The 106,645-nt window shown below is 41.5% G+C and carries 101 protein-coding genes and 1 tRNA gene (2 of these 102 running past the window's edge); 38 read left to right on the top strand and 64 right to left on the bottom strand.

Annotated elements, in window-relative coordinates; translation table 11 throughout:
• Window positions 1-545, bottom strand: partial view of a ribonuclease PH gene (gene rph / locus L3Q70_RS02520; RefSeq protein WP_062567429.1) — the 5' portion only. Its footprint begins 169 nt before the window's first position; only the first 545 of its 714 coding nucleotides appear in the window; the start codon lies at window positions 543-545; the stop codon falls past the left edge of the window.
• A gap of 180 nt (window positions 546-725) precedes the next feature.
• Here rph and L3Q70_RS02515 point away from each other — a divergent pair, with 180 nt between their 5' ends.
• The 6 genes from L3Q70_RS02515 to L3Q70_RS02490 all read left to right on the top strand — a co-directional run bounded on the left by L3Q70_RS02515 (window position 726) and on the right by L3Q70_RS02490 (window position 7,179).
• A complete protein-coding gene (locus L3Q70_RS02515; protein WP_062567428.1) occupies window positions 726-1,586 on the top strand; it encodes a YicC/YloC family endoribonuclease in 861 nt (286 codons plus the stop codon).
• Between the two features lie 166 nt (window positions 1,587-1,752).
• A complete protein-coding gene (gene gmk, locus L3Q70_RS02510; protein ID WP_237114804.1) occupies window positions 1,753-2,373 on the top strand; it encodes a guanylate kinase in 621 nt (206 codons plus the stop codon).
• Window positions 2,374-2,478: 105 nt separating this feature from the next.
• Window positions 2,479-2,754 carry a DNA-directed RNA polymerase subunit omega gene (gene rpoZ, locus L3Q70_RS02505; RefSeq protein WP_054554225.1) on the top strand — a complete coding sequence of 92 codons (276 nt, stop codon included), beginning with the start codon at window positions 2,479-2,481 and terminating at the stop codon, window positions 2,752-2,754.
• A 130-nt stretch (window positions 2,755-2,884) separates the two neighbouring features.
• Window positions 2,885-4,990 carry a bifunctional GTP diphosphokinase/guanosine-3',5'-bis pyrophosphate 3'-pyrophosphohydrolase gene (spoT, locus tag L3Q70_RS02500; protein WP_062567389.1) on the top strand — a complete coding sequence of 702 codons (2,106 nt, stop codon included), beginning with the start codon at window positions 2,885-2,887 and terminating at the stop codon, window positions 4,988-4,990.
• A gap of 11 nt (window positions 4,991-5,001) precedes the next feature.
• Window positions 5,002-5,394 (top strand): RidA family protein, encoded by a 393-nt coding sequence (locus tag L3Q70_RS02495; protein ID WP_062567388.1) that lies wholly within the window; start codon window positions 5,002-5,004, stop codon window positions 5,392-5,394.
• Between the two features lie 180 nt (window positions 5,395-5,574).
• The gene (locus tag L3Q70_RS02490; RefSeq protein ID WP_062567387.1) at window positions 5,575-7,179 is read left to right on the top strand and encodes a FapA family protein; all 1,605 of its coding nucleotides are present in this window, start codon (window positions 5,575-5,577) and stop codon (window positions 7,177-7,179) included.
• Between the two features lie 38 nt (window positions 7,180-7,217).
• Here L3Q70_RS02490 and asnA read toward each other — a convergent pair whose 3' ends face one another.
• Window positions 7,218-8,213, bottom strand: a complete 996-nt coding sequence (gene asnA, locus L3Q70_RS02485; RefSeq protein WP_062567386.1) for an aspartate--ammonia ligase — start codon at window positions 8,211-8,213, stop codon at window positions 7,218-7,220.
• Window positions 8,214-8,401: 188 nt separating this feature from the next.
• Between asnA and asnC the strand changes: the two genes are divergently transcribed.
• The 3 genes from asnC to recG are packed head-to-tail and all read left to right on the top strand — an operon-like array spanning window position 8,402 to window position 11,751.
• Window positions 8,402-8,860: a transcriptional regulator AsnC gene (gene asnC, locus L3Q70_RS02480; RefSeq protein WP_062567385.1), complete on the top strand. Its 459-nt coding sequence runs from the start codon at window positions 8,402-8,404 to the stop codon at window positions 8,858-8,860.
• A 54-nt stretch (window positions 8,861-8,914) separates the two neighbouring features.
• Window positions 8,915-9,631: a tRNA (guanosine(18)-2'-O)-methyltransferase TrmH gene (trmH, locus tag L3Q70_RS02475; RefSeq protein ID WP_062567384.1), complete on the top strand. Its 717-nt coding sequence runs from the start codon at window positions 8,915-8,917 to the stop codon at window positions 9,629-9,631.
• 38 nt (window positions 9,632-9,669) lie between these two features.
• Window positions 9,670-11,751 (top strand): ATP-dependent DNA helicase RecG, encoded by a 2,082-nt coding sequence (gene recG, locus L3Q70_RS02470; RefSeq protein WP_062567383.1) that lies wholly within the window; start codon window positions 9,670-9,672, stop codon window positions 11,749-11,751.
• Between the two features lie 68 nt (window positions 11,752-11,819).
• Here the strand turns inward: recG and L3Q70_RS02465 are convergent, their stop codons facing one another.
• A complete protein-coding gene (locus tag L3Q70_RS02465; RefSeq protein ID WP_237114803.1) occupies window positions 11,820-12,752 on the bottom strand; it encodes a porin in 933 nt (310 codons plus the stop codon).
• A 592-nt stretch (window positions 12,753-13,344) separates the two neighbouring features.
• Between L3Q70_RS02465 and L3Q70_RS02460 the strand changes: the two genes are divergently transcribed.
• Genes L3Q70_RS02460 through L3Q70_RS02445 form a run of 4 tightly spaced genes read left to right on the top strand, consistent with a single transcriptional unit; the run spans window position 13,345 to window position 19,045 of the window.
• Complete coding sequence (locus L3Q70_RS02460; protein ID WP_237114802.1) at window positions 13,345-15,450, top strand: TonB-dependent siderophore receptor; 2,106 nt, start codon at window positions 13,345-13,347, stop codon at window positions 15,448-15,450.
• A gap of 9 nt (window positions 15,451-15,459) precedes the next feature.
• Window positions 15,460-16,179 carry an ABC transporter ATP-binding protein gene (locus L3Q70_RS02455; protein ID WP_062567380.1) on the top strand — a complete coding sequence of 240 codons (720 nt, stop codon included), beginning with the start codon at window positions 15,460-15,462 and terminating at the stop codon, window positions 16,177-16,179.
• Window positions 16,179-17,579: a DUF3526 domain-containing protein gene (locus tag L3Q70_RS02450; protein WP_237114801.1), complete on the top strand. Its 1,401-nt coding sequence runs from the start codon at window positions 16,179-16,181 to the stop codon at window positions 17,577-17,579. Before L3Q70_RS02455 ends, L3Q70_RS02450 begins: the two co-directional genes overlap by 1 nt.
• Window positions 17,576-19,045: a DUF3526 domain-containing protein gene (locus L3Q70_RS02445; RefSeq protein WP_193988308.1), complete on the top strand. Its 1,470-nt coding sequence runs from the start codon at window positions 17,576-17,578 to the stop codon at window positions 19,043-19,045. Before L3Q70_RS02450 ends, L3Q70_RS02445 begins: the two co-directional genes overlap by 4 nt.
• 89 nt (window positions 19,046-19,134) lie before the next feature.
• Here L3Q70_RS02445 and L3Q70_RS02440 read toward each other — a convergent pair whose 3' ends face one another.
• Complete coding sequence (locus L3Q70_RS02440; RefSeq protein ID WP_062567377.1) at window positions 19,135-19,992, bottom strand: LysR family transcriptional regulator; 858 nt, start codon at window positions 19,990-19,992, stop codon at window positions 19,135-19,137.
• 90 nt (window positions 19,993-20,082) lie between these two features.
• Between L3Q70_RS02440 and L3Q70_RS02435 the strand changes: the two genes are divergently transcribed.
• Both L3Q70_RS02435 and L3Q70_RS02430 read left to right on the top strand, forming a co-directional pair.
• The gene (locus L3Q70_RS02435) at window positions 20,083-20,457 is read left to right on the top strand and encodes a DUF413 domain-containing protein (protein ID WP_130151724.1); all 375 of its coding nucleotides are present in this window, start codon (window positions 20,083-20,085) and stop codon (window positions 20,455-20,457) included.
• A 78-nt stretch (window positions 20,458-20,535) separates the two neighbouring features.
• Window positions 20,536-21,771: a diguanylate cyclase gene (locus tag L3Q70_RS02430; protein ID WP_237114800.1), complete on the top strand. Its 1,236-nt coding sequence runs from the start codon at window positions 20,536-20,538 to the stop codon at window positions 21,769-21,771.
• A gap of 3 nt (window positions 21,772-21,774) precedes the next feature.
• Here L3Q70_RS02430 and rarD read toward each other — a convergent pair whose 3' ends face one another.
• On the bottom strand, window positions 21,775-22,698 hold the full coding sequence (gene rarD / locus L3Q70_RS02425; protein WP_062567374.1) for an EamA family transporter RarD: 924 nt from the start codon (window positions 22,696-22,698) through the stop codon (window positions 21,775-21,777).
• 254 nt (window positions 22,699-22,952) lie between these two features.
• Between rarD and recQ the strand changes: the two genes are divergently transcribed.
• From recQ to L3Q70_RS02405, 4 genes are all read left to right on the top strand, one after another.
• Window positions 22,953-24,776 carry a DNA helicase RecQ gene (gene recQ / locus L3Q70_RS02420; RefSeq protein ID WP_237114799.1) on the top strand — a complete coding sequence of 608 codons (1,824 nt, stop codon included), beginning with the start codon at window positions 22,953-22,955 and terminating at the stop codon, window positions 24,774-24,776.
• Between the two features lie 7 nt (window positions 24,777-24,783).
• Window positions 24,784-25,080, top strand: coding sequence for a DUF3630 family protein (locus L3Q70_RS02415; RefSeq protein WP_130151720.1), 297 nt, complete (start codon window positions 24,784-24,786; stop codon window positions 25,078-25,080).
• A 124-nt stretch (window positions 25,081-25,204) separates the two neighbouring features.
• Window positions 25,205-26,863, top strand: coding sequence for a BamA/TamA family outer membrane protein (locus L3Q70_RS02410; RefSeq protein ID WP_130151752.1), 1,659 nt, complete (start codon window positions 25,205-25,207; stop codon window positions 26,861-26,863).
• 64 nt (window positions 26,864-26,927) lie between these two features.
• On the top strand, window positions 26,928-27,488 hold the full coding sequence (locus L3Q70_RS02405; RefSeq protein ID WP_237114798.1) for a mechanosensitive ion channel domain-containing protein: 561 nt from the start codon (window positions 26,928-26,930) through the stop codon (window positions 27,486-27,488).
• A 62-nt stretch (window positions 27,489-27,550) separates the two neighbouring features.
• Here the strand turns inward: L3Q70_RS02405 and L3Q70_RS02400 are convergent, their stop codons facing one another.
• The 7 genes from L3Q70_RS02400 to L3Q70_RS02370 all read right to left on the bottom strand — a co-directional run bounded on the left by L3Q70_RS02400 (window position 27,551) and on the right by L3Q70_RS02370 (window position 32,964).
• Window positions 27,551-28,141 (bottom strand): DUF1240 domain-containing protein, encoded by a 591-nt coding sequence (locus L3Q70_RS02400; RefSeq protein WP_237114797.1) that lies wholly within the window; start codon window positions 28,139-28,141, stop codon window positions 27,551-27,553.
• Between the two features lie 38 nt (window positions 28,142-28,179).
• The gene (locus L3Q70_RS02395; RefSeq protein WP_237114796.1) at window positions 28,180-28,770 is read right to left on the bottom strand and encodes a DUF1240 domain-containing protein; all 591 of its coding nucleotides are present in this window, start codon (window positions 28,768-28,770) and stop codon (window positions 28,180-28,182) included.
• Window positions 28,771-28,806: 36 nt separating this feature from the next.
• Window positions 28,807-29,397 (bottom strand): DUF1240 domain-containing protein, encoded by a 591-nt coding sequence (locus tag L3Q70_RS02390; RefSeq protein WP_237114795.1) that lies wholly within the window; start codon window positions 29,395-29,397, stop codon window positions 28,807-28,809.
• 2 nt (window positions 29,398-29,399) lie between these two features.
• Window positions 29,400-30,236 (bottom strand): hypothetical protein, encoded by an 837-nt coding sequence (locus L3Q70_RS02385; protein WP_237114794.1) that lies wholly within the window; start codon window positions 30,234-30,236, stop codon window positions 29,400-29,402.
• A gap of 250 nt (window positions 30,237-30,486) precedes the next feature.
• A complete protein-coding gene (locus tag L3Q70_RS02380; RefSeq protein WP_062567364.1) occupies window positions 30,487-31,545 on the bottom strand; it encodes a succinylglutamate desuccinylase/aspartoacylase family protein in 1,059 nt (352 codons plus the stop codon).
• Between the two features lie 33 nt (window positions 31,546-31,578).
• Window positions 31,579-32,484, bottom strand: a complete 906-nt coding sequence (gene rimK / locus L3Q70_RS02375; protein ID WP_062567363.1) for a 30S ribosomal protein S6--L-glutamate ligase — start codon at window positions 32,482-32,484, stop codon at window positions 31,579-31,581.
• A gap of 57 nt (window positions 32,485-32,541) precedes the next feature.
• Window positions 32,542-32,964 carry an ATP-dependent zinc protease gene (locus L3Q70_RS02370; RefSeq protein WP_062567362.1) on the bottom strand — a complete coding sequence of 141 codons (423 nt, stop codon included), beginning with the start codon at window positions 32,962-32,964 and terminating at the stop codon, window positions 32,542-32,544.
• A 148-nt stretch (window positions 32,965-33,112) separates the two neighbouring features.
• Here L3Q70_RS02370 and zntB point away from each other — a divergent pair, with 148 nt between their 5' ends.
• Window positions 33,113-34,084: a zinc transporter ZntB gene (zntB, locus tag L3Q70_RS02365; protein ID WP_237114793.1), complete on the top strand. Its 972-nt coding sequence runs from the start codon at window positions 33,113-33,115 to the stop codon at window positions 34,082-34,084.
• A 6-nt stretch (window positions 34,085-34,090) separates the two neighbouring features.
• Here zntB and L3Q70_RS02360 read toward each other — a convergent pair whose 3' ends face one another.
• The 3 genes from L3Q70_RS02360 to L3Q70_RS02350 all read right to left on the bottom strand — a co-directional run bounded on the left by L3Q70_RS02360 (window position 34,091) and on the right by L3Q70_RS02350 (window position 35,549).
• A complete protein-coding gene (locus tag L3Q70_RS02360; protein WP_193988300.1) occupies window positions 34,091-34,312 on the bottom strand; it encodes a Rho-binding antiterminator in 222 nt (73 codons plus the stop codon).
• 169 nt (window positions 34,313-34,481) lie between these two features.
• The gene (locus tag L3Q70_RS02355) at window positions 34,482-35,141 is read right to left on the bottom strand and encodes a nickel uptake transporter family protein (RefSeq protein ID WP_193988299.1); all 660 of its coding nucleotides are present in this window, start codon (window positions 35,139-35,141) and stop codon (window positions 34,482-34,484) included.
• A 333-nt stretch (window positions 35,142-35,474) separates the two neighbouring features.
• Window positions 35,475-35,549 (bottom strand) — tRNA-Arg (locus L3Q70_RS02350).
• Between the two features lie 219 nt (window positions 35,550-35,768).
• On the opposite strand from L3Q70_RS02350, the gene L3Q70_RS02345 reads away from it, so the two are divergent.
• Window positions 35,769-35,951 carry a hypothetical protein gene (locus L3Q70_RS02345; RefSeq protein WP_062567358.1) on the top strand — a complete coding sequence of 61 codons (183 nt, stop codon included), beginning with the start codon at window positions 35,769-35,771 and terminating at the stop codon, window positions 35,949-35,951.
• Here L3Q70_RS02345 and L3Q70_RS02340 read toward each other — a convergent pair.
• The 3 genes from L3Q70_RS02340 to L3Q70_RS02330 are packed head-to-tail and all read right to left on the bottom strand — an operon-like array spanning window position 35,948 to window position 37,657.
• A complete protein-coding gene (locus L3Q70_RS02340) occupies window positions 35,948-36,754 on the bottom strand; it encodes a phosphotransferase (protein WP_237114792.1) in 807 nt (268 codons plus the stop codon). The genes L3Q70_RS02345 and L3Q70_RS02340 overlap by 4 nt on opposite strands.
• Window positions 36,754-37,377: a nicotinamide riboside transporter PnuC gene (gene pnuC, locus L3Q70_RS02335; RefSeq protein ID WP_062567356.1), complete on the bottom strand. Its 624-nt coding sequence runs from the start codon at window positions 37,375-37,377 to the stop codon at window positions 36,754-36,756. The genes L3Q70_RS02340 and pnuC overlap by 1 nt, the downstream gene beginning before the upstream one ends.
• A 22-nt stretch (window positions 37,378-37,399) precedes the next feature.
• The gene (locus L3Q70_RS02330; protein ID WP_130151711.1) at window positions 37,400-37,657 is read right to left on the bottom strand and encodes a YkoF family thiamine/hydroxymethylpyrimidine-binding protein; all 258 of its coding nucleotides are present in this window, start codon (window positions 37,655-37,657) and stop codon (window positions 37,400-37,402) included.
• 115 nt (window positions 37,658-37,772) lie between these two features.
• On the opposite strand from L3Q70_RS02330, the gene L3Q70_RS02325 reads away from it, so the two are divergent.
• Window positions 37,773-38,012 (top strand): DUF2960 domain-containing protein, encoded by a 240-nt coding sequence (locus L3Q70_RS02325; RefSeq protein ID WP_062567354.1) that lies wholly within the window; start codon window positions 37,773-37,775, stop codon window positions 38,010-38,012.
• A gap of 7 nt (window positions 38,013-38,019) precedes the next feature.
• On the opposite strand, the gene alr is transcribed toward L3Q70_RS02325, so the two are convergent.
• From alr to radC, 17 genes are all read right to left on the bottom strand, one after another.
• Window positions 38,020-39,099, bottom strand: coding sequence for an alanine racemase (gene alr, locus L3Q70_RS02320; RefSeq protein ID WP_062567353.1), 1,080 nt, complete (start codon window positions 39,097-39,099; stop codon window positions 38,020-38,022).
• Window positions 39,099-40,478, bottom strand: coding sequence for a replicative DNA helicase (gene dnaB, locus L3Q70_RS02315; RefSeq protein WP_062567352.1), 1,380 nt, complete (start codon window positions 40,476-40,478; stop codon window positions 39,099-39,101). The genes alr and dnaB overlap by 1 nt, the downstream gene beginning before the upstream one ends.
• 94 nt (window positions 40,479-40,572) lie before the next feature.
• Window positions 40,573-41,514 (bottom strand): DUF4097 family beta strand repeat-containing protein, encoded by a 942-nt coding sequence (locus L3Q70_RS02310; protein ID WP_237114791.1) that lies wholly within the window; start codon window positions 41,512-41,514, stop codon window positions 40,573-40,575.
• Between the two features lie 11 nt (window positions 41,515-41,525).
• Window positions 41,526-42,011 carry a hypothetical protein gene (locus L3Q70_RS02305; RefSeq protein ID WP_193988286.1) on the bottom strand — a complete coding sequence of 162 codons (486 nt, stop codon included), beginning with the start codon at window positions 42,009-42,011 and terminating at the stop codon, window positions 41,526-41,528.
• Window positions 41,998-42,549 (bottom strand): RNA polymerase sigma factor, encoded by a 552-nt coding sequence (locus tag L3Q70_RS02300; protein ID WP_062567350.1) that lies wholly within the window; start codon window positions 42,547-42,549, stop codon window positions 41,998-42,000. The genes L3Q70_RS02305 and L3Q70_RS02300 overlap by 14 nt, the downstream gene beginning before the upstream one ends.
• Window positions 42,550-42,681: 132 nt before the next feature.
• Window positions 42,682-44,430 carry a polymer-forming cytoskeletal protein gene (locus L3Q70_RS02295; protein WP_237114790.1) on the bottom strand — a complete coding sequence of 583 codons (1,749 nt, stop codon included), beginning with the start codon at window positions 44,428-44,430 and terminating at the stop codon, window positions 42,682-42,684.
• Entirely contained in the window at window positions 44,423-44,947 is a 525-nt protein-coding gene (locus L3Q70_RS02290) for a prepilin-type N-terminal cleavage/methylation domain-containing protein (RefSeq protein WP_237114789.1), read from the bottom strand. The genes L3Q70_RS02295 and L3Q70_RS02290 overlap by 8 nt, the downstream gene beginning before the upstream one ends.
• Complete coding sequence (locus L3Q70_RS02285) at window positions 44,944-45,345, bottom strand: prepilin-type N-terminal cleavage/methylation domain-containing protein (RefSeq protein WP_193988284.1); 402 nt, start codon at window positions 45,343-45,345, stop codon at window positions 44,944-44,946. Before L3Q70_RS02285 ends, L3Q70_RS02290 begins: the two co-directional genes overlap by 4 nt.
• The gene (locus L3Q70_RS02280) at window positions 45,342-45,791 is read right to left on the bottom strand and encodes a GspH/FimT family pseudopilin (protein ID WP_193988283.1); all 450 of its coding nucleotides are present in this window, start codon (window positions 45,789-45,791) and stop codon (window positions 45,342-45,344) included. The genes L3Q70_RS02285 and L3Q70_RS02280 overlap by 4 nt, the downstream gene beginning before the upstream one ends.
• 5 nt (window positions 45,792-45,796) lie before the next feature.
• Window positions 45,797-46,228 (bottom strand): type IV pilin protein, encoded by a 432-nt coding sequence (locus L3Q70_RS02275; RefSeq protein WP_237114788.1) that lies wholly within the window; start codon window positions 46,226-46,228, stop codon window positions 45,797-45,799.
• A 238-nt stretch (window positions 46,229-46,466) separates the two neighbouring features.
• The gene (gene rplI / locus L3Q70_RS02270; protein ID WP_062567345.1) at window positions 46,467-46,919 is read right to left on the bottom strand and encodes a 50S ribosomal protein L9; all 453 of its coding nucleotides are present in this window, start codon (window positions 46,917-46,919) and stop codon (window positions 46,467-46,469) included.
• A 35-nt stretch (window positions 46,920-46,954) separates the two neighbouring features.
• Window positions 46,955-47,182 carry a 30S ribosomal protein S18 gene (gene rpsR / locus L3Q70_RS02265; protein WP_002962753.1) on the bottom strand — a complete coding sequence of 76 codons (228 nt, stop codon included), beginning with the start codon at window positions 47,180-47,182 and terminating at the stop codon, window positions 46,955-46,957.
• Window positions 47,183-47,194: 12 nt separating this feature from the next.
• Window positions 47,195-47,497, bottom strand: a complete 303-nt coding sequence (gene priB, locus L3Q70_RS02260; protein WP_062567440.1) for a primosomal replication protein N — start codon at window positions 47,495-47,497, stop codon at window positions 47,195-47,197.
• Window positions 47,498-47,564: 67 nt separating this feature from the next.
• Entirely contained in the window at window positions 47,565-47,906 is a 342-nt protein-coding gene (gene rpsF, locus L3Q70_RS02255) for a 30S ribosomal protein S6 (RefSeq protein ID WP_036973113.1), read from the bottom strand.
• Between the two features lie 229 nt (window positions 47,907-48,135).
• Window positions 48,136-48,291, bottom strand: a complete 156-nt coding sequence (gene rpmG / locus L3Q70_RS02250; RefSeq protein WP_022946036.1) for a 50S ribosomal protein L33 — start codon at window positions 48,289-48,291, stop codon at window positions 48,136-48,138.
• Between the two features lie 11 nt (window positions 48,292-48,302).
• Window positions 48,303-48,539, bottom strand: a complete 237-nt coding sequence (gene rpmB, locus L3Q70_RS02245; RefSeq protein WP_036973115.1) for a 50S ribosomal protein L28 — start codon at window positions 48,537-48,539, stop codon at window positions 48,303-48,305.
• A gap of 273 nt (window positions 48,540-48,812) precedes the next feature.
• On the bottom strand, window positions 48,813-49,487 hold the full coding sequence (gene radC, locus L3Q70_RS02240) for a DNA repair protein RadC (RefSeq protein ID WP_237114787.1): 675 nt from the start codon (window positions 49,485-49,487) through the stop codon (window positions 48,813-48,815).
• 141 nt (window positions 49,488-49,628) lie between these two features.
• On the opposite strand from radC, the gene coaBC reads away from it, so the two are divergent.
• The 4 genes from coaBC to katG all read left to right on the top strand — a co-directional run bounded on the left by coaBC (window position 49,629) and on the right by katG (window position 56,886).
• Window positions 49,629-50,822, top strand: a complete 1,194-nt coding sequence (gene coaBC / locus L3Q70_RS02235; RefSeq protein ID WP_237114786.1) for a bifunctional phosphopantothenoylcysteine decarboxylase/phosphopantothenate--cysteine ligase CoaBC — start codon at window positions 49,629-49,631, stop codon at window positions 50,820-50,822.
• Between the two features lie 112 nt (window positions 50,823-50,934).
• On the top strand, window positions 50,935-51,522 hold the full coding sequence (gene slmA, locus L3Q70_RS02230; protein WP_062567343.1) for a nucleoid occlusion factor SlmA: 588 nt from the start codon (window positions 50,935-50,937) through the stop codon (window positions 51,520-51,522).
• Window positions 51,523-51,729: 207 nt separating this feature from the next.
• Window positions 51,730-54,483, top strand: coding sequence for a prolyl oligopeptidase family serine peptidase (locus L3Q70_RS02225; protein ID WP_237114785.1), 2,754 nt, complete (start codon window positions 51,730-51,732; stop codon window positions 54,481-54,483).
• 189 nt (window positions 54,484-54,672) lie between these two features.
• A complete protein-coding gene (katG, locus tag L3Q70_RS02220) occupies window positions 54,673-56,886 on the top strand; it encodes a catalase/peroxidase HPI (protein WP_237114784.1) in 2,214 nt (737 codons plus the stop codon).
• A 98-nt stretch (window positions 56,887-56,984) separates the two neighbouring features.
• Here katG and L3Q70_RS02215 read toward each other — a convergent pair whose 3' ends face one another.
• A complete protein-coding gene (locus tag L3Q70_RS02215; RefSeq protein ID WP_062567339.1) occupies window positions 56,985-58,169 on the bottom strand; it encodes an NAD(P)/FAD-dependent oxidoreductase in 1,185 nt (394 codons plus the stop codon).
• A gap of 322 nt (window positions 58,170-58,491) precedes the next feature.
• Here L3Q70_RS02215 and L3Q70_RS02210 point away from each other — a divergent pair, with 322 nt between their 5' ends.
• Window positions 58,492-60,636: a S8 family peptidase gene (locus L3Q70_RS02210; protein WP_062567338.1), complete on the top strand. Its 2,145-nt coding sequence runs from the start codon at window positions 58,492-58,494 to the stop codon at window positions 60,634-60,636.
• A gap of 62 nt (window positions 60,637-60,698) precedes the next feature.
• On the opposite strand, the gene L3Q70_RS02205 is transcribed toward L3Q70_RS02210, so the two are convergent.
• Window positions 60,699-61,172 carry a peroxiredoxin gene (locus tag L3Q70_RS02205; RefSeq protein WP_062567337.1) on the bottom strand — a complete coding sequence of 158 codons (474 nt, stop codon included), beginning with the start codon at window positions 61,170-61,172 and terminating at the stop codon, window positions 60,699-60,701.
• Between the two features lie 100 nt (window positions 61,173-61,272).
• On the opposite strand from L3Q70_RS02205, the gene L3Q70_RS02200 reads away from it, so the two are divergent.
• Window positions 61,273-61,914, top strand: coding sequence for a hypothetical protein (locus tag L3Q70_RS02200; RefSeq protein WP_237114783.1), 642 nt, complete (start codon window positions 61,273-61,275; stop codon window positions 61,912-61,914).
• A complete protein-coding gene (locus tag L3Q70_RS02195; RefSeq protein WP_193988276.1) occupies window positions 61,907-62,290 on the top strand; it encodes a VOC family protein in 384 nt (127 codons plus the stop codon). The genes L3Q70_RS02200 and L3Q70_RS02195 overlap by 8 nt, the downstream gene beginning before the upstream one ends.
• 132 nt (window positions 62,291-62,422) lie before the next feature.
• On the opposite strand, the gene L3Q70_RS02190 is transcribed toward L3Q70_RS02195, so the two are convergent.
• The 4 genes from L3Q70_RS02190 to prlC all read right to left on the bottom strand — a co-directional run bounded on the left by L3Q70_RS02190 (window position 62,423) and on the right by prlC (window position 68,603).
• On the bottom strand, window positions 62,423-64,348 hold the full coding sequence (locus tag L3Q70_RS02190) for a methyl-accepting chemotaxis protein (protein WP_237114782.1): 1,926 nt from the start codon (window positions 64,346-64,348) through the stop codon (window positions 62,423-62,425).
• A gap of 115 nt (window positions 64,349-64,463) precedes the next feature.
• Window positions 64,464-65,219: a class I SAM-dependent methyltransferase gene (locus L3Q70_RS02185; protein WP_062567333.1), complete on the bottom strand. Its 756-nt coding sequence runs from the start codon at window positions 65,217-65,219 to the stop codon at window positions 64,464-64,466.
• 43 nt (window positions 65,220-65,262) lie between these two features.
• The gene (locus L3Q70_RS02180) at window positions 65,263-66,441 is read right to left on the bottom strand and encodes a response regulator (protein ID WP_237114781.1); all 1,179 of its coding nucleotides are present in this window, start codon (window positions 66,439-66,441) and stop codon (window positions 65,263-65,265) included.
• Window positions 66,442-66,551: 110 nt separating this feature from the next.
• Window positions 66,552-68,603 carry an oligopeptidase A gene (prlC, locus tag L3Q70_RS02175; RefSeq protein ID WP_062567331.1) on the bottom strand — a complete coding sequence of 684 codons (2,052 nt, stop codon included), beginning with the start codon at window positions 68,601-68,603 and terminating at the stop codon, window positions 66,552-66,554.
• A gap of 136 nt (window positions 68,604-68,739) precedes the next feature.
• On the opposite strand from prlC, the gene gorA reads away from it, so the two are divergent.
• On the top strand, window positions 68,740-70,101 hold the full coding sequence (gorA, locus tag L3Q70_RS02170) for a glutathione-disulfide reductase (protein ID WP_062567330.1): 1,362 nt from the start codon (window positions 68,740-68,742) through the stop codon (window positions 70,099-70,101).
• 107 nt (window positions 70,102-70,208) lie between these two features.
• Here the strand turns inward: gorA and L3Q70_RS02165 are convergent, their stop codons facing one another.
• Window positions 70,209-70,799 (bottom strand): hypothetical protein, encoded by a 591-nt coding sequence (locus L3Q70_RS02165; protein WP_157066149.1) that lies wholly within the window; start codon window positions 70,797-70,799, stop codon window positions 70,209-70,211.
• A 244-nt stretch (window positions 70,800-71,043) separates the two neighbouring features.
• Between L3Q70_RS02165 and L3Q70_RS02160 the strand changes: the two genes are divergently transcribed.
• The 3 genes from L3Q70_RS02160 to L3Q70_RS02150 all read left to right on the top strand — a co-directional run bounded on the left by L3Q70_RS02160 (window position 71,044) and on the right by L3Q70_RS02150 (window position 74,823).
• Window positions 71,044-72,090, top strand: coding sequence for a helix-turn-helix domain-containing protein (locus L3Q70_RS02160; protein ID WP_237114780.1), 1,047 nt, complete (start codon window positions 71,044-71,046; stop codon window positions 72,088-72,090).
• A 91-nt stretch (window positions 72,091-72,181) separates the two neighbouring features.
• Window positions 72,182-73,963 (top strand): hypothetical protein, encoded by a 1,782-nt coding sequence (locus L3Q70_RS02155; RefSeq protein ID WP_237114779.1) that lies wholly within the window; start codon window positions 72,182-72,184, stop codon window positions 73,961-73,963.
• 125 nt (window positions 73,964-74,088) lie between these two features.
• Window positions 74,089-74,823 (top strand): glutaredoxin family protein, encoded by a 735-nt coding sequence (locus L3Q70_RS02150; protein ID WP_237114778.1) that lies wholly within the window; start codon window positions 74,089-74,091, stop codon window positions 74,821-74,823.
• A gap of 53 nt (window positions 74,824-74,876) precedes the next feature.
• On the opposite strand, the gene L3Q70_RS02145 is transcribed toward L3Q70_RS02150, so the two are convergent.
• From L3Q70_RS02145 to L3Q70_RS02095, 11 genes are all read right to left on the bottom strand, one after another.
• On the bottom strand, window positions 74,877-75,131 hold the full coding sequence (locus L3Q70_RS02145) for a hypothetical protein (protein WP_228074395.1): 255 nt from the start codon (window positions 75,129-75,131) through the stop codon (window positions 74,877-74,879).
• An 18-nt stretch (window positions 75,132-75,149) separates the two neighbouring features.
• On the bottom strand, window positions 75,150-75,644 hold the full coding sequence (locus L3Q70_RS02140; protein WP_228074393.1) for a DUF2799 domain-containing protein: 495 nt from the start codon (window positions 75,642-75,644) through the stop codon (window positions 75,150-75,152).
• Between the two features lie 219 nt (window positions 75,645-75,863).
• Window positions 75,864-77,303 (bottom strand): metalloprotease TldD, encoded by a 1,440-nt coding sequence (tldD, locus tag L3Q70_RS02135; RefSeq protein ID WP_062567324.1) that lies wholly within the window; start codon window positions 77,301-77,303, stop codon window positions 75,864-75,866.
• A complete protein-coding gene (locus L3Q70_RS02130) occupies window positions 77,300-78,118 on the bottom strand; it encodes a carbon-nitrogen hydrolase family protein (RefSeq protein ID WP_237114777.1) in 819 nt (272 codons plus the stop codon). Before L3Q70_RS02130 ends, tldD begins: the two co-directional genes overlap by 4 nt.
• A gap of 1 nt (window position 78,119) precedes the next feature.
• The gene (locus tag L3Q70_RS02125) at window positions 78,120-81,980 is read right to left on the bottom strand and encodes a YhdP family protein (protein WP_237114776.1); all 3,861 of its coding nucleotides are present in this window, start codon (window positions 81,978-81,980) and stop codon (window positions 78,120-78,122) included.
• The gene (gene rng / locus L3Q70_RS02120) at window positions 81,980-83,452 is read right to left on the bottom strand and encodes a ribonuclease G (RefSeq protein WP_062567321.1); all 1,473 of its coding nucleotides are present in this window, start codon (window positions 83,450-83,452) and stop codon (window positions 81,980-81,982) included. Before rng ends, L3Q70_RS02125 begins: the two co-directional genes overlap by 1 nt.
• 1 nt (window position 83,453) lies before the next feature.
• Window positions 83,454-84,023, bottom strand: a complete 570-nt coding sequence (locus tag L3Q70_RS02115) for a Maf family protein (protein ID WP_062567320.1) — start codon at window positions 84,021-84,023, stop codon at window positions 83,454-83,456.
• Window positions 84,023-84,502: a rod shape-determining protein MreD gene (gene mreD / locus L3Q70_RS02110; protein WP_062567319.1), complete on the bottom strand. Its 480-nt coding sequence runs from the start codon at window positions 84,500-84,502 to the stop codon at window positions 84,023-84,025. Before mreD ends, L3Q70_RS02115 begins: the two co-directional genes overlap by 1 nt.
• Window positions 84,495-85,337, bottom strand: coding sequence for a rod shape-determining protein MreC (gene mreC / locus L3Q70_RS02105; protein ID WP_193988248.1), 843 nt, complete (start codon window positions 85,335-85,337; stop codon window positions 84,495-84,497). Before mreC ends, mreD begins: the two co-directional genes overlap by 8 nt.
• Window positions 85,337-86,380 carry a rod shape-determining protein gene (locus L3Q70_RS02100; RefSeq protein WP_036973172.1) on the bottom strand — a complete coding sequence of 348 codons (1,044 nt, stop codon included), beginning with the start codon at window positions 86,378-86,380 and terminating at the stop codon, window positions 85,337-85,339. Before L3Q70_RS02100 ends, mreC begins: the two co-directional genes overlap by 1 nt.
• Window positions 86,381-86,509: 129 nt before the next feature.
• A complete protein-coding gene (locus L3Q70_RS02095; protein WP_062567318.1) occupies window positions 86,510-88,534 on the bottom strand; it encodes a formylglycine-generating enzyme family protein in 2,025 nt (674 codons plus the stop codon).
• Between the two features lie 236 nt (window positions 88,535-88,770).
• Between L3Q70_RS02095 and L3Q70_RS02090 the strand changes: the two genes are divergently transcribed.
• The gene (locus L3Q70_RS02090; RefSeq protein WP_237114775.1) at window positions 88,771-89,667 is read left to right on the top strand and encodes a pyridoxal-phosphate dependent enzyme; all 897 of its coding nucleotides are present in this window, start codon (window positions 88,771-88,773) and stop codon (window positions 89,665-89,667) included.
• Window positions 89,668-89,673: 6 nt separating this feature from the next.
• Here L3Q70_RS02090 and L3Q70_RS02085 read toward each other — a convergent pair whose 3' ends face one another.
• The 3 genes from L3Q70_RS02085 to L3Q70_RS02075 all read right to left on the bottom strand — a co-directional run bounded on the left by L3Q70_RS02085 (window position 89,674) and on the right by L3Q70_RS02075 (window position 93,737).
• The gene (locus tag L3Q70_RS02085; protein ID WP_193988247.1) at window positions 89,674-91,377 is read right to left on the bottom strand and encodes an EAL domain-containing protein; all 1,704 of its coding nucleotides are present in this window, start codon (window positions 91,375-91,377) and stop codon (window positions 89,674-89,676) included.
• 273 nt (window positions 91,378-91,650) lie between these two features.
• Complete coding sequence (ssb, locus tag L3Q70_RS02080; RefSeq protein ID WP_062567315.1) at window positions 91,651-92,349, bottom strand: single-stranded DNA-binding protein; 699 nt, start codon at window positions 92,347-92,349, stop codon at window positions 91,651-91,653.
• 20 nt (window positions 92,350-92,369) lie between these two features.
• Window positions 92,370-93,737 carry an MFS transporter gene (locus L3Q70_RS02075; RefSeq protein WP_237114774.1) on the bottom strand — a complete coding sequence of 456 codons (1,368 nt, stop codon included), beginning with the start codon at window positions 93,735-93,737 and terminating at the stop codon, window positions 92,370-92,372.
• A gap of 162 nt (window positions 93,738-93,899) precedes the next feature.
• Between L3Q70_RS02075 and uvrA the strand changes: the two genes are divergently transcribed.
• Window positions 93,900-96,719, top strand: coding sequence for an excinuclease ABC subunit UvrA (uvrA, locus tag L3Q70_RS02070; RefSeq protein ID WP_237114773.1), 2,820 nt, complete (start codon window positions 93,900-93,902; stop codon window positions 96,717-96,719).
• A gap of 12 nt (window positions 96,720-96,731) precedes the next feature.
• Window positions 96,732-97,790: a hypothetical protein gene (locus L3Q70_RS02065; protein WP_062567312.1), complete on the top strand. Its 1,059-nt coding sequence runs from the start codon at window positions 96,732-96,734 to the stop codon at window positions 97,788-97,790.
• A 58-nt stretch (window positions 97,791-97,848) separates the two neighbouring features.
• Here the strand turns inward: L3Q70_RS02065 and trpS are convergent, their stop codons facing one another.
• From trpS to rpe, 3 genes are read right to left on the bottom strand one after another with little or no spacing between them, the layout of a single operon-like run.
• The gene (gene trpS, locus L3Q70_RS02060; protein ID WP_062567311.1) at window positions 97,849-98,853 is read right to left on the bottom strand and encodes a tryptophan--tRNA ligase; all 1,005 of its coding nucleotides are present in this window, start codon (window positions 98,851-98,853) and stop codon (window positions 97,849-97,851) included.
• 46 nt (window positions 98,854-98,899) lie between these two features.
• Window positions 98,900-99,565, bottom strand: a complete 666-nt coding sequence (locus tag L3Q70_RS02055; RefSeq protein WP_193988245.1) for a phosphoglycolate phosphatase — start codon at window positions 99,563-99,565, stop codon at window positions 98,900-98,902.
• On the bottom strand, window positions 99,562-100,248 hold the full coding sequence (gene rpe / locus L3Q70_RS02050; RefSeq protein WP_062567309.1) for a ribulose-phosphate 3-epimerase: 687 nt from the start codon (window positions 100,246-100,248) through the stop codon (window positions 99,562-99,564). Before rpe ends, L3Q70_RS02055 begins: the two co-directional genes overlap by 4 nt.
• 317 nt (window positions 100,249-100,565) lie before the next feature.
• Between rpe and L3Q70_RS02045 the strand changes: the two genes are divergently transcribed.
• The gene (locus L3Q70_RS02045; protein WP_062567308.1) at window positions 100,566-100,862 is read left to right on the top strand and encodes a hypothetical protein; all 297 of its coding nucleotides are present in this window, start codon (window positions 100,566-100,568) and stop codon (window positions 100,860-100,862) included.
• Window positions 100,863-100,867: 5 nt separating this feature from the next.
• Window positions 100,868-101,053 (top strand): DUF2970 domain-containing protein, encoded by a 186-nt coding sequence (locus L3Q70_RS02040; protein ID WP_062567307.1) that lies wholly within the window; start codon window positions 100,868-100,870, stop codon window positions 101,051-101,053.
• Here L3Q70_RS02040 and L3Q70_RS02035 read toward each other — a convergent pair.
• From L3Q70_RS02035 to L3Q70_RS02015, 5 genes are all read right to left on the bottom strand, one after another.
• Entirely contained in the window at window positions 101,025-101,867 is an 843-nt protein-coding gene (locus tag L3Q70_RS02035) for a Dam family site-specific DNA-(adenine-N6)-methyltransferase (RefSeq protein ID WP_062567306.1), read from the bottom strand. The genes L3Q70_RS02040 and L3Q70_RS02035 overlap by 29 nt on opposite strands.
• 53 nt (window positions 101,868-101,920) lie before the next feature.
• Window positions 101,921-103,258, bottom strand: coding sequence for an AAA family ATPase (locus L3Q70_RS02030; protein WP_237114772.1), 1,338 nt, complete (start codon window positions 103,256-103,258; stop codon window positions 101,921-101,923).
• Window positions 103,258-104,328: a 3-dehydroquinate synthase gene (gene aroB / locus L3Q70_RS02025; protein ID WP_237114771.1), complete on the bottom strand. Its 1,071-nt coding sequence runs from the start codon at window positions 104,326-104,328 to the stop codon at window positions 103,258-103,260. Before aroB ends, L3Q70_RS02030 begins: the two co-directional genes overlap by 1 nt.
• Before the next feature lie 26 nt (window positions 104,329-104,354).
• A complete protein-coding gene (aroK, locus tag L3Q70_RS02020; RefSeq protein WP_036973192.1) occupies window positions 104,355-104,873 on the bottom strand; it encodes a shikimate kinase AroK in 519 nt (172 codons plus the stop codon).
• Between the two features lie 179 nt (window positions 104,874-105,052).
• Window positions 105,053-106,645, bottom strand: partial view of a type IV pilus secretin PilQ family protein gene (locus L3Q70_RS02015; protein ID WP_062567303.1) — the 3' portion only. It continues 486 nt past the right edge of the window; 1,593 of the gene's 2,079 nt are visible here — the last part of the coding sequence; its start codon lies off the right edge, out of view; it ends in the stop codon at window positions 105,053-105,055.

Below are 106,645 nucleotides of genomic sequence, written 5' to 3'. Positions count from 1 at the left end.
TCAGAGTCTTCTAGGTACTCAAGGTCACTAATTGGCTGGCCTTTATATACACCTACTGAGATTGCCGCAATCATATGCTTGAGCGGGTTTGAATTGATCATACCTTTACTACGCATGTAAGTAAGCGCATCAACTAAAGCAACACATGCACCACTGATTGATGCAGTACGCGTGCCGCCATCAGCTTGAATAACATCACAATCGATAGTAATAGTGTTTTCGCCTAACGCTTTTAAGTCAACCGCGGCACGAAGTGCACGTGCGATTAAACGTTGAATTTCCATAGTACGACCGCCCTGCTTACCGCGCGACGCTTCACGACCATTACGAGTATGTGTTGAACGAGGTAACATACCGTACTCAGCCGTAACCCAACCTTTACCTTGGCCTTTCATAAAGCGCGGTACACCAGCTTCAACAGTCGCTGTACACAAAACTTTAGTATTTCCAAACTCTACTAACACTGAGCCTTCAGCATGCATAGTGTAATTGCGTGTAAATGTAACTGGTCTAATTTGGTTAGGTGTTCTTTCGCTTGGACGCATTAACGATCCCCTTAATTCAGAATTTGCCACATTATAAGTATATATACGGACAGATGCCATGTTGATTTACACTATTAACTGCAACAGAAAAGTACATTTCAGAAAATTTACGCTAGAGGTTAAAAACTGATGCGGTATAATCAGTCAACTTTGTAAACAAATAACACTAGGAAATCATCCATGATCCACAGCATGACAGCTTATGCGCGCCGCGAAATTAAAGGCGAATGGGGCACTGGCACTTGGGAAATTCGTTCAGTAAACCAACGTTACCTTGAAACTTTTATCCGCGCACCTGAGCAATTCCGTGGCATGGAGCCTGTTATTCGTGAGCGTTTACGCAAACACTTACAACGCGGTAAAGTTGAAGTTTTCTTAAAATTTGCAGCAAACCCTGCCCATGTTGGTGAGCTTAGTATTAATGAATCACTCGCTGAGCAGCTAATAAAAAGCGCACAATGGGTGCAGCAACAAAGCAATGGTGACATCAACCCTGTTGATATTTTACGTTGGCCAGGTGTTATGGAAGCCGAAGAGCTCGACATGGATAGCGTAAATAAAGATTTAATTGCCGGGTTCGATGATGTAATTGAAGATTTCAAACAAGCTCGCGGCGATGAAGGCGCAAACTTGCAAGAAATGATAGCTACTCGCCTTGATGCAATTTTAGAACAAGTAGCCATTGTGGAAAGCCACTTACCAGAAATCGCTAAATGGCAGCGCGAAAAATTAAACCAAAAGCTAGAAGAGCTAAAAACCGACATCGACGAATCACGCCTTGAACAAGAGCTAATTTACCTAGCACAAAAACAAGATGTAGCCGAAGAACTCGACCGCTTGAAATCTCACGTTAAAGAAACCAAAAAAATCTTAACTAAGGGTGGCGCGTGTGGCCGACGCTTAGATTTTATGATGCAAGAGTTTAACCGTGAAGCAAACACGTTAGCATCAAAATCTATCAACAGTGACATCACTAACGCTGCGGTAGAGCTAAAAGTGTTAATCGAGCAAATGCGCGAGCAGATCCAAAACATCGAATAAGCGCTTTACAGCATTTTATAAGACCCTTCATCTGCTGGGTCTTTTGTTTTTGAAAGTCTAAAAGCAGGCAAACTTGAGCACTTTTAGCGAAATAAAGTACAATAGATAAATTAAAGGCTTGGATTAGCAATAGTCCGAGCCTATTTATTTTCAATAGAGACAGATCATGGCGCAAACTCGCGGAAATTTATTTATCTTATCGGCCCCTTCAGGTGCAGGTAAATCAAGCTTAATTAGTGCATTACTAAACAAACACAGCGATATGAAGGTATCGGTTTCACACACAACGCGTTCACCTCGCCCTGGTGAAGAAAACGGTGTGCATTATCATTTTGTGTCGGTTGAGGAATTTAAAGCACTGATTGACAAGAATGATTTCTTTGAATGGGCGCAAGTTTTCGATAATTATTACGGCACCTCTAAAAAAGCCATTGAAACTCAGCTCGACGCTGGCATCGATGTATTTTTAGATATCGATTGGCAAGGTGCTCAGCAAATCCGCAACTTAGTGGATGATGTTGAAACCATCTTCATTCTTCCGCCGTCTAAAGAAGAGCTTGAATCACGTTTAAATAATCGTGGTCAAGACTCTGCCGAGGTAATTGCTGGCAGAATGGCAAAGGCACAATCAGAAACATCCCACTATAATGAATATGATTATGTGGTTGTGAATGATGACTTTGATACTGCGCTTGCTGAAATCGAAACAATTGTCATGGCAAAACGTTTGTCACTCAAAAGCCAAACTATTCGCCATCAAGAATTATTGAACGCCTTACTTAAATAATACAATTTTAGGTAATAAAGATAAAAATTAACCACAAGCTATTGGCGAATGTAACTTGGTACAGTAAACTACGCCTTTGCTTAAAAATTTATTTGGAGTGCTAAGATGGCTCGCGTAACTGTTGAAGATGCAGTAGATGCAATTGGTAATCGTTTTGACTTAATTTTAGTTGCGGCTCGTCGTGCCCGCCAAATCGCAGTAGGTGGTAAAGATCCACTTGTTGATGCTGAAAATGACAAACCGACAGTCATTGCTTTACGTGAAATTGAAAAAGGGTTAGTTGACAGCTCTTCAATGGACTTAATTGACCGTGAAGAACAACAACACCAAGAAGCCGCTGAAATGGCTGCTGTTGCTGCTATCGTTGGTGGTAACCAATAATCAAGCTCCCCGCTTTGATTTCGCTATACGGCTAGTATTTCTGCACTAGCCGTTGGCAAGCCCTTCTTTTCATCGTATATTCTATTCATACCGTTACCGATTTACTTCATTAGCGCATTGGAGTGTGACTTTGTATCTTTTTGAAGGTCTAAAAAAGAAAATTTCCGAATATTTGTCGCCTGCTGATATAGAGCTGGTACAAAAAGCCTACGTGGTAGCTCGTGAAGCCCACGAGGGGCAAACTCGCTCAAGCGGCGAGCCCTACATTACCCACCCCGTCGAAGTGACACAAATTCTTGCTGGCATGCATTTAGATCACGAAACACTCATGGCAGCCCTGATGCATGATGTGATTGAAGATACCGATTTTAGTCAACAAGACTTAGCCGAAATATTTGGTGATACTGTCGCCGAACTAGTAGAAGGGGTAAGTAAGCTCGATAAGCTCAGCTTTAAAGATAAAAAAGAATTCCAAGCTGAAAATTACCGCAAAATGATTATGGCCATGACTCAAGATATTCGTGTTATCTTGATCAAGCTTGCTGACCGAACACATAATATGCGCACTTTAGGCGCACTTCGTCCCGACAAACGCCGTCGTATTGCCCGCGAAACACTCGAGATTTATGCGCCAATCGCTAACCGTTTAGGTATTCATGATATTAAAAATGAACTGGAAGATTTAGGCTTTCAGGCACTCTACCCAATGCGTCATCGCGCTTTAAAATCTGAAGTGGTTAAAGCTCGCGGTAATCGAAAAGAAGTCATCAGTAACATCAAAAGTGAAATTGAAGCACGCTTAGAAGAAGCAGGTATCGACGCCACTATTTCTGGTCGCGAAAAACACCTCTACAGCATTTACAAAAAAATGCTTAATAAAGAGCTGTCGTTTAATGAAGTGATGGATATTTATGCGTTTCGCATTAACGTAGACAGCATGGATACCTGTTATCGCGTGTTAGGTGTTGCTCATAACCTTTACAAGCCAATCGAAACCCGCTTTAAAGATTACATTGCGGTGCCAAAAACCAATGGTTATCAATCACTTCATACTTCATTAGTTGGCCCACACGGTATTCCTGTTGAGATTCAAATTCGTACCCACGACATGGATCATATGGCCGACAAAGGGGTTGCCGCTCATTGGATGTATAAAAAAGCCGGTGATAGCGCAGGCCATACCGCACAGCAACGTGCACGCCAATGGATGCAAAGCTTACTGGAGCTTCAGCAAAGTGCAGGCTCGTCTTTTGAGTTTGTTGAAAACGTTAAAACAGAGCTATTCCCTGAAGAAATTTATGTATTTACCCCAGATGGCCGAATTGTAGAGCTGCCTATGGGCGCAACGGCTGTTGACTTTGCTTATGCGGTTCATACTGATGTTGGTAATACCTGTGTTGGAGCTCGCGTAAACCGTAAGCCTCACCCACTGAGCAAAGCGCTTGATACGGGTCAAACCGTGGAAGTGATAACCAGCTCAGGCGCACACCCTAATGCAACATGGCTAAATTTTGTCGTCACTGGAAAAGCGCGCCTTGGTATTCGTAATTATCTTAAGAGCCAACAACACGAAGAAGCAATGTTACTTGGCCGTCGATTACTGGACTCAGCCCTTGGCGAACATAAACTGGATGATATTCCAGACGAGAACATTCAACGCGTGCTAACAGAGCATGAGCTAAATACTGTTCTAGAGTTACTTGTTGAAATTGGTTCTGGCAATCTAATGAGTGTACTTATCGCAAAACGTCTAGTACAAGAAGAAACCGACGACTTAAACGATATCGCAAAAAAAGCAAAAGCAACCATCATTGGTACCGAAGGCATGTTAGTTAACTACTCTAAATGCTGTCGCCCTGTACCTGGAGATGCTATCACAGCTCATATAAGCCAAGGTAAAGGCCTTACCGTTCACCGCCAAGAATGTAAAAACATTCGTGGTTGGGAGAAAGAGCGCTCTAAATACTTGGTCGTGAAATGGGATGACAACCCAGAAAAAGAATACATTGCAGCCCTTCGGATTGAGATAATTAATCATCAGGGTGCACTCGCTAAACTTACCAATGTTGTGGCTTCAACCCAAGCAAACATTGTCGAGATAGCAACCGACGAAAAAGAAAGTAATTTATACATGATAGACTTAGGCATTACAGTGAAAAATCGTGTTCACGTTGCCAACATCATGCGCCGCATTCGTGTGATGCCTGATGTACAGCGAGTCTATCGTAAAAAGTAACAAGGATAATCATGAACAAATCTTTTATTTCTACTGATAATGCACCTGCTGCAATTGGCACTTACAGCCAAGCTGTTAAAGTAGGCACAGCCGTTTATTTATCAGGCCAAATTCCACTTGTACCAGAAACAATGGAAGTGGTTTCAGAAGACTTTACTGAGCAAACTCATCAAGTATTCAAAAACTTAACGGCTGTATGTGAAGCTGCCGGCGGCCAAATTCAAGACATGGTTAAGGTTAATATCTTCTTAACTGACCTATCTAATTTCGCGATTGTTAATGACGTGATGAGCCAATACTTCAAGCAACCTTACCCTGCCCGTGCTGCAATTGGCGTTCGTGCATTACCTAAAGGTGTACAAGTTGAGATTGATGGCATCATGGAGTTACCTTCTACAAACTAATCGCCACTTTTGATCTTTCGTGCCAGCTGTTTTTACAGCTGGCACTTTATTATAAAAATCCCTCTATCTCTCAGCCGAAACTCTTGACTCAAAAGCAATTCTCTAGCAATCTGTGTTAATAATTCTAGTTTTAAATAGAAATATATACCTTTAGCTATCACAGTATAAAAGGATCTCCACGTGTTTAAGCTGGCTCATAACGGAAACATCTTATTGGATGTTCATGAACACTCACCACCTAGTGCTGCCTTTATTATTGAGGCACTAGAAAAGTCGTCTTTCTGTGAATGCAGAGTGGATCATGATGCCATCAACAACTTTTTCAAAACCGATATGAAAGAGCGTACGCTTGTTGTTGCTTCAAAGCATGATGCAAGCCTCGAAATAACACTCAGTGATGACAAAATGCTAGCTACAGGCGAGTTAACACTTGCCGAAGGTGGCACAATCATGAGCCTAGAAAACGCCAAAAAAGAGTTAATCAAAGCAGGTGTCGCACGTGGGTATAAACAAGCCTACCTAGAAAAGTTATTACAACAACAACTTGAGCTTCCCGCAGGTGAAAAGGTAAAAGGTGTCGTAGCAAAAGGCCGTTTACCTGTTGATGGACAGCCATCTAAATTAGTACCACAAGTTGAAACATTAAAAGACCGATTGAAAAAGCCAACTCTGCGCGAAGACGGCACCGTTGATATGCGCGACTTTGGTAAATTAGCCAGCGTTGAACCGGGTGTATTATTGGTAAAACAAATCCCCGCGACCCCAGGTAAAGAGGGATTTACCGTCACTGGCGATGTGTTACCTGCAAAAGCAGGTGAAAGCAGCGCACTTGTTGCAGGCGAAGGCACAGAGATTTCAAAAAATAATCCGCTAGAATTAGTTTCGGCAATTTCAGGCGTGCCCGTGGATATTGCTAACGGCATGCGTGTCGATGATATTTTCACCATTGCTGACGTAAACGTTAAAAGTGGTCATGTTGATTTTGAAGGAAGTGTTATTGTCACTCACAATGTCGAACCTGGCATGCGTATAAATGCCAAAGGTGATATTACAGTGATGGGAACAGTTGAATCAGGTCACCTATCTGCCATTGGCGATATAACCATTAAGCAGGGTGTGATTGGTCATCAGCTCGATGATAAAACGCTATCATGCAATATTATTAGTCAAGGTGATATTCACTTATCACACGGCCAATATAGTTACCTAGAAGCCAATAATATTATTATAGAGCGCCAATCGAGTCACTGTATTATGAAAGCCAAAAAGCTGTTGCAAGTTGGTCAAGAAGATAACCCACAAGGTAAGTTATTTGGCGGAGAAATCCTCGATGCGCAAATCATTCTTGCTGGTGAAATTGGCAACGAATCAGGGGCTAAAATGGTTGTAAACCTCGCTGCATCAGGCGCCGATGTCACAGCAGAAACCGACCAATGTTTAAAAGACCTCGCACAAACAGACTCTCAGCTTGATACATTACAAGAAGCCATTGAAAAAGCAGATCAAGTCAAAGATGCTGAAAAGAAAAAGCTGCTACTCGCAAAAATAGGCGCAACACAAACTCATTATTGTCAACAAGCCGAACAGTTAGAGAAAAAGCTATCAAGCTTAGAACATCATCTGCATGACTTACTCGAAGATGCCGAATTGGTCGTGAATAAAGCGCTTCACTCAGGAGTCGAAATTCATATTTTCGACAAAGTATTACGCACAAATCGCCAATACCCGCCTTGTAAAGTGAAGCTGGAAGAAAATAAAATCGAAGTTGAGTTCAAAACAAGTTAAAAGAGGCCTAAAGCCTCTTTTTAACTTAAAGCATTAATTTAAAGAATACCGTCAACCTGCTGCTTCAATTGCTCTGGCCATACACCCACCTGTACCTGACCAATATGCTGTTTTTGTAACAACAACATCGCTAAACGTGACTGACCAATCCCACCACCAATTGTTTGTGGAAATTTTTTCGCTAACAATGCTTTATGCCAATCAAACTCAAGGCGTGCTTGGTCACCTGTAATTGCCAACTGTGTGGCCAATGCATCAGGGCTTACACGAATACCCATTGATGATATTTCGAATGCATCTTCAAGTACTGGGTTCCAAACTAGAATATCGCCATTTAAACCGGCAAATTTACTACAGGTTTTAGTAGACCAGTCGTCATAATCGGGGGCACGCACATCATGAATTTTCCCATCGGCAAGTGCACCACCGATACCAATTAGAAAGACTGCACCATATTCTTGAGCGACTGCCTTTTCACGCTGTTTTGCGGTGAAATCGGGATACATTTGTCGTAATTGTTCACTGTGCACAAAAGTAATTTGCTCTGGTAAGAACGGTGTTAAACCAAACTCACTGGCAACAAAGCGCTCTGTTGATTTTATTGCTTGATAAATTGATGTGACGGTTTCTTTGAGCTTATCTAAAGTGCGCTCAGTGCTCTCACAGATAACTTTCTCCCAATCCCACTGATCCACATACACTGAATGAATTGGGCTTAATGATTCTTCATCAGGACGAAGCGCTTTCATATGCGTGTAAAGGCCTTCACCTACAGAGAAGTCATGATCTGCAAGTGTTTTTCTTTTCCACTTCGCAAGTGAGTGCACCACTTCAAATTGACTGCTAGGAATCGTTTTCACCGCTACCGACACAGCATTTTCAGTACCGCTTAAGTTATCTTGTATACCATCACCGACTTTAGCCAAAATTGGCGCTTGCACTTCAACAAGCCCTAATTGTTGTTCTAGTTGGCTTGAAAAGAACTGTTTTACTTTGCTTATTTGCTGCTGTTGCTTTAGGTAGTGTGAACTCATAATAATTGGCCTCATTCCCAGTTATTGTTACTTGCTTAATAGAGAACTGAAATCTCTTCGTTAAAACAATCCTCAACTAAATAAAGGTTATTTTCAATAACCATCAATAAAAAGAACTTAACATTGAAATTTTCATAAAAATAATGCTATAAAATTTATTGATTCAACAATTAACACTGAAAAATACGATGGAAAATTATCAAATCGACAATCTCGATAAAAACATCCTTAATGCCTTAATGGAAAATGCGCGCACAGCGTATGCAGAATTAGCTAAACGCTTTGCTGTAAGTGCTGGCACAATTCATGTCAGAGTCGAAAAGATGAAACAAGCTGGCATCATTACGGGCACTCAGGTAAGCATTAATGCAAAGCAACTCGGTTACGATGTATGCTGTTTTATCGGTATCAACCTGAATAATGCCCGCGATTACCCGCAAACTTTATTACATTTAAAAGAGTTAGAAGAAGTGGTTGAAGCCTACTACACCACAGGCAACTACAGTATATTTATCAAAGTGATGGCACGCTCTATTGATCACCTACAAGATGTGTTAATTAATAAGATTCAAGCAATCGAGGCAATTCAATCCACCGAAACACTGATCTCCTTACAAAATCCAATTAGTAGAGCGGTAGTGCCTTAGCACTATACTGCGTATAATCAGCACCAATTAGAATCTGCCAACGAGCACATAACTATGGATACAACTCGCTTTGAGCGTGTGAAGCGCGTATTAGATCGCCGTCAAACAGACCTAACCGTTTGCTTAGAAGAAGTACACAAGCATCATAATTTGTCGGCCATTGCCCGCACAGCTGACGCTACAGGCTGTCATCATGTGCATGCTGTGTGGCCTGATAATCAAAAGTGGCTCACCAATAATACCTCTGGTGGGAGTAAGAATTGGCTCGACACTCACTTACACCGCAATATTGATGATGCTGTTGCTATGATGAGAGCTCATAACCCCGATGTGCAAATTTTGGCAACCAATTTAACTGATGATGCCGTTGATTTTCGTGAAATAGATTACACCAAACCAACAGCTGTAATTGTTGGACAAGAACGTGATGGCATTTCACCTCGTGCGCTTGAACATGCAGATAAGAACATCATTATTCCTATGCAGGGTATGGTGCAATCGCTGAATGTTTCTGTCGCAGCGGCACTTATTTTGTTTGAAGCACAACGCCAACGCGAAGAAGCGGGCTTATATAACCGCAATATGCTCGATGAAAAAGTGAAGCACCGTATTTTGTTTGAAGGTTGCCATCCCATTATTGCTGAGCAATGCCGCGAAAAAGCGCTTCCCTACCCTGCCCTTGATGAAAATGGTGAAATCGTTGCTGATGACATCTTTTGGCACACGTTAAAGCACACGCAAACGCTTGAAGCCACTGACGAGTGCAAGTAAACTGAAAAAAGTCTACTAATTAATAATTTGAGTCACCTTTGAGTCATCCTAGCTTAGCACACTATCCCATTACTGAATTAAAAGGCGTTGGCCCTAAAATGGCCGAGCGTCTTGCTAAGCTGGGAATAAACACAGTGCAAGATATGCTGTTTCATTTACCTCATCGCTACGAAGACCGCACGCGTATCCATGCCATATGTGACTTACAGCCTCACAGTCATGTCAGCATTGAAGCCACGGTTGAAACAAGCCAAATAACATTTGGTAAGCGCCGTATGTTGGTATGCCAAGTGAATGATGGCACGGGTCGCTTAACGCTGCGTTTTTTTAACTTTAATGCGGCACAAAAAAATGCGCTGAGTGCGGGTAAAATCATACGCTGTTTTGGCGAAATACGCCGTGGGCGGGTTGGTTTTGAAATGACTCACCCTGAATATAGTTTGTCAGACACTGCGTCAGAGCAACCAACAAACACAACCCTGACACCGGTTTATCCTGTCACAGAAGGGCTGAAGCAGCTGTCTATTCGCGCTTTAAGTGATCAAGCGCTCAACTTATTAGCAAAATATCCAGTTGAAGAGTTATTGCCAGAACAATTTCAACCAACTGGTATGCGTTTAAGTGATGCACTTTTAACATTGCACCGCCCACAAAATGATGTTGATTTAACGGCACTGGAGCAAGGCTTTCATCCTGCACAGCAACGACTAGTCTTTGAAGAGTTACTGGCACAAAACATCAGCTTATTAAAACTTCGTCAAAAAGGTCAAAGTGTCAAAGCGGTCGCCTTAACACCGCATAATCAACTAGAACAACAGTTTTTAACACAGCTCCCTTTTAGCCCAACTAATGCGCAAAGTCGGGTGGTTGCAGAAATCAAAGGGGACTTACAGCATCCCTTCCCAATGATGAGATTAGTGCAAGGAGATGTTGGTTCAGGTAAAACATTAGTCGCAGCACTGAGCGCTTTAACAGCGATTAGTGAAGGTTACCAAGTAGCTTTAATGGCACCAACTGAGATTTTATCAGAACAACATGGCATCAACTTTAGCCAATGGTTTAAAGAACTCGGTATTGAAGTCGCTTGGCTTGGAGGTAAAAGCAAAGGTAAAGAGCGCACCGTCACACTCGAAAAAATAGCCTCTGGCGAAGCACAAATGATCGTAGGTACGCATGCGCTATTTCAAGATCAGGTTGAGTTTAATAACCTTGTTTTAATTATTATTGATGAGCAACACCGCTTTGGTGTGCACCAGCGCTTATCACTGCGTGAAAAAGGTCGCTTTGGTGATTGCTACCCACATCAACTCGTTATGACCGCCACACCTATTCCCCGCACTTTAGCGATGACAGCTTATGCAGATTTAGAAACCTCCATCATAGACGAACTTCCCCCTGGTCGAACGCCTATTACGACAGTTGCAATCCCCGATACTCGCCGTGATGAAATTATTCAACGGGTCAAAACAGCCTGCCAAGAGCAAGGCCGTCAAGTATATTGGGTTTGCACCTTAATCGATGAATCGGAAGTACTGCAATGTCAAGCAGCTGAAGATAGCGCCGAGCAATTAAAAAATGCACTTCCTGAATTGCAGGTGGGCTTAGTACATGGCCGTATGAAAGCCGCAGAAAAACAAGCCATTATGAGCGAGTTTAAAGCGGGTAATATTCACGTATTAGTTGCAACGACAGTGATTGAAGTGGGTGTTGATGTGCCAAATGCGAGCCTGATTATTATTGAAAACCCAGAACGATTAGGGCTTGCACAACTCCACCAGCTGCGCGGCCGTGTTGGTCGTGGTGCAACTGCATCACACTGTGTTTTACTTTATCATGCCCCGCTCTCTGCAACAGCGCAAAAACGTTTAGGAGTGCTACGTGAAAGCAATGATGGCTTTGTTATCGCCGAAAGAGACCTCGAAATTCGCGGTCCAGGTGAAGTACTTGGCACAAAACAAACAGGCTTAGCTGATTTTAAAATCGCTGACTTGAGCCGTGATAAACAAACCTTAACACAAGTACGCCCAATCGCATTTAAAATGCTTGAGCAATTCCCCACACAAAGTGAAAAGCTTATTCAACGTTGGCTTGCTGGCAAGTCCGACTACGCCTTAGCGTAATACAGATAATATAAAAAAAGCCCAGCAGATGCTGGGCTAACAAGTAAGGGAGTTATTCCTTTAGAGGATTAAAACTTGTACTCAATACCAACACCTAAGTAGTCTTGATCAACTTGGTTGTCAGTATCAAATGTTGAGTAGAAACCAAATACCTTGCTGTTTTTGCTTAGCTTGTGATCAACACCTGCTGAAATAGCTGTTTTCTTGTCGCCTTCATCAAAGTCAATGACTTGATATTGAACTTTAAATGTATTGCTATTCATTTGATAAGCCGCATTCACTAAATAGCCGTCAGCCTCTGCACTGCCATCTACTTTTTCTTGTGTTTGGTACATTGCGCCTAGTTTGAAGTCGCCAACTTTACCTTGCACTGTCGCACGAACAATATCGTAGCCTTTCACTTCACTGTCTGCTGCAACAGAAGCGTATATTTTGCTTTCTTTAAGTTTAGCGTCACCATACGTCAGTGCTACTGAGTAACCATCATCAGCATCTACATCATCTTCCGCGATGTAAGTCGCTAATACTTTGAAACCACTAAAATCATTTGATGCATAAGAGATAGAATCACCTAAACGATTCTCACCTTTGAATACGTTTTTAATATCACCTTCAAGGTCATTAAATAAATCAATTTTACCTTGAGATTGCTTCATTGCAGTGTCATTACGACCAATTACAACTTGACCAAAGCCACCTTTAACACCTACATATTGGTTACGTGCAGTAATGTTGTCATCGTTATCGCCTTTAGAATCAGCATCAGAGACATCAACACCAAACTCAAATTTGTATACAGCTTCTAAGCCTTCAGTTAGCTTCTCAGAGCCTTTTAAGCCAAAACGTGAGTTATTGCTTTTAATTTCAGTAAAAGACCCTTCGCCATCATCTGATGATTGAACAGTCACGTTGGCTTTACCATATAAATCTACATCAGCTAGTGCAGAAAAAGATAAACCACCAAATAAAGCTAGGAATAAGCTAGACTTTGCAAATTTCATGTCGTTTCCTCAATAATCGCAACAAAAAACACATACTCGTGTTTGATTGAGCGCAGTGTGCCAGTGAAAAATGACAGAAAGATGACAGTTGAAATAAAAACGTCAATTTATATTCATAAAAGGTAATTATTTTTGTAATTAAAATATATTTTAAAAACATCAGTTGGTTATAAAATGAGAGAGTCTGTGGCATGTGTTGGACTTTTTTAAAAACTTTACTGCATCACAACCTTTATCAGTTCATGATAGAAGCAATACGAGTAGTTTAAACAAAGATAAATGCTTGCTATATCACAACTTCATTTACAGTCATTTACAATAACTTTATAGCTAAAAATGTAATAATATAACAACGCATAAGCTGACTAATAATATGCTTTTGTTCACTTAATACTTGCTAGTAAAGGTGATCTCCGCCAGCCATAATAAGCGCTCATTTTTTATTATCCCTATTCTCAAAACAAAAAAATAAACACGATAAAATGATAACTATTATCACTTCCAATTAAAATTTAAACATGCTTTATTAGCTACGTTATAACATTTAACAAAACAATAATTACTTACACTACTTAAATTCTGGTTGGAAAAAATGAAAAGGTCTGTTCTAACAGTAAGTGTTCTTACTGGTTTATTTTCAATGCAATCATTTGCAACTCAAACTATTGAAAAACTTGAAGTTCAAGGTACGCGTACACCACTTTATAGTACCCGAGATGTAAATGCCTCGGCACTAGGAATCAAAGATCCTCAGTTTTTACCTATTTCTATTCAATCTTTTTCTGAAGAGTTAATAACAAATCAAAGAGTAAAAACGTTGAGCGAAGTGCTTGCCAATGATGCATCTGTACAAAATACGGCTATCGGCACAGTATTTGATTTTGTCAGCCTGAGGGGCTTTCAACTCGATTGGACAAATGGTCTAAGACGAGATGGCCTTGCTCTTGCTCCTTATCAGGATGTGCCACTGGAGAACATTCAACGAATCGATATTATTAAAGGTCCATCAAGCTTAGTCTCAGGTTTTAACAACCCTGGCGGCACGATTAACTACGTAACAAAGCGCCCAACGATGGACTCCTTTTTAGATATCACGACAGAATTTCGTAGTCGTGCGGGCCGTTATATTCATGTAGATTTTGGTGGTCCTTTAGATAGTGAACACACTTTTGGTTATCGTATCAACGCCGCAGCAGAAAAAAATGGCGATTTTACTGGTGGTGACGACCTAGAAAGGTACTTTTTTAGCGCAGCTCTAGACTGGCAACTGTCTGATCGTATTTTTATTCGCTTAGATGGCGACTATCAAGACAAAAGCACTGTATCACAACCACTTATTGGTTTAGCGCGTGACCCAAATGATGATAGCCGTTCCGTGCTCCCACCTTATGTAGATACGAGTGAAGTATTACTTGGCCAACCTTGGGCAAAATATAAAACCGAGTCCTTTAATATAGCGGCGCGAGTGGATTTTTGGCTCAATGATAACTGGCAGTGGGTTAACCAAGTCGCACTTTCGGGGAATGATCGGTTCACTATTTTTCCTGATATATATTCAGTTGATTTAGAAGGAAATGTTCTATCAGCAAGTATTCAAGTAACGCCAAATGAAACCTATGATACGGTTTCTGCCCACAGCTTCTTTACAGGGCAACTTGTTACTGCAGGCATTGAACATGAACTCGTTGTCGGCGCAAGTATTCGTGACTACCAATCTAAAGATGGTCGCTGGTTTGAGTTAGACAATCCTGTTGGTAACATATTTAACCCTATACATGTAAGTAAACCAGTCTTCCCAGAATACCCCGACCCAACAACAACCGATACAACCGAAAGCTCATTTTTCATTACCGATACCCTGCATTTTAATGATGTATTTTATGCGACTCTAGGGCTGCGTCATATTCAATATAAAAAAGATCAAACCGCACCAAACCACGCTAAATCAAGATTAGATGATCGCACCTTCAACACACCTATCATTGGCTTAAATTATAACCCGAACGATCAACTCGCTTTTTATGCCAGTTACTCTGAAGGTGCTGGAGAAGGTGGCGTAGCAGTAATTGGCAGTGGAGCAATTAACGAGGGTGAATCGTTAGGGCCACAAGAAAGTGAACAAATAGAAGCCGGTATAAAATACCAAACTGACTCAATGAACTATTCCGTTGCAGTATTCGAAATTGAAAAAATGCTGGAATACCATAACCATATCACCAATTACTTTGTACAAGACGGGACTCAATCTCATAAAGGTATCGAACTTAATGCCAGCGGCTCGTTTATTGAAGGCCTATCAACAGTTGCTTCGATAACATTTATGGACCCTAGTTTGGATGAGCTTGATGGTGAACCTGCACTCAATGGTAATCGTCCTGCAAATGTTCCTAAATTCCAAGCAAATCTATTTTTAGATTATCAACTCCCTTTCTTAGAAAACCTAAATGTAAATGCAGGTATGTTTCATGTGGGTGAACGGGAGCAAAATGTTAATAACAATTTGAACCTTCCGGCTTATACACGCTTTGATTTAGGTGCCAAATATCACTTTAGTGATTTTAACACCACACTGCGAATTAAGGCCGAAAACCTATTTGATAAAGAGTACTGGCTGTCTGGCGGTGCTAAAGGCATAGATTGGGGCGTCGCGCCAGGTCGCGGCCGGACACTTATTGCATCATTAAGCGTCAGCTTTTAAGGATAAATCATGACCACACCCATTATTCAAATTAATAACTTACAAAAGCGCTTTGGCGAATATCAAGCCCTTCAAGGTTTAAGCTTGGCCGTACATCAAGGAGAGATTTTAGCGCTGCTTGGTCCTAACGGCGCAGGAAAAACAACCACCATTAATTGCCTGTTAGGTTTTTTACAACCTGATGCAGGAGAAATCACTATTGCAGGGGTAAACCCACAACTCGATGTTGTAACAGCGAGGCAGCATTTAGCGTATATTCCCGAGCAAGTGGCTCTCTATCCTCGTCTAACTGGACTTGAAAATCTCGCCTATTTCAGCAAAGTGGCGAGTATCGACAAAACCGATGACGAATTTCGTACCCTACTCGCAGAAGTAAAACTACCAAGCCATGCTGTAGATAAACCCGTTGCAACCTATTCAAAAGGAATGAGACAAAAAGTAGGCATTGCTATAGCGCTTGCAAAACAAGCTAAAGCATTGATTCTAGATGAACCGACTTCAGGCCTTGATCCATCAGCTAGCCATGAGTTTAGTCAACTCATACAATCGCTAGCGAAACAAGGTGTCGCAATTTTAATGGCGACCCACGACTTATACCGTGCTCAAGAGGATGCGCATCGTGTTGCAATTATTAATCAAGGGCAATTAGTCGACACGTTACTTTTCGAACAATTAAAAGAAGTCCAACTTGAATCTGTATACCTTAAGCATATCAAGGTGGGCGCCTAATGTTACAAAGTACTTTTAAAAAAGAATGGCTCGATACTAAGCGGCAAGGTCAAGCACTCTGGCTAAGTGGTATTGCTGTTTTGTTATTATTACTGGCCTGTGTGACTGGTTTTAAAAGCCATCAAAGCTATCAGCAAGCCGTAAACGAGGTATCTCAATCAGAGCAATTACGCTGGCTGAACCAAGGTGAAAAAGGCCCCCACTCTGCAGCTCATTACGGCATTTATGTCGTTAAGCCCACTACGCCGCTGGCAGCGCTCGATGATGGATTACAAGCCTACCAAGGAAATGTATTGAGGTTAGAGGCGCACATTCGTAACGATAGCTTATTTAGAAGCGCACAAGATAACGTGCCGTTGTCGCGCTTTGGGAGCTTATCACCCGCCTTTGTGTTGCAAGTGTTATTACCCTTATTGATCATTTTAATTGGCTACCCATTACTTGCACGGGAACGCGAGCAAGGCACTTTAAAACAACTACTTGCAGCAGGTGCAAGCCCAGCAAAGTTGTTTTTTGCTAAATGTGCTGTGCTTTTCACACTGTCATGCCTGTTCTTGCTACCCGTTGCACTTTTTTTACTTTATAGCCAAACTGCAAGTGAGGCGCCTTACACGCTAAGAAGCGCTCTATTTTTACTCTCTTATTTAATTTACCTATTACTTTGGGCATTAATCACTACGACACTCTCAAGCCTATTTCCTACGGCACGACGCGCATTAATTACATTACTTACTATATGGGCATTCGCAACATTATTACTCCCAAAACTTGCAATGAATCTTGCAACCACCTTGCATCCACAAGGCTCTGGTCAAGCGTTTCAAGCAAAACTTGAAAGTGAGGTTTATACCGATGCACGCCTCGATGCGATTGAAAAATTTAAGCAGCAAACACTCGCCCAGTATGGCGTCAGCCAAGTAGCAGACTTGCCCTTCGATTATGCCGGAGCACAACTCCAATTTGGTGAACAATACGCCGACAAAATCTTTGACCGCTTATTTAAAGCACGTTTAGAACAGCTTGAGGCACAGTCACAAAGCTACCAGTTGGCAGGATTGCTAACCCCCTTTATCGCAGTACAAACACTCTCGATGGCGACCGCAGCCACTGATTTTAGCCACCAGCAATCTTTTGAAAATGCAGCAGAGCAACATCGTCGTCTAATGCAAGAAGTCCTTAACTTTAATCAAAGAGATCATGGTCATAAGGCCCAGGGACATTACACCGCAGGAAAAGAGCTATGGCAGCAGATCCCTGAGTTTTCATACCAATATCCACGTTTTACTCACTACCTGCCTCACTACGCTATTAGCCTTATAAGCCTTGCCTTTTGGCTGATTGTACTGGTGCTACTTAGTTTATTTGCAATTAAAAAGCTACGTTTAGAGGAACAAAGATGAAGCGCCTAATATTAGCCACTGAGCTTAAAAACCTATGGCGAGAGAAACTCGTACTCACACTTTTTCTTACCACCAGCGTGCTTGCACTCGTGGCATTCTTTAACGCCCATTATTTTGCCAATAAGCAGCGCGACGTAGTACTTGCTGCTCAACAAATGCAGCAACAAACAATTCAAAATGCTAAAGCAGGATTACCCGAAAGGCTCGCGAGTACCGAAAATCATAAATGGTGGGAAGACCCGTACGACCTGCGCGGACAAGCTTTTTACTTGATGCAAAATTACGCTACCAAAACGCCGCTCGCAACAGCTCCTATCGCAACGGGACAAGCGGATGTATTACCGTATTATTTTAAAATGCTGATTAAAGAAAAGCAGCATATTGTTCATCAATATGATTATGTCCACCCGCTTTCACTGTTACTTGGTCAGTTCGACTTAAGCTTTGTGGTGATCTATTTACTGCCATTGCTCATTATTAGCATTTGTTTTAATGCCTTAGCGAGTGAACGCCAAGGCGGACAGTTAAGGCTACTAATGCTTCAAGGTGGCAGTGCCACGCATCTACTCACCTACCAATTATTACTACGAAGTGCGTTGATTGTAATGCCATTTCTACTCATAAGTAGCCTGCTTTTGGTTATCATAAGAGACCAGATGGGTGTTACTGAACTACTTAGCTATAACCTCATTGTACTGTGTTATTCTGGATTTTGGATTGCTTTAACAGCTTGGGTTAATAGCCGGGCCAAAAGTGCCGCAAACAATGCTGCGACTCTCGTTACCTGTTGGCTTGCCTTGGTGATTGTTGTTCCTGCTTTGGTCAATACAAGCATTGCTTTACTCGACCCAACGCCTTCACGTATTCACTATATAGATAGTCTTCGAGCAGCCAGCGATGACGCTCAAAAAGCGAGTGAAAAAACCTTAGCGCAGTATTTTCAAGACCATCCAGAGCTTGCAAAAAATGGCAGTGGCGCCAGTGATTATGCCACCAAAAAAATTGCGACAATAAACTCTGTTGAACACGCAATGGAAGTTCAAGATGCACGCTTTTTAAACGCGCAGCAAGCACAACAACAAAGCGCTCAAAAACTACAGTATCTTTCCCCTGCGCTCATTGTCCAAACACTATTGGTTGATTTAGCTGGAAACGGTTTAACGCGTCATCACGCTTTTATGAGCGAAGTTGAAGCTCATCATCAAGCACTACAACGTTTCTTTGCCAACGAGATTGCCAAAGCTAATCAAAGAGGAGACTTTGCACCGTGTGATGGTTGTAGCGCAAAGCCAACACTCACGAATCTTGCGGATATTCCTCAATTTAGCAGCGAACTTGCTACACCGGTGTACAGCTACACGCCATTAATCTGGTTGCTGCTACTAGCCGTTAGCCTTCTCCTCATAGCAAAACGTCGCGTTAACAAACTAGACAGTGCGAATAACAAAGAGGTGTTAGTAGTATGAATTATCTATTTTTTAGATGACGAAGGGATTTGTATAGCCAGTTACCAAGTAGTAGCTGGCTATAAGAACACTTTTATATTCAACAGGAACTACTTATAACTTATTTTTAGCTCCATCAAGAGGTTGACCAATTTTTCCAGTAGTGGGGTTTGTTCATTGTCTCTATGATATGCAACAAACACATCACGGGACGTGTGGGCCACATCTTCAACATGATAAAGCTCACCCGCCTTTAATTGCTCCTCAACCAGTAGTTGAGGAATAAATGCACTGCCGCCGCACTTTAAAATTAAATCGAGTGCTATACGGCCTGTACTGGTTCTAAAATACGGAGGTGCGTGGCCATTAAACTCACGTGCATGCCACAACGAAAAGGACGTTCCCCAATCAACATACACATACTGATTATCGAAAAAATTTTCACTATTTGCAGCTTCAAAAGCACTAACAGGAATGATTGGTAGTTCACATATTCGCTTAACAACAAGTTCATCCACCTTCGGAGGATCGAACAGCACAGCAAGATCTAATGTACGCTCTAGTAATAAACGAGTGCTTTCTTGCTGAGCCTTAACTTCAGCCACAAGTGACACGCCAGGCATCGCAGAGACTATATTAGTAATGCCGAACTGCAAAAATGCATCCCAAACATTTGGGGTGCCTGCTAGGCTAATCTGCTTGTGCATATTATCTGCCAGTGCGACATCGACTTTTGCCCTTTGCATGCCCGTTATGATCATTTGTGCATGAGGCAGTAACCGCTCGCCTGGCGCTGTTAACTGAATATTATTACGCTGACGAATAAATAAATTAACACCTAAACCTTGCTCTAATTGTCGGATCCGAAAACTCACCGCAGACTGCGTAATATACAAATTCTCAGCTGCTTTACCGAAATGGCGCGTGCGCACCACTTCAACAAAAGTCTTCAATAAATCGATATCCATTTTTTACCCTTACGATAAAAATAACTTGTTTAATAAAATCGACAACTTGATCCATACTCCTGCAAGAAATTAGGGCATGAGGATAAAGCCATGAGCATTGACATTTCATCACTTCGTCAGGCATTTGCAAGCCAACGTCAATTTTATGATGATCAAAATTTCCCACGCGGTTTTGGTCGTAGTGGCCACTTCACTTTGCTAGAAGCCGACATTCTCGAACAGCATGGTGTTATATTAAAGGGTTTATACAACAAAACCCTAGAACCACAAAATGAATTTCAAACTCAATTTGTGCAAGTTGTGACAGGTAATTTAGAAGCCACCAACCCGATTGAACGCGCTTGGATAAAATACCTTAAACAGACAACCTGCAAAACTAAGTTTCACACTTTATTTGGTCGTTCTCGAATTGCAAGTCCAACATCGCAAAGTGTTGAATACTATTCTGAGTCAGACAGCCTATAACGATTTGCTTTTTTAGCCTTTTAGGGTTAAAACTTGTAATAACTTTTGTTTCGCCAATAAGTTATTACAAGGCAAACCGTGACTCGAAGACTATTAATAATTGAAGATACGCCAACCATTGCGCGAGTGCAAAAACATATCGCGCAAAAAGTTGGCTATGAAGCAGATCTCGCAGTTTCACTCGCCGAAGCAAAAGAGCTCATTAGCCAGCACAGTTACTTTTGCGCCGTTGTTGATTTTATTCTGCCTGATGCGCCAACCGGTGAAGCTGTACCTTGTACCATTGCAGCTGACATTCCTACCATTGTAATGACGGGTAACCTTGATGAAACCACACGCAATATTGTTGAAAAACACCCTATTATTGATTACATCACCAAAGAAAATAAACAAGCTTATCAATACCTAGAAAAGCAACTTACTCGCCTCCCTCGTAATGAGCAAATACAAGTACTCGTAGTTGACGATTCAGCATCCACTCGCCATTATATTTGCAGCCTGCTCACACGACATAAATACCAAGTATTAGAGGCTGAAGATGGTGTGCAAGCATTAAAAGTGCTCGCTGAGAACCCAACCATTTCGGTTATTATTACCGACAACGAAATGCCGAATATGAACGGTGATGAGCTCTGTGTCGAGATTCGCCGTTTATACTCAAACGATGAAAAAGCAATTATTGGTATATCAGCACTTGATACATTACATCTTTCAACGCGCTTTTTAAAATCAGGTGCAGATGACTACCTGCGTAAACCATTTAATAGCGAAGAATTTTATTGTCGGCTTAGCCAGAACGTCGACATGCTTGAGAATATTAAAACGATTCGTTTACAAGCAAACACTGACTATCTTACAAAACTCCCTAACCGTCGCTACTTTTTTAGTGAAGCAAATGGCCACTTAAAAGCCGCTAAACTTGCCAACAATCAAGTCTCTTTAGGAATGATCGATGTAGATCACTTTAAAGCAATTAACGATAAATACGGCCACGATGCAGGAGACGACGTTTTAAAAGGGCTAGCGCAATGTATGCAAACCTACTTCAAAGATAACCTTGTAGGTCGTTTTGGTGGTGAAGAGTTTGCGGTGTACTTTGCTGATCAAGACGCTGAAAAAGCATACCAACGATTAGAAAAATTTCGTCTCTTTGTGCAAAAGCACAGTACTGAATTTAGTAAAGATAAGGTAGCCTTCACCTTATCGATAGGCTTTCATTGTGGGCCTGTTTATAACCTTGATGAACTTATAAAACAGGCCGACTTAAAACTTTATCAAGCCAAAGAAAGTGGCCGTAACAAACTCATTAGTTAAGCTTTATACTGGCTTAGTTACGGCGGCTAGCTGCGCTTTTCGCTGCTTACGGCTTTGGCGATAAGAGTCCCAACTAAATAATGCCAACGCACTCCAAATACACGCAAAGGTAACCACGCGCTCAGCATCAAATACTTCACCATAAAACGCCACAGCAAGCATAAACATTAAACTTGGACCTATATACTGAAAAAAACCTAAGGTACTGTATTGCAAGCGCTTAGCTGCACCTGTAAAACATAAAAGAGGTAGGGTTGTCACGACACCAGCACTGATCAGCAATAAGTTAACATGCCAATTATTAGCCGTAAAATCTGAACTTGTAGTCGGCACCATTAACCACCAGTAAATCAATGCAACAGGCAGTAAAATTAGCGCTTCGAGCAACAAACCTGGTAATGACTCAATAGGCAGCTTTTTACGTAATAAACCATAAATAGCAAACGAGCCCGCCAATGAAAACGCAACCACAGGGAAAGAGCCAAAACTTACTAACTGTAACAGTACCCCGCACAAGGCTAAACCTACCGCAACACCTTGCCACTTACGTAAACGCTCACCTAAAAACAGCATCCCCAGTAATACATTTAAAAGCGGATTTATGTAATAACCTAAGCTTGCATCCAGCATGTGGTTATTATTCACAGCCCAAATAAACAACCCCCAATTAAAGCCCAACAAGGTAGCGGTAACCACCAGCATAAACAGCAACTTAGGCTGACTTAAAGCGACTCGAACTCGCTGCCACTGATGACGAACGGCAATAATAAGAAGTAAAAATAACACCGACCAAATAACACGGTGCATCAATATTTCAAAAGCAGAAATATCTTGTAGAAGCTTAAAATAAATGGGTGCTAAGCCCCACATAAAAAAGGCTAAACATGCGAAAATGACCCCTTTTCGCTGTTCGGTATTGGTAGGCATAAGTTAGGCTTTATTGATTAAAAACACTATTTTACGCCCCCTTTCTAACTGCGCAACTAAAACGGGTTAAATAAACCCTTTGGGCGCTCCACAGGCACTTACCCTCATCGTTGTTACTTCTTAAAAGGGTACTGCCATTGTTGCAAAGTAACGCCTTGATATTAAGCTACTGTGAAACGCTGAATTCTGCATATTGAGGTCGTTTGGGTATATTGCTAAAGACATCGCTATAAAAAACCACTAAAATGCTCGCGATGAATACCAATACCGCAACAACCAACACACCCATTCGCTCACCACAAGCCGTACTCAAACAAGTGTTTGGTTACAGTGAGTTTCGTGATGGCCAACACGCTATTATAGCCGCCGCGCTAGACGGACAAGATTCGCTCGTGCTGCTTCCTACTGGCGGTGGTAAGTCATTGTGCTATCAAGTACCTGCTTTGATCCTTGATGGCGTCACAGTGGTCATTTCGCCACTAATTTCCCTCATGCAAGATCAGGTTGCACAACTTCGTGCCCTTGGTGTTCAAGCCGCTTATATTAACAACAGCTTGCCATTTGAAGAGCAACAAGCGGTGTATCAGCAACTGCATTATGGCCAAATTAAGCTTTTATATGTTGCACCAGAAAAAGTCTTACAGCATGATTTTTTAGAGCGTTTGAGCCATCTTAAGCTAGCCTTATTTGCGATTGATGAAGCCCATTGTGTATCGCATTGGGGGCACGATTTTAGGCCACATTACTGTAGGCTCAATGAATTAAAACAGCGCTTTATGCATGTCCCCATGATTGCATTAACTGCCACAGCAGACAAAGCAACTCGCTACGATATTATTGAACAGCTCCAGCTTAATCACCCATACGTGCACACAGGCAGCTTTGACAGACCCAATATTCGTTACACCATTGAAGAAAAGTTCAAACCGATGGTGCAACTACTTCGTTACTTAAAAGAACAACAAAATCAAAGCGGTATAATTTACTGTACTAGCCGAAAACGTGTCGATGATGTGGCTGAAAAGCTCGCTGACGCAGGATTTAATGCCGCAGCTTATCATGCAGGTATGAGTAACGAGCAACGCCAGTTTGTACAATCAGGCTTTGCTCGTGACGATATTCAAATTGTGGTCGCCACCGTTGCGTTTGGAATGGGCATCAACAAACCAAACGTGCGATTTGTGGTGCATTACGATATTCCAAAAAGCATTGAAGCCTATTACCAAGAAACAGGCCGTGCTGGTCGTGATGGTCTTGCCGCAGAAGCGATTATGTATTTTGATCCGGCTGATATCGGCCGCGTACGCCGCTTTTTTGAAGATATTGAGGACGAGCAACGTCGTCGTGTGGAAGAGCAGCGCTTTAACGCTATGGCCAGCTTTGCCGAAGCACAAACCTGCCGCAGACAAATCTTGCTCAATTATTTTAGTGAATACAAACGTGAAACGTGTGGCAACTGCGATATCTGTCTAAATCCACCAAAAAGCTTTGACGGTACACTGGTTGCGCAACAAGCATTATCCTGTGTTTATCGTGCTGAGCAACGCTTTGGTATTGGTTATATTGTAGAGCTGTTGCGCGGCGCTAACACGAGTCGTATCCGTGATAATAATCACCACCAGCTGAGCACCTATGGCATAGGTAAAGATCACAGTGTGGAGTTTTGGCTGAGCATTTTAAGGCAGCTTATTCATCAGGGTTTATTGAGCCAAGACATCACGCAAGGCTCTTCGCTTCGTTTAACCGAAGCTGCACGCGCAGTGCTTAAAAGTGAATATGCCCTACAACTGGCAGAACCCCGCCTTCAAGCGAAACACGTATACCAAGATAAACTTGCTCAATTCAATTACGATAAAAAGCTGTTTGCGCGGCTGCGTGCTCTACGTAAGGAGCTTGCAGATGCGGACGATGTGCCGCCTTATGTGGTGTTCAATGATAAAACCCTTGCTGAAATGGCGCAGCTTATGCCAACCAATGACAGTGAGTTCTTGAAAGTATCGGGTGTTGGTTTTACAAAGCTTAACAAGTATGGGGCACCGTTTTTAAATACCATTCGCGATTATCTCGCAGCCAACTAGGGTAAGTATGACTGAACTTCTATACGATGCTGAACATCAAGTTATTATCATCACGCCAAGCGAACATCCCACCGATGAAGACTTTGCGCTATGGGCTACACTTTTTTTGCACGCTCCAGCTATTCAAACTGCTGACTTTGATGCCGGAGCGGACCGACATAGAGTAAGGTTTCACTTTACAGATCATAGTTTTAATCTAAACTTTGAACATTACAGTGAAAGTATTTGGATTAACGCCGAAGGCGTTGAAGCAGCAGCCTTATTAGCTGACCTTTATCAGTATTTAGTTATGCAGTTACAATAATAAGCTAGACTTTTTTCTGCGCTTAGTATGTAGTATCTGTATAAGGCATAAACAACTAAGGGTGTAAATGGGATTTAAGCAGTCGCACTTTGTTGCTCAGTTAACGACATTACTGACAGTAAGCATGGCAGCAAGTGCATATGCGCAGCAGCTACCTAGTGATGATAACAATTATTGTCAAAACCAACGTACGCTTAAATCACAAGATAATAACCTACGTCGCCAACTTGATACCGACAACCCACTTCCTGAAGCCGCCGAAAATCGCAAAATTGTTGCTGTCGAGCTTGAGCAACTTAATGTCTTCAACACTGAACTTGAAGAAGAAGATAACTTTTTATTTCGCTTTGCAAACCGCGCGCACATGACAACGGAGCCTGAGGTTATTCATAGCGTTTTACTGTTCAGTGAAGGCGATACTTATAACCCTCGTAAGCTACTAGAATCAGAGCGGCTCCTACGTAAGCAAGGCTACCTATATGACGCACGCATTCACGCTAACCTTGATTGCGATGGTAATGTTCGTGTGAAGGTCGTGACGCGTGATTTATGGACTTTACTTCCTGAAATAAGCTTTAGCCGCAGTGGCGGTGAAAACGAATCGAGTATTGGTTTTCGTGAATCTAACTTTTTAGGATGGGGTAAACGGGTTTCTTTCTCGCGCACGCGTGATGCTGATCGTACCGGTTATCTATTCGTATATGATGATCCTAATATTCTATCTAGCCGTTATCGAGGGCGTATTGAATACTCAGACAACGATGATGGTAAACGCCACTACATAGATTTAAGTTATCCCTTTTTCTCAATAGATACCCCTTACAGCTATGGCTTTACGAGTTACTCTGACCAGCGTCGTGAGTCGCTATATTACCGCGGTGATGTTGTTAGCGAATTTGAACAAAAAACGATTTTAAATAGGGCCTACTTTGGCCACTCACGTCATTTTGCAAATAATTGGACTCAGCGCCTTAGCATCGGGTTTGAAAACCGAGAAGATACCTTTGCAGCCATTCCTGAAACACATTTACCGATCGCCAATGATCGTAACGTAAGTTACCCCTACATTCGTGGCCAGTGGTTTGAAGACCATTTTGTTAAAGTGAGAAATTTTGACAGCATCTACCGCACCGAGGATCTTAATTTAGGCTGGAATATTAGCGCCTTACTGGGTTATTCAAGTAAAGATATAAGTGATGATGCCAGCCGCACCATTTACTCGCTCTCCTTATCAAAAGCACATTACACTGGTGATAATCAACTATGGCGCTTCAAAGCAGACATTGATGGCTATTGGAATGAAGAGCAAGACGATGTTGAAAACTTAATAACCAGTTCACAAGTTCAGTACTACTTAAACACCAGCATACAACAAACTTGGTATGCAAAAGTGCGTCTGCAATATGCAAAAAACCTGACCGCAGACAAGCAACTAACCTTAGGGGGAGAAAATGGTTTACGCGGTTACCCTTTAGATTACCAAGTAGGTGATCGCAGCTTTCTAGTAACATTAGAAAAACGCTATTATTGGGAATATGACTTACTACAATTATTTAAAGTAGGCGGTGCAGCCTTTTACGATATAGGCCGTGCTTGGTATAACGATAAAGACAATGGCTCCAACGGCAACGTATTACAAAACGTCGGGGTTGGGCTTCGCTTAGCCCCAAGTCGCGCAAATGCAGGCACGGTTATTCACCTCGATATTGCTGCGCCAATTAACAAACAAGATGATGATATTGACTCTGTGCAGTGGCTCGTCACCGTTAAAAATACTTTTTAAAGTACTGTTTTTCACAGCCTAAAACGATAAAATTAGTGCGTAAATCTTTAACTTAGGAACCCGTTTGGACTTCGTCGAATTTTTTAATGAGCAATACCATTTAATCGTCACAATCATCGCGATTTTGCTTTACCCGTTGCTTCGTAAAACCACGAAAAAGCTGTTGCTTAAAGCAATCAAAGGAAAGGCCGATCCTCATCGTGAATACCGCGCAGAGCTGTTACTAAATATTATTTTAGCCATTGTCATGCTGTGTTTAGTATTAGTTTTTTGGGGGATCGAGCTGCGTGGTTTGTTAGTGCTTGGCTCCTCAATTTTTGCCATGCTCGGCGTTGCACTGTTTGCTGCATGGTCACTTCTTAGTAACTTAACAGCCTTCTTACTCATGTTCATTCAAAACGACTGCCGTGTTGGCTATTGGGTAAGAGTGATTGATGGCGCAAACTTTCTTGAAGGTCGCATTACTGAAATGGGATTAATGAATGTTGTGCTTGAACACGTTGACGGACATAAAGTTATTTACCCTAATAACATCTTTGTTACCCGCCCTGTGATGGTGCTCAACAAAGCCCCTGCCCCAACGAAAACAGCATCGACAAAACGTATTCTAGGCCCCAAAAAATAAAGCCGCATCTGCGGCTTTGAATCACACTAAAACTGTCTAATTTAAAACAGCCACGATTTAACTTAGCGACCTTGCTCTTTATTTGTTTTAGCAATAAAGGCTTTTAGTTCATCAAGTTGAGGTTCAATACCTTGCTCATTATGCCACTCAAACCACTCTTCAACATCAGGTACAACGTAATGATGAACTTTCAAACAAAGTTCACTATTTTTTAGCCATACATCGGGGGAGCGTGTCGGAGAAAATTTATACCACGAACAGTAAGTGTAGCCATGGTTTTTTAAGTTTGCTTCAATATAGAAACTCAACACAATCGACGAAATAAAGTATAAAACTATGCCAGCTAATGTTGACTTTATCATCAGCAAAAATGTTTTTTCATTTTTATAATTAAAGATCTTCTGAACACCTGCAATTATCATAAAAAGCGGGAGCGGCAATATGAAAAAGCCAGGAGCTTGTAACCCTACTTCACTTATATAGTAATGATCTTTATCAAAAAAAACATGCTCATTGAATCCTTTATATGACGCATACGTGATTAATACAGCAATAAAGCTTAAGAAAACTATTGTTATGAATATTAAAAACTTAGCTTTAACTTCAAGAGCTGAAAATTTTTCACCTGATTTCTCCCACTTTAAAAATGGCATGAAGTTCCTTTTCTGATATCTAATAACATTCGTTTATTTTAGCGACCTTGCTCTTTATTTGTTTTAGCAATAAAGGCTTTTAGTTCATCAAGTTGAGGTTCAATACCTTGTTCATTATGCCACTCAAACCACTCTTCAACATCTAACACAACATAATGATGAACCTTCAAACAAAGTTCACTATTTTTTAGCCATACATCAGGGGAGCGTGTCGGGGAAAATTTATACCACGAACAGTAAGTGTAACCATGGTTTTTTAAGTTTGCTTCGATATAAAAGCTACAAATAATTGAAAAAACCACATACAAGGGAACACCATAAAGCAATGACTTTATTAGATGTTTAGCTGTTTTATTATTTTCTTTTCCTAGCAACTTTTGAACACCGCCTATAATAGCAATAATAGGAAATGGTACTAAAAAAATAGCTGGAGCTAGGTAACCAACCTCACTAATGTAATATAGCTCATCATTAATAATTAAATGATTTTTCACACCTACGTAAGTACCATACATGTATCCATAAGCTAAAAGCAGCAATAATATAAATGTCAGACATATAATCACTTTTTTATTGAGTTCAAAATCTGAAAAATTTCCTTCAGATTCTTTACCCCTAAAAAACAGCATGAAGTTCCTTTTTAGATAGAATTATGTTCTTATATTTTAACGACCTTGCTCTTTACGCGCTTTAGTAATGAATACTTTAAGTTCATCAAGTTGAGGTTCAATACCTTTATTGTCATGATATTCAAACCATTTCTCAACGTCTAAAGCAACAATTGCACCCTCTTTCAAACAAAAACGGCTATCTTTTAACCACACATCAGGTGAGCGCGTCGGGGAAAATTTATACCAAGAGCAGTAAGTATAACCATGCTTTTTTAAGTTTGCTTCTATGTAAAAACTACAAACAAATATAGAAACAAAAAACAAGGCTATACCAATAGTTGAAGTTTTTATCATAAATTTAAATGTTTGATCGATTTTATAATTAAAAACTTTCTGAATAATTGCGAAAACCATAAAAAATGGAAAAGGTAAAAAGAATATCGCAGGTGCTAGCAGGCCAGTCTCGCTAATATAAAAACGTCTTGAGTCCAGAAGTAAATGCTTAAAAACACCTATGTATGATAAATACAATAAAGTGGCTGTAAATATTGAAAAGAGTAAGAAACTAAACAAATGTAAAAACTTAGCTTTTAAAGTAAGTTCTTGAAACTTTTCATCTGATTTTTCCCACTTTAAAATTAGCATTCTCATCCTCTATCCAAATTAATATCTATAAAAGGTACACCGAATAACTGATGTAAATATTTAAATAAGTTATTGTTATTATTGCGATCAAAATTGACCTTTTGAGGATTAATTTTAATTAAACCTGCAATTACCTTTTCTTCCATGTCTCTCAAGCTAAGAGTTAAAATATTTACTAATGGATCTATTTCACTTTTAAAAGCAATTGACAAAAGAGTAGCCCCACCCCCAACGATTACTACCACTATTAAAGGTGCCGCAGTGACCCCTGCAACAACAGCCCCTAATGTTTGCAATCCCATCAATGCTAACCCAGTAACAGCTATAGTTGCCGCAACAATTGCCATATCGACAGCAACACCGGCAACAAAATCATGCCATGTTTTTTCGTCCCTAAGAACCTGATCTAAGGCATGAAAAGTAACTGATATAATCAAAGTAACAATAAACCCGCCCTTCATAGACTTTGCCGCTTCTAACTTACCCACACCAACTGTAAATAACTTTGGATTACTTGCTAAGTATCGGGTCCCTGTTAAGTGTTCACGAATACGTGGGTATGAGTCTATAATTATGGCTGGCGAGCCGTTATACACTTTGACTTTAACATTTCCCTGCTGTTTAAGTGCTGCAGCTAGGACAGTAAGCGATCTTACATCATCAAACAAAGGATATAAGCCTACACCGAACTTTAAATCACCTTTAATTCTTTCCCATTTATTAGATACAGAGTTATATTCTTTTAACTGCGCATCAATCCAATCAACAGCTTGTGCACGAGAATACCCCTGTTTCATTTTTACAGAAATAATGTAATCAACAAACTCCGCTGAGTTCATGATTAACATTGTATGATTATTACTGGCGAGTATGTTTTGAATTTGTTGTTAGCGCTGCCTTTGAGCAATTGCGCGACGAGCATGTGCAGACATCGTAATTTCCTTATAAATTGACTAATTCCATTCGTCTCTATTTTAAACACTAAAGAAGTTAATTCAATGCCTGATTAATCAGAAATGCCTGTAATTAACGCTTATCTCAAATAATAAAAGCCGCAAATGCGGCTTTAAAGAAAAAGATTAACAGCTATTAGTTATTGAGTTCAGCCGTTTTTAGCTCATCTTCAATATCGCTTATTTCATCAATAAAGGTTTCGAGCTGTTGCTCTACAAGGCTATTCGCATGGGCAAAGTAGGCTAAATGAAACACTGCATCCCCTTCGTTTACAAGTGGCATCGTTTGCTGGCCAATAACAATACCACTGCGGGGTGCCAGTAGCTCAAGCTCAGCATCACCTAATGGACTACTTATATAAGCGAGCACTTGCCCTTTCATCACTCGCTCACCAAGGGATACTTGCGCACGGACAATACCATCCACTTCGGCACGTATCCAGCTCGTCGAGCTTGCAATCACTGGCTCAGGAAGCTTTTTAGCACGCTTGCCACGCACCATTTTTAAATGGCGCATAACATAATCAACCCCTTGCACGCCTGCGGCAATAGCAATTGGGTCAAAGCGCAGTGCCTCTCCCGCTTCATAAGTGATAACAGGAATGCCTAAATTGGCCGCTTCACTACGCAATGAGCCATTACGCAATGAGGCGTCAATCACTGCCGGCGTACCAAATGCTTTAGCCATAGCTGCAGTCTCGGGGTCACTTAAGTTGGCTCTGATCTGTGGCAAGTTAGTACGATGGATTGCGCCAGTATGTAAATCAATAATATGCGTACAATGCACGGCTACTTGAGTAAAAAACGCATTCGCCATACGCCCTGCTAACGAGCCTCGTGTTGAACCAGGAAAACTACGGTTCATATCACGGCGGTCAGGTAAATAACGCGACTTATGGATAAAGCCAAATACATTCACAATCGGTACAGCAATAATGGTTCCACGCAATTGCTCAGGGTCGATTTTAGCAAGTAACTGTCTTACAACTTCAACCCCGTTTAACTCGTCACCATGAATTGCAGCACACACCATTAGCACAGGCCCTTGCTGCACTCCATTTACAACTTCAATCGGAATATTCAACGGTGAGTGGGTATAAAGCTTTGCAGCCTCAATCGAAAACGCTTTGCGCTCTCCAACCCCAACAGTATCACCCAAAATTGAAAACGGTGTATTTTTCTTAACCTTTGCCACGCACTGTTCCTTTTAATAGAGCGCTTATATTACTTAACCTTTACCACGCGTTGCTGTTCTTTTTGATGCCGCTGTTTTTTCAATAAACTCGACAATCATGCCAGCAATGTCTTTACCGGTTGCAACTTCAATGCCTTCAAGGCCTGGTGACGAGTTTACTTCCATCACCAATGGACCACGTGCAGAGCGAAGTAAATCAACCCCCGCTACATTCAAGCCCATTGCTTTAGCTGCTGCAACGGCTGTTTTTCTTTCTTCTGGGGTAATACGCACTAATGTCGCGCTACCACCACGGTGTAAGTTAGAACGAAATTCACCTTCTTGCGCCTGACGTTTCATTGCCGCAATTACTTTATCGCCTAATACAAAACAGCGAATGTCCGCACCGCCCGCTTCTTTGATGTACTCTTGCACCATGATATTGGCTTTTAAACCCATAAACGCTTCGATTACACTTTCTGCCGCTTTACGTGTTTCAGCTAATACCACGCCGATACCTTGCGTACCTTCAAGTAATTTAATTACGACAGGCGTGCCACCTACCATGCTTAGTAAGTCTTTTACATCATCAGGTTTACTCGCAAACCCTGTTACTGGCATGCCTACGCCTTTACGTGACAATAGTTGTAATGAACGTAACTTATCTCGCGAGCGAGTGATTGCGACTGATTCATTCACAGGGAATACACCCATCATTTCAAATTGGCGTAATACTGCACAGCCATAAAAAGTCACTGATGAACCAATGCGCGGTACAATTGCATCAAAATCTTTTAAATTTTCACCGCGGTAATGTATTTCAGGTTGCTCTGAATTGATGTTCATATAACAACGTAGTGCATCAATCACTTTTACTTCATGACCACGCTGCTCAGCAGCTTCAATCAAGCGACGTGTTGAATATAAATTTTGGTTGCGTGATAAAATACCAAGTTTCATAGTTAAAAACCTTAACTGATAAACTCATACACGTAAAAACGTGTGATAAGTCCTTTTCTATAATAAATGAGATAAAGCCGGATCAACGACTATGCGGTTTTCCATTGCTGTACGCCCTAACAACATTCTAAACTTCATTGTTGAACGGTTACTTAAAGTCACCCTTACAGGCCAGCTTTGGTTTCCTGCGACTAATTTTGTTTCGATAAAGTAGCGAAGTTCGCGCTGACCACTTGAGCTGGTCACATACTTGCGCTCAACAACTTTTGCGCGGCACTCTACTATCGTTTCTTCATCGTCTTGTAAAGGGTGGGTTGAAAATTTCACCCAGTTCTCACCATTTTCTGAAAACTCTTCAACATCAAAAGCATGAATACACGAAGTACGCGCACCAGTGTCCACTTTCGCTTTGATCTTATCAATTCCCAGTTCAGGTAAGCTCAACCATTCGCGCCAGCCAACAATAATTTTTGCAGTCATTAATGTGCCCTCTATAAAAAAGTGTCTTATACGCTACAGAGCTAGAAACACCAACGAAATATATTTATCCCCTCGATAAATCGATTTAATTGACGTAGGCTAAACTATAATCAACTATATCGCACCATTTGTAAAACGAGAGTTCAATATGATCAATGGGTTACTTCATGTCTTAATTTTAGACGAGCAAGGCGGTGCACGTGCTATTGACAATAGTACTGAGCTGCAAAATTGGCAACCCGAACACGGAAAACTTTGGGTTCATATGGATTATAGTCAGCCTGAAGCGATTCAGTGGCTTGAAAGCAGTAATCTATTAACCGACTACGAATTAGCATCATTAACAGCAGATGAGACACGCCCGCGCCTGACTAAAGTAACCAATGGCACTATGCTGTTTTTGCGTGGCGTCAATCTAAACCCTGCACAGAGCCCTGAAGACATGGTGTCTTTACGTTTATTTATTAATGAAAACATCATAGTGACAACTCGCAAACGTCGTTTGCTCTCTGTACAAGATGTTGTTGCGTCATTTAATGATAGTAACGGCCCCTGTTCAATCTCTGAATTAGTGTGTGATTTGGCACAAAATTTAACATCACGCATGCAAGGTGTAATTGACAGCCTTGATGACACGTTAGATATTTTTGAAGATGAAATTGACGAACCAAATAAAGGCTTTGATAACCAAGCGTTAGCGCAAATGCGTCGCCAAACCATTGCTCTAAAACGTTATTTAAGGCCACAAAAAGAAGCGCTTATTACTTTATTAAACAATAAGTACAAGTGGTTAAATGAAGATGATAAAGCACGTTTGAACGAAACAACCAACATGGTAATTCGCTTTTTAGAAGAGCTAGACAGCTCAATTGAACGCGCGCAAATCATTCAACAAACCATTGCTAACCAAGTGTCTGAGCAACTTAATCAACGTATGTATGTGATGTCGGTTGTCGCGGCACTTTTCTTGCCACTGGGCTTTTTAACAGGCTTATTAGGTGTGAATGTTGGCGGTATACCAGGTACTGAGAACCCCTATGCATTCAGCGTATTTTTAATATTTTTAGTCGTGCTTACTGTCGGTATTGGCATTTACTTTAAAAATAAAAAATGGCTCTAACTGGTGTTAAACAACAATTGCTGAAGTAATCAAATCAAGGCGAACGTTATGTTCGCCTTTTGCTGTTGTAATAATTAAGTGTTCACCATCTGGGTGTATTATTTTCAAATTTACTGCTTTGCCCTGAAGCTGCTCACCAGAATGTAATGTGATCAACAACTCAGCGTTTTGCATACACCAAAGCTCATATTGATCGTAGTCAGCACAGGGGATTGGACTATAAGTCATATTTTTATCTTTAAAAGAACACGAGTTCAACTAGTGTAGAAAATAATAACAGTATCAGCAAACCGCGTTCTCACTCACAAGCTAGCCTGCTATTTGACTTAGGTAGCCAAATTTAAAGAGCTGATTCGTAATGAAAACGCTAGTTTAAAATACGTATCACCTATTAAAGTTAATCAACTCGAAAACTAATCGTTACAATATTATACGTGCTATCAACCTGATTACCGGCAACAACAGCCTTTCCTTCAACAGGGTAATCACTGGAAATAATGTAGGTTCCTTTCTCTTTATTGGTAACAGTTAATTGCCCTTTTTTATCGGTTGTTATTTTTAATTGCTGACTAGGTGTTTGCACTAATACAGCATGATCAACAACAGGGTTATTTTTATAAACAAGTGTGAAGGTGTTCCCATTTGCTTTGCTTGGCACGAACTCGAGCTCTTGTTTAGCTTTGGTATCTTGACGGCCAGCCTTAGCAAAAAGCTTAGCCGCTTGGAGCTTATCCGCCTCTTGTTCTGAGGTTTTTTCCATTTGCCAAGGCTCCCATAAATCATCTATGAAAGCTCTTACATCACCTTGCTCTTTTACCTCAGCTAACCAATAGTTTTGGTGTTGAGTAAGCGCTAAAGTCGACTGACTATCATTAACAAATACCTGTGCATTTTTCAGCCCTGCAATACTATCGCCAGATTCAGGTTCACCAGGCTCTCCTAAATACAGTTTTATCTCATCGCCTTTTGCAGACTTTACCAACCAAACTTCATGTGCATTTGCAAAACTACTGCCGATAAGTGCAGCAATAAAAAGTAAATTCTTTAAGCTGTTCATTAAGTTTCCTTTTAAGCTTTAATGATGTGTCTATCAACATAAAACGCAGTTTGAAACCAAAAGTACAAGAGAAACCAAGTACACTTGCGTATAGCCATGCCGAAACAACCTTAACAATAATGATTATCAATTAAATTTGCAATTAAAAAGGAAATATAAAGTATTTTAAGTAACGGACTTAAACGCAGGAACATAAAATACAAACAAATTTAATGAATTACTTATAGGGGATGATGTTTGAACAGGCTTACTTAAATATGCAGCTTTACTATCATAAGCAAGCAGTTTGATAGTGTAATGATAAGTTTAAAAGGAAATAAATAGCAGAGCAAATGGCGCTCTCGGCAGGGATCGAACCTGCAACTTAGCCTCCGGAGGGCCACGTGATATCCATTTCACCACGAGAGCACATTTGTCGTCATCAATACTGACTCGCGATATCAGCATGACAACTCGGCAATGATAATGGCATCTTGCCTTAAATGCTAGCATCTAAAGCCCTATATGCTTATAAATTCAGCAAATTGCATTAAAACACTTCACATTCGGGCAGAACCACGGTATTAACGTATACTTAATAAATTAAATAACAAATGGCACTCATTGCCGTGTAAGGGGAATTTGAATATGAGTTTAATGTCTACAGAGCAAGTTGCAGAATTTTTAGGTGTAAAAGTCGAACGTGTTAAACGACTTGCTCGCGAGCATTTATTAATCTCGAAATCACAAGATGACAAAGGTGAGCCTTTATTTGAACCAGAAGATGTAAAAAAATATAAAGAACTTGCCGAGCGAATTGGCGGCCTTTAATTTTTTACTTCCTCAATAAAGTGGTTAAGCTGTGTAAGCAGTGGCGCCACTTTATCCATTGCACCGCGTTGTTCATACCAGCAAATGCACAATAGTAAAAATACAGCATGAAACGCAGCGAGCTTTTCGAGCGATAAATTGAATTCACGGTGTTCACACACACGTGATTGATAGTTTTTAAGCAACTGCAGTTGCTGCGACTCATTGAGTCCAAAACTCACCACCAGCGCAGCCAAGTCAAAATAAACATCATTACTTTTGGCATATTCAAAGTCGATTAAAAACATGCCCGATTCGTTCACTATGATATTTTCTTTTACCAAATCGTTATGGCAAAAGCCCATATCTTTTGGCGCAGCAGCAATGTACGCGAGCGATTGCTCAATTAAACTCGCATGCTGCTGATACCGTGCTGTTTGCCGGTAATAGTTAATTTCATTGGCAATATCCATGGGCTCGGTTAACACTGGGTAGCGATGCAAATTAACTAAATCAGGTAATAAACTGCTACAAAACTCACCACTTGCTATGCTACCCGCCACGTAGTCAAAAATGGCAGTATCAGTTGCCTGCTCTAACCAAAGGGGTGCTGGGCAGCAACTTTGCTTAGCAAAGTGCGCTTGCGCAGCTAGCCCTATCGCCGGCCAGTGATCACGATAATGCTTAACCAAGAAAGCCTTGGTTGATGTTTTTACTAGGTAGTTATCATTGCTTAATCCCTCAACCAACGGGCTAATTGAGGTAATCGTTAAGCTAGAGTTAAAGCGCGTAAATAGCGCATGAATTTGTTGCTCTGTTTTCATTATAGCTGTGCAAGTGGCTTAGCTTGATGTTGCTCGTATTCTTCATACCAAGTTTTAAAGCCCCACGCCGCCATAACCGTATAAAAAACAAATAAAACGAGTGTTGGGTAATACCCTTTCTCAAAGTACAGGTACATTGATGCAGCATCAATCACAATCCAGTATAACCAATTTTCGAGCACCTTTTTAGCAACTAAATAAGTCGTAACGACAGCAAAACAGGTTGTAAAACTATCAAGGTAGGCAAAATCTGCATGGGTATAATTAGCCATTACAAAGCCAATAATCACTGAAATTAATGAGGTTAAAAGCAAGATAACAGCATGTCTTTTTAACGACCATGAAATAATCGGTAGATGATCTTTATTATTCATGCCCCGACGCCAGACCACCCATCCATATACCGCCATATACATGTAATAAAAATTAAGTAGCGACTCCATCAAAAGTGCGCCATTCCAGTACATTACGGTATAAATAAAGGTACTTATAAAAGCGGCTGGCCAGCACCATAGACTTTCTTTAATCGCAAGTAGTAAATACGCCATTGACAGTGCAACTGCAATATATTCCCAAAGAGACATCGCAGTAAATCCTGCAAACGTGTCTGTCAAAAAATCCATGCTTTACTGTAACCTTGTGGTATTAATCGTCGCTAGGCGATAAATCGCCATGTAAAAACTTACACACAAAAATCGCTTTACCAAACTCTTCATAAGAACGTTTGATTTCAGTATTCAATACAGACATGACTAAATCATAATCACCGAAAATCTGAGTTGATAAGGTATTGGTGATTACTTTAAGCCCTTCATAACTGTTTACACGGTCAATAAAACCTTTGATAAATGGAATGTAGTCTTGATGTAGTGGGTACTTACTGATCTCTACTGAAAGTTTCATTATGATTTACCGAGTCTTTGAAAAGTATGGCATTGTAACCCGCTTATACTAACAAGTCATGGCTATGGTTATTTTTTAGTGTAAAATCAGCCCCGATAAACTTTGAGGATTCATTATGGCACGCCGCATCACTTACAAATTTAAAAACCAACCTCGCGAAATCAATTTTGCTAAGGATAAATACCGCGATATGTACCATGCGATTGCAGCGGCTGAAGGTATTGATTTAACAAATTATTTAAAAATGGAGCAGCAAGTCGAAATGACTTCAAAAGGCTCATCAGCAGTGCGTAACTTTCGTGACCAAGAATTTGCACGAATGGGATTTAGCGACGTGTATTTCATTAAAGAGTAACTATAAGTTACTCTTGATACTCGTAGCTTACGCGTGGGGTGATATTACACAGTAACTCATAAGGAATGGTTGTCGCGCATTGGGCTATTTCTTCAACAGGAAGCTCAGGCCCCCACATGATCACTTCATCACCCACTTTGATATTGTCGTGGTTATCACCAATATCAACCGTGATCATATCCATCGCCACACTGCCAACAATGCCATAGCGCTGTGACTTAATAACGACCGGTGTGCCCTGCTCTGCGTGACGTGGATAACCATCACCATACCCCATCGCGACCACAGCAAGCTTAGTTGGTTTATCGCTGTGCCAACGACCGCCATAACCAACACACTGATTCGCGTCAACATCACGAATCGCAATAACACGGGTTTTTAAACGCATCACAGGCTCTAAGCCATGTTGTTGGCCAATACTATTTAGCATAGGCGACACCCCATACAGCATCAGCCCTGGTCGAACCCAATCACCATGCCCATTAGGCCATGCGATAATGCCTGCGGAGTTTGCCAAGCAATGACGCTGACCTTTTCCTGCAACCAAGCCATCAAACAAAGCAATCTGCTGCGCAGTTTTATCATCGTTAATATCATCAGCACATGAAAAATGAGTCATCAACTTAATGTTATTGTGTGCATTTTTACTGGCTTTTAGGCGGCTATAAAACCCTTCAAACTGTGACGGTGAAATACCTAAACGATGCATGCCAGTATTCACTTTTAACCAACATGCAATAGGCGCATCTAACTGTGCTTCTTCAAGCACTTTTAGCTGATTTTCATCATGAATAATGGTTTGAAAGTTATTCGCCAAAAGAATGGGTAAATCATCTTTATGAAAAAAGCCTTCAAGCAACACTATAGGTTTTGTCAATCCACCGGCACGAAGCGCTAGCGCTTCGTCAATACGTGCAACCGCAAATGCATCCGCATCATTTAAGTATTGGGCAATTTTAACTAAGCCATGACCATAAGCATTCGCTTTTAATACTGCCATTACTTTGCAATCAGGTGCAAAGCGCTTCACCTGTGCTAAATTGTGGGCAAGCGCTTTTAGGTTAATTTCAGCAATGGCTAAACGCATTAATATTCATCATCCATTGCAGGACCCGCGTAGTTATCAAAACGCGAGAATTGACCTTGGAAGGTTAAACGTACTTTACCAATTGGACCATTACGTTGTTTACCTATGATAATTTCGGCCACGCCTTTTTCTGTACTGTCTTCGTTATATACTTCATCACGATAAATAAACATGATTAAGTCGGCATCCTGCTCGATTGAGCCTGATTCACGTAAGTCGGAGTTGATTGGGCGTTTATCAGCACGTTGCTCTAGGGTACGGTTAAGCTGCGATAGTGCAATAACCGGACATTGCAGTTCTTTTGCCAGTGCTTTTAGTGAACGTGAGATTTCAGCAATCTCTAAGGTACGGTTATCCGACAAGCTTGGCACACGCATTAGCTGCAAGTAATCGACCATGATCATACTAATACCGCCATGGTCGCGAGCAATACGGCGCGCACGCGAGCGCACATCCGTTGGTGTTAGACCCGATGCATCATCAACATACATCTTACCTTTTTCCATCAACAAGCCCATGGTTGACGACAGGCGCGCCCAATCGTCATCATCTAGCTGACCCGTACGAACCTTAGTTTGGTTAATTCGACCTAGCGATGCCAACATCCTCATCATGATTTGCTCCGACGGCATCTCTAGTGAGTAAATAAGTACAGGCTTATCTTGTGTCATGGCAGCGTGTTCGGCTAAGTTCATCGCAAAGGTGGTTTTACCCATCGATGGACGTGCTGCCACGATAATAAGATCTGAAGGCTGCATACCCGCCGTCATTTTATCTAGATCGGCATACCCCGTACTAACACCCGTTACACCATCTTGCGGCGACTGGTAAAGCTCTTCAATCTTATCAACTGTTTTTTCTAGAATGCTGTGTAAGCTTTGTGGACCTTCAGTGCTTTTTGTACGCTGCTCGGCAATTTTGAATACTTTACTTTCAGCGAAGTCGAGTAGGTCATGGCTGGTACGCCCTTCTGGGCTAAAACCGGCTTCGGCAATTTCGTTTGCAACACCAATCATTTCACGGATAACAGCACGCTCACGCACGATATTCGCGTAGGCATCAATGTTTGCCGCACTTGGTGTGTTCTTCGCAATTTCAGCAAGGTAGGCGAAACCACCTATACTGCTTAACTGATTGTTTTTTTCTAAATTTTCAGAAATAGTGATTAAGTCAATCGGATCACCACCTTCAGCAAGGCTCACCATAGCTTCAAAAATCAGCTTATGGGTGCGGGTATAAAAATCCTGTGCAACCACTAACTCAGCAACACGGTCAAACGCTTGATTATCAAGCATTAAACCACCTAAAACAGATTGCTCAGCTTCTATTGAATGGGGAGGGACTTTTAAGGTATCGACTTGCTTATCTGGTTTGGCCATAACATCACAAAACTAAAATTGAATGGCTCTATTCTATCGACTTGCAAAGGCTGTGCAAATAGTAAAGCGGGAAAACTTCCCGCTTTATTGTTCGTTATTTCTGTTTACGAAGTTCAATACGCCCGCTAATGGTATCCATTTCGATATCTGCATCCCCACCGTTAATACTAAATTCTAAGTCGCTTGATGGGCCGTATTTCGCTTTAGTCGCTTTGTCATCACTGAGCTCATTTACAATTTTACCGTTAGCATGCGCTTCAATTTCAAACTTTGCCGATACATCAGTTGGGAAGTAAAACTCAGCATCACCACTGACTGATTCAAAACGAATATTGGCATCTTCAAGCAGCTTATTGATGTGAACTTCAGCTTCACCGTTTACGGTATTGATACGCAGCTTTTTAATCGCATCAAAAGCAAAGTCAATATCACCATTTACGTTCTCAAGGCGCACATCTTGCGCTTTAGTTTTTGACTTAATGTCGCCATTTACTGCGGTAAAGCGTAAAGCACCTTGTGAGTTTTTATCGTTAATTTCGCCATTGACGGTTTCAAAGCGAATATCTCCGTTCAGGTCATGAGCATTTACATCACCATTGACCGTTTCAAAACTCATGTTGCCACTTATATTTTGCACTGTAATATCGCCGTTGACGGTATCGATCTCAGCGCCCGCTTCAAGCTCTTTGGCACTAACCGTTACATTCACCCCAGCAAATTCAAGCTCACTGCTTTTTGGCATGTAAATAGTTAAACGAGAGCCATCACCATTATTCCAAGCACCTAAGTTACGCGGCATTTTTACGACAAATTCAACACGGCTGCCTTCAACTTCTAAACGATAACCTTGTGCTTTATCGTCAAGCTCACCTTCGATTTTAAGTTGGGGTTTTTCCCACCCTTCAATACGTACATCACCACGTTGGTTTTCAATAAAAATACGCTTATTTGCAGGGACATCAATTTGTTCATTAATGGTTTGTCCTGCCATTGCCATCAGTGGCAGTAATCCTAATGTTAAGACTAGTAATTTCATAATTGTTACTCCTAAATCGTTTGCCACTTAGGTGCATGCACCTTGTTAATTAAATCTAATTGTTGCTGATAAACCTGCGAGAGCATTTGTAATAAAGCAGGGTTTTCTGGTTCATTCTCGAGAGCCTGTTTGATGGCACTCTCAGCTTCTTCTAACTCTTTTAACTGTTGCTGCCAGTTATCTGTTAATGCAGGTTGGTTTTGATATTGCACCAACAAACCTTGCTTTTGCTTAGTAAAATAATTGCTCATTGCCATCATGCTGTTTGACTCACCTTGGCCGACAAAAAGCTGCACAGTTAAAAGTGCTGCAATACAGCAAGCGGCAACAGCAGCGAGTTTATTCCAGCCACGCGTTGGCTTATCAGGTTGCTGTGTTTGCGGCCTTGCAATTGCTCGCTCAATACCCTGCCAGAGATCTTTTTCTGGGCTAATATCTTGCTTCTGATTAAGCGAGTCATTTAAAAATTGTTCAAATTCTGGCTTACTCATTTTCATACCACTCTTTTAATAACTGCCTTGCACGGTGAAATTGCGATTTACTTGAACCTACGGCCATATCAAGCATGCTTGCTATTTCTTCATGGCGATAGCCTTCAATTGCATGAAGCACAAAAACCATACGTGCTCGTTCAGGTAGTCTCAGTACTAATTTATCGAGACCATTAAAACCGTCGCAATCAGCTGCGCTTTGCTCATCCATACCACTTTGTTCAAAACTCACTACTTTCTGAAACCAGCTTTTGTGTTTGCGAATATAGCTAATCGCAATATTACTGGTGACACTGTGTAACCATGTTGAAAACTGTGAACGCCCATCAAAGTTCGCTATTTTGTGCCATAACTGTACAAACACTTCTTGTGTTGCATCTTCGGCGTGCTCTTTATCTGCAAGTAGTCGCAAACAAAGGCTATAAACCCGCTTCACATGCAACTCATAAAGTGTTGCATAAGCACCTTGATCACCGCTTTTAACGCGTTCAATTAAGGCATGCTCACTTTGCTGGACGAACGCTTGTTCTGCATCTATCAACATCCTGGATGTCGTCCTTTATGATTATTATTGTGAATTTAGTGTATTAGACGTAAGGGGAGATTCAAAAGGTTTAAATGAAATTAAATTTTTTTAACGTGTCAGGGCAACTAGTTGACCTGACACTATTTACAGCTAGTTAGTAAGCGCGCCTTCACTGTCTTGTTGAATAGTTTCTGGTGTTTTATAACGCCAACCTAAAAACACGATTCGAGCAGGCGTTGATGGTTTTCCACCATTTTGCACTTTTAAAAGGCCAGCATCATAGTGAGCACCACTGCCCCCTGAAGCAGTAATCGTTGAACCACGAACACTACCAAACAATTCACCACTGCCGGATAATTTTACTGTTGTTAAAGGTGCGTAAATTGCCGCATATAGATTTGCAGCACCACTAAATTGCACACCATTTACACCAGTAAATGATGAATAAAATGACAACGATGGGTGACCACTTGTCGTTAAGCCCTCTTGCTCTGTGATCACACTCGCACCTGCCCCTATATTAATTTTGCCAGTGATAAGTATCGTTAAGCTGCTATCTTTTTTTATCGTTAAACGCGTGTCCCCTTCCATCGAAAAGTCACCATCAATAAATAAAATAACATCGCCCCCTGAAACTTCCATTTTTCCATCACTGGTCAATTTTAACTTGTCTAGGGCAAACACATATTCCTTACTTGTCGAACCATGTGGTTGGTTTTGAATCTTGGTATCAAATAAAAATACATCACTTAAACTTGGGAGTATCACTTGGCTACCATTCTGGCTAAAAAAGCCCTTTTCATTGGTTAGTTTAAACTGTTGGGTAGCCCCAATTAATAGCGAATGATAACTGTCAGTATCGCTGTGCAGCTGTGCCATTTTCTCGGGGATGATTAAAGGATCACAGCTTGTATCAGGGTTTGTAGGGTCATAATCTGGTGCACTTGGATCTGCGACTGTAATAGGCTCTACATTTGGGTTCACGTTAAACTTACGATTACTATAGTGCACACCATCTTGCTGATTATTATAGGTATCTTTAAAATTACCCGTTCCACCATACATAATATCTAAGCGTTCGCCTTGGGTATTATCAATATAAGTTGACCACTGCATAGAAGCATCGCCGTTGGCTCTAACAACCCCAGATACCCGACCACCTTTATGGATATAAAAACCTCGCGTGTATACGTTACCATCAATACGTAAACCACTGCCTGATGAAATATTAACTCCCGTATTTGAGCGTATATTACCAATTATCGGAGATGAGCCATTTAAATAAATAACACCCGTTGCTTTTACGTCGCCCTTAATAGGTGAATGCCCTGAAAGAACAACATCTGAATCACCATCAATTGTCGATACATCACCATCACTCGATTTTGTCTCTTCGTAGCTTCCTTGGCTTGAGTCGTAACTATCGATGGTGCCGCTACCTGACAAATTCACACCTTTACAACCCACCATTGCATTGGTAAATGCCGAACTCCCTTTGCCCCCTTGCACACTAAAACGGGCGACTAAATTGCTTTGAGCATCACCTGCATAACGTTGACCTAAACTTGCAATTTCCAGTTCACCATCAAGGTTTTTGCTTAGTAAAGCAGTAAATTTTGCATCATCGCCAATCACCCCTACACCACTGGCATTCCCCGTTTTATCAATTAGTTCATCTATGGCCAGCACACCTTCACGGTTCAATGTTTGCTGCAGTAGTTTAGCTTGCTCGAACACCCCTTTTTCTGCCAATAGGCGGCTATTGAGCTTTTTCTGAAAATTACCACTTAATCGCTCTTGAACAATATTTTCTCGTAATGAACTAAGCACAACAACACTGGCCATGCCAGTTAAAATTAATACGGTTATAAGCGTAAAACCCTGTTGTTTTTTAGACACTATTTCCACCATATGCGTTCACTAAAATAGTGTTTGTTAGAGCAACATCAATATTAATTCCTGCACCAAATTGAGCAGGTAGTTTTTGGGGTTTTACAACAATAGTAACCAGCTCTCCAGATAAGCTAAACGACACGCTTTCTAAGCCCGTTAATAAACGCTCAGCGGCAGCACCATTGAGTGAACACATTAAACTACTATTATCTAGGCTATACACTTCAGTCATAACGCCCGTGGTTAAAGTGCCATTACATGCAATCACGCCCTCTGGTTGTATGATTGTTATGGTTGATTTATCCGCACTAATGGAGGGTACTAGCTGTGTTTGCTTAATACTGCGATTGAATATTTTACTGGTATAGCGAATAACTTCTTGCGCATTTTCAAGCTCTTTACTGACTTCAATTGTGCCTTTAATTGCTGCATATGACAAACTCACACCAGCAAGTAAAAATGCCCCTGCGGCTAAGGCAACCATCAACTCAATAAGGCTAAACCCGCGTGTTAATTTATTCATAAACACACTGCCGACAAGTCAGGAAAACTCGCATTAAGACTTATTTGATTTTCTGCATTATCGGTCATGCGCTCATCAACCCACGCAACATTAATTTGCATATCATCATTATAAATCGCAGGAATCGTAATTTGATAATCAGCGACTTGGGGGGCCAAACTTGCTCTGAAATCAACATCTTGGAAAAGTGCGGGGTTAGTTTTTTGAATTTCACAAATGCGAGGCCATATCCGCTCAATACTATTTTGACCTTGAATTAAAGACACAGTGTAGTGAAAGCTATTTGTTGCATATTGTAGCGACTTTAACTGAGCAGCAGCTAAACCAAGTAAAGCGATACCAGCAATCACAACCGAAATCATTACCTCTAATAAAGAAAAACCAGCTTGCTTTTTCATGCGCATCCCTTTGATGATTCAGCTAACCAGTTTTGGCCACTTTTAAGGACACACATTACATAATCTGTGGTATTGGTGTGATTATCTTTAATATCTATTTGGGCTTGCTGGTCTACTTCACCACTTGCACTAACGGTTAGCGCAATTAAGTTTACTGTTACGCCAGCCTTAGTAATTGCAAACTCTTTTAATACAGTATCTGCACCCGCTTCGTTTAAAGTAACTTGCCAGAGATTATTATTTACCACCAATTTAATTGGACGCTCTTGCTTTACAGCTTCACTGCGAGCATATTTATAAACACTGTTGAGTTGATTAGCTGTCGTTACAATACGATCTTGTAGAATTTGCTGACTAAATGACGGAAAAGCAAGACTGACTAAAATACCAATAATCGCAAGCACAACCATTAACTCAATTAAAGTAAACCCAGCCGCTTTACGCACAACAGCTACTCCCAACAATCATTTACAGCAGCACTGTTACTACCGTCATGTTTAATCATGAGTTCACCACAGCGATCCCCTGCCTGAGCTGAGCCAGGCTTAGGTGTTGCCTTTAAATTAAAACCACGGTTTTTAAAATCAACAACGGCTCCAGGTGCCTTTTTCGTTGGCGTATACGTGAAGGTGTAGTAATCAGTATTTTGTGTTGCAAATGTATTAGGATAGCCACCATTTCTCGAATATATGCGTTCGAGACTGGCACCATACTGTAATAAAACTTGCTGAGTATCAGCACGTCTACTGTGCTGCATATGCTCGGTATAAGCAGGTAACGCCACACTGTATAAAATACCTAAAATAGCGATGACAATGAGAACTTCTATGAGCGTAAATCCACGTTGTTTATAATTATTATTTGATGATAATTTACTTTTCAATCTTAAATCCTTACCACTTTTTTACGAATCAAATATAAATGACAGCGCTGTCGGTGTCAATTTAAGCAATTTCATATTGAGTACACCAATTATACTAATTAAGAAGAAGATATTAAGATAAAAGAACTAGATTTTAAAATGTAGGTAAGACTATAAAACTGCTTTTGTACCAATTGAAAAGAAGCGGATACAAAAAAGCCGTGCTTTAAAGCACGGCTTTTATTACTTAATATTGCTATTAAGCTTCAGCGATAACGATTACTTTAATAGTAGCTGTTACGTCTGAGTGTACTGCGATTGCAACGTCAAATTCGCCAGTCTCACGGATAGTACCTAGAGGTAAACGAACTTCTGATTTAGCAACTTCAACACCAACAGCTGAGATAGCGTCAGCGATGTCACGAGTACCGATTGAACCGAATAATTTGCCTTCGTCACCAGCTTTAGAAACTAGTGTTACTTCAGCTAATGCTTCTAGCTTGTCAGCACGAGCTTGAGCAGCAGCTAGATCTTCAGCGATCTTAGCTTCTAACTCAGCACGACGTGCTTCGAAAGTTTCGATGTTAGCTTTAGTTGCAGGAACTGCCTTACCTTGTGGGAAAAGGAAGTTACGTGCGAAGCCAGATTTAACTACAACCTGGTCACCTAGGCCACCTAGGTTTGCGATCTTGTCTAGTAGAATAACTTGCATGTCTCTACACCTTTTAAAAACTGTTAATCCGCTGCTTACTTATGTAAGTCAGTGTATGGAAGAAGGGCTAAGTAGCGAGCACGCTTGATAGCAGTTGCTAGCTGACGCTGATATTTAGCGCTAGTACCTGTGATACGGCTAGGTACGATTTTGCCACTTTCTGTAACATAGTTTCTAAGAGTAGCTAGATCTTTATAATCGATTTGTTGTACGCCTTCCGCTTTAAAGCGGCAGAACTTACGACGTCTGAAATAACGTGCCATGAGTAAAATTCCTCAAAAAATTCTTTCTATATGTTGAGCATGCAAGACCAATTGGCTTAAGCCGTTTCGGCCTTCATGACGGTTTAAAAACCCCGTCACTTGCACTTGTTGCCCAACGTGCAATTGTTGAGTCTGTTGCTGCATTGACGCACCGCTGGCAACCACTTGAAGCCTGACATAACTATTACGGTTAAGGTCTGCTTCAACTTGCATTGATTTATGTTCAAGAACAAAAATACAATGCGGAACACCAGCAGGGCTTTGACTATACTTGGGGGTTTTACAAACAACCCCAGATAGTGTCAGCTGATTCATATAAGGATTAAGCGGTTGGCTCATCTTTTTGTCTCAACTGCAAGCGCCATGCTTGGACTCAAAACGATTAAGCAGCTGGTGCTTCTTTCTTCTCTTCTTTTGCAAGAGGAGATGCTTCAGTTACAGCGTCTTTAGTACGCATAACTAAGTTACGAAGCACTGCATCGTTGTAGCGGAAAGTAGTTTCTAGCTCGCTGATTACTTCAGTAGGTGCTTCAACGTTCATAAGAACATAATGAGCTTTGTGAAGCTTGTCGATTGGGTAAGCCAATTGACGACGGCCCCAGTCTTCAAGACGGTGGATAGTACCACCAGCTTCAGTGATAGAACCAGTATAACGTTCGATCATACCAGGTACTTGCTCACTCTGATCAGGGTGAACCATGAATACGATTTCGTAATGACGCATGGATATTCCTTACGGTTAATAGAGCCTTCTACCGTTTCGGCCAGTCGGTTTAAGGCAAGGAATTAAATTTAATAAGCCGAAATGAGCGCGCATTTTACGCTTAGATTGATAATTAAGCAAGATAAAACAGCAAGCCAAGTTAGATTCTTGTACTGAATTATTGATTTCTAGGCTGTAAAAACAAAAAACCCAGCCGAAGCTGGGTTTTTGAGATTCTGAAAAACTAAAATTACTTGATTTTAGCTTCTTTGAAAATCACGTGTTTACGAGCTTTAGGATCGTATTTTTTGATTTCCATTTTTTCAGGCATGTTACGCTTGTTCTTGTCGGTAGTGTAGAAAAAACCAGTACCAGCAGTTGAAACTAAACGGATCTTATCGCGCATGATTCAGTTCCTTAAACTTTTTCGCCACGAGCACGGATTTCTGTAAGAACCGCGTCGATGCCTTTTTTATCGATAATACGCATACCTTTAGTCGTAGTGCGTAATGTTACAAAACGTTTTTCACTTTCAACCCAAAAACGGTGCGTTTGTAGGTTAGGTAGGAAACGACGTTTAGTCGCGTTTCTCGCGTGTGAACGGTGGTTACCAACCGCTGGACGCTTACCTGTAACTTGACATACTTTAGACATGTCTATATATCTCCAATAACTTCGCTCGAGCTTAATTTTCCCTTAGGCCATGTATTTGTGCCCCGGGATAAATCGAAGGGCGCTCTTTATACAGCTTATGCAGGCAAAGATCAAGTAACAGATCTTATCCAATCAGCTCATGTGTAAATTTGATAGCGGCCAATTATAATGATCGAAAGCCCTTAGGGAAAGTAAAAACTGCATTTAAATTAAACTAATTTCTAAAAAACCGCTAAACTGCTCATTTTTAACACACTCCAGTCTTCGCTTCGCTTAAATTAATCCTCGTTCAGCAAACGAAACACAGTTTTTACCGCCTACAATGATGTGATCAAGGGTTATAACATCGACTAACGAGAGTGCTTGCTGCAATTTATGAGTAATTAACTTGTCTGCTTCACTAGGCTCCGCGACTCCACTTGGGTGATTATGAGCAAAGATAAGTGCCGCCGCATTCTGCTTTAAGGCAGCCTTAACCACCTCACGGGGATACACAGAAGCAGCATTTATAGTGCCATAAAAAAGCACTTCATCTTTTATTAATCGATTTTGGCTATCTAAATAAAGCACCATGAATACTTCTTGTTGCAAGCCCCGTAATTGAATAGTCAGGTAGTCATACACTGCTTGAGGAGAGCTAAATACCTCTTCTCGCTGGCATTGTTCAAGTAAGTAACGTCGGCTTAACTCTAATACCGCTTGTAACTGTACATACTTTGCAGTCCCTAACCCTCTTTGAGAACAAAACGCTTGCTCACTGGCATTAAATAAATTCTGCAATGTACTATTAATACGTAATAAGTGTTCAGCCAATTCAATCGCATTCATACCAGCAACACCTGTGCGCAAAAAGATAGCTAACAATTCTGCATCTGAGAGCGCTTTAGCGCCTTGTAAAAGCAGCTTTTCGCGAGGCCGAGCTGACAATGGTAAATCCTTTAACGACATCAAAGTACCCTAAAAAGAAACAAACAAATTAAACTGTACAACAAAACTTTCTTTTTTCCTTCCTTTAAAAAAGAAAACTTCATGAAATTGGCAAAGATTTGCTATCGTTAGCGCATATCGACCAAAGTTAAATTTCATGTAATGACAAAATCAGCAAATAAAAAAATCTTACTAGGTATAAGTGGCGGCATTGCAGCTTATAAATGTGCAGAGCTAGTGCGACGCTTAAAAGACACTGGCTGCGAAGTAAAAGTGGTTATGACAGAGTCAGCCAAGCACTTTATTACCCCTTTGACGATGCAAGCCGTCAGTGGAGAGGTTGTGTCTGATTCATTACTTGACCCTGCAGCTGAAGCCGCAATGGGGCACATTGAATTTGCCAAGTGGGCAGATTTGATTTTAGTGGCGCCTGCGACCAGCAATGTATTAGCAAAAATGGCGATGGGCATAGCTGATGACCTACTCACCACGCTTTTATTAGCAACGCCAGCCAAAGTGGCTGTCGCACCGGCGATGAACCAACAAATGTACGCACATCCTGCAACGCAGGTTAACCTTAATACTCTCGCCGAGCGCGGGGTAGCAATTTGGGGGCCAGGTAAAGGCTCGCAAGCCTGCGGTGATGTAGGCGCTGGGCGTATGCTAGAGCCGCATGAACTGGTAGCGCTGTGTACACAGCCAGACATTGAGCCATTACTTACTGGCAAAACCATTACAATTACAGCAGGGCCAACCAGAGAAGCCCTCGATCCCGTGCGTTATATTTCTAATCATAGCTCAGGAAAAATGGGTTATGCCCTTGCCGAAGCGGCACTTGCTTTAGGTGCAAAGGTAAACCTGATTTCAGGGCCAGTGACAATTAAAGCACCAGCGAATGCAAAGATCACTCACATTGAAAGCGCTGAGCAGCTTTTAATCGCATCAATGGAACTTGCTGTACAGTCTGATGCTTTTATTGGCTGTGCTGCCGTTGCCGATTACCGCGCAGCCGCAATTGAAGATCAAAAAATGAAAAAACAAGGTGATGAACTCACACTCACCTTAGTTAAAAACCCAGATGTCATTGCTAACGTTGCTGCACTTAACGAAAACCGCCCATACACGGTTGGCTTTGCCGCCGAAACACAAGATGTTGCAAGCTATGCCCAAGGTAAATTAAAAAATAAAAATCTCGACATGATCTGTGCAAATGATGTGTCAAAAGAAGGCCTTGGCTTTAATTCTGATCATAATGCTTTAACACTGTTCTGGCACAATGAGCAGCAAGATTTAGCGGTGGGTAGCAAAAAAGATTTAGCGATGAGTGTTATGACGGAGCTTGCCAAGCGTTTGTAAAAATGCTGGAAAGAAGCTGAATAAAACATTAACATAAGCCTCTCATTTGCACAAAAAATGGCTTGTCTGAGTCTATACAGCGCAAGTAATAAATTATAAGAAAGGAATGGTCATGCCTGCGACAAAAAGAAGTAATCGCAAAGAGCAGATTCTGCAAGCACTCGCACAGATGTTAGAAACCAGCCCAGGTCAACGTATCACTACTGCCAAACTAGCGGCTGAAGTGGGCGTGTCTGAAGCTGCGCTTTATCGTCATTTTCCGAGTAAAGCGCGGATGTTTGAGGGCTTGATTGAGTTTATTGAAGATACTCTGCTATCGCGTATTAACCTCATTCTAGAAAATGAAAAAGAGAGTCAAACACGCGTATACAATATTTTGCTTTTACTATTAGCATTCGCCGAAAAAAATCCAGGTATTACCCGTATTTTAACTGGTGATGCCTTGCAAGGTGAGCAAGAGCGCTTACGTGAACGTGTGCAAGGCTTATTCGAAAAGCTAGAAACGCAATTTAAGCAAGTTCTTCGTGAACGTAAGCTTCGTGAAGGTAAAGCATTCCAATCTGACGAAACAACGTTAGCCAACTTCTTACTGGCTTACGTTGAAGGTAAGATGAATCAATTCGTGCGCAGCGACTTTAAAGCGAAACCGAGTGCGCAATTTGAAAAACAATGGCCTGAACTGAAAAAGATTTGGTTATAAGTTAGCTGTAGGCGCGATTTAATATCGCGCAACAGTCTAATCAAAAGTACGCGGGTAACTCCGCTACACCCTCTTATTACAAAACCTACCGAAAAGTTTTTAGGCTTACAGCTCAACTCCCTAAATAAGCAACTTATCGTATCTACTCGAATTGTTTACTAAAAACGCTACACTGAACGCGTAAATTTAAAAACAACGAGAAGATAAATGAAAGCGCAATTATCACTTTTGAGCTTAGCCTTAGTGGCAAGCCTTGGTAGTGCACAGCTCAGTGCAAAAGAAGCTCTGCAATTTAAAGACGTGTTTGATTTTAAATACGCAAAAGGCACCCAACTGTCTGAAGATGGCCAAATTCTTACTTTCAGTGCCGACCCTTATCGCGGTAATGCTGAAGGTCAGGTTTACGCATTAAACAATAACACCCTCCTTGCAAGCGTTGAGCGCGGTACTCGCCCTATAATTAATAAAGCGGCAAATTGGGTGGCGTTTACTCAGGTACCGACCCTACTTGAAAAAGAAACCACTAAGAAAAAAGACGAACTGAAAAACAACCTTGTTTTAGTAAATACTAAAAACGGTGAGCAACAGACATTTAACGATGTAAAAGACTATGCGCTATCAGATGACGGTGTATGGCTTGCTTACAGACTCGATAAGAAAGCAGATAAAAAAGACGACCAAGAAAAAGACGAAAACAGCAGCGAAATCAAACCAGATAAAAAAGATAAAAGCTTTGATTTAGTGCTTGTTAACCTTCAAGACAAAACCACTCACACCCTAAACAATGTGTTTAGCTATGCAATGAGCAGCACCGGCGAGCAATTACTCGCAAGCCAAAGCTTTAGTGATGGTGCCGACAACCAAGTTGTATTAGTTACGCTTAACAATGACTTTGCAACTAGTGTGTTGATTGATGAGCCAGGTGTTGTTGCAAATAAAATAGCTTGGCAACCAAACAGCAATACCGCAGCGCTGTTAATTGGTAATTATGTGAATGATGATACGCGACGTCGCGACCACAGCTTACAGCTTTTACAAAATGGTGCCCTATCGACCATAAACTCAGCTGATAATAGCTGGACTATTGGCAAAACAGCCTCATTAACATGGTCTGAAGATGGTGCTCGTTTATACTTTGAAAATCATCCGAAATTAACGGCAAAGATCGAAGCAAAAGAATACACAGACGAAGCCTCTTTATATGATTTCGATACCATTCGCGACCATAAAGGCCTCAATGTTTGGCACAATAAAGACGCTGAAATTAAGCCACGTGAAGAGCAGCAATGGAATGAAAATAACAAGCTTCGTCATTATAAAGCGGTGTATCATGTAAATAGTCAACAGGTTATGCAGTTAAGTACACCAAGTATGCCTGAGGTTTCACTTAACACTCACCGCGAAGCGCTATTAGGCTATTCAGACCTACCTTACCTAGAACGCATAATGTACGGTGGTTTTTACGCAGACTATTACAGTGTTGACGTTAAAACAGGTAAGCAAACGGCTATCATCAACGATTATCCATTTAGACCCAGCCTTGCGCCAAATGGTCAATATGCGGCATTTTTTCAAAACAGCCACGTTCAACTTAAAGATTTAGGAAATAACAAAGTTTCGACCTTATCTAAGGCAATTAACGCGATTTTTGCCGATGATAAGCATGACTACCCGTCACCTCAGCCAGGTTATGGCTTTGCTGGCTGGTTAAACGACAGCAGCCAAGTACTGGTTTACAGTAAATTTGATATTTGGGCTTTTGATGTCGCGACAAAAAAGGCAACGCGTTTAACCCAAGGTAAAGAAACGAATACCCAATATCGTATTATTAAACTTGATAAAGACCAAGTTGGCTTTGCCAAAGGCGAGACTTTATTACTCAGCGCAACCAACGTGCAAGATAAACAAACTGAAATTGCTAAACTTGATTTAACAAGTAATAAAGTAAGCAAAGTACTTTCGGGTAAAAAGCGCTATGATGTTGTTAAAAAGGCGAAAAATGCCGACAAATATCTATTTACAGCGCAAACTTATCAGCAATTCCCTGATTACTACCAAACTGACTTTAGCTTCAAAAAGCCTCAGCGTGTAACCAACCTAAACCCACAAATTAGCAACTTTGCATGGGGTGAAAAACCTGAGCTTATTAGCTACAAAGGGTTTGATGGTGAAGACTTACAAGGCGTATTAATTAAGCCTGCAGGCTACAAAAAAGGCGACAAGGTTCCTGTAGTTGTGTACTTCTACCGCTATATGAGCCAACGCATGTATGACTTCCCGAAAATGGAGTTAAATCATCGCCCTAACTTCCCGATGTTTACCTCAAATGGCTATGCGATTTTCTTACCGGATATCCGTTTTGAGATTGGTCATCCTGGTAAATCATCAACACAAACCATGATCAACGCAACTCAAAAGTTAATTGATTTAGGCATTGCTGATCCCGATAAAATTGGCTTACAAGGTCACTCATGGGCAGGCTATCAAAGCGCCTTTATGATCACCCAAACAAATATGTTTAAAGCGGTTGTTTCGGGAGCGCCGGTGTCTAACATGACCAGTGCTTACAGCGGTATTCGCTTAAAATCAGGTCTTGCGCGTCAGTTCCAATACGAAACAGGTCAAAGCCGCATTGGTAAAACCTTATTCGAAGCACCAGAGCTATACATCGAAAACTCACCAGTGTTCTTTGCAGATAAAGTAAATACCCCAATCCTCATTATGTTTGGTGACAAAGATGACGCGGTGCCATGGCACGAAGGGGTGCAGTACTACCTTGCTCTTCGCCGTGCGGGTAAAGATGCCACCTTCTTACAATATGAAGGTGAACCACATCACTTGAAGAAATTCCCTAACCAAGTAGATTTCTCGGTACGTATGATGGAATATTTTGATCACTACTTAAAAGGCAAACCAGCCGCTGAGTGGATCAAAAACGGCATCCCTTTTATTGAGGAATAAGCAACAAGCTAAATTTTAGCTCAAAGCACACCTCCTTCAAAGCCAGCATTTTTGCTGGCTTTGTTCTATAAAATCAATCATATCATCTGTTTTTTCGATTTTATCAATCGATTTAAACCCCAGTTTGTAAGTGGAAAGTTAATCAGAACAACTCTATATTTCACGCAACTTCTAACTGGAGACTATACAATGTTTAAAAAATCGACCTCAGCCTTGTCTAAAGTAGCTGTTGCGGTATCACTGTTGGTGGCAACAGGCGTACAAGCTACAAACGACATCAAATCAAACCAATTTTGGTGGCCAGAACAATTAGATCTTAGTCAACTTCGTGCCCATGGTGCAGAGTCAGATCCTATGGGTCCTTACTTTGATTACAAAAAAGAATTCCTAAAGTTAGACCTAAACGCAGTGAAAGCGGATATCGAGAAAGTATTGACTGATTCTCAAGATTGGTGGCCAGCTGACTATGGTCACTATGGTCCATTTTTCATCCGTATGGCGTGGCACGCATCAGGTACGTACCGTACTTTTGATGGTCGTGGTGGCGCAGGCGGTGGTCAACAACGTTTCGACCCGCTAAACAGCTGGCCTGATAACGCCAACCTTGATAAAGCGCGTCGTTTACTTTGGCCTATTAAACAAAAATACGGTCGCAGCATCTCTTGGGCAGATTTAATGGCGCTAACAGGTAACGTTGCGCTTGAATCAATGGGCTTCAAAACCTTCGGTTATGCCGGTGGTCGCGAAGACGATTGGGAACCAGATTACGTATACTGGGGCCCTGAAGGCAAAATGCTCACTGACGAGCGCCGTGACAAAAAAGGCAAACTTAAAGGTCCATTAGCGGCCGTTGAGATGGGCTTAATCTATGTAAATCCAGAAGGCCCTCACGGTAACCCTGATCCACTTCTTGCAGCAGACGACATTCGTCTATCATTCGGCCGCATGGCAATGAACGATGAAGAAATCGTTGCGCTAATCGCCGGTGGTCACAGCTTTGGTAAAGCACACGGTGCGAAAAAAGCGACGTGTTTAGACAAAGAGCCAGCAGCAGCGGGGATTGAAGAGCAAGGCTTAGGTTGGAAAAACAAATGTGGTAAAGGTCACTCAGAAGATACCATCACTTCAGGTCTTGAAGGTGCATGGACAGTGACACCAACACGTTGGTCAATCAACTACCTACAAAACTTATTCAGCTTTGAGTGGGTTAAAACTAAAAGCCCAGCAGGTGCGACTCAGTGGATCCCAGAAAATGGTCAAGCGTCTAACCTAGTGCCCGATGCGCACATTAAAGGTAAGCGTCATGCACCTATCATGTTCACAACTGATATCGCGTTAAAAGCAGATCCTGAGTTCCGTAAGATTTCAGAGCGTTTCTTAAACGATCCAAAAGAGTTCGAACTGGCATTTGCAAAAGCATGGTTCAAACTAAACCACCGTGACATGGGCCCACGCGCTCGTTACCTAGGTGACTTAGTGCCAGAAGAAGTATTAATTTGGCAAGACTACATCCCTGCGGTTGACCACAAACTAGTAGATGGCAAAGATATCGCGTCACTTAAAGCAAGCATCTTAGATTCAGGCTTATCTGTATCTGAGCTTGTGCGAGTTGCATGGGCATCAGCAGCGAGCTACCGCGACACAGATATGCGTGGTGGTGCAAACGGTGCACGTATTCGTTTTGCTCCGCAAAAAGATTGGCCGGTAAACAACCCGAAAGAAGTGGCTAAAGTACTGAGCAAACTTGAGAAAATCCAAACTAAGTTCAACAAAAACGCATCCGGCGGTAAAGAAATTTCACTCGCAGATATGATTGTTCTTGGTGGTGCGGCTGCAATCGAAAAAGCAGCAAGCGACGCGGGTTTCTCTATCGCAGTACCGTTCAAGCCAGGTCGTATGGACGCGTCATTAGAAATGACTGACGTTGCATCATTCGAAGTACTTGAGCCAACGGCAGATGCGTTTCGTAACTACTACAGCTCAGCATGGAAATCACCGGCTGAAATGCTCGTTGAACGCGCTGATTTACTCAACTTATCAGTACCAGAAATGACTGCACTACTAGGTGGTATGCGTGCCCTTAACGCGAATACTGACCAAACGAAACACGGTGTATTCACGAAAAAACCTGGCACATTAAGCAACGATTTCTTCGTTAACTTACTCGATATGTCAACGAAGTGGTCTAAGTCTTCTGAAGAAGGTATTTACGAAGGACGTGACCGTCAATCAGGCAAGCTTAAGTGGACAGCGACACCAGTCGATTTAATCTTCGGTTCAAACTCAGAGCTACGTTCAATTGCTGAAGTGTATGCCTCTGACGATGCTAAACAGAAGTTCGTTGATGACTTCGTAGCAGCGTGGACTAAAGTAATGACGCTAGATCGTTTCGACCTACGTTAATACTTTATATTCTCGCAATTAATCCCTTATATTTTTTGCAACCGACAAAGCTGCTAAGTGAAGTTAGCGGCTTTGTTGGTTATGTTATATAAAACTAATCAACAATACTGCCCTGCTGCAAAGCCGCAGCTCCAAGCGTATTGGAAGTTGTAACCACCTAACCAACCAGTGACGTCGGTCACTTCGCCAATAAAATAAAGACCTGCTGATTTTTTTGCTTCGAAGGTTTTTGAGCTTAACTCATCGGTATCTACGCCACCGAGTGTAACTTCGGCTGTTCTATAACCCTCTGTGCCATTGGGTTTTATTTGCCAATTGTGAATGTAGTCATGTAATGCGTCGACTTGTGCATGGGTTAACTGGTTTACATTGCAATCTGGAATCGCTTTTGTATCGTGCAGCATTTCAACAAAGCGTTTGGGTAAAATGGTTGCAAGGGTATTTTTTAGTGACTTTTGCCCTTGGCTTTGACGCCATTGCTCAAGCTGCTGTTTTAAATCAAGCTCAGGTAATAAGTTGATGTAAACACTCTGCCCTGCGCGCCAGAATGAACTGATTTGCAAAATAGCGGGCCCCGACAAGCCGCGGTGGGTAAAGAGGATATTTTCTTTGAACTGGGTGCCATCTTCACTGGTTACTAAACACGGAATGCTGATCCCAGATAAACCATCAAAGCGATCTTTATCATGCTGGTGCAATGTAAATGGCACTAATGCAGCCATGGTTGGTAGCACCGTTAAGCCAAATTGTTCAGCAATTTTATAACCAATGGGCGATGCGCCAAGTTTCGGCATGGTTAAACCACCGGATGCCACCACCAATGACTCGCATTGATAACTGTCTTGTTCGGTTATAACTTCATAACCAGCATCGTTTTTTATCACGCTAAGTACTTCGTTACGAAGAGCAATGTTTACCCCAGCCCACTCACACTCAGTTAAAAGAATATCAACGATATCTTGCGCGCTGTTATCACAAAATAGCTGGCCCAGCGTTTTATGGTGATAAGCCAAACCATGACGGTCCACCAGCTCAATAAAGTCATGTTGGGTATAACGGCTTAAACAGGATTTTACGAAGTGAGGATTAGTACACAAGTAGTTGTCTGGGCTTGCGTTTTCATTTGTGAAGTTACAACGCCCACCACCGCTTATTAAAATTTTACGGCCAGGCTTTTTGCCCATATCAAGCACAGTAACATTGCGACCTCGATAGCCTGCTTGTGCTGCACACATTAAACCTGCGGCACCGGCACCAATCACAATTACATCTACTTGGGTCATTACTCATTCTCACTGAAAAAATTTAGCTGATTATAACAAGATATTACGCGCTCGTTGTTAACTTAGTCATTTTTTTGAAAAAAGATAAACCCGAAAAACAAAATAAAGTAAAAACTCTATAACAGTAAATTGGAACTTTATAATTAGAAAAAAGCAAAAAAACCCAATAAATATTTATATTTAGCCATCTATACATTTAGTTATAACCAAAATAGAGACAAACATAACAAAACGATATTTTAACTATATTTACATTTATTTTACCTTTGTCCCCCTTCGCGGAAAGTCGTGCGAAGCAACTTATAACAATCTAGGGATCATTATGACAACTAACAACTTGAAAAAGTGCGCAATTGCATTAAGCCTCACAGCGTTATTTGGAACAACAGCAGCAATGGCCGCACCAAACCAAATGTTACCACCATCAATGGCAGATACCGCTGCAAAATTACAAGGTCAAAGCGGTTTTGGAACACAATTTATTATTAAATACAAAAATAGCAACGCTGATATGACCACGATGTCTGCCGCTGAGCAAACACCTGCTATGATGAACCAAAAAGCACAAAGCTTTGTGAAGAATTTCAGCAGCAAAAAAGGCTTAGCAAAAGCTCAGTATGTACGTGCCATGGCAATGAGCAACCACCACGTAATGCGCGCTGATAAAAAGCTTTCGGCCGATGAAGCACAAGCATTTATGCAAGAAGTTATGGCAACTGGCAACGTTGAGTACATTGAAATTGACCAAATGTTACAGCCTTTCGCAACACCTAATGATCCACGTTATTCTGACCAATGGCACTACTACGAGCAAGCAGGTGGCTTGAATCTACCTACAGCATGGGATAGCGCAACAGGCAGCGGTGTAACAGTTGCTGTACTTGATACGGGTTACCGCCCACATGTTGATTTAAACGCCAACATCTTACCTGGCTACGACATGATTTCGAACCTATCTGTTGCCAACGATGGTGGTGGCCGTGACAGCGACGCTCGCGACCCTGGCGATGCAGTTGTACGTGGTGAGTGCGGTACAGATCAAAATGGCGATCCCTCACCAAAGGCAGATCAAGACTCTAGCTGGCATGGTACTCATGTTGCGGGGACCGTTGCTGCGGTAACAAATAATGGTGAAGGCGTTGCAGGTGTTGCTTATGATGCCAAGGTTGTACCTGTACGTGTGCTTGGTAAATGTGGTGGTTTAACATCTGATATTGCAGACGGTATTATCTGGGCGTCAGGTGGTTCAGTGTCTGGCGTACCTGCAAATGCTAACCCTGCTGATGTTATCAACATGAGTTTAGGTGGTGGGGGTGCATGTAGCTCAACAACGCAAAATGCTATAAACCAAGCACGCAACAACGGCGCAGTTGTTGTTATCGCCGCTGGTAACAGTAATGATAATTCGGCTAACTACAACCCAGGTAACTGTAATGGCGTTGTAAATGTTGCCTCTGTTGGCCGTAACGGTGGTCGTGCTTATTACTCAAACTTTGGTAGTAATATTGATGTTGCAGCCCCTGGTGGTGCGCAAAGCTTTGCGAATGATTCAGAGGGTGTATTATCAACTCATAACTCAGGCGCAACTGGCCCAAGCAGTGATTCTTATCATTTCTCACAAGGTACATCAATGGCTGCACCGCATGTTGCAGGTGTCGCGGCACTTATCAAACAAGCGAAGCCTTCTGCAACGCCAGATGAAATTGAAAGCATTTTAAAATCAACGACTCGCTCTTTCCCTGCTACATGTAATAACTGTGGTACAGGTATTGTCGATGCAGCCGCTGCAGTTGCAGCAGCATCGGGTTCAACTCAGCCGCCAGCTACAGGCAATGAGTTACAAGATGGTCAAGCATTAACAGGCTTAAGTGGCGCAGCAAGCAGCAAAACCTACTACACAATGGAAGTACCGGCGGGCGCAACAAATGTTACTTTCACTATGAGTGGTGGTACGGGCGATGCAGACTTATATGTTCGCGCAGGTAATGCTCCTACTACAACAACATATGATTGCCGCCCTTATGAAAGCGGTAATAACGAAGTATGTTCAATCGATAGTCCAACAGCAGGTACATACCACGTAATGCTAAGTGCTTATTCTGCCTACTCAGGTGTGAGCCTTGTAGGTGACTTAACCGCTTCTGGTGGTACAGGCTCACCACAAGCAGGCGGCGGTACAGTTGAAAATATTTCGGCTAACGCTGGTCAATGGAAACACTACACTATTGATGTGCCTGCTAATATGTCTAGCTTTACAGTGACTAGCTCTGGCGGTACAGGTGATGCAGATTTATTTGTTAAATTTGGAAGTCAACCTACAACAAGCAGCTATGACTGTCGTCCGTACAAAAGTGGCAGTGCTGAAACATGTACTTTTAGCAACCCACAAGCAGGTACTTGGCACTTAAGCTTAAATGCATTTCAAACCTTTTCAGGTGTCACACTTGATGCACAATATCAACCTTAATCGTTGATAACCCCGATTACCCTTGGGACTTTTAGCCGGACTCTCGTCCGGCTTTTTTAGTTTTATAATTTAGCTAAAACGGCCTCTGCACGGCTTACTGTAAATTCTTTATCCTGCTCAACAAACAAGCCTGTTACAGTTTGGTCGTCGACGATCATTGCATAACGTTTTGAACGCACACCACCAAAGCTAGCAGTGTCCTTATCTAAACCAAGCGCCTTGGTAAAACTAGCATCACCATCGGCTAACATACGAATATGCTCAGCATTATGTGCCTCACCCCATGCTTTCATTACAAATGCATCATTCACTGAGACGCAGTAAATCGCATCAACGCCTTTGGCGGTAATTTTATCAGCCAGTGTAACAAACTCAGGTAAGTGAGCGTTTGAACAGGTAGGCGTAAATGCCCCTGGCACAGCAAATAGCACTACTTTTTTACCAGCAAATAATGCTTCTGTGTCTAACGTTTGCATGCCTTCGCTGGTTAATTCGCTAAGGGTTGCAGTAGGTAAAGTTTGGCCTTGTTCGATCATCGTGATTCCTTGAAAGAAAATATACATTAGCAGTATGAAAGAGTAAGGTTTAATTAAACTATATATCAATTGCTAACTCTACTTATAATCACTAAGCGCTATGAATAATAAAAATTATTACGCAAACCTTTTACGCTATGCTCATAAGGTGACATTACATAAAGAAGAGGCTGAAGACTTACTGCAAACGGCTCTTCTTGTTGCCGTTGAGGCTAAACGCTCAGATCTAACATGTATAAAAAACCGTCGCTGGCTTATGGGTGTACTGCGTAATCAATCTGTATTTAATGCGCGTTCTGCCGCAAGAAGAAAAAAGCGTGAAGTAACTTTCACCAATACGAACAATACACACACATACAACGACGAAACAGCAACCTATTTTATCGATTCATTACCGCCTAGCCTAAAAACAACAACACTTTTAGTTTTAACAGGGCATTGTAAAAAAGAAATCATCTGGCTGCTGCGAGTATCAGACGCAGCTCTAAGGCAACGGATAGCTGAGATTAAACGCCGCTGGCGACAAACCGGTGCAAAACAAGTACTTGAACTTGAAGGTTTAGCTGAAGATTTGCCGTTTGGGCAAATACGTAAAGCACTTCTTAATGCGCCATGCCGTGATGAAGCGACACTCGCAAGCCATGACCCTGATGGACATCTTTTTATGATGACCTCACAAAACCACCTTGCACGGCAACATAAGGTGATATCTATTAAAAAACAGGAAAAGAACCATGCTTGATAAAAGTAAAATTGGCGCAATTTGTTATTACATTAGCGATCTAGATAAAACAGAAGCGTTTTACCGTGATACGCTCGGAATAAACATTCAAAGAATGGAAGAAGATGGAGAGGGTTGGCTGCTTGCTAAAACAGCAAATGACATCGAACTACTCTTTTTTAAGCAGGAGTCAAAGCCCGGAAACACACCCATTATTGTTTTTGAGTTAGCTGATGGTGGGATTGATGACGTAGTCGAAACACTCGCAACAAAGGGAGTAACTATTGTCACCCCTGTAAGCCATGCACCAGGTGGCTGGTCAGCAGAAATCGCAGATCCAGATAATCATCAAATATCAATGTATCAATCCAGTGATGTTCCACGCAGCAAAAGATAGGGTAAAGATTATACCGTCAAAACCAAGTGCGCTCACCCCGCACTTGGTTTAAAGAAGTTAAATAATACATTCCCCATTAGAAAGAGCAGCAACTCTCGCTATTTTTTGTGCTTTTCAGTCCACTTGAAACACTTATAATCCTAAGCTGGTTTTAATTGTCTGCATTTGTTGCTGCAAACGCTGCTGAATATCACTTACTAGCACGTTCGATTCACTCACTTGGCCTTTCATGCTTTGCATAGACTGACTAAAGTTTTCGAGTAATGCATTTTGCTGTTTAGCTAGCTCCATCGCATCAAACGCGACCTTGTTAGCATCTTGTGCATTATCAGCAACGCCTTCAGAGTTACGTTTTAGCTCTTGGGCATTTTGTGTTTGTAACTCTGCATCGTTAGCAAGGGCACTTATTTGTGTCGATACCATTGATGAGTTTTCACTTAGGCGATTAAGCTGACTGTTAATATCATCAAGTGAGCCTTGGGTTTGTCTAGCAAGTTTGCGCACTTCGTCAGCTACAACCGCAAAACCTCGGCCATGCTCCCCTGCACGAGCCGATTCTATAGCGGCATTTAATGCTAGCAAGTTAGTTTGCTCAGCAATATTTTTAATTACTTCAATAACTTGACCAACATCATCCACGCCCTTTAATAGCTCTTTTAAGCTATTTAACCCTTGCTCAACACGCTGCTCAGTATGTGAGCTTGCTGTTAGCATACTCTCAGCAAAACCTAAGCTTTGCTCCATGGCACCAAATGTCTGTTTTGCGTTGTCAGCCACTTGACTATTAATGGTGTTAACTTGTTCACCAATATGTTGAATATCGCTTAGTAGCCCTTGATTTTGCTCAACTTGAGTGTGGCTAGCATCGGTCTTTTGAGCAATAGTAAGTAAGTGTTCACTCATTTCTAACATAAAGTCATTAATCACTTTGAGCATTTGCGCACGCTCTTCCGCTTCAATTCGTTGACGCTCAATTAACTGATTAAAATAATGAGCTATCTCCCCTATTTCAGTTTTTGGATTTTTGCTTTCAATATTTTTAAGCTCATTACTTTCAATTAAGAATGCAAAGCCATCTCGTAACTGACGCAGCGGGTTTAAAACTTGATTACGCTGTACAAAATAAACACCGCCTGCAAGTACCACTAACATGCCAATCGCAATACAAAATACAATAAATACGTGCTGTTTAAGCTGGCTTTGTTCGTCTTTCAGTTTTTGCTCAGCCCCAAGCACCGTTGCCGATAAGGCCGCAATTTGTTCACGCAGTGCTTGCATACCCGTTTGACGCTGCTCAGCTTGCTCTAGCGTTGAGGCTAAATCACGAGGGAAACGCTTAGGCCAACTTATTAACTCCGATTTAATATCCCCGGCTAAGTCCTCGGCTTCTTCACCAAAAAATAAAGCATCTTCGTCGACTTCACTCATCACTCCTAGGTTATCAAGCGCATCAATTTTGCTTGCTAATGCATTTAAATTTTCTACGCTTTGATTGAGGCTTGCTTTGGTGTCTTGATCAAAGCTTAAAACCAGCTTGTAGGTGTATAAAGCAAGTGATGTCACTTCGTTGTAATAGTCGGCACCCAGTTGGTAATATTCAAGCGCTAAATCTGTTTGCGGCTTTGCTTTACGAGCATAGCCTATTAGCGAGGAGGCAGAGCCTGCCATTTGCCTGAGCGAGTTGTCCAATAAAGCCATTTCGTTACCCGATAACTTACCTAGAGCACGGTATTTACCATTGATATCTTTATCTAATGCTGAGAGTTGAGTTGATAAGTGTGAATTTAAATCTTGAGGAAGATGCGCTAAGTCTTGCTTTATGACCTCAGCAATCAGTGCCGATGATAAATTAAGGTATTGACTATCACCTTGCTCTAAATAGTCATCGAGGTGGCTTTTTAAATCAATAACTAGGGTATTTTTGAGTTTATTATAAGCGTTATTTTGTTGTTCTAAACTTAATAGAGTTTGGCTTGCCCAAAATAAGGTCGCCGCTAACAAGATACTAGCAAGTGTGAGTAAAACGGCCAATAACCGAGTAAATGATGACACGCGCATAAACTATAATCCCCTAAGTCATTACGCGTGTAGAATATTAACCTTTTATGACAATTTGATGTAACCCAACCTAATATCCAGAAACTATTAATCAAAAATAGTACAAAAGGGTAGGTTAGGTCATTGCAGCTTTCACATATACATCAAAGCGGTTCTTTTTAGTTTTGATCTGCATGCTGGGTGTTTCAGCATTTAAAAATGGCGCGTAGTCAGGCCGCTTTACCACGACTCGCTTACTCGCCAGCGGATAGGCAAAATCTAAAAGATCATCTGCATCGCTATCAGCGCCAACAAGCGCTTGGAATACTCGCATTTCTTTTTTAACTAAAGCTGATTTTTCACGATGAGGAAACATCGGATCCAAGTACACGACATCTGGTATATCGTTACACTGAGCAAGTAGAGTATGGCTCGAACCGAATACTAAGCTCATATTTTCTTTCATCCATGCGCCAATTTCAGCATCACCGTAGGCGCGTTCAAGGCCATCAAATAATAGTGCAGCTACCACAGGATGACGCTCATGCAAAATAACTTTACAACCGAGTGACGCCAGCACAAAACCATCACGCCCAAGTCCTGCTGTGGCATCAAGGACAACGGGTGTGGCTCCTTTATTTAACCCTACAGCTTTGGCAATTGCTTGGCCTTTACCACCACCGAATTTACGGCGGTGCGCCGCCGCTCCTGTGACAAAGTCGACGTGGATAGCCCCTAGTTTAGGCTCATCTTTCTTTTTTAAGCTCAGACCTTGCTCATCATAATGCAATGAAAAGCCGTCATTACTGTTCGCCCATTCAGTTAAACCAAAGCGCTGCTCTATAGCATCTAAATAAGGACGCATTTCTTTAAAGGGACAATGAATTACCACGTAAAACTCCGAGCTATACTAATGGCCATGAGTATATCATGGCTTAAAATAGCTCGATATCCGTTTGTGATGTCACATCTTCTGTGTGGCTAGGCTCTGCCATTTTTTGTAAATGACCCAATAGCTCACTACGCGATTCAATAATGTGGAGCAACTGAAACTTAATCGCTTCAAGATCATCATTCAGCGAAGCAAAAAGTAACTGGGTTTGTTGTAAGTGCTGTAAATGAAAAACGATTTCATCGCTATTTAGTAACTTACTTTGTTCAACTGACTTATTCAGTTCACTCAGTTGCACAGCAAACTTTTCGACAGCCCGTTCTCGCGAGTAACTGTGTTGATACATTTGCTCCGACAGCTCGCTAAATGCATTACCGATTTGTTTAGCCTGTGTGAGTGCTCGCTCATTGACTTCCATATCTTGAACCTTCGCATTGGTCACTTCAAGAATATGCGGAAACAAGTCTTTATATCGGCCATACAACTGAGCATCATCAAGTGGCATGTTTTTAATTAACATGGACACTTTGGGGTAGTTAATAATGGTACGATGGCCAAAATCGACAAACCGGTTAGCATCGCGATGTTTTTCGAGTAACTCACGCTCTAGTGGGCAAACAGCCCCCTCTGCACCACAAAAAATCCCGATATCTTGATACCAAAAAGCGAGCACTACATCGAGATCCATTGGGTTAAAAAACTCAAACATGTATTCTGACAGCGATTGGATATCATGTGCATGATAACTTTGACCCACATAGCGCATAATACGCCCCATATCACCCGAGTCTGTCATGGCGATTTCAGCGGTTATTTGCGCGCGCTCCACATCGCTTTTTAGCTTTTTAGAATGCTGTCGGTATTCATACAAAACACGGATACGTGCCATTAACTCTTCAGCATTAAAGGGTTTAACAATATAGTCAGAAGCCCCTGAATTGTAACCCTTAACACGGTCAGGAAGTTCCTTTTTCCCAGATAGAAACATCACGGGTATATCTTTAGTTTGAGAGTTAGCTTTTAATTCACTGCATACTTCAAACCCTGTTTTTCCGGGCATTTCAACATCTAGTAAAATAATGTCTGGATTATATTTAATTGCTTGTCTTAACCCTTCATCGCCATTTTTAGCATGGATCAATGTGCAAAAGCCAGAAAGTGACTCTTCAATTACATGATGTACGTATTTGTCATCATCTATGGCTAACACCAGTTTCGACATGCTTTTATCCTGTAAATAGCTTTTTAAAAAGCATAGTACGCAGGGTTGATTTTGCTAAGGTTTATTAATAAAAAAAGCGCCTTTCGGCGCTTTCCAATAATACTTACTATTTAGGCTGCAATTCCGCTGTGCCTAAGCAGTGCATCAACTTGTGGCTCACGGCCTCGGAACTTCTTGAATAGTTCCATAGGTTCCTCGCTGCCTCCTTTTTCTAAAATATTGTTAAGGAAGGCCTGCCCTGTCTCTTGATTAAAGATCCCTTCTTCCTCAAATTTAGAAAATGCGTCAGCCGAAAGAACCTCTGCCCATTTATACGAGTAATAGCCTGCACTATAGCCACCAGCAAAAATATGGCTAAAGCCATGCTGAAAACGGTAAAATTCTGGAACCTTAACAACCGCTGTTTTACTACGCACATCATCAAATGTAGCTTGAATATTACAAGGCTCACCTGCTTTGTAGTCATGATGAATCGTAAAATCAAACAACGAAAACTCTAGCTGACGCAGCATATGCATACCTGATTGGAAGTTCTTCGCCGCAAGCAATTTATCAAGCAGTTCTTTTGGTAGTGGTTCATCTGTTTCATAGTGACCCGAGATGAAGTTAAGCGCTTCTTCTTCATAACACCAGTTTTCTAAGAACTGGCTTGGTAATTCAACCGCATCCCATGCAACACCGTTAATACCCGCCACTGGCGCTGCATCAACTTGAGTTAACATATGATGGATACCATGACCAAACTCATGGAATAAGGTGGTTACTTCGTTATGAGTAAACAGTGCAGGTTTATCACCCACCGCTTTATTAAAGTTACACACCAAGTAAGCAACGGGTGTTTGTAGCTCGCCGTTAGCACGTACTTTACGACCCATGCAATCGTCCATCCATGCGCCACCACGCTTGCGGTCTCGTGCATATAAATCTAAATAGAAACGGCCTCGTAGCGTGTTGCTACTGTCGTAAATCTCAAAGAAACGTACGTCAGGATGGTAAGTATCAAAGTCACTCACTTCTTTAACGTTAATACCAAATAAGCGATTTACTGTGGTAAATAAGCCATTTAATACTTTATTTGCAGGGAAATAAGGGCGCAGTACTTCATCAGAAATCGCGTATTTCTCTTGCTTAAGCTTTTCTGCGTAATAAGCGTAATCCCACGCGGCAAGCTCCGTCACACCGTGTTTATCTTTTGCATAAGCCGTTAGCTCAGCCAGCTCTTGCTCGGCTTGTGGCTTAGACTTAGCTGCTAAATCTTCTAAGAATGAAAATACCTGAGCAGGTGATTCTGCCATTTTTGTTGCCAATGACATATCTGCATAACTGTTAAAACCAAGTAATTGCGCAAGCTCATGACGAAGCGCAAGTTCTTCGCTCATAATGGCAGAGTTATCAAACTCACCCGCATTCGGACCTTGATCCGACGCACGAGTAACAAACGCGGTATATGTTTCTTCACGTAATTCGCGGTTATCTGCGTAAGTCATGATAGGTAAATAAGATGGAAAATCTAACGTGAATACCCAACCATCTAGATCTTTACTTTTTGCCGTATCAGCACCCAGAGCTAATGCAGATTCAGGCAAACCAGCAAGCTCGCTTTCATCAGTAATATGCTTTTGCCAAGCAAGTGTGGCATCCATTACATTGTTACCAAACTTAGATGAAAGCTCTGATAAACGCGCACTAATTTCACCATAACGCTTTTGTTGCTCTGGTTTTAGCGCAATACCTGATAACTCAAAGTCACGTAACGCATTAGTAATCGTTTTTTGCTGTGCGGTGGTAAGTGCTTTAAATTCATCGCTGTTGTGTAGAGCGTTATAAGCATCGTATAAACCTTGATGCTGACCCACAAACGTTGAGTACTCCGATAACAACGGCAAACATTGCTCATAAGCTTCTCGTAGCTCATCGCTGTTCACGACTGAGTTCATATGAGATACCGGTGAAAATAGTCGTGATAGCTTATCGTCAGCTTCTTCAAGTGGAAGCACCAAATCATTCCACGTATATGACTTAGCTGCCAAGACCTTATCGATAGTTAAACGACACTCTTTAATTGCCGCTTTTAATGCTGGCACCACATGCGCTGGTTCAATCTTAGAAAACGGCGGAAGCCCTTCTAAACCAATAAGTGGATTATTTTCTGCAATTGTCATTTTCGTTCTCAATTTTTAATGCGAAGATGATTCTGAGGTTGGGGCAAATTGATGAAATACAAGGGGCTTAACCTTGGTCTTTATTATGCTATTATCGATTAATTAAAGAAAAGTTATCTATTTTTGAGGACAAACTATGGCTCAGCATTTTGATTACATTGCAATTGGTGGCGGTAGCGGCGGTATCGCTTCTGCTAACAGAGCAGCAATGCGTGGCGCAAAAGTGGCACTTATTGAAGCAAAACACATGGGCGGCACGTGTGTAAACGTGGGCTGCGTTCCTAAAAAAGTGATGTGGCATGGTGCACAAGTGGCTGAAGCTATTAATGCTTACGCACCTGATTATGGCTTTGATGTTGAGTTAAAAAGCTTTAGCTGGGCTAAATTAGTAGAAAGTCGCGAAGCGTACATAGGCCGTATTCACCAAGGTTACAATAAGTATTTATCAAGCAATGGCGTTACTGTAATCAATGGCTTTGCTAAATTTGTTGATAGCAAAACGGTTGAAGTTAATGGTGAACTATACACTGCTGACCATATTCTTGTTGCCGTAGGTGGCCGCCCTACTATTCCTAATATCCCAGGTGCTGAGCTTGGTATTGACTCAAACGGCTTCTTTGAATTAAACGAACAGCCAAAACGTGTAGCTGTTATTGGTGCGGGTTATATTGCCGTTGAAATCGCAGGCGTACTCCACAGCCTTGGCACAGAAACCCACTTGTTTGTTCGTAAAAACAAACCGCTGCGTACTTTTGACCCATACATCGTTGATACCCTAGTCGATATTATGGCAAAAGAAGGCCCAACTCTTCATACAGATTGCACGCCGAAAGAAGTCGTTAAAGAAAGCGATGGCAGCTTAACGATTCATTTTGAAAATGGCCACAGCCAAAACGTTGATGAAGTAATTTGGGCCATTGGCCGTACACCAACAACTGATAAGATCAATCTTGCAGCTGCGGGAGTTGAAGTCAATGAAGGTGGTTATGTAAAAGTAGACGAATTCCAAAACACCACTGCTAAGAACGTCTATGCAGTGGGTGATATCATCGAAAACGGTATCGAACTTACACCTGTAGCCGTTAAAGCAGGCCGTATTTTATCTGAGCGTTTATTCAATAAAGAATTACCTGATGATTTAAAGATGGACTACGAGCTAGTGCCTACCGTGGTATTTAGTCACCCACCAATCGGTACAATTGGTTTAACGGAGCAAGAAGCGATTTCGCAATATGGCGAAGAAAACGTTAAAGTTTATAAATCAAGCTTTGCAGCAATGTATACCGCGGTTACACAACACCGCCAAGCATGCAACATGATGCTAGTATGTGCAGGTGATAACGAAAAAGTTGTTGGCTTACACGGCATTGGTTTTACCGTAGATGAAATGATTCAAGGCTTTGCTGTTGCCATGAAGATGGGCGCAACCAAAGCAGACTTTGATGCTGTTGTAGCGATTCACCCAACTGGGTCTGAAGAGTTTGTTACTATGAGATAAACTCGCGTTGCGAGTCAATATTAAAACCTTGTGGTGCTGTCACAAGGTTTTAATAAAACTCACGATTTTTCATAGAAGTGGAGCTTATAGAATTGAGCCAAATACACCTACGAACAAAATGAAATAGGTTTATAATAACCGCTCTCATTCCTTTCCAACTCGAACACGTTTACATCTTCCATAAATGCAAAAAAATCATCCCTATTATTAAGTTTCAAATAGACATTTAACTCACTATTTTCAGATGAAAAGTCGCTGTTTTTACATGCTGAGTTGACGTTCACACTCATATTAATAGTACCCGTGATACTATTCTTTTTATAATCTTTTACTACATCCTGATCATGCCGCATTTCTAGTGCGTCATTTTTATTCAACTGTAAAATAAAAATGTTACTATTCACCTTGTTTTTTTGTTTTAACTCATCAGGTAATTCATATTTTTCATTCACATTGACAAAGTATTCATGCTCAAAACTATAGTTAGGATCATCAGCTTTTACGTTAAATTTAATTACTACATCGTTATTATTAATAACAATTCCTACAGGAACTTGAACAGCAACAACTACCTCGCTTGGCTCAACTTCTAAAGGGTCGAAACTCATCATTTTATACATTGATGCCAGCGACATACTACTGCATCCAGAAACGACAAATGTGCTCACTAAAAGTACACACAAAAATATATTCTTCAAACTATCTAACTCCTTGTTAAAAAGTTATTTATCCAACTAGATAAAAAAGGCTTCATCTACCACTTGTCAGATTCTTGTAACTAGCAATCACATCAAGTAATAAGAAAATGGTTAAACAAAAAGCAACTTGTATTTATTATTGAAACAAAAAACTTATGATGCTGCCACAAGTTTTTTATGCCTATGATTACAAAGTGAGGGTGAGTTGTTAAACTCAGTCAAAATAATAAAAACGTAAACTACTTTGCAATCAATCACTTTATTCCCTGTACACCTTGTACAGAGTATCTTTCTGTTTCAAATGTTATTTGGTGCATTATTAATTAATAGCCAAAAACAAAGTCGTTCCTTGGTGCTGTTGTTTGCATTTCAAGGCTGTGTATGCGCCTTTAATCTGTTAGAAGGGTTAGAGTTTTCTGATTACTTAATCACCCCAGCATTTACATTACTGTATGGGCCTATGATTTACTTTTTTACCTTGTCGATTACAGGTAAGCAACCCTTTAAAACATCACACTACGCGGTTCACTTAATTCCTGCGGCTATTTCCTTGGCCTTTACCCACTACACACAAGCGATCATTTTACTTGGTTCACTTAGTCAACTTGGTTATTTCTACTTTGCTTATGGCATTTTAAAGCGCTATCACAAACAACTTATGCATGCTCGCTCAGATGCTGAGAGCCTTAAATTAAAGTGGCTGATCAAAGCATTATTTATTTTTGCCATTATTGTCGTATTCGATTTGCTGCGTATGAATGTGCAACCAATCACGCCGCTCGATTTAAAGATGCACTGGTATTTATTAAACGAAATACTGTTACTGCTAATGTTTAGCTTTTTGTTGTTTCACACCATCAAAAGTAGCTTTCAATTCGAGCCAGTCACATTGCCTGAAGAACCCGAAGCTGAACAAACTGATTCGTCTGACGAGCAACTTGCGCAGCAAATTTTCTCAACCATTGATAGCTTGATTATTAATGAATCGCTTTATCGACAACCTAGGTTGTCATTAAACGACTTAGCAAATAAAACTGGGCTCGGTAGTAAAGAAATATCTTGGGCTATTAACAGCACAACGGGGAACAACTTTTGTGAGTACATCAACCAGCATAGAGTGAATGATGTTAAACGCGAAATAGAGCAAGACTCATCTCAAAAACTCAGCCTGATAGAACTGGCATTTCAAGCTGGCTTTAATTCTAAATCGACTTTTAATGCGGTGTTTAAAAAAGAAACGGGATTAACGCCGAGTCAATTTAAGAAGCAAACACTAAAAACCTGCTCATAAAACAGACAAAAAACGTCCTAAATCCTGTTTTAGGACGCTTTTTTACAGCCAAAACGCTAATTTAAACAAAAAAACAGCTTTGAGACTCCAGATGTACAAGTCCTATTTTTTACTACTAACATTTATCCTTTTAATGAACTATTCGAGTTTTTCTTTAGCAACTAATCATTCTTTAGAAGTGACGAATCAAGCCTTAAAAGTGCAACCAAGTCGCGTTGGTGCAAGCGACCCAATCGCTTACTTTCAATCGAAAACAGCGGCAATAGAATTTGCTAAACAACAAAACTGGGCTCTGGTGAATAAACTCACAAAAAAGCTCATTAATGAATATCAACATGATGGTGATACTTGGTATTTACTTGGCCTCAGTTACTTTCAATTGGCCGACTATCTAAATGCCAGCAATGCTTTGCAACGCGCACTTGCAATTGGGACTAGCTTAAAAGGCATTGCTAATGGCGCTAGTAACCCTAACGATTTAATGGTGAAAATTGCAGAGGCGTATGCTGAGCTTAATAACCAACAACAAGCCGAATATTGGCTTAAAAAAGCACTTTCTGCAAGGTGGGATGACCGACCAACACTTGCAGGCACCAGCTTATTTAAATCAGGCACTAATCCTCACTTTGAGCGTTTTGCGCAATCAGCCAGCTTTAAATCTCTAGCGGGTAATAACCTCGGTACTGAACTCAATCGCGATCAAAAATGGCGCGCCGATTTAGCGTTTTTAGTCGCGGAGATTAACCGTTTACACGTGGCAATGTATCAAAACATGAGCCCACAACAGTTTTCAGAAAAAGTAACAGACATTGATAAAGCGATTCCTAACCTGACTGATCAGCAAATTGTTTTTCAGTTTATGGAGCTAATAGCACTACTTGGAAATGGTCATAATCTATTGATCCCTGCATGGGGTGAAAAAGGCAACTTTCAGCAATTACCATTTCAGTTTTATCAATTTAGTGATGGCTTATACATCACCAAAGCCAGTAGCGATTATCAGCAATATATTGGCTATAAAGTTGAAGCACTAGCCGATACACCAGCCGAGCAAGCCCTTGAGTTAACCAAACGTGTTAATGCTCGCGATAATGAAATGCAAACCCTTTGGTTAGGCCCATATTATTTAAGTTTGCTTGATGTACTAAACGGGCTTGGTATTAGCAAGGGCAATAAGGTAACACTCACGCTCAGCTCACCGAAAGGGGCTGTCACCACTGTTACGCCAGCGCTAAAATCGATGCAATTTGCAGGCTTTCCTAAATTACCAAAACTTGCTGAACACCCTACGCTTCGTTACTTAGCGAAAAACAACACGCCATTTTGGAGCGAACAAATAAAAACAAATAAATTACTGTATGTGCAATTCAATGATGTGCGTAATAGCAAAGATCTCACACTTGCTGAATTTGCCACGCAACTACAAACACAAATAAAACACGATGACATTGAACATATGGTGCTGGACCTTCGCCATAATAGTGGTGGTAATGGCTCGCTTACCCCTCCTTTGGTGGCAACAGCCGCATTTTTTAAAGTATTAAAACCACAAGGTAAGTTATTTATATTAATTGGCCGTAATACGTTTTCGGCAGGCCATGATGTAGCGGTTAAGATTGCCAATATAGTGCCAACAATTTTTGTAGGTGAACCATCAGGCACCCGTCCGAATGTGGTAGGTGAAGCGGGCTGGTTTAACTTACCTTACAGTAAACAAACAGGGCTTATTTCGAGTCAGTTCCACCAGCAAAGCCGTGCGGAAGATCATCGAATTTGGTTAGCACCCGATCTGCCTATTTCACTATCTGCAACAGATTACTTTGCGGGTGTTGACCCTGTGATGAATGCCGTTTTAACCATAACTAAGCAATAAACAGTGCTGGCACAAACCTTGTAACTGTTAATAAAGTAACCAGTTATAGCAACAATTTGCCCTTGTTTACTGTGTAATTAAGCAATTATTACGAAGAAACAAGGCATTTTTTACAAGGAGGCACTGTGTCTAAGTCTGCAATTTTATATCGCATGGTGACCGATGAGCATATTTGCCCATTCGGTTTAAAATCAAAAGATTTACTAGAACGTCATGGTTACGATGTTGATGACCGTCATTTAACAAACCGTGAGCAAACCGATAAATTTAAACAGCAGCATGATGTAAAAACCACCCCGCAAACCTTTATCGATAATAAGCGCATTGGTGGTTACGATGATTTACGCGACTTTTTTAATCTGCCAGAAGCAGGGCAACAAGGCACAACTTACACGCCCGTGTTAGCCATTTTCGCAGTGACCATGCTACTGAGTTGTGGTTTTAGTTATGCAAATGGCACTGCTTTACTGTCGATGCAGAACATAATGCTATTTGTTGCGCTGACAATGGCAGTGCTCGCTATTCAAAAACTGCAAGACTTATACAGTTTTTCAAATTCATTTATTACTTATGATTTACTCGCCATGCGTGTTGTGCCCTATGCCTATATTTACCCGTTTATTGAGGCGTATGTTGCCATTGGTATGGTGGCTGAATTACCCGCCTTAGCTGTTGCGCCATTTTCGCTGTTTATTGGTAGCATTGGAGCTATATCTGTGTTTAAAGCTGTATACATTGATAAACGAGAACTTAAGTGTGCCTGTGTAGGTGGAGATAGTAATGTGCCGCTCGGTTTTATTTCTCTGAGCGAAAACTTATTTATGATTGCGGCGGGTATCTGGATGCTTAGTACTGTTTAAACTATTTACTTATAGGCTAGATAAAGCCTGCAGCAGCAGGCTTTATTGATAGATCAGTTATAACCACCTGTTCTTATATCTTTTTCAAGTTCAGATTGGGTTTTCACTGGGTGACACACTGTGTCCACCGTGCTTTTATTCATTTCATCAGCATCTGTGCTAAAAAATGTATAGTTATAATTTGCTTCAACTTCGCCGCCCAAACAGTGATGGTCGAGTAAAGCGCGTTGTTCATGGTCTTGCAAATTTGATTCTGAGGCACAACCGGCAAGCATTAAAAAAGCCATTAAAACTGATATTTTTTTCATAGTATCCTCTTAAATTAATTACAGTTCATATCTAAAATGAAATGAGGGAAGCTTGTCGAGTAAAGGTAAAAGTGACCTTTCTCTTCTTAAATCTTTACGCTCTCTTTCTAGCTGTGTCCGTCGATATCTCAACTCTTTACGTTTTTCGCTTGAGTTATTTTTATTGCTCAATTCATTCGAAATAGATTGAAGCTGCCAATTTATGGTGTCTATTCTTTGATCTATTTCTGCTTTTCTTGCTTCAATTTGATAGCGATCGTTCCCCTCTTCCCATGCTCTTCTAAAGTGCTCATCATTGCATACGCCATTGTAAGCTTGTCCTTGAATACCGAGGGTAAAGCCATGTTCAGGTACACAAAACACAGCAAGTCCTTGTTGATAGCTTTTCTTATACTCTTCTAACTGAGGCGTGATACCAAACTCTCTACATGCAAAGACAATGTCTTTACCCTGATCATAGCTATACCCCTGAACACCATGGTCATAGCCCAATTCTTGCCAACTAGCTTGCATACACTCTTCGTGCGACAAACTGCTGCACCCAGATAGCAACAACAAGAATACACATAAATAAATGAACCGATGAAACACTGTGACCTAACCGATATAAAATAAGCGAGGTACCTATTTTAGGTCACAAATTATAAAAAGGGAAGATTATTGATAGAAACTCAAGAATAAGGGATTGCAGTGTGTTTACGTACTAGCGTAAACACACGTTAAGTTAAGTTTTTATGCCGTACCACCAACAGTTAAGTTGTCAATTTTAAGGCTTGGCTGACCAACGCCTACCGGTACACTTTGGCCGTCTTTACCACACACTCCTACGCCTTTATCGAGCGCTAGGTCATTACCCACCATTGAAATTTGCTGCATCACTTCAGGGCCGTTACCAATTAATGTAGCACCCTTAATCGGTTGAGTGATTTTACCATTTTCAATTAAATAGGCTTCCGATGCGCTGAACACAAATTTACCCGAGGTAATATCGACTTGGCCGCCACCAAAGTTCGGCGCAAAAATGCCTTTTTTCACAGAGCTGATAATATCTGCTTGGCTATGTTCGCCACCTAACATATACGTGTTGGTCATACGTGGCATAGGTAAGTGAGCATAAGATTCGCGGCGCGCATTACCAGTAGGGTTTACGCCCATCAAACGCGCATTAAGCTTATCTTGCATGTAGCCTTTTAAAATACCGTTTTCAATAAGTACGTTATAGGCTGCAGGAGTCCCTTCGTCATCTACGTTCAATGAACCACGGCGGTCAGCAATGGTGCCATCATCCACGACTGTACACAGCTCAGATGCTACCTTTTCACCTACTTTACCGCTAAACGCTGATGCGCCTTTACGGTTAAAGTCCCCCTCAAGGCCATGACCTACCGCTTCGTGTAGTAACACACCTGGCCAGCCTGCACCTAGTACGACTTCCATACTGCCGGCAGGGGCATCAATTGCTTCTAAGTTTACTTTTGCTTGGCGAACCGCTTCTTCAGCGTATCCCATCCAACGAGGCTTACCGTCAACTAATTCTTTAAAATAGCCATAATCTAAACGCGCGCCGCCACCAGCACCACCGCGTTCACGGCGACCGTTCTTTTCAAGTAATACTGAGCAGTTTAAACGAATAAGCGGGCGAATATCGGTTGCAAATGTGCCATCGCTGGCTGCAATAAGTACTTCTTCATACACCGCCGACATTGAGCTAATCACTTGCTCTGCATCAGGCGCTAATTCACGAATATAGTTTTCAAGCTCACGTAATAAGTTTACTTTATCGCTATCACTCATGCTTTGAATAGGTTGATGCGGTGCATATTGTTGTTTTGCAGCAACATCACTAAACACTTGAACTGTTTTATTTTCACCTGCATCTGCAATACTACGCGCAGCAGTCGCCGCTTTATTTAACGCTTCTAAGTTGATTGCATCTGAGTATGAAAACCCTGTTTTTTCACCACTGACAGCACGAACACCAACCCCACGCTCAACATTATATGATCCCTCTTTCACAAGGCCATCTTCAAGTACCCACGATTCATGATGACTTGATTGAAAATACAAGTCGGCGTAGTCCACTTGATGTTGGTGAATAAAGGCGAGCGTTTTTTCGAGTTCTTCTCGTGTTAGCTGGCTGTCTTGTAATAAATGCTGTTCAACCGTGTTCATAATAAATGCTCTCTAAATCGTTGCTGAGACTGCACAGGCATGTCTTGGCGTATCTTATTCAATTGGTTTAAATCAAGTTCATGACTGATAAACCCTGTGCCACTTGGAAGCTCACTGAGCGTATCTCCCCATGGCGAAATTATAATGCTGTGGCCATATGTTTGCCGACCATTTTCATGATCTCCCCACTGCGCAGCTGCAACTACATAAGACTGTGTTTCAATTGCTCTGGCAGCTAATAAGTGATGCCAATGAGCAGCACCGGTAACAACAGTAAAAGCACTAGGAACTAAAATTAGCTCAGCACCCTGTCGCTGCATAGCACTAAACAAACCACTAAAGCGCAGATCATAACATACTGCTAAACCAATTTTACCAAAGGGTGAGTCAACCACGACAATATCGCTACCCGCTTGTGTCGCATCTGACTCACGATAACATTGGGTGGAGTCCGCAACATCGACATCAAATAGGTGAATTTTATTGTACTGCGCGACTACATCACCTTGGCTATTAAATAAAAATGAGGCAGCTAAGTATTTTCCATTATCTTGCGAAACAGGCACGGTACCAGCAGCTAGCCAAATATCATGTTGCTTACACAGCTGTGCAAGTTGTGCTTTGTAACCATCAATTTTAAGCCCTAATTGATAACTCGCTTGGCTACTTTTACTAAAGATCAAAAAAGCTTCGGGTAGGCAAACCAGTAAAGGACGCGTTTTAGGTAACTGCTGTAATGACAGCCTCAAAGACGCCATATTTTGTTCTGCATTGATACCAGAACACATTTGTAATGCTAAAACCTGACCCGACATATTAGCCTTCATTGGTTTGTAAACTCGCAGATGATGCCGCGTCTTTTAATTTTAACCGTGAGGAAGATTGCGGCTGGCTCTGTGCAGCTTGTGGTAAAGTAACTTCTCGACTTTTACGATCGACTTCGGTCACCTCAGGATCGCTCATACTGCCACTGACTTTAAAATTAATTTCTGAGATCACCCGGGCAGAGTGAATAACCTTATCGATGGCAAGTGCCGCTAAGCCACTTACAGGATTAACCATCCATGCAACTATAACAGGAATACTTGAAGTAACCTGTGGTGCGACTGCCAAATCATAGTCAATTTCAAGGGTATTTAGGTTAGTATGGCCTTTAATAGTCAAGTCAGCAGGTACACCGTCAAGTTTGGTATCTTGCGTGTAAGCAATGCCTTTATCAAGCTGCATAGTCCCTTGCATACTGTTATAGAAAAAACCCTTCGAAAATACATCTCTGAAATCCAGTTTTAGCTTACGCACTAAGGAGTCTAAACTTAACAGTGAAAATACTCGCGCACCGCCATCACTTATCTCAGCAAGATGGCCTTCACCTAAGCGCCAATCTAGCTCTCCCATCAGTGTTGGTACATCAACGTTATACGGGGCACCTTGCCAGGCTAAATCAAATTGAATATCGGCGTCTGAGTCCTTAACGGTGGTTGTTATATCAAACTCATCAAATAACTCACCAATATCGTCACTTTGTAAATTACCAGTAAATCGTGTTTGGCCATCGGCAAATTGCCCTTTCCCTCTGAGTACATGATCGCCTTTATCAATGAGCACTTCAGTAAATAACAGTGTGTCTTGCTCACCGACTAAACTACTTTTGACTTTATCAAGTTGATAATCTGCGACTTTACAATCTTCACAGTTAAACTCGATGGCAGGAATACGCGTTAACCAGCTTAAGTCTTCTGGTTCACCAACATCTTTGGTTTGCTCTGGTGCAGCTTCATTAAAATTAATACGTAAGTAGTCAGTAAAAATTTGAATTGGCCTGCGCGTTTCACCGGTTGGAATGAGTGCATCGGCGCGTAATTCTTTGGCATTTAGTTTTAATTCTAAGTCTGATTGCTTTGGTGCTAAGCGAAACTCAAAATCATTGAACTCGATATTGTGCAGTGCAAGCTTATTAAATTTACCGGTTACGTTATTAAACGTAGGCATCACACTTGGTGAGTCTGATTTTACTTTAGCGAGCGCAATAATTTGGTCAATTAAACCAAACCAAGGTGTCAGTTCTGTCTGTGGTAAATCAATTGATACAGCAAAACCGTCACGATTAAGGCCAAGGTCTTGCTCACCCAAAATTAAATGTACGTTATTAAATTTTTGTTCGCCATTATCTAAAATAGCATTAAAGAAAACCTGCTCATTAACGTTCGCAGTGATCAAGTTTGAAATTCTGTCGCCTTGCACAACAGCCGTAAGTGGCCATGTTTGCTCTTTACTTTTATTATAGGGAGCAGGTAATTGACTACTAAGACCCACTAAGTTACCACTTACGTCCGCACGGTAGTTAAAGTCATTTGGTAGAAAGTTAAGTAATACATTAATGTCTACATCACTTTGCCCCGTTAAATAACCCGCTAAGAGACCATGTGCTTGTTCGATTAATGGCTCTGCTTCAAGAGCAAGCTTTATCGCTATTTCGGCGCGATAATTATCTGCGACGTTCTCACTGCTGAAATTAGCGGTCAGCGGCATGCCCATCCAATCAGCTTTAGCATTATTGAAATCGATTTTGTCATTATTAAATTTAACAATGCCGGTCATATGGTTAAGGGTTATACCTGGCTGCGCAAGGTATACAGGGATATTTGCAAGCTCAACTTCACCTATTGCATCAACATGCCCTGAGCGTAAGTTAACCAACAACTCAATTTCTGCGGCCGCCTCCCCTTGAGCTTGCACAACTTCAAAAACACTTGCTAAAGGTTTTGCCAGTGGCGTTGCAGCAAAAAAAGGCGTTAACTTTTCGCCATGAGCGCGTTTATTAATAGCAACCTTAAGCATTTCGGCATTCATTAAATCAGCAATGCTGACATGTACGCTATCGCCCAAGTCTAAATTAACAAGCGTGCCCGACTTACTGTAGATATCCATGCGCTCATTTTCAAAATGTAGCGTTACGTTAGCGTCTTCAACCGCAGGCCAACTTGGTGAGAATTGATAGTTTGCGCTATTGACGTTTGCCAATACTTCAAACTGACCCTGTTGCTCCCTAAATGGAAAGCCTTCAAAAGGTCCTGAATAGAGCACTTGCGCTTTATTTACTTCACCACCTTGAATGGCACCATTTAAATAGTTAACTAAGTTCTCACTCATTACAGGCAAAGGAAAATAATGCCCTGCTACTGTGGCATCAAGTGCATACGCTTCAGCATATAAATCTAAGCGAGGGTCATCTGTTAGGCTTAACATCATTTCAGCTGCAAGCGTCACCTCGTCGTTATCAAGCCATAAATTATCACTACTGATACGCCAGCCGTCGGTGTAATGGTGTAAATCGAGCTCAATATTGAGTTGGTTATAGGCAATATCTTGGCTAAAGCTACCGTTGGTCAATAAGCGGTTGTTTTCTCCATAAAGTTGTATGCGACCAGCAGACTGATTAATGAAGCCATCGACTCTAATTGCTTGACCACCAGGGATACCGTTTAGTGACAACCAATTTAGTTGGTCACCTTTAAACCAAAGTTGCCATTGTTCACTTTGTCCAAACTCGACATACGCATCGCTTAATTGTCCATTTGGTTGGCGGTCCAAAAATGGAGTAAGTACTTCAAAATTACTTAATTGGGCAAGTTTGGCTAATAAAGCAAAATCAAATTGCTTAAGCCAAATTTTATTTTGCTTACCAAGTTGGGCTTCAAATTGCAGTGTCGGCCATTGCTTTAAATCACTTTCAAAGGTCAGACCGGTACTTTTTAGACGCCACCCTTGCTGCCAAGGAAACAAGTGGAACCCGCCTTTACTTAGGTTGATTTGATGCGACTCTTGGTTTTGTTGCCAATTTACAAAGCTAGGTTGCCACTGCACTTTCACATCGCTGATCAAGCCTTTTTCAAGGCTAACCCACGTTTGTAAATTCATATCTGAGTGCAATTGCTGTTTATCAGTATTGATAAATTGTGCAAGCCATTTAGACACATCTACATTAGCAGCCTCTACATAGATATCACCCGCCATGGTTTCAAGTGTTGAACCATTTAATGCCATTCGCGCATCAAAGCTCCCCACGGAGATGCCAGGTAAAGCTAATGAACCAGCGCCTTGATGCTGCTCAGGGGTATTTTGCCAAACAATGTTTTCAAGAATGAGTTTACGTGCTTTGCCATCACCTAACATAAAATTAAGGCTACTATCTTGCACAGCAAAGTGACCTGTTTTCCCTAAAAACAAGCTTTCGATAAGTTCTTTTTGCTCAAAGCTATTACTTTGTTGTTCAGTGCTTAATTCCAGCATTGTTGGTAAGTCGACATCGGCATGGAAACCATTAATGACAAAGTAGTTCGACTTTAATTGACGGGTTTTAAGTGATTCCCAAAGATTAACTTCAAGACTCGCCTTATCAATATTTAAAGCGATAGGCGATGTTTGGTTGTCTTCAAATGAGATATTTTCGAGAACTAATGATGGCCCCTTTCCTTGCCAGCTCGCAGAGATAGAACCTATTGACAGGTTGACATCAAATTGCTCGTATAAAAACGTTTCAATATTGCTTTTATAATCATTGGCATAGGGAAGTGTATACTTTAAAACAGAGACAATAACGGCCAGCAACACAAGGGTGATAGCAAATACTTGCCATACCTTGCGTATACAATAAAAGCAGACCGTCTTTGTGTTCATTACATCATTACCACATCAAACTGTTCTTGATTATATAAACTCTCTGTTTGAATACTGACTTGCTTGCCAATAAATAGTTCAAGTTCAGCAAGGTTATGGTACTCATCATTGATAAGTGCCTCAGAGACCGATGGCGCAGCATACACCATAAATTTATCAGCAGCATAAGCGCGATTAACCCGCACAATTTCACGCAGAATCTCGTAGCAGACTGTTTCAACCGTTTTTTGTGAGCCTCGCCCAGAACACGCAGGGCAAACATCACATAAAATATGCTCTAAACTCTCACGGGTACGCTTTCGAGTCATCTCCACTAAGCCTAGTGCAGATAACCCATTTATGTTGGCTTTAGCGCGATCTTTTGCCAATGCTGACTCAAGTGAATGAAGCACTCGGCGTTTGTGCTCGTCGCTGACCATATCGATAAAGTCGATAATAATAATGCCGCCTAAGTTACGTAACCGTAACTGACGGGCAATCGCCGATGTTGCTTCAATATTAGTGTTAAAAATAGTTTCTTCTAAATTACGATGGCCTACAAACGCGCCGGTATTTACGTCAACGGTGGTCATCGCTTCAGTTTGGTCAATAATTAAATAACCGCCCGATTTAAGCTCTACTTTACGATGCAAGGCTTTTTGAATTTCGGTTTCAACATCAAATAAGTCGAAGATTGGTCGCTCACCTGGGTAATATTCAAGCGCGCCGGATAGAATTGGTACAAACTCTTCAGTAAATTCTTTTAGTTCTTGATACGTTAATTTAGAGTCAACACGAATTCGCTCCATATCTTCGCCAACATAATCACGAAGAGTTCGAAACGCCAGTGTAAGGTCTTCATGCAAAATACTTTCTTTGCTTACTTTTTTGCGCTTAGTAACAATTTTTTGCCACAGCTTTTTTAGAAACTCAGCATCGTGACGAAGCTCAGCTTCACTTGCCCCTTCGGCAGCAGTACGGACAATAAAACTACCATCTTCATCGCCGTATTCAGCAACAATTTTTTTCAAGCGTAAACGTTCTTCTTCGGTTTCAATACGCTGGCTCACACCGACGTGTGTCGCATCAGGCATAAACACTAAGTAACGAGATGGAATTGTAATATCAGTCGTTAAACGCGCCCCTTTAGTACCAAGAGGATCTTTGACCACCTGCACCATGATGTGCTGTCCTTGGCGAACAAGCTCGCGAATATCTTGTACTTTCTTGATGGGTTGCTCATCAACACCTTCAACAATAGAGGCGCTGTTAACAATGTCAGACGCGTGCAAAAAAGCCGCTTTGTCTAAGCCAATATCTACAAATGCAGCTTGCATGCCTGGTAATACACGGCTAATTTTGCCGAGGTAAATATTACCAACAATCCCTAGGTTGCCAATTCGCTCTAGTTGAATTTCTTGCAGTACGCCATTTTCAATCAGCGCAACCCTGCTTTCACTCGGTGTAACGTTGATCAGTAATTCGGTGCTCATGTTACCCTCTTAAAAATTCGTTTAATAACAGCTCTGTCTCATATAAAGGTAAGCCGACAACAGCAAAATAGCTACCCGAAATGTGACTCACAAATCGCCCGCCTAGACCTTGTATACCATAACCACCGGCTTTATCTTGTGGCTCTTGGGAGTGCCAATATGCATCGATTTCGTCATCGCTTAATTGTTTAAAAGTCACATCAGTGACAACAAGACTGCTTTTTACGTGCTGGCTGTCAGCAATAGCTACGGCGGTCATAACTTGGTGAGTACGCCCTGATAGGCGCTTCATTGTTGCGATAAAGTCTGCTTTATCAATCGGTTTGCCGAGTGCGGTGTCATCAATCACCACCACGGTATCACTGCCAAGCACAGGGCGGTCAGTGTAACCCATTGCGACACCAGATTGTGCTTTGAGTCTCGCTAAACGCTCAACATAATCACGAGGAGACTCGTTCGGGAATTGGCTTTCATCTGCATCAACGCTAAATTGAGAAAACTCGATACCAAGCTGGCTGAGCAACTCTTTTCGACGCGGTGATGCAGACGCCAAATAAATTGCGGTTTGCATTATCTAATCCTGAAATGACGGCGGTATTTACGCAATATTAAGAAAATCCACCACCAACAAAGCATGCCGGTTAGCACTGGCCATAAGTAATGCGGGCTGAAATAAACCCCCATCAAGAAATGATTAAGCCAAAATTGCATAAGGTGGTAAAGCGTTAAAAACAGAGCCACTAATATGCTCTGCTGCCATAGAGAAAAGTTTCTAATTTTTTGAAAGTTACTTGCCGTGATAAAAATACACACAGAGTAAGTTAATGAGTTCACGCCAAGTGGTGAACCCGAAGCCAAATCCATGAGTAACCCCACCACCCAAGCCGTGCCGATATTAAGACGATGTGGTACAGCGAGCGACCAGTACATCAGCACCATTAACACCCAATCAGGTCGATAAGGTTCAAATGAAATAGGCAATGGCATCAATGCCATCACCAGTGCAAAGAAGATACTAATTGCGATTAGCAAGGAATAGCGACTATTCATTACTTATGCTCTCCTGCTGGTTACGCCACAGCACAACCAATAAGCGAATACGGTCCAACTGTGCAATAGGCTCAGCATACACTTGTGCGAATGGGTGACCTTCATCGCGATTGATTTCTGTCACAACGGCCACTGGGTAACCTTCAGGAAAAGTTCCTCCTAACCCAGAGGTCACTAAGATGTCACCTATGCGTACATCAAGGCTGTGAGGCACGTGTGAAAGCTTTACGACATTAATCTTACCAATGCCTTCAACCACTGTGCGTACATCGTTACGTAAAATGCGTACTGGCGTAGCGTGTGTGGTGTCGGTCATTAATAATACGCGGGAAGTTGTCGATCCAACTTGCGTAATTTGCCCAACAACCCCCATTTCATCGATGACAGCTTGGCCTTCACTTAAGCCATCGGTTGTGCCACGATTAATCACCACTTGGTGACTATATGGATTTGAATGTACAGACAATACTTGCGCAATGATCTTCCGATTAGATTGCTTAGCCGATGAACCTAGTAAAGCACGTAACTTATCATTTTCACGACTTAAAAAGGCTAACTGTTGTAGTTGTTCGCTTTGTAGTAGCTGCTTCTTTTTAAGTGCTTCATTTTCGGTAAGAAGTTGATCGCGTGTGTGAAGGTTTTTTGCACCTATACTAAATAGTTCATAAGGCAGGTTAGCAAGATAGATAAGTGGGCTTACTAGGGTATTTAAGCTGGTGCGAATGGTTGTGCCACCCTGTGTATAGCGGTCGCCCACAATCAAAACGACACTCAAAAGCACTGCGACAAAAAGTCGCAGTTGCAAAGAGATTGTACGACCAAACATTAACTTCATTAGTCGTAACTAAATACGTCACCACCGTGCATATCAATCATTTCGAGGGCTTTACCGCCACCACGCGCAACACAGGTAAGTGGGTCGTCAGCAACAACAACCGGAATCCCCGTCTCTTCCATGAGTAAGCGGTCTAAATCTTTTAGTAATGCACCACCGCCGGTTAATACCATGCCATGTGCAGAAATATCTGATGCAAGCTCTGGTGGAGACTGCTCAAGTGCAACCATCACAGCACTTACAATTCCCATCAGTGGTTCTTGTAATGCTTCTAGAATTTCATGTGAGTTAAGCGTGAATGAGCGCGGCACACCTTCGGCAAGGTTACGGCCTCGCACTTCAATCTCAACTGGTTCATCTGTTTTAAATGCAGAGCCAATTTGATGCTTAATATTTTCAGCGGTTGCTTCACCAATTAAGCTACCGAAGTTACGACGAACATAGTTGATAATTGCCTCATCAAACTTGTCACCACCAATACGTACAGATGATGAATAAACCACACCATTCAAAGAAATAATAGCCACTTCAGTGGTACCACCACCGATATCAACAACCATTGAACCTGTTGCTTCAGATACTGGTAAACCTGCACCAATTGCCGCAGCCATTGGCTCTTCAATTAAATACACTTCACGTGCACCTGCCCCCATTGCCGATTCACGAATGGCGCGTTTTTCTACTTGTGTTGCACCACAAGGAACACAAATAAGTACACGCGGGCTTGGACGCATAAAGTTGTTGTTATGTACTTGCTTAATGAAGTGCTGAAGCATTTTTTCGGTCACATAAAAGTCGGCAATTACACCGTCTTTCATTGGACGAATCGCTTTAATATTTCCAGGTGTACGACCAAGCATTTGCTTAGCTTCTGTTCCCACAGAGGCAACGCTTTTAGGACCACCAGCGCGCTCTTGGCGAATAGCAACAACTGAAGGCTCGTTTAATACGATTCCTTCTTCTTTTACATAGATTAGGGTATTGGCTGTACCCAAGTCGATCGATAGATCGTTTGAAAATATACCACGAAGTTTTTTAAACATGAGGCTGGATGACCTTTGAAAATACGTTCTTATATTAGCTGCTTTCACTCTATCATGCTCACCATGAAAAAGCGCAGCTACCTTCTTTATTTGTTAAAAAAGGAAGCATCCATTGCTTCCTTATTAAATTTATCGTTCGCGTACTAGACGAAACCCAATATAGTTTGCACGAAAATCTGGCGCTAAAATTAAACGCGTAGATACACGAGCCAAGCTAGGTGCGAAATTCCATGCCCCACCACGAACAGCCACATCAGACTGTTCCGATTTTTTATTTGTCCACTCCCATACATTGCCTACAGTATCGTATAGGCCAAATGCATTAGGAGAAAATGAGCCTGTTGGCGCAGCACTTTTGTTAGACCACTCACTGCCACACCAACCACAATTCGCTAGGTTTTTACCAATTTCATTACCCCAAGGGTATTCAGTTTCTTTACCTGCACGTGCAGCGTATTCCCATTCAACCTCATTGGGTAAACGAAATAGCTGGCCAGTTTGCCCTGATAGCCAATCTGCGTATGCTTTAGCATCATTGTAGGTTAAACACACTGCCGGAAAATCACTGTCTTGATCAAAACCTGGATTACGCCAGTTTAGGGTTGCTTCCCACACAGGTTCACCATTTAGGTAATAAGCACAACCGCGATTTTTTTCGGCTTCTGTTTTATAACCTGTATTGGCAACAAACTGCTCATACTCACCAACACTGACTTCTTTACTTTGCATCGCAAAGGAGTTGGCAATGGTTTTCTCTACCACTGGACGCTCATTAGCAAGACCACTGCCGTTGATATCGCCCATTTTAAATTTACCTGCCGGAATGACAACGAGACTCGCCGTATTCGTTTTATTTACAATACTTGCCGCTGGTGCCGATGATGGTTGCTCAGCGGTTGTAATAGCTGCAACAACAGGCTCAGGCTTTTTTACCAGCTTGGCATGAATTGTTTGTGACTTATTAAGTTCTAAGCGAACTTGATAGCTTTTGTAGCCGCGCTTACGAATTTCTACATTATGAAAGCCAACAGGTAATGATGTTGTAAGTTTAGTAGAACCAAAACTGACGCCATCTATAAACACTTCATCATCATAGACATTAGAACGAAGCGTTAATTCAACCATTTTAGATTTTTTTAGATCAGGTAATGGTTCAACCCTTACTGGCTTTTTTACAGAATAATCACTTACCGGCTCCTCACTCATACGAGAAACCGATACCACCTTACTATTATCCTGAGAGTCACTGAATGTTAACTGACTATCCGAGTAAGTCGTTGTATAGTTTGGTTGATAGCTGCCCGCCAGCGGTGTGCCATAATCAGCACAAAAACGGTTATCCAAATTCAGTAAGCTACATAAACGGCTACTATTTACGTCTCCGCGCATCGTTACGCTTAAGTTCACGTTGTAATTACCTTGGCCGCTAAACGCACTATTTACAACATGACTGCTAAGAATTTTAACTTGTGCGCCAGCAAGATTACGCTTTGGTTCAACAAGGCGTTCTTCGGTTAAGTTAGCAAAAATTTGGTCTACAAAACGTTTGGTGGCTTTTTGCAAGCCCATTTGTTGGCCGCGCTGCTCACAGGCTGCAAGTGTTTCGGTACGCTTACAGTTAATTGTGTGATTAACTTCTAAAGTGCCTTCTCGAGTAAACTCATTGCGCAAACGCTCGACACGTGCTGTAGCCAACTGCTCTTTTAAGCTTTCTAATGTGTTTAGTTGCGTATGTTTCGCTACGCGAATTTGCTCGATATCTTTTCGGTGTGAAGCAATTGCCGCTAATTGCATCGAAATATCATCTTTGTTCTGTTTATGATCAACCACTGCTTTTTGATAACGCGCTTGCGCATTACTGATATCTAATGTTGGGTCATCAATAAGTCGACGGTACATCTCGTTCATTGCATCAAGCGCTTGGTTTTTTTCTTTGTCTAACTCAGTTGAGCGTGCGCGTAATAATTCGAGTTGTTTTTGTAACTGACTTTCTTCTTTTAGGTGTTTTTCGAGGATTACGGTCGAGTTATCGTATTCGGCTTGTTTTTTACTGATCTCTGATTCAATCCCAGTTACCGTAGCAGTATCTTGTGCAAATGCACTCGTTGCTAGCAAACTAACTGAAATTAACAGAGATAAAGGAGCTATTCGCATATATTCCATTCCCAAAAAGCGGCAATTATTTGGTCATTATTATTTTTTATAATTAAACTCTTATGCTATGTACTTGCAAGGCAAAACACAAGCTTTGTTCAATTATTATCTGAGTTTACAACTATTACCTTAGTTGATGCCAGTAAATAACATAATCATTTTAGTTTAATTGACTAATTTCTATCTATATGACGATTTTGCTATAATTGAGCCCCTTTTTTTATCTAAGTAGCATCGTGAATATTAGTTGTCAGTCACCCATTCAACCCATTTTCCACCCTCTGTTAGAAGCGCATAACTTACAGTTGTTTATCAAACGTGATGACCTGATTCACCCTGAAATAAGCGGCAATAAATGGCGAAAACTTAAATTTAACTTACAAATAATGCAACAACAGGGTAAGTCAGAGCTGTTAACCTTTGGTGGCGCATTCTCAAATCATATCCACGCCAGTGCAATCGCAGGAAAACTATTTGGCTTCAAAACTCATGGGATTATCCGTGGCCCCTTACTTGATGAAGCTAACCCGACGCTAAACGATGCAAAGCGCTTTGGTATGACGCTACATCCGGTCAATCGCCTTACTTACCGCCAGCGTCATGATCCCCATTACTTAGACGAACTAAAAAAGCAGTTTCCTAATGCTTACATCTTGCCTGAAGGGGGAACAAACCTTGCGGCGATTAAAGGCTGTATGGAATTGGCACAAAGCTTACCAGCTAGTGACTATATCATTTGCCCAACGGGTAGCGGTGGCACATTAGCAGGGTTAATAGAAGGAACGAGCAGTCAAACAACCCTTTTAGGTATTGCTGTCCTTAAACACGCCGGTTATTTAATCGAAGAAATAAAACAGCTCAGTAATAAAGCAAAAGAACAGCACAACTGGCAACTTTTATGTGATTATCATGATGGCGGATATGGCAAGTTTTCTGATGAGCTATGGCGTTTTTGTCAAACCTTTACTCAACAATACGACATTCCCCTTGAACCTATTTATAGTGGAAAAATGATGTATGCTATTTGGCAGTTAATTGAGCAAGGTTACTTTGCATCTGGAAGTGTAATAACCGCCATCCACACAGGCGGGTTACAAGGTCTAAATGGGTTAAAGTACAGAGGCTTAATTTAGCGACGGTCAGCTATATGGGGTAATATCCGCCAACTTTTGCAGTGGTTCAGCAAAATAAAACCCTTGTGCAGCAACCACTCCTAAATTTTTCAGCGTTGCTAACTCATTTTGTGTCTCAACACCCACAGCATAAACAGGGCAACTTAATTCATGCCCTTTTGCGATAATTTCCTTCACGATCTTTTGTTGCTGCTTGTTAGTATCAATATTGTGTATTAACTCAAACGCGAGCTTTATAGCGCAAAAATTAGCAAGCTCACGGTAAAGGGGCAAGTGCTCTGCACTGCGTACATTATCGATAACCACTCCTGCCGACAATTTACCCAAACAATCTAACTGCCCTGCTAATCGGTGGCGCTGCTTTAAAAAGTCATCCTCATTTAATTCAAATTGCAGCTTACTGACCGTATCACAGCTTTGCATCTCACCTTTCAACCACTGCCAAAACTCTTTATTAAACCAATTCAGGGCATGTAAGTTGATACTAACGGCCATTGCGCCTCTTTCACTCAACAGTATTTTTTTTACCTGCAAAACAACCGTTTGATCAAGCAAAAGTACATCCTTCTTGCTACTCATTTGCGGGATAAAATGACGCGCCGCCAAAAGTCCGAGGCTTTTATGACGAATACGGATTAACGCTTCATGCTGAAGGATATCGCCGGTCTGCAAATCGAATAATGGTTGGAAAAAAAGCATAAAGTGCTTTTTCTTTATATATTCAAATAAGTGTTCTTTGCTATCAGCAAGCACACTCGATTGCGTGTGCCCAAACGGCAAGCGATGAATATGTTGCCAGGCACTTTGTTTTGCTAGCGCAAGGGCCGATTTAGTCAACTGATAAACAACCGCTTGATCCGCCCCAGTGCGGTAATTACACACCCCTATTTTTACATCACTACGGGACAAGTCACTGCGATAATTAAGACATGCTTGATAGATAACTTGATGCAATCGCTTAGTGTATTTATCAACCTCAGTCGCAGGGACGCTATTCAGTGTGACCGCAACGCCTCCTGAAGGAAGCAATTTAACCGAGCGATTGACCAGCTCACCAAATCCTTTAGCAATCACTAATTTAAAATAATTATCGACATCCAAGTTTTCAGGAAAAGGGGTTTTCCAAAAAAATAACGAAAATAAATGGTTATAATTAGTAGGAACACCATACAGAATATTCAAATCTTGATGAGGCAAAAGCTTTGGCGTTACTAATTTACGCGGCATTTCAGGCTTGGCCTCACTTAATTGAGCGGGCTTTTTAATCGTTGCATCTTCCAGCACAGGTGTCTTAAGCGCCATCCGCCAGCGACGTAACCCCCAATAACACGCTCCAATCAAGATTAAATTTAGAAACAAAAACAAATGACTTTCCACTAACCAAGAAGGCCAATGAAATAACCGCAGGCTCACCGTCTTATAGCTAAATACTTCCTGCTCTAAATCAATAAACTTCGCTAAACTAGGTGATACCTCTGACGTATTCATCACAAACCCTTGGCTTTGAACTAAAGTTGCAATAATGTCATGTGAGGAAACAGGGTCGAGACTTAAGTCATAAACTTGCTTGGCAAGCTCAGTCCCTGAGTTATGTACTTTTTCGTGTAGTACATCACTTAAAAAAATATTAAAAACAACTAATAGCAAAAAAACGGCCGCCATATAAATGGCCTCCGGTTTCTTAATATGTGCAGTAAAATCTTTTTTCATTTCACAGCTTTGTTGCTCAAACATACACAAAGTGTTGTCCAAGAACCCTATAAATACAAGGCTACAGAGCGATTAAAAGCAATTTCAGAATTATCCTAAGACCAACGCTGTCAAAAGTCATGTATTTTTAAACACCTAGCAAAAAGTGTTAATGATAATTATTTTGTAACCGACAACTGCAAGCTTACGCAAAATAACAAAGCCATGTTAAAGCAATAAAAAACCCAGCAATTAGGCTGGGTTTAAATAACTCAAACACTCAATGCGAGTGATCTAGAACGGAATATCATCATCAAAATCGATAGGTGGTTCCATCGGGTTTGATGCGCCGCCTTGTGGTGCATTTTGAGGTTTAGGAGCAAAACCACCACCTTGTTGTGGCGCGTTGTTTTGCTGCTGTTGATTATAACCGCCACCATACTGGTTATTACTTTGTTGTTGTGGTGCAGGTTGCTGCTGCGGGCGCTGTTGCTGCTGTGCTGGCGCAGACTGTTGTTGTGGAGCATAGCTATTATTGCTTTGTGCTTGTTGTGAGCCACCGCCGTAGCCGCCACCTTGTTGTTGACCACCTTGGTAACCGCCTTGTGATTGGCCACCTTGATAACCACCACCTTGTTGATCGCCACCACGACCACCTAGCATTTGCATTTGGCCACCCATGTCTACCACGATCTCTGTGGTGTATTTTTCTTGGCCTGATTGGTCAGTCCATTTACGCGTTTGTAAACGACCTTCAATGTACACTTGTGAACCTTTACGAAGATACTCACCAGCAACTTCTGCTAGTTTGCCAAATAACACAACACGGTGCCATTCAGTACGCTCTTGCATTTGCCCTGTGTTTTTATCTTTCCAGCTATCTGTCGTAGCAATGCTGATATTCGCTACGCCATTGCCATTAGGCATATAACGTACTTCTGGATCTTGGCCTAAATTACCAACCAAGATAACTTTGTTCACACCGCGTGCCATGGAACTTCTCCTATAAAACGTTAGATTAAACCAGCCACTTTGCGTGCTTGGTCTAGGTCAAATTCTTTATCATTAATCTTTAAATAGCTGCGATTTTCATCACAAACAACCGTTGCTTCAATTACGCCCGGTAAAGCAACTAGACGAGAAGCAAGCACTTGTGCCTGCTGCTCTGAACTTAATTCAGTCATTAAGCTAATAATTTTACTTCTTGGTGGGACTTGCATATTCCAAGCAAGGATAAGCCATATTAACCCAACAAGTGCCGCCGCCGCAAACACTGCTTGCGCACTTAATACTTGAGCAACGTAACCCCCTAATAAACCACCTAAAAAGGCACCAAAAAACTGCGTTGATGAGAACACGCCCATCGCAGAGCCTTTTTGATTTGCAGGGGCAATACGCGACACAAGTGCAGGCATGGTTGCTTCTAAAAAGTTAAAAGCAATAAAGTAAACCAGCATACAAATTCCAATGCCAATCACAGAGTCAACCCATAGGGACATAGCCAGCATACTTAAAACAAGCAGCGCGATTGAGCCAATAAAGGCTTGTTTCTCTTTTTCTTTGCGAATCGCCACTATCATTATCGGCACCATCAAGAAAAACGCTAAAAACAGCACAGGGATGTATAAATACCAATGGTGATCGGCAATTAAACCATCTTTTATAAGCTGGCCTGGTAAGGCTACAAATACGGTGGTTAATGTAAGGTGAAGCAACATCACACCAAAATCAAGGCGTGCTAATTGCGGGTGTTTAATGAGTTGCTTAATGTCATCTAAGGTAGCGAGCGTGTCGCCTTTTGGGGCTTTACTAACCGCATTAGGTACTAAAAATAACACAATTAAAATACCTAAAAGAGCAAGCCCAGCGGTAAGCCAAAATACGCCAGCAACTCCCCAATAGGCAGCAACAATTGGTCCAAGTAGCATGGCAACGGCAAAGCTCATACCAATGCACATGCCAATTACGGCCATCACTTTCGGACGTTGCTCATCACGGCTTAAATCAGAAGCCAGCGCTAATAATGCACTGGCAATCGCGCCCATACCTTGTAAGGCGCGCCCTAGCGTCACCATTTGCACAGATTCAGCGGTTGCCGCAATCACAGAGCCCAGCGCAAACACACACAGACCCCCAATAATAACTTTTTTACGACCAATTTTATCAGACAACCAACCCATCGGAATTTGCAACACAGCTTGTGTTAAACCATAAGCACCAATAGCAAAGCCAATCCATAGTGGCGAAAACCCTTCTAATTGCTGACCATAAATTGCCAAAACTGGCATCAGCATAAATAAGCCAAGCATACGGAATGCAAATACGCTCGCCAACGAAACGGCTGCGCGTTTTTCTCGAGAGTTGAGTGAAGATGCTGTCATGAATTACTGATCTTGCTGTCTATTAAAATCTGAGCGTGGATTCTACCACAAGCGAAAACTAAATAATCACCTGTAAGTGATGATTTTTTCTTTGATCAAGGATTAATCTTATCGCGTATTATGAGATACTGAAAAAATAATTAGGTAATAAAACGAGATAGCATGGAAAACATTGAAGTCCGAGGCGCCCGCACGCACAATTTAAAAGACATCAGCCTAACCATTCCCCGTGATAAGCTGATAGTTATCACTGGCCTATCTGGTTCAGGGAAATCGTCTTTAGCGTTTGATACTTTGTATGCAGAAGGGCAACGTCGTTATGTTGAATCACTGTCAGCCTATGCAAGACAGTTCTTATCGCTAATGGAAAAACCCGATGTCGATCACATCGAAGGTTTATCGCCTGCTATCTCTATCGAGCAAAAATCGACCTCGCATAACCCGCGTTCAACAGTTGGTACAATCACTGAGATTTACGATTACCTACGTTTATTATTTGCCCGCGTAGGTGAGCCTCGCTGCCCTACTCACGACTTGCCACTTGCCGCACAAACGATCAGCCAAATGGTCGATACGGTTTTAGCCCTACCTGAAGGTAGCAAGCTAATGCTGTTAGCCCCCGTAGTCAAAGATCGCAAAGGTGAGCATGTTAAGCTATTAGAGCAACTCGCAAGCCAAGGCTTTATTCGCGCCCGTATTGATGGCGAAGTATGTGACTTATCTGATCCACCGACTCTCGAGCTTCATAAAAAGCATACTATCGAGGTCGTGGTTGACCGCTTTAAAGTAAAAGATGGCCAACAACAGCGTTTAGCTGAATCATTCGAAACAGCCCTTGAGCTATCAGGTGGTATTGCCCATGTAGCGGCGATGGACGACTCACTCAGCGAAGACATGCTGTTTTCTGCCAACTTTGCCTGCCCAACGTGTGGCTATGCCATGAGTGAACTTGAACCACGTTTATTCTCATTTAATAACCCAGCTGGTGCATGTCAAAGCTGTGATGGTTTAGGTGTGCGTCAGTATTTTGATCCAAACCGTGTTGTGCAAAATCCAGAGCTAAGCTTATCGGGCGGTGCCATTAAAGGCTGGGACAAACGCAGCTTTTATTACTTCCAAATGCTGCAAGCTGTCGCAGAGCATTATAAGTTTGACCTAGAAGTGCCTTTCCAAGAGCTTGGTAAAGAGGCTCAAAAGGTGATTCTTGAAGGTTCAGGTAAAACTAAAATTGCCTTTAACTACCGCAATGACCGTGGCGATTTAATTACACGTAACCATGAGTTTGAAGGCGTTTTAAATAATATGAATCGCCGCTACCGTGAAACCGAGTCAAACTCAGTGCGCGAAGAACTGGCTAAATACCAAACGAGCCAAGCGTGTCCGAGCTGTCATGGCTCTCGATTGCGTGAAGAAGCTCGCCACGTATTTATTGGTCAAACGAATCTACCAGCTATCACCACAATGAGTATTGGTGAAAGCATGGCATTTTTTGAAAGTTTAAGTCTGACAGGCCAGCGCGCGCAAATTGCCGAAAAAATTCTCAAAGAAATTCGTGACCGTTTATCTTTCTTAATTAATGTAGGCCTTAATTATCTATCGCTTGAGCGAAGTGCCGACACCCTGTCTGGTGGTGAAGCGCAGCGTATTCGTTTAGCAAGCCAAATCGGTGCAGGTCTTGTTGGTGTTATGTACGTACTGGATGAGCCTTCAATTGGTTTACACCAACGCGATAACGACCGCTTACTAAAAACCCTTATTCATTTACGTGATTTAGGCAATACAGTGATTGTGGTTGAACATGACGAAGATGCCATTCGAGCAGCGGATCATATTATCGATATTGGCCCAGGTGCGGGTGTTCATGGCGGCCATGTTATTGCCGAGGGTACTCACGACGATATTCTAGCAAGTAAAGATTCAATCACCGGTCAGTACCTCTCTGGTGAAAAGAAAATCGAAGTACCAGAGTCTCGTCATCAAACTACCGACAAATGGCTTGAGTTATTTGGTGCCACAGGTAACAACTTAAAGAACGTTGATTTACGTATTCCATTTGGCTTAATGACCTGTGTCACAGGTGTATCAGGCTCAGGTAAATCAACGCTTATCAACGACACTTTATTTAAGCTGGCTCATACCGAGTTAAATGGCGCAACGACCGCTGAATCGGCTCCGTACAAGTCAATCAAGGGCCTAGATCATTTTGATAAAGTGATTGATATTGACCAAAGCCCGATTGGCCGTACTCCGCGCTCAAACCCTGCCACTTACACCGGCATTTTTACTGGTATTCGTGAGCTATTTGCAGGTACTCAAGAAGCCCGTTCACGTGGCTATAAAGTGGGTCGTTTTAGCTTTAACGTGAAAGGTGGTCGTTGTGAGGCGTGCCAAGGCGATGGCGTAATCAAGGTAGAAATGCACTTTTTACCGGATGTGTATGTGCCTTGTGATGTGTGTAAGGGTCAGCGCTATAATCGCGAAACACTCGAAGTACAGTACAAAGGTAAAAACATTCACCAAGTACTCGAAATGACTGTTGAAGATGCCCGTGAGTACTTTGATAAAATTCCCGCTATTGCACGTAAACTACAAACCTTAATGGATGTCGGCTTGTCGTATATTCGCTTAGGTCAAGCTGCAACGACTCTTTCAGGTGGTGAAGCGCAGCGTGTGAAACTGGCTCGTGAACTGTCAAAACGCGATACCGGTAAAACCTTATATATCCTTGATGAACCAACTACGGGTTTACACTTTGCTGATATTCAGCAATTATTGGTAGTGCTCCACCGTTTACGCGATCACGGTAACACCATAGTCGTTATTGAGCATAATCTTGATGTGATTAAAACCGCAGACTGGATTGTCGATTTAGGTCCAGAAGGCGGTTCAGGTGGGGGAGAAATTTTAATTTCTGGTACACCTGAAGAGGTCGCTGATTGTGAGCGTTCACACACTGGAAGATACTTAAAACCACTACTATAAAAAGGATATTGCGTGCGTAGGTATTTAAAAATTGCAAAATGGCGCGCGAATAAACAGCTTCAACAACAGCAGCGTAGCTGGCAGCCACATAAAACAAAGCTGGTTGAACGTATACAAGCCATTTGGTTTAACTTAAGTACCGCGCAAAAGCTTTATCTGTTAGCATTAAGCAGCCTGATTGTTCTACAATCGGGCTGGTTAAGTGCAACCATTACGATCATAGCACTCGTTATAGAGTTTTGGCCGAAATTTAATCAGCTTTGGCATTCACTTGCAGGCAAAGCGTTAATTTTAATCTTCTACGCCAGTATCGCTAACTTTGTATTGGCCGGTGCGAGCGGTATTGTAAACGATGTAACTCATGTCTCATCAACTCACTTTAACTACACGCATAACTTTGCCACTCTCTTATATTTACCCCCTTGGGCGATGGGCATTAGCCTAGCGACCCTATTATTATTTCAACTTTTTTTACCCTTCTATATTTTTGCTTTATTACTGATAAAACCATTTGGCTCTGAGCGAATTAAGTTTATAAGCCAAAGCTATTCGCCACTATTAACCGCCATAGTGCGCTTTGTATTAGCGTCAGTGGTATTGATTAACCTAATTTCCTTTATTGACGACCAACCGCCTGAAGAAGTACTCGACAACATTGTCAGTACCTTTGCAGATAGTAAAGCCATTGCTAAAGAGTCAGGTGAAGAGCAACAAAAAGCGGTAGAAGAACTCAGTGAAAAAATAGAACAACAATTGCCAGACAGCTCAGAGAAACCACTCACACCAAAGCCTGACATAAATCTTGACGGTGATGGCGAAACAGCCGAAAACCTACGCCAGTTTTTAGATACCAAAGGCTACTTTGAACGCAGTAAACGCTTAATTGCCATGTTTGCATACAGCTTTGAGGCAGATAGTTACTCCCGCTGTGTAAAAACAGAAAACAGTAAAGCGGTTGAACTCAATGATTATGAAATTGTGCAAGTAACCCCAGATAACAATGCGGAGTATGGCTACCGCTTTGAAGTGATAGCTTGTGACTCACCAGGTATCTTGCCAGTTACTAAATAGCAGACAAAAAAATACCGCTATTAAGCGGTATTTTTATTTCAATAATTTGTTGAAAAGCTTACGGACGAGGGATAAAACCTACCGCATCGTAAACAGCTTTTAATGTTTTTTCAGCGCGGATACTCGCCTTTTCAGCACCTGATTTCATAATGCTATCAAGTAGTGACTGATCTTCGCGAATTTCTTTAAAGCGCGCTTGAATTGGCTCAATCATATTAACAACAGCTGCTGCTGTGTCTTTTTTCAGGTGACCATACATTTTGTCTTCATATTCAGGCACTAAGTCTTCAATTGAGCGCTTAGTTGCAACTGATAATAAAGTGAGTAAATTAGATACACCTGGTTTTTCTTCACGATCAAAGTAGATACGCGCTTGCTCGTCAGAATCTGTTACTGCTTTTTTCAGTTTCTTTTCTATCTTCTTCGGCTCATCTAATAACATGATGTAACCGTTTGGATTTTCATCTGACTTAGACATTTTTTTCAACGGATCTTGCAGGCTCATTACACGTGCACCAAACTCAGGGATGTATGGTTCAGGTAGTTTAAACACATCACCGTATAAGTTATTGAAACGTGTTGCAATATCCCGTGTTAACTCAAGATGTTGCTTTTGATCTTCACCCACTGGCACTTGATCAGCCTGATATAACAAGATATCAGCCGCTTGCAGCACAGGGTAAGAGAATAAACCCACATTTACGTTATTCGCATGCTTTGACGACTTATCTTTAAACTGCGTCATACGGTTAAGCTCACCCATTTGCGCATAACAGTTTAAAACCCAGCTAAGCTGAGCATGTTCAGGCACTTGAGATTGTACAAATAGTGCCGATTTCTCAGGGTCGATACCACATGCTGCATACAGCGCAATACCGTCAAGCACGCGAGAGCGTAGTTGCTCTGGATCTTGACGTACAGTAATGGCGTGTAAATCTACTAACATAAAGAAACTTTCGTGGTCTTCCTGTAGCTTAAGCCACTGGTTAATAGCGCCAACATAGTTGCCTATTGTCATACCACCGGTTGGCTGAATGCCGCTTAACACTACTGGTTTACTCATGATGTTCCTTTATATTTTTACTTAAAAAGACGAATTTAAAATGCACTTACCTTTGGGTAAGAACAGGTATTATATCTAAGAAATTCTCGCAGAGGTACTCTGGATTGAAATCAGCGAGGTTTTCACCTTGGTTATAGCCGTAGCTTAGCGCAACAACTTCAATATTAGCCGCTTTGGCAGCCAAAATATCACTTTTTGAGTCGCCTATCATAACCGCTTTTTCTGGGCTTACATCAAGTTGCTGACATGCAAACTGCAAAGGCTCAGGTGATGGTTTCTTTGCCATATCATCACCACAGACAATCAGCTGAAAATGGCTGGTCAGTGAGAGTTTATCAAGTAACTTCTCGGTAAAACGACGTGCCTTATTGGTGATCACCACTTTAGGCATACCAGCAAGCGCAGCAAGCCCTGTTTCTACATGCTGATAAAGCGCACTATAGTCACCCACAACGTGGTCATAATGCTGATAAAACAAATTAATAGCGCGCTCAGCAAGGGCTTCGTCTAAATGTTCACTGATTTGCATATCGCCACTCAAGCCGCGCTTAACAAGTGTTTCTATCCCATTTCCCACCCAGCTTTCGACCAACTTTTGGCTAACAACTGGAAATGCTAAGTCAGTCAGAGTCAGGTTCATTGCAATATATAAATCATAAACACTGTCGACTAAGGTGCCATCTAAATCAAAAAATGCTGCATCGTATTTCATGAATCAACCTTCGCAAGTTCACTGCGCATTGCATCGATTACCGCTTTATAATCTGGTTGATTAAAAATCGCAGAGCCTGAGACAAACATATCAGCGCCCGCTTTTGCTATTTCGGCAATATTATCAATACCCACACCACCATCAACTTCTAAACGAATATTGCGACCTGAGTCATCAATAATTTTACGCGCTTGGCGAAGCTTCTCGAGGGTATGAGGAATAAAGCTTTGGCCGCCAAAGCCTGGGTTAACCGACATTAATAACACTACATCGACTTTATCGAGTACATGTTCAAGGTAGCTAAGACTGGTTGCAGGGTTGAACACCAGACCTGCTTGGCAGCCACTGTCTTTTATGAGCTGCAAGGTGCGATCAATATGTTCACTGGCTTCAGGGTGAAAACTAATAATTGAAGCGCCTGCTTCTGCAAAGTCTGGGATAATTCGATCGACTGGTTTTACCATGAGATGTACATCAATCGGTGCCGTCACGCCGTAGTCACGCAGTGCTTTACAAATCATCGGGCCAAAAGTTAGGTTTGGCACATAATGGTTATCCATTACATCAAAATGTACAACATCAGCGCCACTTGCGAGTACACGATCAACATCTTCACCTAAGCGAGCAAAATCGGCCGAGAGTATAGACGGGGCTATTAAATACTTTTGTAATGTTTCCAACATGAGAAATTCCATTATAATTTGCGACAGCAAGAAGAGCGCATAATGTAACCCAATAGCTAGCCGATTAAAACACTGCGCTCTTTGTGAGGTAAATAAATACAGTGAACTAGTCCATTCAGCTAACTAAACTTGAGTATGAGTAATAAATTATTTAATTTATTCGCATAGTTAGGTTTTAACACACAAAAATTAAACATAAAGCTTACCTCAAGACACTAATTTTATTAATTTTTCCTTAAATTCAGCAGTAATTAAGTTTGTTATTTGAGCAATTGTTAGGTATGCTTGGCAAAATAACATAAACAAAGGTTATTACCATGCGTGCTTTTAAAACTGGGATCTTAATCGCGTCCGCACTGACTGTTGCTGCTTTTGCACATTCGCTTTCAACTGCGAATGACGACTTTTTATTAACTGCATCAAATTGTCAATGTAACACAACAGGCCTTTCTACAAGTGCTAATCAATGTATGCAAGCCGAACAAGAAACTGGTTGGTTTTCTTGGCTTACAGGCGATAGCCGCAGCGCACAATTCCATTATTTAGATTTACTAGAATTACTAACAAGTAGTGAAGAATCAAAAAAAGTTAGTAGTTTAGGCTCGAAATTTTAAGCCCGATGAGTAAGTTTTTTAGCGCATTACAAAGTGTTTTTGCTGCTTTTTTTGGTGTGCAATCAGAAAACAAACGTCAGGCCGATTTCAAAGAGCACTCATTAAGCACAATCATTGTTATTGCTCTTGTGTTATTTAGCTTATTCGTAGCGGCTATTTATTTCACCGTTTCTTTGGTGCTAAATACATAGCCATCAACTCATTTACTTTATTCCGCGAGCCCCCTTTTGGGCTAATTGTGCGTTTCACCTGAATCTCATCAAGTGCTGCTTGGCTGTATATTTTCCGAGTCCACACTGTATCGTGGTTTGAGATAAGCACTGGAGTGTTATTTTCAAATGCTGTTTGCTCTGCCAGATTTGCTAGGTTAGCTTGATCATCTAAATTAAAGCCCCCTTTCGCATACGAGGTAAACGAGGCCGTTTTACTTAACGGCACATAAGGTGGATCGCAGTAAACAACCGCATTTTCAGGAATAAGCTTAAATACTTCGTCATAACCTAAGCAAGTAAAGGTTGCTTGCTGTGCTTTGTGCGCAAAAAAGCTCATTTCTTTTTCAGGAAAATATGGGCGCTTATATTTACCAAAAGGCACATTAAAAATGCCTTTGAGGTTGTAGCGACATAAGCCATTGTAGCCATGGCGATTCATGTATAAGAATAAGATAGCACGCTCATACACATCATTGCTTTGATTAAACTGAACACGATACTCATAATAAGCTTCAGGATGATTGTTTAATTCAACGAATAGTTTTTTCGCATCACTAATAAACTCATCCGGAGTGCGTTTTAGTTCGGTATATAGGTTGATAAGGTCTGCATTGATATCATTAAGAATGTAATGCTTGAAATCTGTATTTAAGAAAACAGAACCTGCACCAACAAAAGGCTCAACTAAGGTATCAGCGCTCGCGCTCGCTTTTTTTAAACGGGCATGAATATCTTCTACTAAGCTGTATTTTCCACCTGCCCACTTAAGGAAGGCTCTGGTCTTTTGCTGCATCTGCTCTTAACTTCAATTCAGTGTTGCGCGATTCTACACTAATCTGTTTTATTTTACTGATCTAGTGAGGCGATTTCTTGCTTAATTTTACTTATTTTTTTGTAAAAAGGCTGATTTTTACGCACATTATCAGAAAGCTGTAAAGCAGCCTTTTTTGCGTCACCTAAGCTTTCATAACTGCCGGAAGTAACAATCCACCAACGTGTACCATTACGTAGTGCTTGGTATATGTGAACTGTATCCTGTAAGTTATTTTCTGTAATAAACTTATCGGTAATTTCTTGTTTAGTTACAGCCAGCAGTTGAATAACAAAGTGCCCATCAGGTTCAGCTAAGTACCAGGCATTTCCTGTTAACGTTGCAACCTCAGCGGGCTCTGTTAGCTGCTTTTGCTCCGCTGGTGCACCTTCTAAATCAGTGGCGGTATCATCACTTTCTGCCGTTTCTTGAGGTTCAGCAGGTACAGGAATAGCTAAACTATCAACAATTGCTGATACGTTATTTTCATGTGATAGCGTAGCAACAGGTTGTTCTTGCCCATTACTTTGTTGCTGAGCGGTTTCAATAGGTGCTTTTTCAAGTGCTTTGTCAGTTGGTGCTATGATTTTTTCAGCTGGCAGCGCAGTGGCTACCTTTGCTGTTGTATCTTGTTGATAATGCTCTTTCCACCACTCGGTCATATCGGCCTTGTATAAAAAGCCAATTATCAGCAGCATGGTCGTTAACAGTAATAAGAGTAAGTAGAGTAATTTATAACTTTTTTCAGGTTCACGAATATCAGCGGTGTGTTCTTGTGGCTGCCAAGCCAATAAAAGAGCTGGATTACCCTTTGCTTCTTCAACAAAAGTGCGAAAAACAGGGTCTTCTTCAACTGGCAAGTTAGGAAAAAACCAACGCATCAATTGTTTACTCTCACTCATATTGAGGGCTTCAAGATGAATTTCTACGGCTTGTGTAAACTGCCCTACCGATTGCGAGGCTATTAGGATATAGAGCGTACTGGGGCTTTGCTTGGCAATAAGCTCAAGCTGCTGAACAAGCTCTTCTGATAGGTGACGACCACCATCGATAACCCATAAACAATCGCCACATGGCTGCTGCTTATAGAGCTGATAAAAGTTCTCTGAAAGTGTTAATGAGTGATCGATAAGCGGGTTGCGAAAATTCTGTTCGAGTAAATCAGTAACAAATTGTTGATCCGTCATCTTACCGTTAAGTTGCACAAAAGCTTTATTAAACTCAAGATACTTATCGGTAATAAAAGTTTCTAATAGATAACTTTTCCCTAAACCAGAAGGACCTAATAAACATATCAGGTTTTGCCCATATTCAAACTGTAGGGCGATTCGATCAACTAGCGCAGCACGGCTAGGCAATATTTGCGATTGCATTAGCGTATAAGTAAATCACAAACCTGCTGATCAGTTACATCACTAACCAGCGCACATTGACCAAATTTTGTAGGAAGAATAAAGCGAATGGTGCCTTTTTTATTTTTCTTATCTTTGCGCATGTGGGTAAGAAACTGCTCGCAAGTCATCTCATCTGGCGCTTCCACAGGTAAGTCGTATTGAGCAATAAGCGCTTCAATACGTTCAACCTCTTGTTGTGATAAATCATTACGCTTGTGTGCTAGTCTTGCCGCCAATACCATACCCGCTGCAACCGCTTCACCGTGTAGCCAATTACCATAGCCCATCTGTGCTTCAATCGCATGACCAAACGTATGACCTAGATTCAATAATGCACGCAGGCCCGCTTCTTTTTCATCTTCAGCAACAATAAGCGCTTTAATTTCGCAGCAACGGTAAATCACGTGTTGTAATGTTTGCTCATCGAGTGATTTAAGGTTGGCAATATTTTGCTCAAGGTAAGCAAATAATTCTGTATCGTAGATCAGGCCATACTTAATGACTTCAGCCATACCTGCTGCAAACTCACGCTCAGGCAACGTATGCAAAGACTTAGTATCAATGAACACCGCTTGTGGCTGATAGAAAGCGCCAATCATGTTCTTACCTAACGGATGATTTACCGCTGTTTTACCACCCACCGAGGAATCGACCTGTGATAGTAAGGTTGTTGGTACTTGTATAAACGGCACGCCACGTTGATAACACGCTGCCACAAAGCCCGTTAAATCGCCAACCACACCACCACCCAAAGCTATTAAGCAGGTGTCTCGGCCACAGTTATGCTCAAGTAAAAATGCTGAAATCTTTTCAAACCACTCTAGTGACTTATATTGTTCACCATCAGGAATAATAAAAGAGAGCGGATTATGATCAGCCAACGACCTCATTACATCATCTAAATATAAAGGTGCAATAGTGTCGTTGGTGATAATAACAGGTCGACAATCACCGATATGTTCACGGAGTCGACCTTGGTATTGAAGTGCAGATTGACCAATATAAATAGGATAACTTCGCTCGTCCAAATTAACAGTTAATTCAAGCATCGCTAGTTTCCTTTTATTCTTGGTTTTTAAAAATCTAATTTCTCGATGATTTGATTAGCAACAACTTTTGCGCTTTGTTCATCAGTGCGGACAACAAAATCAGCGACTTCTTTGTATAGCGGTTCGCGTTCTTCAGCTAAGCGCTCTAATACATCGCGCGGTGCTTCTTCTGTTTGCAATAATGGACGACGCTTGTCGCGCTGCGTGCGTGCAACTTGCTTTTCGATCGGCGTTTCAAGGTATACAACAATACCACGAGCAGAAAGCTTGTTACGTACTTCTTTACTGATCACAGAACCACCACCGGTTGCAAGAACGATACCTTGCATCTCAGTTAAGTCTGAAATAACAGTTTCTTCACGAAGTCGAAAGCCCTCTTCACCCTCAAGATCGAATACCCAAGCAATATCTGCTCCAGTACGACGCTCGATCTCTTGATCTGAATCGAAAAATTCAAGGTGTAATTGGTCAGCAATGTGACGACCAATTGTGCTTTTGCCAGCCCCCATAGGGCCCACTAGAAATATATTACGTTTCTCAGCCATATCTTTTTAGTACAAACGAACTCTAAAATTTGAAATAAAACCCCGCCTAACGACCTGGCCCCAAAATTAAGGAGGGGATTATCTCAGTAATTGATTGGGTATTTCAAGTCAATTAACATAAAAAGCCAGATAACGAGCAATTAAACAGGTTAATTGCTCGTTGATTAAGAAAAAATCACCTAATCGATTTGAATTTTTGGTGTTACGAAGATCAACAACTCTCTTTTTTCATTAAATTCACTGGTGCTTCTAAATAAAACACCTAAGTACGGAATATCACCCAATAGGGGGACTTTCTTTGTTGAATTGACGATTTGCTGTTGGAAAATACCGCCAAGCACAACCGTCTGTCCGTTTTCAACCAACACTTGCGTTTGAATCTGTTGGGTATCAATCGCTACAGCAGGTCCTGTTGGTGTCTGAACAGTATCACCACGTGTATCTTGTGTAATCACAAGATCTAAGATGACTTTGTTATCTGGCGTGATGTGCGGTGTTACTTCTAAGCTTAATACTGCTTTTTTAAAGCTCACCGTTGTTGCACCACTTGATGCCGCTTCAACATAAGGGATCTCAGTACCTTGTTCTATACGCGCTTTTTGCTGATTTGCTGTTGTAATACGCGGACTTGCAATAATCTCACCTTTATTTTCTTCTTCAAGCGCTGTCAGCTCTAAATCAATTAAGGTGCCATTTGCAAGTTTTGCTACATGCATACCAATGCTTCCCGCAGGGTTTGAGATTGGTAAATTAACGTTGAGTCGATCAGACAAATTAGGAATAACCCCATTCGAAATCGTCTCTGCACCTTCTAATGTGCCAGCAATCCCATCACTCCCTTGTTGATCACTAAAGCCCCAACGAACCCCCAAGTCTTCTTGAACATTGTCTCGTACTGTTACCATACGTGACTCAATCACCACTTGTTTTACCGGAATATCTAAGGTTTCAACCATACGGCGAACACTTTCAATACTCTTTGCGGTATCTTTGATTAGCAGTGTATTAGTGCGTTTATCAACTGACACACTACCACGCGCAGAAATGATACTATTGGTGTCGGTTTTTAATAAGTCCGCAAACTCTTCTGCTTTTGCGTAGTTAAGGCGAATGTACTCACTGTATAGAGGCTCTAAGTCTTCAACTTGTTGTTTCGCTTTTAACTCTTTTGCTTCTCGGGCTGCAAGCTCTTCAGATGGCGCAACCATTAAAATCGTGCCATCCATACGTTTGTCTAAACCTTTGACTTTTAACACAACGTCCAGCGCTTGATCCCATGGTACACCTTCTAGGCGTAATGTGATGTTTCCTGTTACAGAGTCACTGGTCACTAGATTAAACTCATTATAGCCAGCAATAATCTGCAAAACGGCGCGCACCGGAATATCTTGAAAGTTTAAGGTCATTGGTCGACCTTGATACTCTATACCACCATCAAGGTAGGCTCGCTGTGAATCATCTTTTTCAACAGTGAGGGTGAAAATATTTTCTATTTGTTGATGAGTAAATTTAAACGCCGCATTAGGCTCAATGACAACACGGCTCATATTACCCTCTTTAAAGGTTTCGATTGAGCTAACCACAGTGCCAAAATCAAGTACATCTAATTGATAAAGTAGATCATCTAAAATATCTGTGTGATGAAACTCTGCAACAATTTTCCCACCACTTTCGTGAACGTCGATGGCAGCTTGCGTATCTTGCAGAAATACAAGTACACGCCCTTCTCCCTTTTCACCACGGCGAAAATCTATCGACTGAATTGTATTGAT

It is taken from the genome of Pseudoalteromonas sp. CF6-2, from assembly GCF_021729425.1.
In the GTDB taxonomy this organism is placed as follows: domain Bacteria; phylum Pseudomonadota; class Gammaproteobacteria; order Enterobacterales; family Alteromonadaceae; genus Pseudoalteromonas; species Pseudoalteromonas arabiensis.
Note: the sequence above shows the minus strand (reverse complement) of the source record. Positions and strands in the feature narration are given on the sequence as shown.

What these genes read in the sequence shown, in the direction of transcription:
- aroB (WP_237114771.1), bottom strand. Translation starts at nt 104,328, where the DNA reads ATGCTTGAATTAACTGTTAATTTGGACGAGCGAAGTTATCCTATTTAT.
- L3Q70_RS02200 (WP_237114783.1), top strand. Translation starts at nt 61,273, where the DNA reads ATGAATAATAAAAATTATTACGCAAACCTTTTACGCTATGCTCATAAG.
- L3Q70_RS02195 (WP_193988276.1), top strand. Translation starts at nt 61,907, where the DNA reads ATGCTTGATAAAAGTAAAATTGGCGCAATTTGTTATTACATTAGCGAT.
- asnA (WP_062567386.1), bottom strand. Translation starts at nt 8,213, where the DNA reads ATGAGTTCACACTACCTAAAGCAACAGCAGCAAATAAGCAAAGTAAAA.
- mreC (WP_193988248.1), bottom strand. Translation starts at nt 85,337, where the DNA reads ATGAAGTTAATGTTTGGTCGTACAATCTCTTTGCAACTGCGACTTTTT.
- L3Q70_RS02225 (WP_237114785.1), top strand. Translation starts at nt 51,730, where the DNA reads ATGAAAGCGCAATTATCACTTTTGAGCTTAGCCTTAGTGGCAAGCCTT.
- L3Q70_RS02215 (WP_062567339.1), bottom strand. Translation starts at nt 58,169, where the DNA reads ATGACCCAAGTAGATGTAATTGTGATTGGTGCCGGTGCCGCAGGTTTA.
- slmA (WP_062567343.1), top strand. Translation starts at nt 50,935, where the DNA reads ATGCCTGCGACAAAAAGAAGTAATCGCAAAGAGCAGATTCTGCAAGCA.
- L3Q70_RS02085 (WP_193988247.1), bottom strand. Translation starts at nt 91,377, where the DNA reads ATGAAAAAAGATTTTACTGCACATATTAAGAAACCGGAGGCCATTTAT.
- L3Q70_RS02460 (WP_237114802.1), top strand. Translation starts at nt 13,345, where the DNA reads ATGAAAAGGTCTGTTCTAACAGTAAGTGTTCTTACTGGTTTATTTTCA.
- coaBC (WP_237114786.1), top strand. Translation starts at nt 49,629, where the DNA reads ATGACAAAATCAGCAAATAAAAAAATCTTACTAGGTATAAGTGGCGGC.
- L3Q70_RS02465 (WP_237114803.1), bottom strand. Translation starts at nt 12,752, where the DNA reads ATGAAATTTGCAAAGTCTAGCTTATTCCTAGCTTTATTTGGTGGTTTA.
- L3Q70_RS02130 (WP_237114777.1), bottom strand. Translation starts at nt 78,118, where the DNA reads ATGTCGGGTCAGGTTTTAGCATTACAAATGTGTTCTGGTATCAATGCA.
- L3Q70_RS02515 (WP_062567428.1), top strand. Translation starts at nt 726, where the DNA reads ATGATCCACAGCATGACAGCTTATGCGCGCCGCGAAATTAAAGGCGAA.
- alr (WP_062567353.1), bottom strand. Translation starts at nt 39,099, where the DNA reads ATGCGTTTAGCCATTGCTGAAATTAACCTAAAAGCGCTTGCCCACAAT.
- L3Q70_RS02155 (WP_237114779.1), top strand. Translation starts at nt 72,182, where the DNA reads ATGTACAAGTCCTATTTTTTACTACTAACATTTATCCTTTTAATGAAC.
- gorA (WP_062567330.1), top strand. Translation starts at nt 68,740, where the DNA reads ATGGCTCAGCATTTTGATTACATTGCAATTGGTGGCGGTAGCGGCGGT.
- L3Q70_RS02145 (WP_228074395.1), bottom strand. Translation starts at nt 75,131, where the DNA reads ATGAAAAAAATATCAGTTTTAATGGCTTTTTTAATGCTTGCCGGTTGT.
- rng (WP_062567321.1), bottom strand. Translation starts at nt 83,452, where the DNA reads ATGAGCACCGAATTACTGATCAACGTTACACCGAGTGAAAGCAGGGTT.
- asnC (WP_062567385.1), top strand. Translation starts at nt 8,402, where the DNA reads ATGGAAAATTATCAAATCGACAATCTCGATAAAAACATCCTTAATGCC.
- L3Q70_RS02435 (WP_130151724.1), top strand. Translation starts at nt 20,083, where the DNA reads ATGAGCATTGACATTTCATCACTTCGTCAGGCATTTGCAAGCCAACGT.
- L3Q70_RS02300 (WP_062567350.1), bottom strand. Translation starts at nt 42,549, where the DNA reads ATGTTGATAGATGCAGAACAAGCGTTCGTCCAGCAAAGTGAGCATGCC.
- L3Q70_RS02125 (WP_237114776.1), bottom strand. Translation starts at nt 81,980, where the DNA reads ATGAACACAAAGACGGTCTGCTTTTATTGTATACGCAAGGTATGGCAA.
- rimK (WP_062567363.1), bottom strand. Translation starts at nt 32,484, where the DNA reads ATGAAACTTGGTATTTTATCACGCAACCAAAATTTATATTCAACACGT.
- L3Q70_RS02445 (WP_193988308.1), top strand. Translation starts at nt 17,576, where the DNA reads ATGAAGCGCCTAATATTAGCCACTGAGCTTAAAAACCTATGGCGAGAG.
- L3Q70_RS02345 (WP_062567358.1), top strand. Translation starts at nt 35,769, where the DNA reads ATGAGTTTAATGTCTACAGAGCAAGTTGCAGAATTTTTAGGTGTAAAA.
- recQ (WP_237114799.1), top strand. Translation starts at nt 22,953, where the DNA reads ATGAATACCAATACCGCAACAACCAACACACCCATTCGCTCACCACAA.
- L3Q70_RS02450 (WP_237114801.1), top strand. Translation starts at nt 16,179, where the DNA reads ATGTTACAAAGTACTTTTAAAAAAGAATGGCTCGATACTAAGCGGCAA.
- L3Q70_RS02330 (WP_130151711.1), bottom strand. Translation starts at nt 37,657, where the DNA reads ATGAAACTTTCAGTAGAGATCAGTAAGTACCCACTACATCAAGACTAC.
- L3Q70_RS02040 (WP_062567307.1), top strand. Translation starts at nt 100,868, where the DNA reads ATGAGTAAGTTTTTTAGCGCATTACAAAGTGTTTTTGCTGCTTTTTTT.
- zntB (WP_237114793.1), top strand. Translation starts at nt 33,113, where the DNA reads ATGATCAATGGGTTACTTCATGTCTTAATTTTAGACGAGCAAGGCGGT.
- katG (WP_237114784.1), top strand. Translation starts at nt 54,673, where the DNA reads ATGTTTAAAAAATCGACCTCAGCCTTGTCTAAAGTAGCTGTTGCGGTA.
- L3Q70_RS02385 (WP_237114794.1), bottom strand. Translation starts at nt 30,236, where the DNA reads ATGAACTCAGCGGAGTTTGTTGATTACATTATTTCTGTAAAAATGAAA.
- L3Q70_RS02045 (WP_062567308.1), top strand. Translation starts at nt 100,566, where the DNA reads ATGCGTGCTTTTAAAACTGGGATCTTAATCGCGTCCGCACTGACTGTT.
- ssb (WP_062567315.1), bottom strand. Translation starts at nt 92,349, where the DNA reads ATGGCACGCGGTGTGAACAAAGTTATCTTGGTTGGTAATTTAGGCCAA.
- trmH (WP_062567384.1), top strand. Translation starts at nt 8,915, where the DNA reads ATGGATACAACTCGCTTTGAGCGTGTGAAGCGCGTATTAGATCGCCGT.
- L3Q70_RS02180 (WP_237114781.1), bottom strand. Translation starts at nt 66,441, where the DNA reads ATGTCGAAACTGGTGTTAGCCATAGATGATGACAAATACGTACATCAT.
- L3Q70_RS02035 (WP_062567306.1), bottom strand. Translation starts at nt 101,867, where the DNA reads ATGCAGCAAAAGACCAGAGCCTTCCTTAAGTGGGCAGGTGGAAAATAC.
- L3Q70_RS02055 (WP_193988245.1), bottom strand. Translation starts at nt 99,565, where the DNA reads ATGAAATACGATGCAGCATTTTTTGATTTAGATGGCACCTTAGTCGAC.
- tldD (WP_062567324.1), bottom strand. Translation starts at nt 77,303, where the DNA reads ATGAACACGGTTGAACAGCATTTATTACAAGACAGCCAGCTAACACGA.
- prlC (WP_062567331.1), bottom strand. Translation starts at nt 68,603, where the DNA reads ATGACAATTGCAGAAAATAATCCACTTATTGGTTTAGAAGGGCTTCCG.
- L3Q70_RS02190 (WP_237114782.1), bottom strand. Translation starts at nt 64,348, where the DNA reads ATGCGCGTGTCATCATTTACTCGGTTATTGGCCGTTTTACTCACACTT.
- L3Q70_RS02285 (WP_193988284.1), bottom strand. Translation starts at nt 45,345, where the DNA reads ATGAAAAAGCAAGCTGGTTTTTCTTTATTAGAGGTAATGATTTCGGTT.
- L3Q70_RS02360 (WP_193988300.1), bottom strand. Translation starts at nt 34,312, where the DNA reads ATGACTTATAGTCCAATCCCCTGTGCTGACTACGATCAATATGAGCTT.
- L3Q70_RS02290 (WP_237114789.1), bottom strand. Translation starts at nt 44,947, where the DNA reads ATGAATAAATTAACACGCGGGTTTAGCCTTATTGAGTTGATGGTTGCC.
- L3Q70_RS02310 (WP_237114791.1), bottom strand. Translation starts at nt 41,514, where the DNA reads ATGAAATTACTAGTCTTAACATTAGGATTACTGCCACTGATGGCAATG.
- rpsF (WP_036973113.1), bottom strand. Translation starts at nt 47,906, where the DNA reads ATGCGTCATTACGAAATCGTATTCATGGTTCACCCTGATCAGAGTGAG.
- L3Q70_RS02455 (WP_062567380.1), top strand. Translation starts at nt 15,460, where the DNA reads ATGACCACACCCATTATTCAAATTAATAACTTACAAAAGCGCTTTGGC.
- L3Q70_RS02325 (WP_062567354.1), top strand. Translation starts at nt 37,773, where the DNA reads ATGGCACGCCGCATCACTTACAAATTTAAAAACCAACCTCGCGAAATC.
- rpe (WP_062567309.1), bottom strand. Translation starts at nt 100,248, where the DNA reads ATGTTGGAAACATTACAAAAGTATTTAATAGCCCCGTCTATACTCTCG.
- dnaB (WP_062567352.1), bottom strand. Translation starts at nt 40,478, where the DNA reads ATGGCCAAACCAGATAAGCAAGTCGATACCTTAAAAGTCCCTCCCCAT.
- rpsR (WP_002962753.1), bottom strand. Translation starts at nt 47,182, where the DNA reads ATGGCACGTTATTTCAGACGTCGTAAGTTCTGCCGCTTTAAAGCGGAA.
- L3Q70_RS02075 (WP_237114774.1), bottom strand. Translation starts at nt 93,737, where the DNA reads ATGACAGCATCTTCACTCAACTCTCGAGAAAAACGCGCAGCCGTTTCG.
- aroK (WP_036973192.1), bottom strand. Translation starts at nt 104,873, where the DNA reads ATGGCTGAGAAACGTAATATATTTCTAGTGGGCCCTATGGGGGCTGGC.
- mreD (WP_062567319.1), bottom strand. Translation starts at nt 84,502, where the DNA reads ATGAATAGTCGCTATTCCTTGCTAATCGCAATTAGTATCTTCTTTGCA.
- L3Q70_RS02210 (WP_062567338.1), top strand. Translation starts at nt 58,492, where the DNA reads ATGACAACTAACAACTTGAAAAAGTGCGCAATTGCATTAAGCCTCACA.
- L3Q70_RS02030 (WP_237114772.1), bottom strand. Translation starts at nt 103,258, where the DNA reads ATGCAATCGCAAATATTGCCTAGCCGTGCTGCGCTAGTTGATCGAATC.
- L3Q70_RS02140 (WP_228074393.1), bottom strand. Translation starts at nt 75,644, where the DNA reads ATGCAAGCTAGTTGGCAAGAATTGGGCTATGACCATGGTGTTCAGGGG.
- uvrA (WP_237114773.1), top strand. Translation starts at nt 93,900, where the DNA reads ATGGAAAACATTGAAGTCCGAGGCGCCCGCACGCACAATTTAAAAGAC.
- priB (WP_062567440.1), bottom strand. Translation starts at nt 47,497, where the DNA reads ATGAATCAGCTGACACTATCTGGGGTTGTTTGTAAAACCCCCAAGTAT.
- rplI (WP_062567345.1), bottom strand. Translation starts at nt 46,919, where the DNA reads ATGCAAGTTATTCTACTAGACAAGATCGCAAACCTAGGTGGCCTAGGT.
- L3Q70_RS02355 (WP_193988299.1), bottom strand. Translation starts at nt 35,141, where the DNA reads ATGAACAGCTTAAAGAATTTACTTTTTATTGCTGCACTTATCGGCAGT.
- L3Q70_RS02115 (WP_062567320.1), bottom strand. Translation starts at nt 84,023, where the DNA reads ATGCAAACCGCAATTTATTTGGCGTCTGCATCACCGCGTCGAAAAGAG.
- L3Q70_RS02370 (WP_062567362.1), bottom strand. Translation starts at nt 32,964, where the DNA reads ATGACTGCAAAAATTATTGTTGGCTGGCGCGAATGGTTGAGCTTACCT.
- L3Q70_RS02400 (WP_237114797.1), bottom strand. Translation starts at nt 28,141, where the DNA reads ATGCCATTTTTAAAGTGGGAGAAATCAGGTGAAAAATTTTCAGCTCTT.
- L3Q70_RS02390 (WP_237114795.1), bottom strand. Translation starts at nt 29,397, where the DNA reads ATGCTAATTTTAAAGTGGGAAAAATCAGATGAAAAGTTTCAAGAACTT.
- L3Q70_RS02410 (WP_130151752.1), top strand. Translation starts at nt 25,205, where the DNA reads ATGGCAGCAAGTGCATATGCGCAGCAGCTACCTAGTGATGATAACAAT.
- rpmB (WP_036973115.1), bottom strand. Translation starts at nt 48,539, where the DNA reads ATGTCTAAAGTATGTCAAGTTACAGGTAAGCGTCCAGCGGTTGGTAAC.
- L3Q70_RS02205 (WP_062567337.1), bottom strand. Translation starts at nt 61,172, where the DNA reads ATGATCGAACAAGGCCAAACTTTACCTACTGCAACCCTTAGCGAATTA.
- pnuC (WP_062567356.1), bottom strand. Translation starts at nt 37,377, where the DNA reads ATGGATTTTTTGACAGACACGTTTGCAGGATTTACTGCGATGTCTCTT.
- L3Q70_RS02095 (WP_062567318.1), bottom strand. Translation starts at nt 88,534, where the DNA reads ATGCGAATAGCTCCTTTATCTCTGTTAATTTCAGTTAGTTTGCTAGCA.
- trpS (WP_062567311.1), bottom strand. Translation starts at nt 98,853, where the DNA reads ATGAGTAAACCAGTAGTGTTAAGCGGCATTCAGCCAACCGGTGGTATG.
- L3Q70_RS02305 (WP_193988286.1), bottom strand. Translation starts at nt 42,011, where the DNA reads ATGAAAATGAGTAAGCCAGAATTTGAACAATTTTTAAATGACTCGCTT.
- L3Q70_RS02415 (WP_130151720.1), top strand. Translation starts at nt 24,784, where the DNA reads ATGACTGAACTTCTATACGATGCTGAACATCAAGTTATTATCATCACG.
- L3Q70_RS02340 (WP_237114792.1), bottom strand. Translation starts at nt 36,754, where the DNA reads ATGAAAACAGAGCAACAAATTCATGCGCTATTTACGCGCTTTAACTCT.
- gmk (WP_237114804.1), top strand. Translation starts at nt 1,753, where the DNA reads ATGGCGCAAACTCGCGGAAATTTATTTATCTTATCGGCCCCTTCAGGT.
- L3Q70_RS02100 (WP_036973172.1), bottom strand. Translation starts at nt 86,380, where the DNA reads ATGTTTAAAAAACTTCGTGGTATATTTTCAAACGATCTATCGATCGAC.
- L3Q70_RS02395 (WP_237114796.1), bottom strand. Translation starts at nt 28,770, where the DNA reads ATGCTGTTTTTTAGGGGTAAAGAATCTGAAGGAAATTTTTCAGATTTT.
- rpmG (WP_022946036.1), bottom strand. Translation starts at nt 48,291, where the DNA reads ATGCGCGATAAGATCCGTTTAGTTTCAACTGCTGGTACTGGTTTTTTC.
- L3Q70_RS02495 (WP_062567388.1), top strand. Translation starts at nt 5,002, where the DNA reads ATGAACAAATCTTTTATTTCTACTGATAATGCACCTGCTGCAATTGGC.
- rarD (WP_062567374.1), bottom strand. Translation starts at nt 22,698, where the DNA reads ATGCCTACCAATACCGAACAGCGAAAAGGGGTCATTTTCGCATGTTTA.
- radC (WP_237114787.1), bottom strand. Translation starts at nt 49,487, where the DNA reads ATGTCGTTAAAGGATTTACCATTGTCAGCTCGGCCTCGCGAAAAGCTG.
- rpoZ (WP_054554225.1), top strand. Translation starts at nt 2,479, where the DNA reads ATGGCTCGCGTAACTGTTGAAGATGCAGTAGATGCAATTGGTAATCGT.
- L3Q70_RS02440 (WP_062567377.1), bottom strand. Translation starts at nt 19,992, where the DNA reads ATGGATATCGATTTATTGAAGACTTTTGTTGAAGTGGTGCGCACGCGC.